Below are 113,504 nucleotides of genomic sequence, written 5' to 3'. Positions count from 1 at the left end.
TCTCGTGCCGTGGCAGGTCGCAGACTGCCACCGTCGGGCGTTCGCGGTGGCCATGCTGCGCATGGAGGCCCGCAGGCGCGCCGGCGCGGCCCTCTCCCCCGGCGACACCGTGCGCCTCGCACGCTGGCGTCGCGAGCCGGACGAGCGCGGGCTCGTCGTGAGCTACGACGCCCAGAGCGACGAGGGGTTCGGGTACGTGCCGCGACGTCCGGGCCTCGACCCGGACCTCATCAGGGAGCCGTGGACGTCCTAGCCCCCTGGTCGTGCCGCCTCCGGCCGACGCGCGTGGCCGGAGGCGCTTCCTGACCGAGGTCAGATGGTCGTCTCGTCAGGTGTCTCGCTGGCAGCCTCGACACCCTCGGAGGCGGCCGAGTCGGCCGTGTCGATGGTCTTGGGCACCGAGCGGCGCGTCGTGACCTTCTTCGCGGCGTCCGTGACCTTCTCGGTGAGGTCCTCGCGGGCCTCGGTGACCTTCTCGGTCAGCTCCTCGGCGGCGGCGGTCACCTTGTCGGCGGCCTTGCGTGTCGCCTCACGGCTCTTCGCGACCGTGGCACCGGCGACCTCGCCGACGGTCTCGGCGGCGTCGCCGACCTTCACGGTGAGGTCCTCGCGTGCCTCGTGCGCGCGGGCGCGCAGGGTCTCGGTGCCCGTGTGGCCCGCCTCGGTGGCGGGCTCCCAGGGCTCGGCCCACGGGTCCTCGGTCGATCGCGTGCGGGTCCAGGCGGCGACAGCGGCGCCGATCCCCGCCAGGAGCGCGAACAGCCAGAAGGCGTTCCGGCCCGTGTGCTTCTTCTTCTCGGTCGCGGCCGCCTCGGCAGCTGCCGCGGCGGCGGCCAGTGCGGCGGGTGCGGTGGCCGCCTTGTCGGCGGCCTTCTCGACGGCCGCACCGGCACGCTCGGCGGCCTCGTTGATGGCCGTCACCAGGCGCGGGAGCAGGTCGTCGACGAGCTTGTCATGGGCGGTGTCGATGGCCGGCGCGGCCATCTCCGCGGCCTTCTCGACGCGCGGTGCCGCGGCCTTCACGCTCTCCTTGTACAGGTGCTCGATGCGCGGCACGAGCCACTCGACAGCTGCCTCGATGCGCGGCGTCGACCAGTCCTTGGCCTGCCCGGCAGCCTCGGCGGCGTGCGTCGCTGCCTCGCCGGCGTGAACCTTCGCGCTCGCTGCGAAGTCCGCGGCGTGCTCCTTGAGGCGCTCGGTGTCGACCTGGTCGAGCGTCGGGCGACGGATGCTGAAGGTCATGTCCACTCCCGTGTTGTGCGGCTGGCGTCCTGAGGTCCCACTCTGCCACCACGCGCGGGAGCGCGCAGGGTCCCGGCGCACGTCACGGGTGCGCCGATGCCCCGCGGGACGACCTAGAGTCGGGCTCATGCCGTCGTCCGTCACCTCGTCCACCGACTCGTCCGCCGCCGCGCCCTCCGCCCCCGCGCCCGCCGCGCCCGCGACCACGCCTGCGCCCGCGACCTCGTCGTCCCGGCCGGCCACGGACGCCACCGCCGCGACAGTCGTCGAGATGTGGACGGACGGCGCCTGCAAGGGCAACCCCGGCGTGGGCGGCTGGGGGGTCTGGATGCGGTCGGGCACCCACGAGCGCGAGCTGTTCGGGGGCGAGGAGGACACGACCAACAACCGCATGGAGCTCACCGCGGTCATCGAGGGCCTGCGGGCCCTCAAGCGGCCGTGCACGGTGCAGCTCAACATCGACTCGCAGTACGTCATGAAGGGCATGACCTCGTGGCTCGCGGGCTGGAAGCGCAACGGGTGGCGGACGGCCGACAAGAAGCCGGTCAAGAACGCCGAGCTCTGGCAGGCCCTCGACACGGAGGTCGCGCGGCACACGATCACCTGGCAGTGGGTCAAGGGGCACGCGGGCGACGTCGGGAACGAGCGGGCCGACGAGCTCGCCAACCGTGGTGTGGACCAGGTCAGGGAGCGACGCGGCTGACGTCGTCGTGAAACACTGCTCCCATGTTCGCGACGCTGCACACGACCGCCGGTGACATCCGGATCGAGCTCTTCCCGAACCACGCGCCCAAGACGGTGGAGAACTTCACCGGCCTGGCCACGGGTTCCAAGGCATGGAAGGACCCCCGTACCGGTGCTGAGCGCACCGACCCCCTGTACAACGGTGTGATCTTCCACCGCGTGATCTCCGGCTTCATGATCCAGGGCGGCGACCCCCTGGGCACCGGGACCGGCGGCCCGGGCTACAACTTCGACGACGAGATCCACCCCGAGCTCGGCTTCACGGAGCCGTACCTGCTCGCGATGGCCAACGCCGGCCCGCGGCGCGACCCGATCACCGGCAAGGTGGGTGGCACCAACGGCTCGCAGTTCTTCATCTCCGTCGCCCCGACCACGTGGCTGACCGGCAAGCACACGATCTTCGGCAAGGTGGCGGACGACGCGTCGCGCGCCGTCGTCGACGCGATCATCGCCGTCCCGACGCGTGCGGGCGACCGCCCCGTCGAGGACGTCGTCATCTCGTCGGTCACGATCGAGGACTGAGCGGCTTCCCGCCCGCCGTCTCATGAGCTCCTTCCAGCCGCTGCCCGAGACGGCGGGCCCCCCGGTCTGCCCGCGTCACCCCGACCGGATCTCCTACGTCCGCTGCCAGCGCTGCGGACGGCCCGTGTGCCCGGAGTGCCAGCGGCAGGCGCCCGTGGGTGTCCAGTGCGTCGACTGCGTCGCTGAGGCGGCACGCAACGCCCGGCCGACCCAGACGGTGCTCGGCGGGCGCGTCCACGACGGGCGCCCGGTCGTGACGCTCACGATCATCGCGCTGTGCGTCGTGAGCTTCGTTCTCCAGCTGGCGGTGCTCGGCTGGACAGCCCGGTGGGCGTTCTCGCCCGCTGCAGGTCAGGTCGAGCCCTTCCGGTTCCTCACCACCGCGTTCCTGCACTCGACGAGCATCTTCCACATCCTGTTCAACATGTACGCGCTGTGGATCGTCGGCCCGTTCCTCGAGAACGCTCTGGGCCGGGCGCGGTACATCGCGCTCTACCTGATCAGCGCGGTCGCCGGGTCGGTCGGGGTGCTGCTGTTCGCGTCGCCGGTGGAGTTCGCGTGGGTCCAGGGGGCCGTGGGCGCGTCCGGCGCGGTGTTCGGGTTGTTCGGCGCAGTGCTCGTCGTGCTCCGCAGGCTCGGCCGCAACGCGCAGAGCTTCCTCATGATCATCGGACTGAACCTGGTCATCGGGTTTGTCGTGCCGGGCATCGCGTGGCAGGCGCACGTCGGCGGCCTGGTTGTCGGGGCAGGCCTCGGCGCCGCCTACGCGTACGCGCCGGCGCTGCGTCGTCGTGAGATCGGCATCGTCGCGACCGTCGTGGCGGCCGTGGTCGTCGTCGGGCTGGCCCTGCTCAAGTACGCGAGCGTCTGAGGAAGCGAATTACACCCGTGTAGTTATCCACAGGGTTGTCCCCGCCTGGGGACAACCCCCTCGTGGTGCGGGGCTCAGTGCCAGCGGGTCGTGAGGCTGAAACCCGCCAGGATCAGCACGAAGCCGATCGCGAGGTTCCACTGCCCGATCCCCGGGATCGGGTACTGGGACTGCATCATGTAGGTCACGACGATCCAGGCCAGGCCGACGATCATCAGGGTGAGCATGACCGGCACGAGCCAGGTCGGGTTCACCACGGGTCCGGCCGCCTTGGGGGGCGGGATGTACGCGGGCTTCTTCCGCGACCTCGACTCAGGCACGTCAACAGCTCCTGTCCTGCGATGGGGCGGGGCGGCGAACGGCAGATCGGCGCCGGCCCGCCGGAACGTGGCTTAGCGTAGTGGCGATCACGCCCGAGAGGAGCATGCGTGCCGGACCGCACCCACCACGTCGTGCACAGGGTCAGCCGTGGAACGCTCTCGGTGACGCTCGTGCTCGCGCTCGCCGGCATGATGTTCGTGGCCAACGCGCGGCTCGCGCGCGGGACCGACGAGCGCCACCCCCAGAACCTCGCCGACCTCGCCGCTGTCGAGGAGTCGCGTGTCGCGCGGCTGCAGGGCGAGGTGGGCACGCTCCGCACCGAGGTCGACCGGTTGACCGAGGAGCAGGCACGACTCACGGGCCTGCAGATCGGTTCGCCGGGGTCCGGGTACGACGTCGCCTCCGGGATGGTGGGCGTCACCGGTCCCGGGATCACGGTGAGCATGACCGACGCGCCCGCCGACTCGCAGAACCTCCCGAACGTGCGCCCGGACGACCTCGTCGTCCACCAGCAGGACCTCCAGGCGGTGGTCAACGCGCTGTGGGCGGGTGGGGCCGAGGCCATGAGCCTCATGGACCAGCGGGTCATCTCGACGAGCGCGTTCCAGTGCATCGGCAACGTCCTGTCGCTGCACGGCCGGCGGTACTCGCCCCCCTTCGTCGTCCGCGCGGTCGGCGACCCCAAGAAGCTCCGGGCGGCGCTCGCCGCCTCCCCCGCCGTGCAGATCTACCTCCAGTGGGTCGACGCCGTGGGGCTCGGCTGGAGCGTCACGACCGCTCAGGACCCGTTGAACCTCCCCGCGTACGAGGGCATCACCGAGCTCAAGTACGCGCAGGTCCCCCACGGCGTCGAGGTGCTCCCGGGCCTCGCCGCGGCCACGTCAGGCTCGGGCTCGTGACGGCTCCGGCGCGCGTCGGCCCGCCTCGGCACGGACGGGCTCCGCAGCCCGCGCGGTCGACGAGCGCGGGATCGGTCGCGCTCGCCGGTCTCGGCGTCGTCGGCGAGCTGCTGATCACGGCCGGCGTCCTGCTCCTCGCGTTCCTCGTGTGGCAGCTGTGGTGGACCGACGTCGAGGGCAACCGCGCGCAGGCCGAGATCGTCCGGAACCTCGACTGGGCCCAGGCACCGACGACGGCACCTTCTGCTGCGGCGGGCCCGGGTGCGACGGCCGGCCCGGCTGCGACGCCGGCTGTGGTCATCGCCGCCCCGCACCGCGGGGAGGACCCGCCCGTCGACGTGGAACCCGACCTCCGGACGACGTTCGCGACGCTGCAGGTGCCGCGCTGGGACGGGGAGCCCGAGCGTCCCGTCAGCGAGGGCGTCGACAAGGCGACCGTGCTCGACTCCCTCGGCATCGGCCACTACCCCGGCACGGTGATGCCGGGCGCCATCGGGAACTTCGCGATGGCCGGGCACCGGACGACCTACGCCAAGCCGTTCAACCGCGTCGCCGAGCTGCAGGTCGGCGACCCGATCGTGGTCCGGACCGCGTCGACCTGGTACGTGTACCGCGTGACGTCCACGGAGATCGTCCGTCCGCAGGACGTCGCGGTCATCGCCCCGGTCCCCGGGAAGCCGGGCGTCGCACCGACGGAGCGCTCGATCACGCTCACGACGTGCCACCCGATGTTCTCGGCCCGCGAGCGGTTCATCGTGCACGGCGTGCTTGACTACTGGGCACCGGTCTCCGAGGGTGTTCCCGCTGAGATCGCCGGAGGAGCCTGATGTACGGGTGGTTGTGGCGGCACCTTCCGGGGTCGACGCCCGTCCGGGTCGCGATCCTCGTCGTCCTCGCGGCGGCGGTCCTCGCGGCCTGCTTCACGTGGCTGTTCCCGGCGATCGCGCCGCTCATGCCGTTCAACGACACGACTGTAGGGGTGTGAGATGACCCGGATCCTGGTGGTCGACAACTACGACTCGTTCGTCTACACGATCGTGGGGTACCTCGCACAGCTCGGCGCCGAGACCGTCGTGGTCCGCAACGACGCGGTTCCCCCCGTCGAGGAGCGCACGGGGTTCGACGGCGTCCTGATCTCCCCCGGACCCGGCACCCCCGCCGAGGCCGGTGCGAGCCTGCAGGTCATCCGCGACTGCGCGGCGGCCGGGATCCCGATGCTCGGCGTGTGCCTCGGGCACCAGGCGCTCGGCGAGGTGTTCGGCGGCACCGTCACGCACGCGCCCGAGCTCATGCACGGCAAGACGAGCCAGGTCATCCATCACGGCGCCGGCGTGCTGGCCGGGCTGCCGAGCCCGTTCACCGCGACGCGCTACCACTCGCTCGCCGTCGTCGCCGGCACGTTCTCCGACGAGCTCGAGGTCACTGCGACCGTCGAGAGCGCGCACGGCCCGATCATCATGGGCCTGCAGCACCGGACGCTGCCGCTGCACGGCGTGCAGTTCCACCCGGAGAGCGTGCTCACCGAGGGCGGGCACCGGATCCTCGCGAACTGGCTGACCCTGTGCGGGGACACCGAGGCGCTCGAGCGCTCGGTCGGGCTGCACCCGCTGGTCCGGACGAGCACGACCCCCGCCGCGAGGTAGCCGAACCCCCGTTCCGGGGTCGTGCTCGCGGCGGGCTGGCTGCGTCGTCAGTGGGTCAGGGGGTTGGCTTGCCGCCTGGCACCGGTGCGGTAGCGCCGCTGGTCGGGGTTGCACCCTGCGACACGTTGAGGATCACCGTCGAGCCCGGGGCCACGATCGCGCCCTTGTTCGGGTTCGACGACGTGACGATCCCCGCGGCGTAGTCGGCGCTCGCGACATCGTTCCTCGACGCCTGCAGGCCGAGGGCCTGGAGCTGCGCGGCCGCCTCGTCGTAGGTCTTGCCGACGAGTCCGTCCGGGATGGTGACGGTCGTGGGCGCGATCGCCACCGAGATGCCGACCGTGCTGCCCTGCTGGATGAGGCCCGGCGGCCGGTCCTGCGAGAGGACGGAGTCGGGAGCCTTGTCGGCGGACTCCACGTTGGTGAAGCTGCCGGTCAGGTGCAGCGTCGTGAGGATGCCCTGGGCCTCGGTGCGGGACTTGCCGACGAGGTCGGGGAGCTGCACGTTGCCGCTCGAGATCGACAGGTTCACCGCCGAGCCTGCCGCCACGGGCGAACCCGCCGGCGGGTCGCTGCTGATGACCTTGCCCTGCGGCTGCACGGGGTCGTCGACGGGCGTGATGTTGCCGACCGTGAGCCCGAGGTCCTTGAGCTGGGCGCGTGCCTGGTCCTGCGTGAGACCGGCGAGGTCACCGAGCTGCACCGAGTCCGGGCCGGTCGAGATCCAGACCTTGACGTGGGACTTCTCCGGGACCGCGGTGCCCTCGACAGGGTCCGTGCGGATGGCGAAGCCCTCCGCGATGGTCGCGTTGGACTCGGCCAACCGGTCGAACTCGAGGCCCAGGGCGACGATCTTCGACCTCGCCTCGGCCTCGCTGAGGTTCGCGACCGTCGGGACGGTCACCGTCGTCGGCGTCTGCACCTTGTTCGCGTTGGCCTGGATGAGGGCGAAGATCCCACCGATCGCCAGGATGGCGACTGCCACGAGGGTCCACAGGAGCCAGCGCCTGCGCGGCGGCTCCTCGTCCTCCGTCCGGTGCGACTGCGGCAGGACTCCGGTGGCGCCCGGCGTCGTCGGCGCCCACGGGCTCGCGCCGGCCGGCACGATCTGCGTCGAGGCCGTCGCAGCGGCTGTGGGGGACATGACCTGCGTCGCGGGACCGGACGCCGCAGCGCCCACGGCGAACGCGCTGATGGGCGGTGCCGCGACACGTCCGCCGCGGGCTGCCGACTCGAGGTCGGCCCGGAACTCCGCGGCCGACGAGTAGCGGTCGTCGCGGTCCTTGGCGAGCGCCTTGAGCGTGATGCGGTCGAGGGTCTCGGGGACGTCGGCCGCGAACGAGCTCGGCGTCGGGGCGGCCTCGCGGACGTGCTGGTACGCCACGGCAACGGGGGAGTCGCCGATGAACGGCGGGCGGCCGGTGAGCAGCTCGAAGAGCAGGCAGCCCGTGGAGTAGAGGTCGCTGCGCGCGTCGACCTGCTCGCCGCGGGCCTGCTCGGGCGACAGGTACTGCGCGGTGCCGATGACGGCCTGGGTCTGGGTCATCGTCGCCGCGGAGTCGGCCACCGCGCGGGCGATGCCGAAGTCCATGACCTTGATCGCGCCGGTCGGGGTGAGCATGACGTTCGCGGGCTTGATGTCGCGGTGCACGATGCCCGCGTGGTGGGAGTACTCGAGGGCCGACAGCACGCCGGCGGTGATCTCGACGGCCTCGTCGATCGGCACGGCGTTGCCGTCGCGCAGGATGTCCCGGACCGTGTGGCCCTCGACGTACTCCATGACGATGAACGGCACGTGCGCGACGACACCCGACGCCTCGGTGACGAGGTCCTCGCCGGTGTCGTAGACCGCGACGATGGCCGGGTGGTTGAGGGATGCGGCCGCCTGCGCCTCGCGCCGGAACCGGGCGAGGAACGACGGGTCACGCGCGAGGTCGGAGCGGAGCACCTTGATCGCGACGGTGCGCCCGAGCCGCGTGTCGTGGCCGATGTGCACCTCGGCCATCCCGCCGCGCCCGATGAGCTCACCGACCGCGTACCGTCCGGCGAGGATCCGGGAACCTTCGTCCACCACTAGGCGTCCTTCGTTGTTGTCAGGGTGTCGGGATCGCCCGGCACACTCTCGGAGATCATCCCATCCTCGGTCCGAGGACGAGGGTATCCGGCGTCGTCCGCGCGCAGGCGCTGTTCTGCGACCGCAAGCACGGACGAACCACCAGGCACGTCCCAGGGGACGTCCGCACGCGTCAACGCCTGGGCGAGGGCCGCGCCGAGCAGCGCGATCAGCAGCAGCATCAGCGCCACGAGCGGCCAGGTCAACCGGCCCACGCGGGTGCCGGTCGTCGTCGACGTGCGTCGGGTCACCGGCTCGGACGTCGCGCGGTGCGAGCCGGCGGACCGCCGTGCGTCCTGCTCGCCCTGGTCGCGCAGCTCGCGTCGCGGCGGGTACGACGGCGGGACCACGCCCGGATCGGTCGGCCGGGCCGGGGGAGCCACCACGATCGGGACGGCTGCGGGCGCCGGCGGTACCTCGCGCCGGGGCTCGGGCACGGCTTCGGCGCGTCGACCCGACCCTGCGACGCGCGGGTCGGTGACGACGACGTGGATGCCGGTCGGCGGTGTCTGCTCGACCATGCCGTCGAGCGCGTGGGCCAGCTCGGCCGCCGAGCGGGGCCGGTCGGCAGGCTCCTTGGAGAGCAGGCGCATGACGATGGCGGCCAGGCGTGGCTCGACCGACTGCGGCAGCGGCGGCACTGGCGTGTTGACGTGCGCGACGGCGATGTCCACCGCCGTCGGGCCCGTGAACGGCCGGTGCCCGACGAGGGACTCGTACGCGACGATCCCCAGCGAGTACAGGTCGGACGCGGCGGTCGCGGGCTTGCCGACGGCCTGCTCCGGCGACAGGTACTGCGCGGTGCCCATGACCATGCCCGTCGCGGTCATCGGGACCTGGTTCGTCGCGAGCGACACCCCGAAGTCAGTGATCTTCACGCGCCCGCCGCGGCCGAGCAGGATGTTGCCGGGCTTGACGTCGCGGTGCACGACGCCGGCCGAATGGGCCGCGTGCAGCGCGCGGGCGGTCTGGGCGAGGATCGGCAGGAGTCGCTGCGTCGGGAGCACCGGCTCGCGCTCGAGCAGGTCGGACATGGGCTCGCCGACGACGAGCTCCTGGACGAGGAACGCCGAGCCGTCCTGCTCCCCGTAGTCGTAGAGCTGGGCGATGTTCTGGTGCGACAGCGACGCCGAGTTGCGGGCCTCGGTGCGGAACCGGGACAGGAACCCCGGGTCGCCCGCGTACTCCTCGCGGAGCACCTTGATCGCGACGTCGCGCGCGAGCGACTCGTCGTGCGCGACCCAGACCTCACCCATGCCACCGACGGCGATCTGCCGGACCAGCCGGTACCGGTCGCCGAGGACCTCACCCTGTGCGGCTCTCACTTGCCCAGCACCGCCTGCATGACGGCCTTGGCGATGGGTGCGGCGACGCGTCCGCCGGTCGCCTCGTTGCCGAGGCTGCCGCCGTGCTCGACGAGCACGGCGACGGCGACCCGCGGGGCGTCCGCCGGGGCGAACGCCGTGAACCACGCGTGGGGCGCGGAGTCGTCGGTGGTCTGCGCGGTACCCGTCTTGCCCGCGACCTGCACGCCCGGGATCTTCGCGGCCGTCCCGGTGCCGTTCTCGACGACGCCAATCATCATGTCGCGCAGCGCGGTGGCGGTCGTGGGGGAGACGGCGGTGGAGCGCACGGACGGCGACGCCTCGCTGATGATGTCCAGGTCGGCGGTCCGCACCGTCTGCACGAGGTACGGCTCCATGACCTTGCCGCCGTTCGCGATCGCGGCGGACACCATGGCCATCTGGAGCGGTGTGACGCGCACCGAGAACTGGCCGATCGCGGACTGCGCGGTCTGCGGCGCGTCGAGACCCGCGGGGAAGACGCTCTTGGTGGCGAGCATCGGGATCGTCAGGCCGTCGTCGTCGAACCCGAACTTGTCGGCCTGCGCGGCGAGAGCGTCCTGACCGAGGTCCATCCCGAGCTGAGCGAACGCGGTGTTGCACGAGATCCGCAGCGCGTCGGTGAGCGTCGTCGTCGTGGCGTCGCCGCACGACTCGCCGCCGAAGTTGGTGATGGTCGCCGACGTCTGCGGCAGGTCGAGCACGGTCGGCGACGGGACCGAGGTGTCGGCCGCATACCTGCCGGACTCGAGCGCCGCGGCCGCGGTGATGAGCTTGAACGTGGAGCCGGGCGCGTAGGTCTCCCGGATCGCGGTGTTGAGGAGCGGGTTGCCGTCCGCCGCCAGGAGCTCCTTGTACGCGGCGCCGGCCGCCGCGGTGTCGTGCGACGCCAGCACGTTCGGGTCGTAGCCGGGCTTGGACACCATGGCGAGGATCGCGCCGGTGGTCGGGTCGATCGCGACGACGGCCCCGCGCTGGTCGCCGAGCGCGTCCCAGGCGGCCTGCTGCGCGGCGGGGTTGATCGTCAGCTCGACCGACGAGCCCAGCGGCTGCTTGCCGGTGATGAGGTCCTGCAGGCGCGTGAGGAACAGGGAGTCGGCCGACCCGGTGAGCACGTCGTTCTCGGCCGACTCGAGCCCGGACGCGCCGTTGACGACCGAGTAGAAGCCGGTGACCGACGAGTACAGCGGACCGTTCGCGTAGCTGCGCTGGTACCCGAACGCGTCGTCGCTCGGCGTGGAGGACGCGATGGCCTGACCTGCGACGACGATCGGCCCGCGCGGCTTGCCGTACTCGCGGTACAGCGTGCGCACGTTGCGGGTGTCGTTGTTGAGCGCGCTCGCCTGGCCGAACTGCACCCAGCTGACGCCGCCGATGAGCACGACGAACATGACGACGACGACCGTCGCGAGCCTGCGCAGGGGCGTGTTCATGCGTCCGCCCCCCGGCTGCTGATCCGTTCGGTCGGCTGGTCGTCGCCGTCGGCCGCGGCGGGCGCGTTGCCGGCGGTCCCGGAGCCGCCGGACGCCGCGGACGTGCGGACCGGGATCGGCGCCGTCGTCACCGGCGGACGCGGCGGCGGACCCGCCATCGCGACCCCCGCGGGCCGTCGCGCGTCGTCCGAGATCCGCAGCAGCAGGGCGACGATGATCCAGTTGGCGAGCAGCGAGGACCCGCCGTACGCCAGGAACGGTGTCGTCAGGCCAGTCAGCGGGATGATCCGCGTGATCCCGCCGACGACGACGAAGCACTGCAGCGCCACGACGAACGCGAGCCCGCCCGCGAGCAGCTTGCCGAACCCGTCGCGCACGCCGATCGCCGTCCGCAGGCCCCGCTGGGCGAGGACGAGGTAGCACATCAGGATCGCGATGAGGCCGGTCAGCCCGAGCTCCTCGCCGAGCGACGCGACGATGAAGTCCGACTCGGCGTACGGCACGAGGTCCGGGCGCCCCTGCCCCCACCCGGTGCCGAACAGGCCACCGCTCGCGAGGCCGAACAGGCCGCGGACGAGCTGCCCTGAGCCGCCCGGCGCACGGTTGAACACGTCGGTGTCGAGCGCGTGCAGCCAGACGGTGAAGCGCGCGCCGACGTGCCCGATGAACATCGCGGCGAGCGCTGCACCGCCCGCGAAGAGCACGAGACCGATGACGATCCAGCTCATCCGCTCGGTCGCGAGGTAGAGCATCGCGACGAAGAGCCCGAAGAACAGCAGCGAGGTGCCCAGGTCGCCCTCGAACACGAGCACCGCGAGGGAGACGGCCCAGGCGACGACGAGGGGGCCGAGGTCGCGGATCCGCGGCAGCTGCAGCCCGAGGACCTTGGGACCGGCGAGCGCAAGCGTGTCGCGGTTCGTCACGAGGTACCCCGCGAAGAAGACCGCGAGCAGGATCTTCGCCAGCTCGGCGGGCTGGAGCGAGAAGCCGCCGACGTGGATCCAGATCTGCGCACCGTTGATGTCGGCGCCCAGACCCTTGACCAGGGGGAGCACGATCAGGACGAGGCCGGCGACCATCGCGGTGTAGGTGTACCGGCGCAGCGTCCGGTGGTCGCGCAGCGCGACGAGCGTGACCGCCGCGAGCACGACGGACACGGCCGTCCACCCGAGCTGGCGGGTGGCGAAGCTGCTCTCGATGCCGCGCGCCGACCGGGCCAGGTCGATCCGGTAGATCATCGCGAGGCCGATGCCGTTGAGCGCCACGACGACCGGGAGGATCACCGGGTCGGCGAACGGTGCCCGCAGGCGCAGGACCACGTGCATCGCGACCGCGATCACCGTCATCCCGACCCCGTACCCGAGCACGTTCGCGGGGACCGCTCCCGTCGCGCCGATCCCGACCAGCGCGTAGGACGCGACGCCGATCGCGAGGGCGAGCGCGAGCAGCCCGAGCTCGACGCTGCGACCGACACGGACCCGGTGGGGCTGAACGGTCGCCATCATCCCGTTGCCGCGTTGGCCAGGGCGTCCTGCTCGAGCAGCCGGACGCGCTCGCGTGCGTCGTCGAGGGAGTCGGTGTGGATCGTCTGCTCGAGACGGTCGCGCACGTACGCCGAGAGGTCGTCGACCCGTGCGTCGGAGCGCTCCACGACGGTGGACAGGGACAACGGCCCGACGGTCTGCGGGATGCCCTGGTAGATCGCGACGTTGCCGGCGTCGATGCCCACGTAGTGCTGCGTCTGGGTCCACTGGTAGGCGAGCACGCCGGCGGTGACGAGGGCGGCGAGCACCACGAGCGTGACGATGGCCGCCACGACCCGACGGCGCCGACGACGGCGCGGATCCGGTGCGTCCGCGTCCTCCGCCTCGTCGGTGCTGCCGGCGCCGTTGGCCTCGGTGCCCGGCGCGGTGCCGTCGGACGCCGAACGCGCGGCGGCCCCGGCCTGCTTCGACAGCGCCGAGGCGCGGGCCGCCGGACCGTCGGCCGCGGCCGTCGGACGGTTGCGTGAGGTCGCCGCCGACCCGACGATGGCCGCCGACGTCGAGGGGCCGCCGCCGTCCGGGACGTTGTCGAGCTCGACGACGTCGGCTACGACGACCGTGACGTTGTCCCCGCCGCCCGCCCGCAGCGCGAGCTGCACGAGCCGGTCGGCGCACGCGTCGACGTCCGCGATGTCGCGCAGCGTGTCGGCGATCGTGTCGCCGCTGACGAAGCCCGACAGCCCGTCCGAGCACAGCAGCCAGCGGTCGCCCGGGCGCGCCTCACGGACCGACAGGTCGGGGGCGACGTCGGGGTCGAAGTCACCGAGCACGCGCATCACGACCGAGCGCTGCGGGTGGTGCTCGGCCTCCTCGGGCGTGATCTTGCCGGTGTTGACGAGGTGCTGGACGAACGTGTGATCGGTCGTGACCTGGGTGAGGGCGCCGTTACGCAGCAGGTAGCCGCGCGAGTCGCCGAGGTGCACCATCGCGAGCTTGTTGCCCGCGCGCAGGATCGCGGTGACGGTCGTGCCCATCCCGGCGAGGTCCGGCTCGGCCTCGGTGCGGGCCACGATCTCGTCGCGCGCGGCCTCGAGGGCCCGCTCGAGCTCGTCGAGCGCGTCGTCGGGCCCGTGCGACTCACCGTCGAGCGGGGCGAGGGCGGCGATCGCGACCGACGACGCGACGTCGCCGCCCGCATGCCCGCCCATGCCGTCCGCGACGACGAGCAGGTGCGGGCCCGCGTACGCAGAGTCCTGGTTGTTCGCGCGGACCAGCCCGACGTCGGACCGTGCCGCGTACCGCAGAGCGATGCTCACCCGGGTTACCTCTGCAGCTCGATGACGCTCTGGCCGATGCGCACCTGCGCGCCGGGCGGGACGGGGGTCGGCTGCTGGACCTTGACCTCACCGAGGAACGTGCCGTTCGTCGAGCCCAGGTCCTCGACGAGCCACTGGCCGCCCTGCGGGAAGATCCGGGCGTGCCGCGACGACGAGTAGTCGTCGTCGAGCACGAGCGTGCACGACGGCGCGCGCCCGATGAGGACAGCCGACGAGCCGAGCGGCAGCGTCGTGCCGCGCAGCGGCCCCTCGGTCACGACGAGGCGAGTGGGGATGGCCGAGGCACGTGCGGCCCGGCTGCCGCGGCCGCCGGTCTGTGGGGCGGGCTGCTCGGCGCTCGCTGCACCGGCGGCAGTGCCGGTCGCGCGCGTCCGCGGGGCGGGCCCGCGCCGGTCGACGATCTTGGTGCCGTACAGGTCGCGGCGCAGCACGCCGATCGCGGAGAGCACGAAGACCCAGAGGAGGACGAGGTAGCCGAGGCGCAGGAGGGTGATCGTCAGCTCACTCATGCGGGCCGTTCACTCGTCCTGCTCGGCGGCCGCGTCGCCGGTCCAGAACATGATGCGCGTACGGCCGATCGTGAGCGTGTTGCCGTCGAGCAGCGTCGCGGCCGGGACCTGATGGCCCTCGACGAACAGACCGTTCGTGGACCCGAGGTCGGTCGCGACGACGCCGTCGGGCCCGACCCGGATCTCGAGGTGACGGCGCGAGACGCCGGGGTCGTCGACGATGATGTCCGCCTCCGAGCCACGCCCGATGACGGTCACGGGACCCGTCAGCAGGTAGCGCTGGCCGTCGATGTCGACGAGCGGGTGGCGCGGGCTCGGTGCGACGGTCGTCGCGGGTGCGACGGCACCGCGGACCGTCGCGCTGCGGACCCGGAACCGTCCGGTCTCCAGGTCCTCGTGCTCGAGGAACGTCACGGTCACCGGCCCGACGAACGCGTAGCGCTGCCCCGCCGCGTGGTCGGTGACGTTCGCTGCCAGCTCGTCGGCCAGGGCCTCCGCGCCCCACGCCGAGACCTGCTCGTGGTCGGCCGGCGAGAGCTCGATGGTGAAGTCGTTGGGGACGACGGTGCGGTCCCGGTCCACGACGGCGGCCCGGTCGTCCACCTCACGGCGCAGCGCGCTCGCGAGCTCCACAGGCTTCAGCTCGCTGCGGAACGCCTTGGCGAAGGCGTTGTTGACCGCACGCTCGACCCCGTGCTCGAACTTGTCGAGGATGCCCATCGCCCCACCTCCTTCGCCGCCCCTGCGTCTCCGGTCTACCTGTCGCGTGGGTGACGTCGCCCGCTGACGGACCGCGCGCCCGCGGTTCGTCGGCCTTGATCGTATCCGCGGTCCACCGACTCCCGTCGCGTTCCGGCCCCCGCCACGCTGCGTGCTAATCTTCTCCGGCGCGCGCGAGTGGCGGAATGGCAGACGCGCTGGCTTCAGGTGCCAGTGTCCGAAAGGGCGTGGGGGTTCAAATCCCCCCTCGCGCACAGTGGGGTCTCGGGACAACCGGGACCCAGTAGACGGGACAACTCCCGGCAGGACGTGATCCTGCCGGGAGTTCCTGCGTCCAGGGTCCGTCCGACCTCTTGACTAGCACGCAGGCGTGATATTGCCTGATCTTGACCTGGCGTGCTGCGAGCGTCGGCATCTGGCCCGGGTACGACGATCGGCCCGTTCACCTGGACGGTGACGGGCTCGGACGCGGTGCTGTTCGGTTGCGGGTGTCAGGCGACTTGGAGCGGTCTGCCTCTCGAGGCGTAGTAAGCCTCGTGGAACGCGCGCTTCCGCTTCCTGCGCTTCTTGACGCGTGTGTGCTCGACGGCCCAGGCGGGATCATCGGCGTCGCCGATGAGTTCCATCCACGGGTCGGGCGCGGACCGACAGATATGCCAGTCCCGCAGCAGCCGGACGTTCGTGCCGACGAGGGCGAACGTCAGAAGGATGTGGTTCTTGATCGCTCCTCGCACGCGGGTGAAGTGGCGCACGATCTTCACGCCGCGGTTGTGCTTGATCTCGGCGTTGATGTGCTCGACGCCGGAGCGTCGTCCGTAGAGCGCTGCCCACTCGGTGGACCCGAAGGGCGTCCTCTGTCGAGTCCATGCCTGTTCTTCGGCGTCGACGACGACGGTGACGCCGCATCCGCAGACTGGCGCACCGCGGTTCCCATCCTTGTCGACCGGGCGCTTCGGGCACGTCGTCGCCGGGACGCTGTACGGCGCACGGAGAGACTCGGGGGTGTTGACGCAGCGGACGCGGCGGCTGAGTGCCGGGCCGCGGAACCGCATTGTTCCGGGTCGATCGCCGTGCGGTACCGGATCGAGCTGGTAGGGCCGTCGCTCGTCGTACTTCCCTTGGAGCTCGCGCTTGGCGGCATCGGATAGGCCGAGGCTGAATCCGCCGAGGCTGCGTAGCGCGGCGGGGAGCGCGGACGTGTACAGCGAGCCGTCGACCCAGATCGTGTGGAGTCTGGGGCCGGGGTGGACGCCGAACTGGTTCTTGTGAAGATTGTGGATCGACGCGATGCCACGTCCGACCAGTGGCAGCGCCCATGCCTCCGGTTTGCGGTACGTGTAGCCGCGGTCGGACAGCAGCGTCTTCAGTGGAATCCCGGCGTCCGTCAAGGCGTCGACTGCGCGCAGGCCGGCTTCGGCCTTGCCAGATCCGGCTGGCATCGTGACCAGGCCGAGCGCCAGGTGCGGGAGCGGGGGCATGCCTGGTTCTGGCACGGGAACGGTGATGTGGAGGTCAAACCCGAGGAAGGTCTCCTTCGGGCGGAGCCCCTTCCCGGAGCGATAGCCGGCGCATGCATCCGGGTCCAGCGAGTGCTGCAGTCGTCCGTCCGCCCGGACCAGCGGGAATTCGACGGTGCGAAAGTCCTCGCCCGAGACGGCGAGGTCGGGCACGTCCTCCGTGTCGATGACATCGGGCTTCTTGCGCCACGACCGGCGCGCCGCCGTTGTCTCGTAGTCGGTCGAGTCGAGTGCGAAGGTCGTGGTCCGCGGCAGTCCCGCCGCTGATGCCATCAGCAGTGCTGTGGCGAACTGGTCGGGGCCGATCGGTCGTTCACCGGTGCACGTCGCCGGGCACTCATGCAGTTCGCCGGTCTTCCTGTCGAACCGCTTGTGGCTATGAACAGACGTGATGTATCCGTGTCGAAGACTCTCCTCGATCCGGCGCAGGTTGTGCGCGATGTGGTCGTAGGTGACGCGCCCCGAGCGTGTGCCCGTCAGAAGTCGGGCGTTGACGAGATCCCGCGCGGTCTCTTCAACCTTCGTCAGGTGCATGTCCTGCCCGAGGATGCCGTGCGTGATGAAGATCGCGAGCAGGTCGATCCATGCGAGATCCATCGGCCTGCCGGTGTGGCTGTCGATGCTCTCGCGCAGGGCGTCGGCGACGCCGGAGCGCCGCGCGATCTCGCGCGCGATCTTGTAGGCGCGAGACAGGGAGAGCCTGCCCGGTCTCGCGACGTTGCGGTCCAGCGGCCTGAGTTCGGTCACGGGTTCCACCTCGCGATGTCGGCGAAGATGGCGGTCTCGTCACGGGTCGGCACGTACGGCAGCAGGTCACGTAGCGCGTGCGTGGAGACGGTGCCGGCGAACCGGTAGACCTCCGACACGGTCAGCCCAGTGCTCAGCATGTGGACCAGCCAGGTCGTGCGCAGTCTGGGCGAGTCGAATGCCGGTGCACGTGGTGGCACCTCGATGTGCCTCGATACCTGCGAGGCCGCCGTCCGGCCGGCCGCGATGTCCGCGTACAACTGTCGGCCTTCGTACTCCTCGCACAAGGAGCGAAGTGCTGTGTGAGCGCGTGGCAGGACCGGAACGGTGCGCGGGCGTCCGCCGCGGACGTGCACGAGCACGGCGTCGTCGCGGAACTGGACATCGTCGGCGCGCACGGCGCCGACCTCATGGCCCTTGAGTCCAGCGCACAGGGCGAGTGAGAGCAGTGCCAGAGCGCCACGGGTGCGGCCTGGTGTCTTCTGAGTCCTTGCGATCTCCCACATCCAGTCGACCTCGTCGTAGCGGTACGGCGGTGCCACTAGCTTGTGCGAGTGCGTCAGTGGTTCCGGCGACCAAGTACGCGCGCCGGGTGGCGAGCCTGCCGATGCGCCGCAGGGTCGACGCATAGGTGGCGCGACTCCGATTGCTGATGCCGTTCAGACCGACGGCGACGAAATGCTCGACCGTCGGCTCGTCAAGAAGGGCTTCCTTGTCGAGCGGCATGGCGTGCGAGGCCGCCCAGTCGGCAAACGCGGACACGGCCTTGAGGGCGACATACACGCCGGACAGGGATGTGCAGCCGCCGTTGACCACGGCGTCCCGGACGAAGGGACCGATCTCATCCCAGCGGTCATGACCAGCGCCGTTCGGCTGGTACCCGAGCGTCGCCGTTCAGATGGCCTCGGCGCTGATGGGTCCTGGCTGAGACGGCCTAGGCACAGGGCACGCCCGAGAGGTGCCTGGCGTCGAGCACGGGCGCGTGTGATGCTGTCTTCGTTACGTACAACGCGGTGGTTCCTTGCCTGTGGTGGTCGGGGACCTCTCAGCGGCGGAGTTGGCGCTCCGCCGTCCAGCAAGGGCGTCACCCTCGGGTGGCGCCTTTCGCTTTGTGCCGATCGGTCGATCTGAACTCGTCGTCGCGCGGATGGCGACAAAGCACAACCTTGATGAGTGCGACGTACGACAGCAGCCGGAACAACCTCTTGAGTGTCGACTCGACGTCGACCGGATCTCCCAACCTAGCCGGCGAGCAAGGGCTTCATCAAGTGGAGTGACGGTATATACGCAGGTCAGAGCACATTTTGGAGGCGCTGTGGCCCAGTCGCGAGTCCTTGCGCCGGGCTTCTGGTGCGACGACTGCGAGACGTTCGGTCGACGCGTCCGCCGCGAACCGCGCTCGAAGTACTGCACCGTTCATCGCCGGAAGCGCCGCGCGTTCTATCAGGCGAAGTGGAAGTTCGAGCACACCGGTGGATCGCGCGTCTACCCGCTCGTGTACGACGCTCGACTGGTTCCCGATCAGAAGGAGCGGGTCGCGATCGACCCTTCGGAGCTCGCTCGGGTCGAGGACGCGGCGAGGCAGCTACGCAGGTTCACCGAGGCAGCCTTGAGCACGTGGGGAGCGGAGCTGAACCTGCGGCAGGCGAGGGCTCTCGACGAAATCGTCAAGGCGCTCGTGTCGACAGCGCAGGAGCTCGAGACCTTCATCGGCCGCACTCGCGGCGCTCGCGAGTAGCGGCGGGGTTCGAGCGCCAAGGCAAAGTGCTGTGTGATGTCAGAGCGGTCGTGGTTCAGTCCTCGCCCACAACCCACTCCCTGCGTCCAGCGTCCTTCCCTCGCGTCCTGTGCAACCGTCGGACGGCGCCGGACGGGCACACGGCGCAACGACCCTGACCGGCGGCGGGCCCCGGCAAATATCACGCAGGTGATGCCGAAACGATGCACCTGGTGATACGATCTCCCCATGACTGCAGCGGCGAGCACCGAGAAGAGCGCTGACCGTCGAATGCTCGTACTCGTTCGCGATGCCAAAGGGCTGTCGCAGCGAGAGCTCGCGACCCTCGCCGACGTCAACCAGTCGACGATCTCCAAGGCCGAGAATGGGCTCGCCGAACTCAAGGGCGACACCTTGCGCCACGTGGCGCACGCCCTCGACTGCCCCGTCGAGCTCTTGACGCACCCGACACCCCAGCTCGGCCTCGATGTCTCCTGCCTACACAATCGGCGGCGATCCTCCCGCCTGACAGCGGTCGCGAAGAACAAGATCCAGGCGCTCGCGCACCTGTCGAGGCTCTCCATCGAACAGATCATGGACGGGCAGCCGGTCACGCCCGTCACTCTTCCGCGAGTGGCCCAGCTCGATGCGCCTGATCCGGTTGAGATCGCGGCGATCGTGCGGGAGCATTTGCGCCTGCCGGCGGGTCCGGTCAAGGACCTTGTCGGTGCTCTCGAGAACGCCGGCGTCGTCGTGTTCGAGCGGCCTCTGGGCTCGACAGCGCAAGACGCTGTGTCGTCGTGGCCGCAGACGCCCGGTCGCGTGCCGATGCTCGTGGTCAACGGCGGCCTGAGCGGAGACCGGCAGCGCTTCACCATCGCGCACGAACTCGGGCACCTGGTGATGCACCGCCTCCCGGGCGACGACCAGGAGGCCCAGGCCGACCTGTTCGCGGCCTCGCTACTCGCGCCTCCGGAGGAGATCCGTCCCGACCTGGCTGGCCTCACCACGGCGCAGTTCCGTCGGCTCGTCGAGCTCAAGCCCAAGTGGGGAATGTCCATCGCCGCGCTCATCAGGCGCGCGTACGACATCGACGAGATCTCCGACCGCCAGTATCGCGAGTTCCAACTCCGTCTCAACCGACTCGGGTGGAAGACCTCCGAGCCGATCGAGGTGCCGCCCGAGCACCCGACCACCCTGCACAACCTGCTCCAGAGCAGGTTGCGCTCCGGCCAGGCCGTGACCGACCTAGCCCGAACGGCCCTGATGACCGAGCAGAGCTTCCGTCGTTACTTCCCCATCGAACCGCGCGACAGCGCCATGACCGCCTAGGACGGTGGTTGCCGTGACCGACACCTTGATGCCGAACGGGCTCACGCTCGCGACTCCAGCGCTGCCGACACCCCTCGTACCCGTGCGCGAGCTGTACGCCGGGCGCCCGGCGATCGCCGTGCAATCCGAGACCAACATCGACGGCATCCGCTCGGTCGCGGGCATCTGCAACGAGACTCCGTTGGGGGTCGTCCTCACGGTCCCCGCCCGATGGCCCGTGACCGAGTCCAAGGTGTCCGACGTGCTTGCTCCGTTTCACGAGGTGACCGGCGACGTCGAGCACGCTCTCTTCGACGCCAACCGGTACTCGGGGGTGCGCCGCACGATCGGGTGCGCGCCGCTCGACGTTGGTCTGGTTGACGCCCAGCTCCGCGCGGGTCAGCGGTACGCACTGACGGACTCCCCGTACATCCCCGACGGCGACTTCGCGGCATTGGACGGCACCCTCGCGCAGGCTCGGCGGACGGGCCGCCCAGTTGTGGCTGCGCTACCGATCAGCTACCTGTGGCTCAGGAACCGGCCCAGGGAGTTGCGGGAGGCGATCAACCGCGGCGGCGTGCCGGTCGGGCTGATCGTCGAGCACTCTGGCGACCCGATGGGAGTGCAGGCCGTTGTTCGTGGCCTCGTGCACGTCCTCGGCGCCGACCAACCCGTGTTGGTCCTCAGGTGTGACGCCTCTGCCGTCGCGGCCGTGGCATATGGGGCCGCCGGCGGGGCAATCGGCACGCTGACCAGCCTGCGACACCTGTACCCGCTGCCGAACCCGGACAAGAAGAGTGGACGCAGGCCGGCGCGGATTGCTGTGTGGGTGCCACGGCTCATGGCGTACATGTCGGTCGAGAAGGTCGCGGACCTCGTGCAGCACCCGGACATCGATCAGTACTTCGTGTGCGACTGCACGGCCTGCAACGGCATGCGGCTCGACCGGATCGTCACCGACCGGCACGCCTATGAGCACTCGATCCGCGCCCTGACCGACTTCGCCGCGATGCGCGTCGGGTCGGCGAAGAGTCCCGAACTGCAGCGCCTGGCCCTGTTCGAGGCAGGTAACGCCGCCCAGTTCGCACACCAGCACATCGAGTCCACAACGGGCGTTCCGCTGGAACCACCGGCGTTCATCGGTGCCTGGCGCGTGGCCTACAACGAGATCGGCGCCTGACCGGATCGGAGGGCGACCTCGAACAGCTGCTCTTCCCTCAGCTTGCGCTGGAAGTGCACCTGACCGTCGGGTGGTTCCCACGTGCCTGCGTTGAGAACGAGCTCGACCTTCGTGTCGGTCGCCGCCACCACGCTGTACCCGTAGTAGTCGCAACGGATCAGCTCAAGCGCATCGGGTGCCGGCAACGACGGTATGAGTGCTGCGACAGGAGCTGTCGTGCGCAGCCGACCGAGCGCAGCACGTGACCTGTGCAGAGCACCGAGAACAAGAAAGCCCCGGATGTCGAGCGGCGCGTCCGGTGCATCACCGTAGGAGGCATCGGCAGACGCGAGCCACCATGCCCGGTCGACGATCGGCCCTACGTTCCGTGCCCGACGCGTGCGCCATCCATGCTCGTTCCATCTGACGATAGGAACAACGAGCGCGTCCGCGAGCCAGACGCATGGGAGAGCGACCCCGCTCCATCGGAGCAGGCGCACCGACTCGGCGGCTGCCTTCTCGAGGTCGTCATGTGCACGTGTGATGCGGGTACCAGACGGCAGCCGAAGCGTCTCCTTCCCCTGACGGGCGGCGAGGAGTGCCGATTCTGTCCCGATGACGTCGGAGTGGCGAGCGTGGATGTGCGTCATCGTCGATCGTCACCCGTTTGCGTGCCCACGCTCGCACGGTACCCGCACGACTTGGCTGTCACCGAGGATGCGAGGGCGCCGGTCACGAGGAGCGGAGGCGGCCTTCGCGCAAGCCGGGATGAGAACACGCTTCTACTTCGGCAGATGTGGGGTGAGGCATGAGGGACATCAGTGGCGTGCGCGATAGCCGCCGCATCGTGGACTTGGACCGGCTGCGAGCATTGCACGTCACCGACTCCTCGTGCGCGTGACCGTGCCTAACCAGGCTGCGTCCGACGTGGAGGCATGCGCGATCACCGCAGCAGGCGGCTGGCTCGGTGGGGGGCTGGTCAGCGCCCGAGGTGCCTCATGAAGTCGGTGACGAGCTTGCGGTCCAACCCTTGGTTGAACGCTTCGCAGGACGTCTCAGGGACGTACAGGCAGTGATGGCACGCACCCGGCGCCGTTCCGTGTCCGCCGAGGTGCGGATGCCCTTCGCCGCACACCGGGTCGGTTGAGCACCAGTCGGCCGAGTTGATTGCCTCGTCCAGCAGCAGTGCCAGCCGGTCCGGGGTGGCAAGCTCAACGAGGCCGCCGAGCGTCCCATCGATGTCCCCGGCGGCGGTGTAGATCAAGAACGCCGTCCTGGTGTCGGACACGAACAGGCGTTCCCGGAGAGCCGGCAGCGGGTACCCCGACTGTGGGGCGAGTGCCCGCATCAACAGGTGCGCCATCGTGTGCGCTAGCACGCCGCGGACTGGGTCGAGCGCGATGGTGGGGAATTCCACTGCGGCGTCCAGCACTCGTGGGTCGTGGGCCGCGGTGGCTGCCCACGTCTGGCAGGTCTGCTCGTCCAGGACGACGAGGATCCCTTCCCCGTACACCCGGTAGCCCGGCAGCCAGTCGTCGCGCGCGCCGGCGGAGAACGTCTGCGGGTGCTCCTTGCCCCACATCTGCTCGTAGCCGCGTGGTGGATCGGCCGGTGCGGGTTCGATGCGGGTGAAGCCGGCCAGGATGCGTGTCTCCCGAAGCCGCGGCACGGCGGACACGCCCGTCAGCGTGTCCCCGAGAAGGGTCGCGTAGCCGGCAGGGTCCTGGCGTTCGACGATCAGGTCTGGGAGGTGGCCCGTGACATGGCGCGAGTACTCGTCGCTCGTGAGCGCGTCCAGCTCGGCCTCTCGCGACGGCGGTGTGCTCGCCTCGGACCCGAGGGCGTCCAGGTGGGCGACGACCTCGTCGCGCGTCGTCGTGATGCCGAGACGTCCGGCTATCCGGACGATCTCCGCGAGGGTGTCTTCGCGGCGACCACCGGCGTCCAGGCGCAGCAGCGGCGCGAGGGCCGGGTTGTCCAGCAGGGCGTGGACCAAAGTCGGGTTCGTCGCCCCCGCGACCGGCAGCGTGAGCGCGGACAGTTGCTGGGCGTAGTACATCGTCGTCGAGGACCGTTCGAGCGGACGGGCCCGCAGCTGGCAGTCCTGCGCTCCAGCGCCGGGCAGCCATGGGCGCTCGCCCGGGCATGGGAAGTCCTGCTCCGGGTCGAAGGTGACTTCCCGGTGACACGCCTCGCACTTCAGTCGAGGCCGGGCAGGGGACGCCCCGACGGAGTACCGGACTTGGGGGGCAGCACACGGCTCCCCGTCGTGTAGCACCCCAGACCAGTCGATGTCGGCGAGGTGGCCGTTCTGGCAGGCAAGTACGGTCGCGACCTGGAAGGTCGGCCAGCGCCGCCGCCCGATCGCGCAATGCGTGCAGCGGCCTTCGTTTGAGTCGGTGTTGTCCCGTTCGATCAGCCGTTGACACTGCGGGTTCACGCACGCGTCCATCAGGGGGAACCGTGCTGCCGGCAGCACCCAGTCGCGGTCCCGCACCGGCGGGTTCTCCGCCGCTGGCGGCTGCACGAACCGGTCGACGAGTGTTGCGGCCTGCAGGTGCCGGTCGGTGATCGAGAGCTCGTCCAAGACGCCGATCGACCCCGCGGGCCGGTCGGGCAGGGAGCGCATCCAGGCGGCAGGGGCAGTGACGATCACCGACACGCGGTTCGGCAGCAACGTCAACGCCCCGGGGCCGACCGGGCTAATGACGTGCCCGCGCCGGATGGTGGCGACGAACATGGTTCTCACCATTCCGCTTCCTCCTTGTCGGGCTCGCCTGTCGCGGGGGCAGGAACCGTGGCGTGGTTGCCAGGCAGCCATCGGTCGTCGATGTGGACGGCGGCGCTGCTGTCCACGGACCGCAGCGACATCGGCGCGGACCACGAGGGGAAGTCCGCCCGCGGCGCTCGCTCCGGTGGTCGCAAGAACCCTTCCTGCCGTGGTGTGCCCCAGTCCATCTCCAGGTCGCGGGCGGACGCCGCTTCGGTGAGGGCGTGTTCGGCGATCTCGTCGAACAGGTCAACCTGGGCGTGCGGCAAGGTCGCGATCCGGACCCGCATCGCCGCGGACGCCTGCGTGAGCAGGGCGATGTCGCCGGCCGTGACGCGACTGTCCCGGGTGGGACGGGTCTGGCGCACGCTCGCAGCGAGCGCGCCGCGCAGTCCACGGGACAGAGCCGCTCCGGTGAACGGGGTTACCGACGCGGGCTCCACCGCGGCGTACAGGCGGTCGTGAGTGGACGTGAACCGTTCGTAGTGCGACATGTCGCGGGCGTTTGCCGGGTTCAGCACCGTGACGATGACGCCCGGCCCCGTGTTGGCGGCGCGCCCGACACGACCGGAGACCTGGATGTATTGGGATGCGGTCTTCGGTTGGCGCAGGATCGTCAGCAGTCCGAGCCGCTCTACGTCGACGCCGACTTCGATGACCGAGGTCGCGAGGGCGAGGTCGACGCAGCCCTGCTCCCCTTTCGCCTTGGTCAGCCGGTCGAGGTTCGCGGCCGCGTCCCCGGACGATGCAGAGGTGAGCTCGACGTCCTGAAGCGACCTGACCGCGGCGCGAGTGCCATCTGGGCGCAGGGTGCCGGCGCGCACCCCGGTGGAGCGGACCAGCCGCCACGCGTACGAGCGGGCGTCGGTCGCGAGCAACGACTTGGCTTGCCCGAGGTCGCGTAGCGACCCGAAGAACGCCACGTTGGTCCAGTAGGGGTCGAGGTTCGCGCTCGGATCGGCCTGCTCAATGGCTGCGGCGGCGTGCGCGAGAGAGGACAGGACGCGCATCTCGGCGTGCTGGAACCGGCTGACCCCCGTGGCGCACACCCCGATGTGGATGCGCGGCGGGACGGCTGTGCTCACGGTCGCGAAGAACGAGTCGTCCACGCTCAGGCCCGGCGGGGGCACCAGACGGACATCGTCGGCTGGGCACGCGTACAGGTTCTGGGCTTGGCGGCCGTACGCGCGCGTCGTTGCGGTCGCGGCGACGATCCGAGGTGGCATGCCTCCGTCGTGACGGCAGAGCTGGTCGATCGTCGACTCGTACAGGCCGACGAGCGACCCGAGCGGGCCGGAGATGAGGTGGAGCTCATCCTGGATGACCAGCTCGGGCGACGGCCACTTGCGATTCCCATCGGTGTCGATGCCGAACAGGGCGCGCGGCTGCTGGTTCCAGGCCAACTGGGCGAACTTGTCGACCGTGGCGACGATGAACGTGGGACGGGCGGCGTAGATGTCCTCGTCGACCTCGAACACCGGCAGGCCCAGGCCGCTCGAGTAGGAGCAGCGTGGGTTCGGGCAGCGGGCAGCCAGCCGCTGGCCGCCGTTGGGAGCGGCTTCGCTGGCATAGCCGGTGACCTGCCCGTTGACGACGTCACCCATCGCAGCCGCGCACGACGGGCACCGGGACAGGAGGAACGGTCGTTTCCGCGTCCCCCTGGTGGCGCGGGCAAGCTCGTTGCGCATCTGGATCGCGTCCGCGCGACGGTTCGGTGTGGCCGCCTTCCCGAGCCACGCGCCGATCGTGAACCGGACAGTGCCCAGCTGGTTGGCGGGCTCGCGGCGCAGGTCGTCCAGCGCGCAGATCAGCGACGCTGCCCTTTGCAGCTGTTGCGCGGTCAGCAGCCGCAAGGTGTACCGCATCAGGACCGTCGTCCCGGTAGCTTTCGGGTCCAGCAGCCGGCGGTGCAGCATCGTGAACGCCGCCAGTCCGAGGTACGCCCCGGTCTTCCCACCACCGGTCGGCATCCAGATGACGTCGACCGCGCCCCGGCGGGGGTGGTCGGGGTCCACTTGGGCGGGCAGGTTCGCCAGGATGAACGCGAGCTGGAACGGTCGCCACGACGGAGATCGTCCGACCGGCCCCGCGGGGGCGACTGTCAGGCCCTTGGCGGCCGCGTTGACCGTGACCGCCCGGGTCGCGGCGGCGTAGGAGCGACGCTGGATGGCCATGGCCCTGGACGCGAGCCGGAGAGCGATGTGGGCGGTGCCGCTCTGCGCGAGCTGCCAGCCTGCAGCGATGTCGTCCGCGAACGTGTCGCACGCGGCCAGATGCTCGGCGGCCGTGGCTGCGCCGTCGCCCGTCAGCGCGGGCACCTCGGCGCGCTTGGTCGTGATCCACGTGCGGTACGAGGCGATCATGCGGTCCACGACCGCACGGGCATCGGCGTCCCAGTTTCCCAGGTCGGTCATGTCGACCCCGAGCGGGCCGCCCTCGTCACTGATGTCCGGGGTGGTGGGAGCGACGAGGGCGACCGGGAACGTCTCCGTGCGCACCGTGTGTCCGCCTGAGTCGTCGGTCACGGACGCGTCGACACCGTGCCCCACAGCGCGCACGGGTGCGTGCGCGTACAGCAGGCGCAGGGAGCGGGCCTCCTCGGACGTGTCGACGTCCGGCTGCGGGTAGTCGGCCAGATGCCCAGTCGGCACGGTCACCGCAAGCGCTGCTGTGAACAGCACTCGAGTGGCCAGCGGCTGATCGGTGTTCTGGGACCGGTTCACCATAAAGGCCGTCACGACACGCGTGCCGTCCGACACTGCCCGGACATCCATCCCGACCTGCACGGCGATCGTCCCGTCCGTGATGTTCTCCACCACGCGCCGAGCATCGGCAGGCACGGTCACGCTGGTGGTGATGTCCACGGGAACGCGATGCCACGCGGGTCGCGCGTTCCCGGCCACGGTGACGGCGAACGGTTCGTACCTGGCCCCTGTCGCGTGCACGGCAAGGTCAGTAACGTCCGCGCTGATGACGAACGACACCCCCATCGATGAAGGGCGCCCGATCCGGTCGACCGTGGTGCCAGTGGTGTCCAGGTCCGCGTCTGTCGCCGGCTCCGGCGCGGCGTCATCCATGTCGGCGGTCTCCGGGACGGTCACGGGCGGTGCGTCGTCCGCCGGTGCGTCGGCGTCGGGGTCAGGTGCTTGTTCGGCGTCGATCGCGAGCTCGTCCGCCGCGCCCATCACGGGGTAGAGCGCGCCGGTGACGTACCGGCCGATGGGGGACTCCCCGACGAGGACTTCGTAGCGGTCCGCCCCGATGAAGAGCTGGGACAGGTCGCGGGACGTCAGCGCGGCACCGGGGGTGATCGGCACAGGTTGCGCGGCCGGGTAGTGGCCTTCGGGATCAGCGAGCGGCCCGAGGAGGTCGCGGCGCAGCGCATCGATGAGCCGGTCGCGGGTGTCCTCGGCGGTCATTGCTGCTCCTGGCGGTCGTGTGCGGGTTGCGGGGTACCAAGCCACGCTCGCGGCACTGGGTGCGTGCCGTCGACGACCAGGACGGTGGTCAGCAGCACGTCCCCGAGCGTGTCGTCGTGCACGAGCGCGTACCCGGTGGTGGTCAGCTCGTCTTCCCAGGCGCGTCCGCGTAGCCGTTGCCGCAGGTCGACGTGGATGAGCTCACCGGCGTGCTGATGTGCGGCGCGCAGGGTGGGCAGGTCGTGTGCGGCCGCGCGGATCGGGCCGATGAAGTCCGTGTCGGAGAATGGGGTTTCCGCCAGCACGTTGACCAGAGGAGTGAACCCCTTCGTGAACGGGGCGATGTAGTCGGGGTCGAGGACGTGGTCGGTCAACCGGCGGGCGTACGGACGGTCCAGGCCCCGCTTGCGCAGCGCGTCAACTACGCCGTCCTCCCCCCGTTCGCTCAGCGCCCACATCAGTGCGAACTTCAGGTTCAGCGACGCAGTGCGAGTGGCGTCGATGCGAGCCTGGGTCCAGCGGCGAGAGCTCAGGAGCCACTGGTTCGCGCGTGCGAGGAGCTCGTCGCGGGCTGCGTTGCTGGTGTGCTCGACCAGGACGCGTCCGACTGTGAGCTGGGTGATGGGCACCCGACTGATCGTCACGTCGCCGGTGTCTTCCAGCCCGAGGACGGCCGGTCGCGGTCCGGTCGCTGGAGAGAAGTACACCGTGTGCCCGGACGCCGTGACGACCGCGGTGGCGTCCACGGGGTCGTCGACGTGGTCGGAGGGTCGAGCGGCCGTGCCGGCGGGGACGGGCGCGGGCGTGAACCACTCAATCCGGGTGACGGTCGCAGGCGTCCGGTCGGGGACGGTCAGCCGCAATCGCGGGTGCGCGACTGCGTCGGGCCAGACCCAGAGTTCGTCGGCCTTCAGCGCGGGGTCGTCGTCGAGCAGTGCGAGCCGCACTCGGTGCGCGGGCGGACTGGTCAGCAACCAGCCCACTTCGCGCTCGGCGGTCTGCGGCGGGGAGAACGGTGTCGCGTACGTCACGGCGGGGTGCCCGAGAACGAGTGCTGCCTTGTGCAACCGCCCTCGGCGAAGGTCGGCCGGTGTGGCGATGTCCAGGCAGGTGAACCCGTCATCTGCCAGCCATGCACGCACGGGTTCGGCGAGCACGGCGCGCGGCACGACCAGGACTGCTTCTGGTTGTCCGTCGCGTTGGGCGCCGTACTCGCTCAGGACGTCCCCGACCCAGGCGTTGATCGGTGACGGGGAAGCGAGCAGAGCGTCGGCGGCGTCGCGCACGGCCGCGAGGGCGGGGGCATCGGTGTGCGCTGGGTGTTCGACGAGGAACGTGCGCAGCTCGTCGACGAGCGAGGCCACACCGACGGCTGTGTGAGATGGGGGGAGCGGCGTCGAGGTCAGGATGCGCCGGGCCGCCCACACTGCGCTCGTGACGCGTCCGGCGACGGGTGTGGTGTCGTCCCGGAGCGCGCGGACAGCGCGCGTCAGGTCGCCCAGTTCTGGCCACGGCACCCGGTGGACGTCGATGTCTGGTTCGGCAGCCACCTGCCACACGTCGAGGTCGCTCACCACTGCTCCTCGAGGTCGTCGTCATCCACGGGCATCGGCAGGTCGCAGGGGACGTACGCGGCGAAGATCTCGAGCCCATGCCCAGGGCGCAGCGCAAGGCCGAGGCGTCCGTCGACGGTCACTGGGGTGGTGCGCATCTGATGGGCCAGGTCGGCGGCGTGCACCGACGACGGGGACCGCCGAGACAGCAGGGCGAGGACGGGAACGTCCGGCCATGGGGTGGGCGCCAGCGCAGCGGACGTCGTGGTTGTGATGACGAGTCGAGGCCGCACTTGGGTGAGCCAGGGGCGGCGAGTCAAGGTCGGGGACGTCCCGGTCGTCAGGACCGCCGAGCGATACCAGTCGTCAATGTCGGTGGCTGCGGCGCGGCGGACCTGGCTGCGCTGAGCTGCCAGCGGCGTCCAGGCCCGCAAGTCGTCCCGCGTGCGTTCGGGGTGCCCGACGACAAGCACCGGGTGACCGGATGCGTGCAAGTGCCGGTGCCCGGCGAGGTCAGGCACGCACTGGTACGCGTCCGCGAGCAGAAGCTTGTCCTCGGCGCTTAACAGTCCGGCGTGGCGATCTGCAGGGAACTCCACTGGCAGCCGGTACACGGACGCTCTCTGGCAGGGAATGCGGACGCCGGCATAGCGGAACTGGCCCTCTCTAGTGATCTCGGAGAGTTCGGTGTCCTGGAACTTGGAATCGACGTAGACCGCCACGCGGTCCCCGGCGTGCAGGTCTGCGTGGAAGCACCCGTCGCAGCGCGTCGTCGCGGACAGTGCCCCAAGGATGCTCGCGCCAATCGCGAGGCGGGAGGTGGGCACCGTCACCCAGGTGCGCAGGCCGTCCTGTGCGCCGGTGGGGCTGGCGAGGGCCCTAGCCAAGCCCATCAGGTGTTCCAGCGCGCGCGGGAGGACTGGCGGTCCCGCGATGCCCGGTGACACGTGATCCTCGTTGGTCGGTCGTCCTCAGGGTCTTGGAAGGCAGTTAACCGGAGTCCGCTGACACTCGGGCGGCTTCGGCGCTTCCAGGGTGGGTGGACTCGTGCCTCGTCGGACCTCGTGCAGGGCCCGCTTCCGCCGTAGGGGTGCGCTTCACGGCGACTCTCCAAAGAATCAAAAGGCGTCAAAGCGGATCGGCGGGTCCGTCGAACGAGATGTGTCGGGTTCCGTCGCCGGCGACTGACGGGTCTGGTCGTCGCGAGGCGACGCCGTCGTCGTTCAGCGGTTGCTGAGCACGTGGGTGGTGCGCGGGCTTGGCGGCAGCTTTTGCGGGAGGCTCGATCGTGAAGCAGGCGTCAGAGTTGACGGGCGCTCCTGGTGTGGTGTCGCCGGTCGGCGAGCGATGGTGGACTGGTGGGTCTGACGCTGTGTACCGGCACGACTTGCGAGGATGCTTCGTGGGGAACTGCCGATCTGATCGTCCGGGATTGATGCGCGAGGTGGAGATGACTGGCGAGACTGGCAACGCACCACCGCCCGCCCGCCAACTGACCCCCGCGGGGCGGGCGGCGTTCGATGCCCTCGACGCCAAGCTCGCCCCCGGTGGCGAGTACGTGATGAGGGTCCGGGAGCGCGCCGAGCAGCGGCGCGCCCGGGATGCCGCAATCCTGGCCCTGATCGCGCCGCAGGAGCCTCGGGGACGCCCTGCGCGCATTCCAAAGCGCTGCGGACGACGAGGCGGGCTGGGCTGCTAGGTCGCTCGCGTCTGGTGCCCCCAAGCGAGTCGTCAGCTAGCACGCAAGCGTGTCGTCAGCTAGCACGCAAGCGTGTGACCTGCGAAAACGCTGTTGCGCAAGCCTGTCTAGCGGTGCCAGGCTCAACCCCATGGACCCCAGGGAGACACGACTCCGAGCGCAGGTTGACGCCCTCGATCTGGCAACCGCGACCGGCGTCTGGGCGATCCGGAGCGAGTCCAGCACGGTCTACTTCGTCGACCTGGATCGCGGGTGTCTCATGCGCGCGCGGGGCAAGGACTCCCAGGTCTTCCCGTACGACGATCAATGGCTGCCGCTGATAGAGGTGTCGAGCCACGACAGCTCGCAGCGTCCCGGTCGCCTCGGCGTAGTACGCGTCGGGGAGCGCCCCCGGTGGCTTACCGACCCCAGAGGTGGGGCCGGTGCCTACGAGTGGAGACTCCAACGCACGATCACGGCCATCGAGCCCGTCACCGAGGAGCAGGTCGTCGCTCTCAGAGTGCCTGGACCGGACGGCGAGGACCTCGATGGACCGCGATGACCTGGACTGGGCGGCGGCTGCTGCCCGCGAGGTCGCGCAGGAAGCAGCCGAGCTGGGAGCCACCGCCCGCCAGGAGATCCCCGCCTTCCCGTGGGTGATCGTCGGCGAAGTCGACGGCCGCGCCTTCTACGTTCGGGAACGCTCCGAGATCTACGAGGTCGTTGTCGCCCCGGATGCGGCGCCGACTGGCAACCCGTGGCCGGCGGAGACAGCCGAGGGGATCACCGTCGCCGCTGGCGTCTCCGACGACTTCCGCGAGGGCGACCGACAGTCACCAGCGCGCGCGGTTCGCGTGGCCGTTGCAGCCGTGCGCACCTGGTTGCGCCAGCGAGCGTGCGAACACGACCAGCGCCCTGACGGCAGGTAGTGCCTGTCGTGCGGCATTGCCCTCGTGGATCCGGCGCTGCCATGAGCGGCCCGATGGCGTGGTCCCGCGACCCCGATGGCTCCGGCGAGTACCCGTGGGCGATGCCGTTCCCTCGCGCGGTGCGCCACCTGCGTCTGGGCACGTGGGATGTCCGGGTGCTGGACCAGGTCCAGGTTTGGGTGGACTCGGCCGGGCGCGTTCACCGCATCCAGGAATTGTCCGATGAGCACCTGGCGAATGTCGTCATTCTGCTGCGACGCAGGGCTGCTGAGATCCTGCTCGACTACGCCGTCGGCACCGAAATGGGCAGGTTCACACCCAGGACACCCCTGCCGCCGATGACTGCCGGTGCGGGCAAGCTCGCCCGCAACTGGGTCATGCAAACACCCCTTTGGGACGCGCTGCAGGCAGAGGTGCGCCTCCGTGCCGACCGCCGACGGACGACGACCCAGACGCTCGATCCGACGACTGGTGCCTGGGCAGTCAGGACCGAGAACTCAAGCTACGTCCTCGATCTGGACAGGTCCCTGGCAATGCGGCTGCCGGACGAGGCGGCAGGGGAGCTGCGGCGCGACGGTGCTTGGGCGGTGCTGCACGCCGTCGAGTCGGTCCGAGTCGGGCGCCCAATGGCGCTGCACCTCACCGTCACGGACGACCCCGACGTTGAGGTCACGATCAGGACGACCAGCCCCGTCATATCGATCCACCCGCTCACGGCACCGCCTGGTGCGACACCGGCGAACCTGGTCGAGCTTGCTCGGGCGGTCACGCGCCCGGCACGAGGCAGCGACCCGGAGACTGTTCACCTGACCCAGCACCGCACTGCGGCCTTCACCGCGACGGCAGGCGACGTCCGTGCCATGTGGGCCGCGTTGAACGTCCTCCTGACCCGGCACAACGCCACCGGCGCCTGATCGTCCCGACCCGGCTGCGCGACTCCGATGCCGACGGCGCGTCCGCTGACCTGATGATTGAGCAGATTCCGGACGGCGAACTGCACGAACTGCAACGCGAAATGCAGGACGCCCTGGGCTACCACCTGCGGGTAACGACGCCCAGCGACTACCCGGGCCGCACTCGCGCCCAAGTCGCGTCCCACGCCATCTCACTCGCCCCCGGCTGGTAGCCGGCACCCACGCCACAACGGTCCACCGGAACGAGGAGCGATGAGTGAACCCCGGAGCCGGTCATGACTCCCGGACCTCCTGTGCCCACGCGCACCAAATCCACATCGTCGGCTCGAGTGCGACTGCGCATCGGCGACTCGCACGACCCCATTGACCTGGACCGCGCGACGGTCGTGGAGCTGTTCGCCCTCGGACTTCAGACTCGCGAGCCAGATCCGAGCAGGCGGGTCGCCGTCGGTGAGCTCGACGTCGCCGACGAGATCGCGTTCCTCGTTGGGACAACCACCATCGACCACGGCATCGCTGTGCAGGCAGTGCGCCGGGGTGTTGAGCGCTCCCTCGACGAAGCGGTCGCGCTCCTTCGCAGGCAGTCACCTGCCGCTCCTGGCACCTCGGACCCCCCATGACCGGCTGCCATATCGACGCGCCGACGGTGACGGTGACCGTCGAGGAGGCCGCCCGCGATCTTGACGCCCTCGTCGAGAAGGTCATGACCACGGGGATGCGCGTGAGCATCGTCCGTGATGGTGCACCCGCCGCGGTCATCGTGTCATGGGAGTGGTATCGAGCCGCTCAGGAGCGACTGGCCCGTCACCAGCTGGCGTACTGGACCTCGTGGTCCGCCGACGGTGTGTTCGACGGAGCGGCTTACGCCCGAATGATCACCGACCTCCCTGTCCCGCCCGCGCAGGTCAGCCCTCGCGACACCGGCGGCGATGACGCATGACCCGCTCCTCACCACCCGAGCTGGACGCCGTCACTGCCCAGCGGCTCGAGACAATCATTGTCCGCGAGCAGGGCCGGCTCGACGCCGCGCTCGCCGCTGGCGCGACCCTCGCGCTCAATCAACCGCCCCGCCGTCGCGCCGTCTTCCACCGCGTGCACTGCAGCACGATCTGGCCCCAGCTCGATCGGTTCCGCCGCTGGGATGAGTGGCTGACGCGGCATTCTGCCGAGCAGTTGGTTGACCTGCCCCTGGGCGATCCGGCGCGGCCTCGCGTCCCGACCCTGGGAGGCCCCGAGATCCTCGTCGGCGTGCAATGCCGACCGTGCCGCCTCTGCGCGCCCGAGGCTCTCGGTTACGCAGTGGCTCCCATCCGGCAACGGCCGGTCCGGGCACGCGAACTACGCGGCCTACACATCGGCCGGGTCGTGACCCTCTCGGACGGGCGCACGGTCGGCGCGCTGATCAGCGTGACGATCCGACACTCCGCCGCGGGGACAACCGTCACGATCCGCACCACAACCGGCAACCACTCAATTGATCCGGACGCGTATGTCTGCGCGCAGCACACCGGCGGGGACAGGTGACCAAGCGCATGGCGAACGCAACGCACTTGGCCGTCGCACCTCGCGGCTCGTGGCAATGGCGTCGAGTGGTGCGGGGTGCGACCCGGCAAGCCGCATCCGCACCGGCGGCCGCCGCCCGCTCTGTCGACAGGGTCGTCCGTCGCCAGGTGCAGGTCACGCGCGCGCAGGTCAACGCAGCGCGCGGCCAGATCGTCACTGATCGCCGCCTGGGCAGGGCCACCCCGCAGTGGGTGCTGGCCGTGGCAGACGCCGCCCCGGCGAGGTCCGCATGGCGTGACGGGCTGCACCTCCGAGCTATCAGCGCCGCTCAAGCAGCGTACGAAGAGGCAGGCGCCGCCCTGGTGCGGGCTATCAGGCAGGCCCGCCGCGCGGGCGACACGTGGTCAATGATCGCGATTGTGCTGGAGAGGCCCGAGCAGGAGATCCGGCGCCGCTTCGCTCGAGACGCCGATGGGTGACTCGGCGGTCGGGAACGCAAGGAGCGACCCGCGGCGGATCACTGGAGGGATGTTGCAGGTCGAAATCGGCGTGTTCCGCCGCCACACCGCCCAGGTCGTCCGCCTCGTGGAGGCCGGCGCGATCGTCCAGTTGACCAGGGACGGGCGCCCCGTGACCCGGATCGTGCCCGAGCCGGCGCAGGACGGACTGGTGGGCCCCTTGAGGCGGCCTGACAGTCGGGCCCAGATCGCCATGCCGGCAGCCCAGCGGTTCAAGAGCGCCTTTGAGCCTCGGTGTCAGTGTTGGTCGCTACGTTGCGTTCGACGGCCACGACGGCCACGACGAGCGGGACGGCACGCATGAGTCTTCTGGACCTGAGTTCGGAGCAGGCGGCGGAAAGCGCCCAGCGGTCGACGTTGCGCGCGTTTGTCGCCCCTCTCGCGTCAGACGCCGGCGCGGTCATCGACGACATGGCCGACCTCGAGATCGCATACGCAATACTCGACGCGTTCGATGCCGCCGACGGCCTGCCGCTCGGACGCGCCGAGCTTGCCGACGCGTGCACAGGCATCTGCGCACCGGCGCTGTTCGAGTCCCGGTTCGAGGTGTACGTCAAGCTCGGCATGCTGATCCAGAAGCGATCCAAAGCACACCAGCAGCGGTACACCCTGTCTCCTAACTCCGTCGCTGGAATGGCCGTCGTGGACCGGGTGTCGCGCGAAGGTGGAGTCCAAGACCTGCTGCTCATGCTCGACGCGACCACCGAGGCGCTACGGAACAACGAGGCGACACGGGAGCAGGTCGCCACGGCGCTCGGCAAGGGTCGAGCATCGTTCTTCGTCTTCGCTCAGCACCTGACCGCCCTCGTCGAGACGGCCACGTTCGCGGACCTGATCGCCCAGCGACGTCATCACCGCAACGCCCGCGCGATCGACAACGCCAAGCACCTCGTCGACGCCGTGATCGACAAGTACCCCGACCTGCATGGGCCGGCAACCAGGCTCGTGGACTCGGTGGGCCGCTATCAGCACGCTGTGACCTTGTACTGGGACCGGATCGCGCAAGAGGGCCACGCCCACCGCGACTTCACCATGCTGGACCCTGACCAGTACCTGAACGCCGCGCTGCACTCGACGAAGGCAGCACTCGCGGCCCCGTTCGCTGCGGTCCTGTTCGACCCACCACACCCCCTGATCACCGCCGAGACGGTCGTGGAAGCCGTCGATCACGCCAAACCGCGCCAGGCCCGTCGTCGGCCACCAGAGCCTGGCGACAGCGAACCGGCCGACCGGGTCAACCCTGTGATCGCCGCCGCTGAACGCGAAGCGAAGGACAAACGCATGGTGGAGCTCGCCATGGAGCAGCACCTGAACGGTGAACAGCAGGTCGACCTGACCTCGCGGCTCCGCGCCGCTGGATGGCCCGCCGCCGGCCGGATGGTCGCCGAGGTGCTCTCGATGCGCGACCAGCCATACGAAGCCATCGTGTCGGACGCGCTGATCGTCGACCCGGGCGGCCCCGTCACCCACATCTCGCCGATCACGCTCACGCGAGTCACCGTCGCCGGCGCGCCCGGCGCGCCCGTCGAACCCGACGTAGACGGCCTCGCCGTGCGGGCAGTGCTGTCATGAGCGTCTACACCCGTCCGGGCCCGCAGATCGTCGCAGCGATCCGCGCCCTCGGAGTGGCCCCGCCGCCAGCGACCAGCAAGGACTACATCGCCCTGCAAGACGCCGCCGCCGGCGCCCGCATGCGGGTCGTAACGGTCACCGACGGCATCACCGTGACCCACGACCCGAACACCGACGGCCTCTGGGAAGCGCCGGAGCTCGGGGCAGCGCGCGGGAAAGGACCAGCAGCTGACCGGCTGCAGACGACACTCGCGGCGTGCTTGCGGCTGTGCTGGGACGACCCCGACACCCCCATGCTCCCCGGCAAGTCGGTGCCGTACAACGTCGTCATCGACCTCGCTACCTACCTGCGTGCCGCCTCCGACGCGTCAGCTTCCTCGGCGATCGGTGCGACCCGGCATGTCGTCGGCTCGGTGCGCACCCTCGCCCACGCCGGGTTCCTCGTCCAGGACGACGACCAGATCCGACTCGGCCACGCCCTCGGATCCTGGTCGGAGCACGACCTGAACGTGCTCCGTCAGGCATGGGACCGCATCCCCGCCGCCGCGGACATCGCATGAGCGTCACCCTCGAGCAGTACACCGCCCGCGACCAGCTCGACATCATGTCCGCGACCCGCGCCGTGGACGAAGCACAGCTGCCGCTGCCAAGGTCGACCTTCCGTGCTCTCGGAGACGCAACCCTGCGCGCCGGGGTCAAGGAGCTCCTGCGGGCGGAGGGACGCACACTCATCGAGACACCCAGTGGCTTCACCTCCGGCTACGACAACGACGTGCGGCGAGCCCTGACTGCCGACGGCATCGGGGTCCTGTCCGCCGAAGAGCGCGCCGTCCTGACCCTCGTGCTCCTGCACTGTGTGGCGATCCCGCGCGCCGACGGGCGCATCCCACCCGAGCGCGCCGACGACTGGACACACGCCGTGCCCGTCCACCCCGAGACGCTGCGCAACTGCCGGCACCTGACCGACAGCTCCATCGCTGACGCGACCCGTCGCCTGCGAGACGCCGACATCCTCGCGTACGGCGCACAACGGCTGATCAAGCCCGGACCGCAGTTCCACCGCCTGACCCCCGAAGTGATCGCCGACCTGTACGACGACCTCGTGCTCCTCGCCGAACCGAACGGGATGCTCGCCGAGTCCATTCAGCGTCGCCGTACCCGCGAAGGAACACCGTCATGACCGTGACCGCCTCCGAGACCGCGGCGACGGCCACCCTGTCCAAGACGGGCATCGTCGGCTCCCGAGTCTTGACGATGATCCAGACGTTCGACATCGCCCGCCAGACGAACCACGTCGCCTACTTGGTCGCCGGGGCGTTCGTCGTCGTGTCCGGCGAGGGACCGAAGGGCGACTCGAACGGGTCGGGCAAGACGTCGTTCCAGGCCGCCTGCTCAGTCCTGCTGGGCGACCCCCTGTGGAACATGCGCGCCAACCACGGCAAGAACGCGGCCGGCGGCCTGCTGTTCGAGGCCGAAGCCGCCGGTGCCGACGGCGGCACTCAGTCCAACGCCCTGCACGGGTACGTCGTCGGAACGTTCGCGCCCCGCAACGCCCCTAGCCCGGACGCGTGCATCACCGTCTGGGTGCGGCTGTCCACCACCTCGCCGTACCTGCGGGTCCGCACCTCCACGGGCATCGTCCTGGCGACCGCCGACCGGCACGACGATCGCGCCCGCGAAGCAGATGTCCTGTGGGACAGGCTGGGATCCAAGTCTGAGATGTCAGCGCACGTGTACGCCGAGCGCCTCTACGGCGAGGCCCCAAGGTGCGTGTCGTACCTGGACACCGCGATGCGTCAGACCGGCCCGTCGTTGCTCTCCCAGCAGATGACGCAGATGACTCCCGCTGAGATCGGCGCCTCCCTGATCGACCTGTCCGGCATGACATCAATGCTCGACCAGGAGCAAGAGCAGCGCAGCAAGCTCGCCGACGCCGAAGAGGGCATGGCTCAGGACGCCGCCGCCGACACGGCGATGCGCGGCATCGAGGAGAGCGAGCTGGAGTCGATCCACGGCCGCGATGAGGCGCGCACACAACTGGCGGCCGGCGAGCTCGCATGGCGGCTGCACTGGGCCAAGGGTCTCCTGGAAGCCAACGTCGACCACGCCGACGCGACCGCGGCGCTCGCAGACGCGACGACGATGCTGGCCACGATCCGTCGCCGTGGTGACGTGGAGAAGCGCACGTGGGAAGCGCTACGCGACAGGCGTGACCTGGCCGACGCGCGCGACCGGGCCAAGCAGGTTGCCGATGATGCCCGCGCTGCGGCTGAAGGCAAGCAGTCCGAGATCGCGGACGTGCGCGCCGAGATCAAGTCGCGGCGCACCCAGATCGCCGACTTGCGGGACGCACTGCAGGGGTGGGACGGCACGAGCACTCCCGCCGAGGCGCAGGCAGTTGTTGACGGCGCAGCAACAGCGAAGGCGGCCGCCGACGCCGGGCTTCTCCTGGCCGAGCGCGACCATGCCGATGCAGACGCGACGTTGCGCTCAGCACGATCGGGTGCCTCGCCCGCGACCGCGCCCGCGCTGGAAGCACTCCGGTCCGCTGGTGTGCAGACGGTCGGCCTGCTGGACGTCATCACGCTCGACGAGCAGGCTCGCCCGTTCTGGGAAGCGGCCCTGACACCGTGGAGCCACGCTGTGGTCGCGCAGGATGATGATGCTGACGCTGCGGTGCGTGCCGCGGCTCACCTGCCCGGCACCACGATCGTCACCGCAGGGGGCACGGAATCGCTGCCTTCCGGGGTCACGAGCAGTGAACCGATCGGGCGGTTCCTTGCGGCGCTTGCTAGTCGCCACTCCCCGACCCAGAACCCCGACGGTGTAATTGATGTCGCGCTCGGCATCATCACGATCTCCGGAGCGCCCAACCCGACGACCGGGCGAGCCGGTCGTGTGCAGGCCGCCGAACTCGCCCTCATGGAAGCGAAGGTCAAGCTGGCGGCGGCGCACGATGCCGTCGAGCGTGCCGCCGGTCGTGTCGAACTGGCCGAGGCGCGCAGCAAGGGAGCGGCAGCGGAGCAGGAACGCACCGCGCACTCGGCTCGCATCGACGCCCGCAACCTCGACCTGGCGACCCTCACCCAGGAGAAGGTGGCATTGGACGAGGTCGAGGACATACGTGTCACGGAGTACGACTCCGCACGGGCGTTGGCGACGAACCACGGAGCAATGGTCTCGGCGGCCGAAAGCACGTGGAGGCGGACACTTGAGGACATCGGCAAGGTCGAACCGACAGTTCGCGCGGCGCAGCAACGCGTCGAGAACGCCCGACTGCCGTACTGGACGGCCGGATGGGGCGGCGCCCTCGATGAGGCGCGCGAGTTCATCGACGCCCAGCCTGAACGCCCCCTCGCGGTCGTGCGGTACCGAGGCCGCGCCTCCGAAGCGTTGCTGGCCGCCGTCGCGGCGTACGTCGGCAAGCTCGTCGACGTCCCCGCCGACATCACCGCGATCAACAGCGCACGCGGCCAGCTCCTCGACGACGACGGCGCAGCCGGATCGCGCCCCCCCTCGTTCCGGGACATGGCACGACCTCTGCGAGACCGGCTCGACGGCGCCGCAGACCGAGATGCGATCAACGGGGAACGGATCCAGGCTGACCGCTTGCGACGCCAGGTCACCCTTGACGCGCAACGCCGCGAGGTCGAGGACGGCCGGTCATCGCTCGACGCGTTCCAAAGCATGGTGGAAGGTCTCGTAAACACGCACTTCGAGCGCATGAAGGTGGCGTTCAACGAGCTCGACATCACAGCCAAGGGTTTTGGCGCGACCTTGGATGTCGTGACCCGGCGCCCCGTCACTGCGACGAGACCGTGGCAGTTCGAGGTGGTCCCCAGGTGGCGTCGCAGCCCTGGCCGTGCGTTCGTTTCGTACAAGAAGGTCAGCAACGGCGCCCAGATCAAGGTGCACGCGATCCTGATCGCCCTGGCGGCCCTGCGAGCGAATCCCGGCGACGGCGGCGGACAGGTCGTCATCATCGACGAGCTCGGCAACTCCTTGGGCGACATGAACCGCAACGACGTGCTGGAAGCACTGCGCTCGGTATCGGAGTCGCAACACATCACCATCCTCGGCACCTGCCAGGACTCCGTGCTCAAGGACGCCGTCATCGCGTCCAAGCAGCTGCTGTGGTTCACGCACGCCTCGGCCACTGACGTGCTCAACCGACCGGTCCAGATGTGGGACTTCGACAAGGACAGCGCGCATGCCCGCCTCGCCGCCCCGTACATGCAGGCCGGGCGTCCGCTGGCATGACCACACCGATCCGGGCAACGTGGCTCGAGCCGCGCAGCGACGTCCGCGCCTTCATCGTCCCAAGGCCCGGCCCCGACGGCGGGTCAGCTCCGCGGGACCGGGCCGGACGGGTCAAGTCGAACCGCGTCGACCTGGTCGCCGCGACCGAACACGACGCCTGGGAGCGACCAGGGGGAGTGAGCGACGCCGACTGGGCATGGATGCTCGCAGCTGGCACACGCCGGTGGAGATCAGTCGTGGAACGCTTCGGGGATCAGGCAGCGGGGCTGACGTTGGACCTAGTCGCCGCAGGCGTCGTGACGGTCCGGGTGCACCCGACAGGGCCCACCTTCGTCTGGGACGCCGTGCAGAAATGGACGCTGACCCCCGGGCCGGCCAACGAAGGGGCGCAGCGGACTCGTGAGCGTGGAGCGCGCCACGACGACCTGCGAGAGCGAGCATCGCAGCTGGCCGGTGCGCTCGAGGTCGAGCATCACGACCTCGCGGACGTCCTTCTCAGCACCCCGCCGCACTCCCCGTTGCTCGCCATCGCCGTCGCGGCAGCGAGCGATCTCCTCACCGGCGTGAGCCATGACGGACCTCGCGCGTTCTCCCAGACCCATTTCGGGCACACCAAGGCACGCGACGACGCACCAGACTTGCTGCGGCGTGCAGGCGTCAGCGAACGCACCCTGCGCGACCTCGGGCTCGCGCGTTCGCCCTACGTCGGGCTCGGCGGCGCGATCGATGTCAACGGGCTTCCGATCGGAGCCGCGTTCGCCGGACCGGTCCGCCTTCGTGCCACGCAGCAGGATCCCCTGATCGTGCAGGTCCACGAGCGGGCCAGGGCCGTTCTGTTGGTCGAGAACCTGCAAGCCGCCGAGACTGCCTGTGACGCGTTCCCGAACATCGCGGTCGTGTGGTTCGCCGGGCAGCCCGCCGACGCCGTGCTGGCTGTGTGCGTCATGGCCGCGACCCAGACGAACGGCCCGATAATCGTCACCCCGGACGCAGATCTCGGCGGGGTTCGGATCGCTGACCGGCTCCTGACGGCGCTCCCGGCCAGTTCCATCGTCCATCTGGTCGACGTCGGAGTCGGCACAAGTGCGCCGACCACTGCCTTCTCAGTCGCGAGTCTGGATGAACTCAACCGGATCGGAGGAGCTGCACACGGCCCGCACGCCGCGCATCTGACCGCTTTCGCGCTGGCGGTCGCCGAGCGCGGGTTCCCCGTTGAGCAGGAAGCCCCCATCCGTGCGGCCCTGTCCGTTGCGATCGCGGGTCTTCCGGGCGGTGAGTGACGCTGCGCCTTGGGCGCAGGCGTGATCCGTCCGCAGTCCGCAGCGCATGGCCAGCATCGCGGGTCTTGACGCCCGCCCGCCGCCTGGAGCTGTGGTGAAGCGTGCGGAGCACCGCGCGAAACTGCATGGCCTCTGGACGAGCGCTATCCCGGCACCCTCGTCTCGAGGGGCCGATGCGACTATGTCGACACCGTCTGCTCGAGCGATCGGGCGAAACCCGCTTCGAGCCAGGTCATCCTGACCGTGGCGGGTATGGAGTCGGCCAGGCTGAGCCATACGTGCCACGTCGCGGATGACCCGTCAAGCAGATCGAAGTGCTGAGGGCCATTGAGCGCGAGCTCTCCGCCGCTCTGACCGACCAGGACGACTGACAGGTCCTCGGCGGGCGCCACGCCGCTATTCGCGACTTCAATGACGTACTCCCCACCAGCCACGCGTGCTGCTGATGCACGTAGTCTCGCGCCGGGTGCTGGCGCAGGACGCACATTGAGTCCTTCCTCGAACACGCGCACGAGGTCGACCTTGTCGGCCGCGGCGAGCTTGTCGACGTCCCGGTCCAGTGCGCGTCTCACCTGGTACCGCAGATCTGCTAGGTCGGCGTAGTGACCAAACAGGCCCGTCCACCTTTGCGGTAGCTCGCGAACCTTTGCGACTTGCTCGAGGTCGGCGTCGTGTGGGATGGGGGCGCGAGAGAACCAGACGTGGACGGTTCGGCCGTCCGCTACCGCCCGATCGACCTCCTCGACCGTTCCCGACACGGCTCGCGGCGTCGCAGTTCCGACGCGCGAACTGAAGACAGCGATCACGATGTCGCTGCCGTCGCCAATCTGCGTGTTTACGACCATCTGCGCGTCGACGCCGAGTTCTGGCACTACGTGGGTCTCCCAACGGATGGGCATCAACACGACTTCGCTTGCCACCGCTCGTGCCGCGTTCCAGTCATCGATCGTCTCTGAGATCACCTCTCGCTCAAGAGCGACATCGCCGGGCGACGCGATCAACACTCGAACCACCAATGCCGTGAATGTCATGACAGCGACGCTAACAGGCTCGGAGCTAGACTCCATCGCACCCGTGCCATCCCGCTGCGCCTGTAATGGGCGTCGGTGGCGATAGACCCCGGAACGATGCACGTCACAGTTCAACACGTGAGCGTCAGTGCGGGCTTCCTCTGGCCGACGTGCGAGCCCCGGAATTCCTTTACGCTGCGTATCGCTTTCAAGGCGCCGTCGCGTCGAACATCTGCGGGTCGCAATCGACGAACAAGCCCTGAATGCAGCGAGTGCGGCCGACTGCGTGCGCTGTCGACTGCGCCGCTCTCGGGTGCCCGACGTCCACTCCGACAGGTTGACGATCTCCTCCCTGCGCGGATGGGGACGGCCGGAGGTCACGGACGACCTGGTGGTGGCGTCGCGGGTGTGTCCTCCCAGGCCCTCTATCGGCCTGCGCGAGCGCTGGTGCTTTCGCTGGTCGCCGTGGCCCGATCTCGGGTTGACCGCCCGGCGTGGGCGCTTGCCAGGAGACGCGTCCTCTGCGTAATCTGAGATCTGCCAGACTGGACCAGATAGAAGAGCAGAGAGCGGGGTTGCCGACATGAGGCGCATCGAGATCGACGACGAGGTTTACGCGGAGCTAGAGAAGCACGCCAAGGGCTTCGAGCAACCGAACGACGTCCTCCGCCGTCTGCTACTCATCGACCACACCGGGAGGGCTAGGCCACGTCTCAAGCCCGTCGTGGTTGGCAGACTGCTACCCCTCATGGCAGCCGGCCTCGTCCATGACGGCGATGTCATCTTCCACGAGCGCCCGCGCAAGGGCGACCGGTTTGAGGCCAAGGTGGTGGAGTCCGGGTGGATCCTGTCCGAGGGGACTCTCTACCAGGCTCCTTCCGCGGCGCTGTCGCGGCTTGTGGGATCGCAGATCGACGGGTGGGCGAACTGGACACATCAGCGCTCCGGCAAGACCCTGCGAGAACTGCGGTTCGACCTCGGCAGCAAGCAGTCTGAGTAGGAGCACTTGCCGCCTGCCTCCGACCCCTGAGCTGAGCTCGAAATCGGGCTAGAGAGCGCCCCGCTGAGCGGAGGAGTGATCGGCGAGGCCGACCACGTGCCCTAGACGTTCCGCACGAGGAATTGCGCTCGGCGTGGCCGCCAGCATGACAGCCCTCGACGGCTGGAGTGCTTGACGCATCTTCCTAGAACGAGCGCAGCCAGCCGCTACCCTCGAGTCGTGGTTCGCGCCCCGGTGCCCCGACCGGATCCCTGGGTCCTCAAGCTTGGTGGCGTCCCGTGAGGTGGTGTAGTTCTCGATCTTCTTCGTCGTGGTGACCACGACGGAGAAGGCCATCGTGCGATGGTCGGTGAGACCGGACTAGGGAACTCACGGAAGGACATCGCACGATGGCTATGGACCAGTCTGCCCTGCTCGACCTGCTCGCCGCATTGAAGGACACCGACGTCAGCGACCGGATCCGGACCGCGACCGAGCACCTGTATCAAGAGCTGATCGACGCCGAGGCGACCGCGGTGATCGGCGCCGGCCCCTGGCAGCGCACGCAGGCCCGCACGGCGTTGCGCAACGGGTCGCGGGACCGGGTGTTGACGACCACGGCCGGGGACCTGGACCTGCGGATCCCCAAGCTGCGCACCGGGTCGTTCTTCCCGTCCTTGCTCGAGCGGCGCCGCCGGGTCGACCAGGCACTGTTCGCGGTCGTGATGGAGGCCTACCTGCACGGGGTCAGCACCAGGAAGGTCGACGACCTGGTCAGGGCCCTGGGGGCCGACACCGGGATCTCCAAGAGTGAGGTCTCCCGGATCTGCGCGGGCTTGGACGAGGAGGTCTCGGCGTTCCGTGACCGGTCCCTGGCCGACGCGGGGTTCCCCTACGTGTTCCTGGACGCGACGTACTGCAAGGCCAGGGTCGGGCGCCGGGTGGTGTCCCAGGCCGTGGTCATCGCCACCGGGGTCCGCGCCGACGGGCACCGTGAGGTCCTCGGCTTCGACGTCGGAGACTCCGAGAACGGCGCCTTCTGGACCAGCTTCCTGCGCTCGCTCAAGGCCCGCGGCTGGGCGGTGGCGTCCCGTGAGGTGGTGTAGTTCTCGATCTTCTTCGTCGTGGTGACCACGACGGAGAAGGCCATCGTGCGATGGTCGGTGAGACCGGACTAGGGAACTCACGGAAGGACATCGCACGATGGCTATGGACCAGTCTGCCCTGCTCGACCTGCTCGCCGCATTGAAGGACACCGACGTCAGCGACCGGATCCGGACCGCGACCGAGCACCTGTATCAAGAGCTGATCGACGCCGAGGCGACCGCGGTGATCGGCGCCGGCCCCTGGCAGCGCACGCAGGCCCGCACGGCGTTGCGCAACGGGTCGCGGGACCGGGTGTTGACGACCACGGCCGGGGACCTGGACCTGCGGATCCCCAAGCTGCGCACCGGGTCGTTCTTCCCGTCCTTGCTCGAGCGGCGCCGCCGGGTCGACCAGGCACTGTTCGCGGTCGTGATGGAGGCCTACCTGCACGGGGTCAGCACCAGGAAGGTCGACGACCTGGTCAGGGCCCTGGGGGCCGACACCGGGATCTCCAAGAGTGAGGTCTCCCGGATCTGCGCGGGCCTGGACGAGGAGGTCTCGGCGTTCCGTGACCGGTCCCTGGCCGACGCGGGGTTCCCCTACGTGTTCCTGGACGCGACGTACTGCAAGGCCAGGGTCGGGCGCCGGGTGGTGTCCCAGGCCGTGGTCATCGCCACCGGGGTCCGCGCCGACGGGCACCGTGAGGTCCTCGGCTTCGACGTCGGAGACTCCGAGAACGGCGCCTTCTGGACCAGCTTCCTGCGCTCGCTCAAGGCCCGCGGGCTGGGCGGTGTGGCGCTGGTCATCTCCGACGCCCACGAGGGCCTGAAGACCGCGATCGCCTCGGTCCTGCTCGGCTCGTCCTGGCAACGCTGCCGGGTCCACTTCACCCGCAACGTCCTCGACGCGGTGTCCAAGACGAACGCCGAGATGGTCGCCGCCGCGATCCGCACGATCTTCGCCCAACCCGACGCCGCCCACGTCGCCGAGCAGTTCGAAGTCATCGCGACCATGCTGACCCGCTCCCACCCGAAGGTCGGGCACATGCTCACCGACGCCCGCGAGGACCTGCTCGCCTTCACCGCGTTCCCCGCCAGCCACTGGAAGAAGATCTGGTCGACCAACCCCCTGGAACGACTGAACAAGGAGGTCAAACGCCGCACCGACGTCGTGGGGGTCTTCCCCAACCCCGCCGCCCTGCTGCGCCTGGCCGGCGCCGTCCTGGTCGAGGCCCACGACGAATGGGCCGCCACCGACCGCCGCTACCTATCCGAGAACTCCATGGCCCAACTCGCCACCATGACCCTGACGACCCAGGAGGTGGACCACACCGAACTCCTCACGGCATGATCTGAGCACTGACCCGCACGGTGTCGAGAAACTCCACCACTCAGCGGGACGTCACCGGGCTGGGCGGTGTGGCGCTGGTCATCTCCGACGCCCACGAGGGCCTGAAGACCGCGATCGCCTCGGTCCTGCTCGGCTCGTCCTGGCAACGCTGCCGGGTCCACTTCACCCGCAACGTCCTCGACGCGGTGTCCAAGACGAACGCCGAGATGGTCGCCGCCGCGATCCGCACGATCTTCGCCCAACCCGACGCCGCCCACGTCGCCGAGCAGTTCGAAGTCATCGCGACCATGCTGACCCGCTCCCACCCGAAGGTCGGGCACATGCTCACCGACGCCCGCGAGGACCTGCTCGCCTTCACCGCGTTCCCCGCCAGCCACTGGAAGAAGATCTGGTCGACCAACCCCCTGGAACGACTGAACAAGGAGGTCAAACGCCGCACCGACGTCGTGGGGGTCTTCCCCAACCCCGCCGCCCTGCTGCGCCTGGCCGGCGCCGTCCTGGTCGAGGCCCACGACGAATGGGCCGCCACCGACCGCCGCTACCTATCCGAGAACTCCATGGCCCAACTCGCCACCATGACCCTGACGACCCAGGAGGTGGACCACACCGAACTCCTCACGGCATGATCTGAGCACTGACCCGCACGGTGTCGAGAAACTCCACCACTCAGCGGGACGTCACCCTCAAGCTTACTCGAGCGCGATCGCACATCGAAGACTTGGAAGCACTAGCCTCGATCTTTCATCGGGCCCGGTCGTGCGGGTTGTGCGCGGCTCGGTGTTCGCGTTCGAGGGCGATTTTGGTCTGAGGATGTGACGCAGGGCCCGCTGTCGTGCGGGTGGGCGCCGGTTCCACTGGCCGGGTGTCGTGCTCGGGGTCGTCGGGACGGGGGCGCCGGGGTCAGCCGGGCGCGAGGGCGCCGAGCCTGGCGAGGCCGTTCAGGGCGAGTGGGGTGAAGGGCGATCGGGTGGATAGGTGCAGCACGACGCGCCGGCCGGTGCGGGCCACGGTGGCGGGGATGGTGAAGAGCCGGTAGCGGAGCTTCTTGGGTTCCCAGCGGCGGGCGTCGTGGTCGTGCAGGGCGAGCAGTTGCATCCAGGCGGTGATCTCGGCGGCCATGGCCACCACTGCGCACCAGATCCGGTTGGCGGCGAAGGAGGCCAGGGGCAGGTTCCCCAGGCCGGTGTCCTTGGCCAGGCGGATGCGGTCCTCGCAGCGTGCCCGGCGGCGGTGGCGTAGCTCCAGATCGGCGAGCTGGCCGCGGGTTGTGTTGGTCGCGAAGGCGGTGATCCGCATGCCGTCGACGTCCTCGAACCGCAGCTGTGCGCCGGGGTGGGGTCGTTCCTTGCGCACGATGACCCGCATCCCGGGCGGCCAGCCGGTCAGGTCCATCAGGTGCGTGATCTCGGCGACCCACGCCCCGTCGCGCACGGCGTCGTGGGCGTCCAACGCCGGGGCCCACACCTTGGCCGGGATCAGCTTCAGCAGGTCGGGGGTGTTGTCCGGCAGGGTGAAGCCGACCGAGTACGACAGTCGCTGCCCGGTGATCCACTCGATGACCTTGTGGGTCGATCCGGCTCCGTCGATCCGGACCAGGACCTTGCGCCCGGGACGGGTCCCGGGCCGGTGCCCTGGCAGCTGGGCGAGGGCGGCGCGCAGCACCTCGATGTGATCGGCGGCGGTGTTCGACCCGGCGTTGCCGGGACGCAGCTTGATCGTCAGGGGTTCACCGGTGCCGGCCGGACCGTGGTCGACGAACGCGCACAACGGGTGAAACCCATACCCCCGCTTGAACGTCGCGCGAGCTTGCTCCTTGTCCGAGTGCGCGGTCACCAACGTCGCGTCCACGTCGATCACCAGCGGGCTCGATGCGCTGGCGTCGTGGTCGGGTGCGTTCACCCCGGCGAGCTTCCAGACCCGGGCCCGGGCGGCCGCGCGGGCCCGGGCGATCGCGGGCAGCACCCGCGTCACGTCCTTGGCCAACGCCGCGATCACGCGCGAGGCGGTCGGATCGGAGGCGACCGGCCCGAACAGAGCCGGCTCGGCCCGCACGACGGCCAGATCCGAGCAGGTGTCCCCGCCCAGAGCCAACGTCAGCGCCAGGTCCACCAGGACCTTGGCCGGGTCGTGCACCGCGAACGGCGACCGCCATCGCGACAACGCCTCGCTCAACGCCGCGTCCAGGCCCGAGGCGCGCACCGTGCCGGTCAGCAGCACCCCGCCAGCCTGACCGACTGCTGTGCTGGTCTTCGTGTCGACGCGGGGACGGGGATAGAACCCGGTAACCTTCTTCACCTGGAAGGTGCTCCTCGAACTGGCTGATCTGGACCTCGACAATCCACATCATCCCAGGTCAGGAGCACTTTTCACGTCCACGGCACGCCACCGGGGTGAAATCTCGAGGCTAGTTCGCACTTTCCTCGATTCGGAGCCTTGCGAACTCGAGCAGGTTGCCGTGACTGGCGGCCTTGGTCTTCGGTTGCGGGTGAAGTCCCCGCCCCCACCTGAGTTGGCGGCCGTTGTTGGGGATGCTGTTCACAATCTGCGCTCCGCCCTCGACACGAGCTTCGTGGGGTGCGTGGAGAAGGCTGTTGGTCGTGACCTGACGGATGCTGAAGTACGCGTCCTCGCGCTCCCCACGTCCGACTCTCTCGCCCATTTCGAGCAGCGCGCAGAACGCCTGGCGGCACGGAAGGACGTCGACGTTGCTGTCGCTGCGCACGCACGCACCCTCGGTCTGGCGGTGCAGAGTTTCGCTCAGCCGTCCGGTTACTGGGCCGAGCGTCACGAGACCGACCCGGGCGACGAGCGCGACGCTGGTACGCAGCAAGCGCTGGGCGCGTCTTTGCGCCGGCTGGCTGGGCTCTCGAACACGGATAAGCATCGAGGTGTGCACTTCGCGTGGTGGGGACTTCGGCAGCTGTTTGCGTTCACCGACGGTCGAGACGTGACGTGGCGCGCGGCTCCAGGACCTTGGGAAGACGGCGACACGGTCGTCACGCTTGAGCCGGCGACACCGGACGAGGTCTTTGCGCCCTTCTTGCAGGGACAGATCGCCATCACCCTGCCCGACGTGGCGGCCGACGAAGGCACAGACCTCGTGAGCCAACTCGGCAACTACTACTTCTGGGCCAATCGAGCCGTCGAGATCTTGGCGTACGAGGCGGACCGAATCGACAGTTGATGGTGACGGTGGGTCTGAGGCGGCGAGTGAGCGGCGGGGGTTGTTGACGGTCTTCTACTCGCTTCACGTGAGTCGACAAGGGGTCTGTCTGATCACTCACGTCGCGAGCGGGCTCCGGAGGTCGAAAACGGTGATGCCTTGTACCGAGTCCGGCATCGGCGCGGTGAAGTCGCTCCCGGCGAGGACGTCCAGGACGTAGCCAGGCGGAGTCATTCGCAAGCCGCGGAGCACACATGGGAAGATCGGTTCACTCATGTGTCCGGCGTCGTCTGGCAGGTCACTGAAGCACAGATCCGACGTGACCTCGTCGCTTGGTCGCACCAGAGTCTCGATGGCGATGAGCTGCAGACAGCCGGCAGGCAGCGTCGGCTCGGGCCGTGAGATCTTGCGGGCCACACCGCCTAGTGGACATCCACTGATCGCCCCATGCAACCCGGGCGTACGCATGGAACAAAGATCCCGTGTACCTAGCGCCGACGGAAGGCTGTACCAAGCCTGACCTGCACGTTCGCCCTGTTGCAGGTCACGGAGTTGTCCCGAGACCCCACAGTGGGTCGGGTACCCCCCGACCACGACGAAGAGCCGGAGACCTCAGGTCTCCGGCTCTTCGTGCGTCGGCCCTCGAGCTCAGCTCGCGGCGGGGGTCGGAGCGTCCTCGGGTCCGTTCACCTCGACGGCGTCTCTGGACTCGTCGGCACCCGACTCGTCCTCGTCGGACTCGTCCATCGCTGCCAGTGCTGGTACCAGCTCGTGCCGGTGTCCGTACGTGTCGAGCACGGCGACGATGGCGGCGGCCATCGGGATCCCGATCAGCGCGCCGATAGCGCCCCACAGGGCAGCACCGATGAAGACGGAGGCCAGGGCGATGCCCGGGTTGACGTCCATCGTCCTTCGGCTGACCCGCGGGGTGAACACGTACGTCTCGATCTGCTGGTAGATCGTGGCGAAGACGACGATCCACACAGCCGTGATCGGTGACGAGAAGACGACGAACAGGATCGGGATGAGGATCCCGACGTAAGTGCCGACCACGGGCACGAACTGCGCCATCAGGCCCACCAGCACGGCGAGCGGCAGCCATGAGGGCACTCCCACGAGGTAGAAGAACGCCGCGTAGAACACCGACGACAGCCCCGCGAGCACGACCTTGGAGACGACGTAGCCGCCGGTCTTGGCCTGGGCGATGTCCCAGACCGTGACGAAGACGTCCTGGCGCGCCGGGGGGAGCCACGAACCGATCGTCGTGCGCACGCGCGGTCCGTCAGCGGCCAGATAGAGCGCGAAGACGAGGAAGGTGACGACGTTGAGGACGGCCGCGAGCAGGGACGTGACGACGCCGAGGACGCCGCCGGCCAAGTTGGTGGCCACCGACCCGACCTGCGACGGAGTCACGTTGAGGTTGCTCGTCACGGTCGTGGGATCCAGCGCCAGATTGAACGTGCTGTTGGCCCAGGAGATGGCATGGGTGACCACGTCCGGCAGCGACTGGACGAGCGAGGCGAGCTGGTTGAAGAACAGGCTGCCGAACATCGCGCCGAGCCCGACGACCCCGAGAACCACCAAGCCGCCCACGAGCGCCGTGGCCAGGCCGCGCCTCCATCCCCGCCCGGTCAGCCAGTTGATGGCCGGTTCCATGGCCATCGCGAACAGCCACGAGAGCAGGAGGAGGAACAGGAAGTGGCTGATCGACTGGAACACCCACAGCGCGATCATCCACAGCGTGACGATCAGCAGAACCGTCAGCACCGCCCGGCGCAGTGCCCGCTGCTCGAAGGCGATCAGTCGAACCGGCGCTGCCGGAGACGGCGAGGGTTTGACCTGGCGCGGCTCATCAGTCTTCATCGGGGACCCCCACGCCTCGAAGGTAGCGTGCCGCAGGAGGACGGGATGTCGCCGATGAGCGACAAGACGGCCGGTGGAGGTCGTCTGTCGTGTCGTGGTTCGTCCTGGTGATCGCCGGAGTCCTGGAAGCGGTGTGGGCCGCCGCGTTGGGCAGGTCCGAGGGCCTACGCCGTCGGGCTCAGGCTCGCCTCCTGACACCGGCTCCGGGACGGCTCCCGCCGCTCGGTGGGTGGTCACCTTCGACCCACACCGGCGTCATGCGCCATTCTCGGGAGGACCGCCGAGCGGTCGCATCGAGCACACGAGGAGCACACGCATGGTCACGTCCAACCCGCCGACACTGAAGCCGCGGGCCGACCTGCTGCGACGCAAGTCCGTCGAGGCGTCGCTGGCGTCGGTCGACGACCCGGACAGGCATCTCACCCGCAGCCTGACCGCCTGGGACCTGGCCGTGATGGGCGTCGCCGTGGCGGTCGGCGCCGGGATCTTCTCGGTCGGTGCGACCGCCGCCGCGAACTACGCCGGGCCGTCGGTCATCGTCTCGTTCGTCATCGCGGCCGTCGTGTGCGGGCTCGCGATCATGTGCTACGCGGAGTTCGCCTCGACGATCCCCGTGGCGGGGTCGGCCTACACGTACTCCTACTCGACCATGGGCGAGCTCGTCGCGTGGATCATCGGCTGGGACCTCATCCTCGAGATGCTCCTCGCCGCCGCGGTCATCGCGAAGTTCTGGGGCGTCTACCTGTCGGACGCGGTCGCGCTGTTCGGCTCGACGTTGGCCGCGACGCTCACGGTGGCGGGCGTCGACGTGGCCTGGGGACCCGTTGTGATCGTCGCCGTGTTCACGACGCTGCTGGCCATCGGCACCCGGCTGAGCAGCCGCGTGAACAGCGTGTTCACGATCATCAAGGTGGCCATCACCCTGTTCGTCGTCGTGGCCGGGTTCTTCTACGTCGACAGCGCGAACTACTCGCCGTTCGTGCCGCCGTCGCAGCCCGCACCCGTGGGGACCTCCGCGCTGCAGCAGTCGCTGCTCAGCTTCCTGTCCGGGGCCGCACCGTCGAGCTACGGCATCTTCGGGATCCTGTCCGGCGCCGCGCTGGTGTTCTTCGCCTTCATCGGCTTCGACGTCGTCGCGACGACCGCCGAGGAGACGATCAACCCGCAGCGCACCATCCCGCGCGGCATCTTCGCGGGACTCGCCATCGTGACCGTGCTCTACATCCTCGTCACGGTCGTCGTCACGGGCATGGTTCCGTACACCGCGCTCGCGGCCTCCGGGTCGCCGTCGCTCACGACAGCCTTCGTCCTCGTCGGGGCCGACTGGGCGGGCAAGATCATCTCCGTCGGCATCCTCGTCGGGCTCACCTCGGTGCTCATGGTGCTGCTGCTCGGCCTGACGCGCGTCGTGTTCGCGATGAGCCGCGACGGGCTGCTCCCGCGATCGTTCTCCCGGACCTCCGGACGCTTCCACACCCCCGTGCGACTGCAGATCGGCGCCGGCGTGGTGGTCGCCATGATCGCCGGCCTGTCACGGGTCGAGGTCCTCGAGGAGATGATCAACATCGGCACCTTGTCGGCGTTCGTGCTGGTCAGCTTCGGGGTGCCGATCCTGCGCCGCACGCGGCCCGACCTGCCGCGCGGGTTCCAGGTGCCGTGGTCGCCGACGCTCCCGATCCTCGCGGGCGTCGCGTGCCTGTGGCTCATGGTGAACCTCACGACCCTGACGTGGCTGCGGTTCGCGGCGTGGCTGGTCGTCGGCATGGCGATCTACGGCGGCTACTCCTACCGGCACTCGCTCGTGGGACGAGCCCAGCGGGCCGCCGCGGACGGCTGACCGTGGGGCCGAGCCTGAGCCGACGAGGCCTCCTGAGCGGGCCCGAGTCTTCCCAGGTAGGCCTCAGAGGCCGAACGCGGCGCCCAGCGACGGCGCGCTGCCGGCGTTGCCGGGAGCGGTCGCGCCGACGAGGTCGCTCATCCACCGGGTCCAGGACTGGTGCGTGAGAGCTCCGTCGGCCACGGCACCGTGCAGGCCGGGCGCGACCACGACGGTGAGCACGATGTTCTCCCCGGTCTTCTCCGCCTCGTCGAACGTGACGACGACGGCCAACCGCCCCGCCTGCCAGTCGGGTCCTTCGAGCACCTGCGACACCCAGCCGCTGACCCAGGAGTCGGCCGTCGCGAGCGGGCAGTCGTGCGCGTCGTTGCACAGGTCGGGGACGACGTACGCAATGTTCGGCAGTGTGCCGGCCGCGATGTCGTCGTGCAGGGCACCGGACGTCAGGTCGCCCAGAGGCACGTCGGCGACCTGGCAGGCGCTGCGGGACGCGGCGTCACTGAAGTAGGCCCACGGGTTGTGCTTGACGGCGTACCGGCCTGAGGTCTCGAGCGCGCAGGTTGTCGCCATCGCCTCGGCGTAGGTCCGCGCGATGTGGCCGGTCGTGAGCGCCAGGTCAAACACCGACGGCCCCGCGACAGGATGCACCGCCGGCGCCTCGTCGTCCGTCACCCCGAAGGTCGATCCACCGGCCATGTCCAGGTAGTTGGGCAGCGACGGATGGGTCGTCGCGCTGTAGTGCGACGTGCGTCCGTACGTCGTGGCGAGCTTCATCAGCTCGGGCATGGCGGCAGTCACCGCGGGCACGCCGTGGTTCTCCAGCACGATCGTCAGCACCTTGGTGACACCCGTCGGCGTCGTGACGGCGACCGTCGGAGCCGTGCTCGCTGCCATCGACACGCCAGGTGTCAACGTGGTGCTCGGCGCCGTCGACGACGCGGTGGGAGCGGCGGGGCCGCCGTCCATGGGGGGGCTGCACGCGACCAGCAGCGCTGCCATGACGGGCACGGCCAGCAGCCCACCACGCCAGAGGGCCAGGCCGGAGATGGGCATCGTGACCACGCTCCATCATCGCACGCGACAAACCGGTCTACGTTGGTCAGGCAGGGAGAACGCCAAGAGAGGAGCGACAACGATGTCGGTTTTCGAGGGCAAGGTCGCGATCGTCACCGGTGGGGGATCCGGCCTCGGTGAGGCGATCAGCAAGGAGCTGGCGGCCAAAGGCGCCAGCGTCGTGGTGAGCGACATCAACCTCCCGGGAGCACAGCGCGTGGTCGACGAGATCGTCTCCGCGGGTGGCACCGCGAGCGAGATCGAGGCGGACACCGCCATCCCGGACGACTCGGCGAAGGTCGTGAAGTACGCCGTCGACACCTACGGCGCGCTGCACCTCGCGGTCAACAACGCCGGCATCGGCGGCCCGGCGGCGCCCGCGGGCGAGACGGACCTCGCCGCGTGGGACAAGGTGATCGCCATCAACCTCAGCGGCGTGCTCTACGGGATGCGCTACCAGATCCCCGCGATGCTCGCGTCGGGAGCCGGCTGCGCGATCGTCAACATGGCGTCGATCCACGGCATGGTCGCCGCACCGGGCAACGGCGCCTACACCGCCGCCAAGCACGGCGTCGTCGGCATCACCAAGAACGCGGCAGCGGAGTACGGGGCCGTCGGGCTGCGCATCAACTGCGTCGGGCCGGGCTACATCATGACGCCGCTGCTCACCGCCAACCTGACCGACGACATCCTCGAGATCCTCAAGACCAAGCACTCGCTCGGTCGTCTCGGACGCCCCGAGGAGGTCTCGCACCTCGTGTGCTTCCTCCTGTCCGACGAGGCGTCGTTCATCACGGGCAGCTACCACCTGGTCGACGGCGGGTACACCGCGGTCTAGCGGTTGCGTCAGCTGTTCAAGCCCGGATGCCGGGCTGCCGATGGCATTTCCATGACTGGTGGTTGGTACGACGACGGCGTGACGCCGGGCGTGGAGCGCTGGTTCGACGGCACCGACTGGTCCGAGCACACGCGCCCGGTCTGGGTGGCGCCCGTGCCGGTCGCGCCACCGGCCCCTGCGGCAGCGGCATACGGCGCCGCTCCGCAGGGGGCATCTGTCCAGGGGTCCCCCTACGCCCAGCATCACCCCGGCCTGGGCGTCGAGGGTGCGCAGCCGTGGCCAGGTCAGCAGGGGCAGATGCCGCAGTGGCCGGCGCAGAAGGGGTCCATGGCAACGTCCGGTCCGTCGGACGCGGTGCACTGGATGCTGCCGGTCGGCCGCTCGTGGCAGTCGATCACCGCCGGCTACGTCGGGCTGCTGTCGCTCGGCATCTGGGTGCTCGGACCGGTGGCGATCTGGCTCGGCATCTGGGCGATCCTCAAGGCGCGCACGGGTGGCCACGGCCGTGGTCGGGCGGTCTTCGCGATCATCACCGGGACGCTCGGGACGCTGTTCATGGGGCTGTTCCTCGTCATGCGCTCGCAGAGCTGAGCCGCTCGCTGCGCCCGCACGACGGCCCGCGCACGACGGCGCCCGCACCACCGCCCGACCGAGCGAGCCCCGGTCGCGCGGTGGTGCGGGCCACGACTCAGCTCGCAGAGCCGTCCGCTGACCGGGCGCTCTGGACCAGTCCGGACACCGCACCGCCGGTCGCACCGCTCACGAGGCTCGTCAGGTCGAGGCCCGTCAGGGACTTGATGACCTCCTGGCCCTCCGCGAGCACCTGGCTGACGGTCTTCGTGATGGCCGAGGCGCCGTCGGTCGAGACGACCGTGAGCCGGTCGATCGCGCCGATCGGCTCCGCTGCGGCCCGGACGATCTCGGGCATCAGGGCGATGATCTGCTGCGCGAGCACCGCCGCACCCTGCTCGTGCAGGGCCTCGGCCTGCGCGCGGGTGGCGTCGGCGGCTGCGATGCCCTCGGCCCGGGCGGCGGCGGCGCGAGCGAGACCGAGCGCCTCGATGGCCTGCGCCTCGGCGATCTGACGGTCACGCTCGGCGTTGCCGGCCTGGATCGTGGCCGTGGCCGCAGCCTCGGCATCCTGGACCGCGGCGATCTTGTTCGCCTCGGCGATGCGGGTGCGCTTGAACGCGTCCGCCTCCGTGGCGGCGTTCGCCGCGTCCCGCTCGGCGTTGGCCTGCTGGACGGCCGCGTACGCGGCGGCCTCGGCCGGCTTGCGCACGTCGATGTCGAGCTGCTCCTCGGTGACCTTCGCCTGCTCCGAGAGGGCGTCGCGCTGCAGCGTGGCGACGAGCTTGTCCTGCTCGGCACGCGCGAGCTGGCCGGCCGCGTCGGCCTCGGCGTTGGCCCGGTCCGTCTCGGCCTTGATGCCGGCCTGCTTGAGGGACAGGTCGCGCTGACGCTGGGCGATCTGCTCCATGGCCTGGATCTTCGCGAACTCGGAGATCTGCTGGGCCTCGGCCTCCTTGACCTCGGCGACCTGACGGGCACGAGCCGCCTCGGCGCGTCCCAGGTTCGCGAGGTAGTCCGAGCCGGGGGTCGAGATGTCGGAGATGTTGAGCAGGTCGACCTGGAGGCCCTGCTCCGCGAGGTCGGTCTTGGTCGAGGCGACGACCGCGTCCTGCAGCGACTTCCGGTCGGAGATGATCTGCTCGATCGTCATGTCGCCGATGATGGCGCGCAGCGAGCCCTCGAGGGACTGGTTGATGACGTCGTTCAGCGTGGCCTGCTGCGACAGGAAGCGCTGGGCTGCACGGCGGACACCCTCCTCGTCGCCGCGGACCTTGAAGTTGATCGAGGCCTTGATGGCGAGCTTGATGCGGTTGCGGTCGACGCCCTCGACGGTGATCCCGATCTGGCGCTGCTCGAGCGAGATCGGGAAGCCCTGCTGGAGGACTGGCCACACGAAGACGCGCCCGCCGACGACGACTCGCTGGCCCGCGTCGGCCGCGGTGGACTTGCCCGCGCCGCGACCGACGATGATCAGCGCCTCGTTCGGCGGGACACGCTTGATGCGCTTGGTGATCAGGGCGATCACCGCGACGAACGCGATGATCAGGGCAGCGACCGCGAGGACTGCGGCGCTGTTGTCGAGGAGCTCGTTCATGGTGATCCCGGGTGACCCGGGGCCCCTTTCGTCGGTGTGCGGGGTGTGCTGGGTGAGCTTGGGACGGGCAGTCGTTCAGCCGTGCGAGTGCTCAGGCGCGCCGGACGTGGACACGTGAGCCGGACACCGCGAGGACGACGACCCGGGTGCCGGCCTCGATCCGCTCGTCCGACCAGGCCAGGCGGTTCTCGAGATCGCGCACGCCCTCGAGCCGGACCTCACCGCCCTCCGGTCCGGTGGTCGCTGTCGCGACACCGAACGCACCCTCGAGCGGCGGCGGTGGCGGGTCCTCGCTGCGCGCGAGCCGCGTGATGACCGCCTGGGCGACGCCCGCTGCGACCACAGCGAACGCGATGGCGATGCCGTAGGCCCAGCCGGTGCCAAGACCGTTCGAGAGTGCGATCACGCCGCTCGCGCCGAACACGACGGCGCCGATCCCGATGGACGAGCCGGAGAGGCCGCCGTCGCCGAAGCCGATCTCCTCGAACACCTCACCGACCACGAGTGACAGCAGCAGGAGCACGAGGCCGAGGCCCCCGAGGATCATGAAGACGGTCACGTGGGTCCTAGTGGCGCGAGGTGGGTGGTTGCGCACAGTATGGCGAACGGTGCGCCGACCCCGCAGCGGTTCGGTGCTGTCCGCACGATCCGTGCCGGACCCGACGAGAGGGCAGCCGTTGACGACAGGGAGAGCGCGATGAGCGGCGCCCTGCCCGGGTCGCCTCGCGCCGGTCACGGACCGTTCGCCGCCGAGTACCGGGTCGCGACCGTCGGCCTGGTGGCGCTCGTGGCGCTCGGCGCGTTCGAGGCGTTGGCGGTGTCGACCGCGATGCCGAGCGTCGTGGCGGACCTGGGTGGCATCGCCCTGTATGCGATGGCTTTCGCCGGACCTGTCGCGACGAGCGTCATCGGGCTCACCCTCGCCGGGTTCTGGTCCGACCGCCGTGGGCCGGTGGCGCCGCTGATCGTGGGCGTCACGCTGTTCGTCGTCGGCCTCGTCGTCGCGGGACTCGCGCCGTCGATGCTCGTCCTCGTCGGCGGGCGGATCGTCCAGGGCGTCGGGACCGGGCTGTACAGCGTCGTCCTGTACGTCATCGTCGCGCGGGTCTACCCCGAGCACCTCCAGCCGCGCGTGTTCGCGGCGTTCGCGGCGGCCTGGGTCATCCCGGGCATCATCGGTCCGTACCTGGCGGGGCTCGTCGTCGAGCATGCCGGCTGGAGGTGGGTGTTCCTCGGGGTCCCGGCGCTCGCGGTCCCGGCCGTCCTGGCGCTGTGGCCCGCGCTCGTCGGGGTGCGTGGCGAGCCCGTCGTCGGGAGGCCGGAGCCCGCACCGGCGCGGGCGGGGCGCCGCGGGGTGGGCCTCGCCGTGCTCACGGCGGCCGGCGTGCTGGCGCTGCACCGAGGTGGGCAGTCGCACGGCGCAGCCGAGCTCGGGTGGCTGACGGCGGGCGTCGTCGCGACCGCCGTCGCGCTCCCGCGCCTGCTGCCGGCCGGGACGCTGCGGGCGGCCCGGGGTCTGCCGAGCGTCATCGTGCTGCGCGGGATCCTGTCCGCGGCCTTCTTCGGCGCCGAGGTCTTCCTGCCGCTGCTCCTCCAGACCCACCACGGGCTCAGCCCCGCGGGCGCGGGTGCCGTCCTCACGTTCGGTGCGCTCACCTGGTCGACCGGGTCATGGGCGCGCGGGCGGAGCCTCGGCGGTGTGTCCGACGCGGGCTGGGTCCGGTTCGGCGCGATCGTGATCGGCGTCGGCGTCGTGCTGGCCGGCCTGCTCGCTCTCGACGGGACACCGGTCGCGGTCGGGTTCGTCGGATGGGCCGTCGCGGGGCTGGGGATGGGTGCCGCGTTCCCGACCCTGTCGGTGCTCCTGCTGCGGCTGTCTGCGCCGCACGAGCAGGGCGTCAACAGCGCGGCGCTGCAGCTGATGGACGCCGTCGGGGTCGCGCTCGTGCTGGCCCTGGTCGGCTCGCTGTTCGCCGCGCTGGGCGGCCCGGTGACGCCGCAGTCGTTCGTCGGCGGCTTCGCCGTGTCCATCGCCCTGGCGGCGCTCGCGGCGGGGATCGCGCCCCGGACGTCGCCCGAGCAACCTGCCCGTGCCGGCCGACTCAGCCCGTGACGGTCAACGTCCCGTGCATCGAGCTGTGGAAGTCGCAGGTCAGGTCGTACGTCCCGGCCTTCGCGGGTGCCGTGAAGGTCGCCTGCCCGCCGCCAGGAACGTTCACGTCCACGTCGGTGCCCTTGACCTTGACGGTGTGGGCGGCCGAGTCCTGGTTCTTGACGGTGACCTCGGCACCCGCGGTGACGGTCAGCTCGGAGAACTTGAACGACGCGATCGTGATCGTGGGCCCCGAAGCTGCCGCGGACTGTGAGGGCGCCGACGAGACCGCCGGCGCCGCCACCGGGTTCGAGCTCGAGCATCCGGCGCTGACCGCGAGGACGATCGCGGCCAGCGCCAGACCGAGCGAACTTCTGTGAACGGTCATGCCTACGACACGTGCGCAGGCTTCGCCCGGTTCACCCGCCGACGCGGCTACTCGTAGCTGATTGCGTCGAGCACCGGGAGCCGTGCGGCCCGGATGGCGGGCCAGACGGCAGCCAGGACGCCCACCACCACGGCGAGCACGAGCATCCACCCGAGGCTCGCCCACGGGATCGCGAGGGTCGTGAGGCCGACGTCGGAGAACACCGTGGGCATGGCCGCCGCGAGGGCGACCCCCACCCCGACCCCGACGACCGTCCCGAACACCGCCGTGAGCACGGACTCGATGACGACCGTCCCCGCGAGCTGCGACCGCCCGAGCCCGACCGCGCGCAGCAGCCCGATCTCCCGCGTCCGCTCGATCACCGACAGCGCGAGCGTGTTGACGATGCCGAGGACCGCGATGACGATCGACAGGCCGAGCAGCGCGTAGAGGATGACCAGGATCTGGTCGACCTGCTTCGCGAGGCTCGAGGCGAACTCGGCCGAGTCGAGCACCGAGATCACGACGTACGGCTTGACGACCGTGACGATGTCGGACCGCGCCGTGCCCGGGGTCGTCCCCGCGGAGTCGGTCACGAGCGCCGTCTTCACGAGGGACTGGTCGGCGGGCACGAGCTGGTCGTACAGCGTCTTCGACACGACCATCGGGGCGTCGACCACCGCGGAGACGAACACGGCGCGGACCGTCGCGGACCGGGTGCCGAGGTCGCTCGTCAGGGTGACCTGGTCGCCCACCTTCCAGTCGTGGGCCTTGGCCTCGCTGCGGAGCACCGCGACACCGTCCGTGCCGACCGACGCCATGGTCCCGTCGATCTCGTCGACCTCGATCGTCGACCCGAAGGCTGAGAAGTCCATCCCGACCAGCGTCGTCGGCGCGTCCGAGGCGGTCCCGGACACGGCGGTCGTGCCGGCACGGGTGACGACGGCCGAACCGATGTCGAAGGTGTCGACCTTCGCGACCGAGTCGAGGCCCCGCAGCGCGTCGAGCGCGTCGGGCGGGATCGAGCCGGTCGCCGACTGCAGGATGAAGTCAGCGTGCATGTCGGCCGCGACGATCTCGCGGGTCGACGCCTGCGTGGTGGCCGCGAGGACCGACGCGGCCCCCACGAGCGCCATGCCGATCATCAGCGCGCCCGCCGTGCTCGCGGTGCGCCGCGGGTTGCGGGTCACGTTGCCGCGCGCCAGCCGCCCGACGGGACGGACCAGGGCCACGAACGGCACCGCGAGACCCGACACGATGAACCGGGCGATGACCGGTGCGAGCGTCAGCATGCCGAGCACGGCGGCGGCCGCACCGAGCCCGAGGAACGTCCCCGCCCGGTCGGCCTGGGGTCGCACGACGGCGACGAGCACCCCCGCGACGCCGAGCGCGACGAGCGCCCAGCCGGCGATCGACCGGATCCGGAGCGAGCGCTCCTGGTCGACGACGTCGTCGCGCATCGCCTCGACGGGCGGCACCAGGGCCGCGCGCCGGGCCGGCACGAGGGCCGCGAGCAGGCTGACCAGCGTCCCGATGCCGATCGAGACGAGGATCGTCGAGGCGTCGAGCGGGATGCTGCCCGACAAGGTCATGCCCATCCGCTCGAAGAGCAGGCGGAGCGCCGAGACGAGGCCCAGCCCGCCCGCGACACCGAGTGCGGAGCCGACGACGCCGATCGCGGCGGCCTGGAGCAGGATCGACGCGAACACCTGCGACGGAGAAGCCCCGATGGCACGCAGCAGCGCGAACTCCCGCATGCGCTCGCGGACCGACATCGTGAACGTGTTGGCGATGATGAACGCGCCGACGAACAGCGAGATCCCGGCGAAGACCAGCAGGAACGTCGAGACGAACCCGAGGGCCTTCTCGATGGTCGACTTCGCCTCCGCGCGGATGGCGTCACCGGTGACCGCCTCGGCCTGCGTGGGCAGTGCGGCGTCGAGGCTCTTGACCAGCTGCGCCTGGGAGACCCCGTCCTTGGCGTACACCGCGAGATCGGGGACCAGGCCGGTCGGCGCGAAGGTCGCGATCGCCGTGGCCGGGTCGACCACGACGATCGTCGCGCCGGCCATCGGGCTGCCGAGCGAGATCTCGCCGACGATGTCGACCTCGGTGACCTGGCCGCCGAGCACGATCGTCGTGGAGTCGCCGACGTACAGGTGGGAGTACCGCAGGGTGGCGGTCTCGAGCGCGATCTCGGTCGGCGCAGCGGGCAGCCGGCCCTGCAGGACCTCAGCCGTCGGGTCGCCGGGGAAGAGCGCCGTCGCGAACGACGGTGCCTGCGTGCTCGTGACCGCGGTGCCGTCCGCCCCGACCAGCACGACGGGGCCCTGGACGGTGGGGATGACACGGTCGACGCCATCGACGCGGGTCAGGTCCTGCGCGAGCGACATGGGGATCGGGCTGTGGGCGTCGGACTGGTAGTCCGCGCCCCGGGCCGAGAGCTCGGAGCCGCGGACGTAGGCGTCGCCGACCATCGAGCTGTTGACGATGCCCGTGAACGTCGACGAGAGCATGGTCCGCAGCGAGAACGTCCCCGCGACGAACGACACCCCGAGAGCGACCGCGAGCAGCGAGAGCAGGAAGCGGACGAGATGTGCGCGGATGCCGCGCAGCGCCACCGTGCCCATCAGTGACCGGCCTCGTGCGCGCCGAGGGCACGCAGGGCGTCGAGCACCGAGGCCTGCGTCGGGTCGGTGAGCTCGCCGACGAGGAGGCCGTCGGCGAGGAACAGCACGCGGTGCGCGAACGACGCGGCGCGCGGGTCGTGGGTGACCATGACGACGGTCTGGTCGAGCTCGTCGACCGAACGCCGCAGGAAGCCGAGCACCTCGCCGGCCGACATCGAGTCCAGGTTGCCGGTGGGCTCGTCCGCGAACACCACGGCGGGCCGGGACACGAGCGCCCGGGCGCACGCCACGCGCTGCTGCTGACCGCCGGAGAGCTCGCTCGGACGGTGCCGTAGCCGGTCCCCGAGGCCGACCGCCGCCACGACCTCGTCGAGGTACGCGCGGTCGACCGGCAGGCGGGCGATGTCGAGGGGCAGGGTGATGTTCTCCAGCGCGGTCAGCGCCGGCACGAGGTTGTAGGCCTGGAAGATGAAGCCGAGGCGCGTGCGGCGCAGCTTCGTCAGGTGGCGCTCGTTCATCGCGCTCACCTCGGCGCCGTCGACCACGACGGACCCGGACGTCGCCCGGTCGAGGCCGGCCATGCAGTGCATGAGCGTCGACTTGCCCGAACCGGACGGGCCCATGATGGCCGTCAGCTCGCCGCGGGCGAAGTCCACGTCGATCCCGGCGAGCGCATGCACGGCGGTGTCGCCCGCGCCGTAGGTCTTGCGCAGGGCGCGCGCGTAGGCGATGGGTGCGGCGCCGCCGGCCGTCGGTGGCGCGAGGGTGGCCGTGGTGGTCGCTGTGCTGCTCGGCGAGTTCATGCGTTGGCATCCGATCGTCTCTGTGGGGTGTGGGACCGCGACCATCGTGGACCCGTGCCGGACGGCCGGGCGATCGGTTATGCCCCTGGTATCACCCTGAGATGCTCAGGTGGCTCTCAGGGTTCTCACCGGGCCCTCGGCCCCGGGATACCCCTGGCATGCCGCGAAATCCGGGCCTAGCCTGGTGTCAAGTGCGGATGAAGGTCGTCGACGATGACGTGGCTCTTTCCGATCATGCTCCTGGTGCCGGGCCTGCTGTTCGCCCTGCTCGGCGCCCTCCTCGCCGCGCCCGACGAAGCCCCGCGCTGGCGGGTCGCCGCCGCTCGGCTCCTCGAACGGCTGGCCCGGCGCCTGCGGCGCGAGCACCCCTACGTGCCCGACCCGTTCGCCGCGCTGCGCGTGCAGACCCGCCTGGGCGCGGTCGCGCACCATGTGCAGGCGCTCGAGTACGAGCCGCACACGTACGCGCTCGCCGAGCGGCTCATCGCCTCCCAGCTCGCCTACGACCAGCTGCTCGCGGAGGCGTGCGGGTTGGCCGGGGTCGAGGTCCTGCCCCGCGCCAAGGGTGACCCGCAGGAGCGGTTCCGCGAGGAGGTCGAGCTCGCGTCGCGCGGCTGGTCGTGGTGAGCTCGACTACGCCTTGACGTTGAGCGCGCTCGACCCGTCCGCGAGCCGACGCACCTCGACGCGCTCCGCGATCGACGCCTTGAGCGCCTCGACGTGCGACACGACCCCGACGACCCGCCCCCCGGCGCGCAGCCGCCCGAGCTCGGCGAGGACCGCGTCGAGCGTGTGCGGGTCGAGCGACCCGAAGCCCTCGTCCACGAACAACGTCCCGAGGTCGATGCCGCCGGCCTCGGCGGTCACGACGTCGGCCATGCCGAGGGCGAGGCACAGCGACACGTAGAACGTCTCGCCGCCGGAGAGGGTGCGCGGGTCCCGTTCGGTGCCGGTCGCGTGGTCGACGACGCGCATCGACAGGCCCGTCTTGCGCGTGCGCACGTCCTCGCGCTCCTCGCTGCGCACGAGCTCGTAGCGACCGTCGGACATGAGCACGAGGCGGTCGTTCGCTGCGGCAACGACATCCTCGAACCGGCGCACGAGCACGTACGTCGCGAGCGTCAGCGCACGCGAGTTGTCGCTCCCCGCGGCGGACGCCAGGTTCGCCATCCGCAGGACCGGTGCCGAGTCGGCGACGGCCGCCAGCAGCGCGCGGGCAGCCGCCTCGACCTGGCGCAGTGCCGTGGCCGACGACGTCGCGCGGTCGACGGCCTGGCCGGCCGCACCGCCGGCGTCCGCCGCGGTGACCCGAGCGACGGCGAGCTCCTCCCGTGCGGCCGTCAGCACGGCGACCAGGCCGGAGGAGTCGAGGGGCTCGTCGGGCAGCGCAGCGATCTCAGGCTCGGCCAGCCCCGACCGGACCCGAGCGAGCGCCGCGTCGTACGTGCGGATGCGGTCATCGAGCTCGGCGAGACCGGCGGGGGTCAGCAGGGCGGCGCGGGCCGCGTCCGCATCGGCGAACCCGTGCTCGGTCAGCGCCGCCGCGAGCTCGGCCGCGCGGCCCGCACGGTTCTCCGCGGCGTTGTCCAGGATCGCGAGCGCGTCGAGCACCGCACTCGCCGCGGCGGCGCGCACCTGCAGCGCGGACCGGCGGGCGGAGACCGTGGGGTGTCCGTCCCGGGCATCGACGATCTCGCGCTCGTCGTGCCGGAGGGCCTGCTCGAGCGAGGCGATCCGGCCCTCCTCGGACGCGCACAGCTGCTCGAGCTCGAGCCGGGTCGCGCGCGCGAGCTCGGTCTCCTCGTCATGGATGCGCAGCGACGTGATCGCGGTCTCGCGGTCCGCCTCGCCGTCGGCGGCCATCGAGACCATGACGCGGGCCTCGGTGACATGGGTCTCGGCCTCGGCGAGCGTCAGTCCGCCCGCGTTGGCCCGCGCCCCCTCGACGCGTTCGGCGAGCGCGGCGACCCGGGACGACCGCTCACCGAGCACCCGCTCGGCGTCGGACCGTGCCTGCGCGGCCCGCTCCACGTCCTCGGCGCTCGTGTGGCCCGGGGCGAGCGCGGCCTTCGCGGGGTGCTCGGTCCCACCGCACACCGGGCACGGCACACCGGCCTCGAGGCCGCCGGCAAGCTCGCCCGCGAGACCGGTGATCCGCGCGGTCCGGACGTGGGCCTCGTGCTCGACGGCGGCGCGAGCCACGCGTGCGGCTCGGTCGCGTGCCGCGACGGCGTCGTCGTGCTCGGTCGCGGCCGCGGCGGCGGCGCGGGCTGCGGTGAGCACAGCCTCGGCCACCTCGAGCTGTGTGCGCCGGGCCGGCAGCTGCGCGACGACCTCGTTGGCGGTCGCGAGCTCGGTGACGATCTCCCGGCGCTGCGTGGGCCGCACCTCCAGCTCGGCGGCGAGCCGCTGCGCCTCGGCCCGGGACGTCGCGAGCGACCCCCGCAGGTCCTCCAGGTGGCGGCTGCGTGCGGGCAGATCGGACTCGAGTTCGACGAGTCGGGTCAGGGTCGCCGCCAGCCCAGCGGCGCGTTCGCGCTCGGCGGTCAGGAGCGCCGTCAGCTCCGCGGTCGCGTACCCGTGGACCTCATGTCCGTCCAGCACCGGGTGGGGGTGCAGGCCCACGAGGCCCAGGGCGCGCAGCGGGAGGCTGAGCGCGCGCACCGGGACGAGGTCGCCCGGTGCGGAGTCGAGCGCGGCCCGGGCCGCGGCCTCGGCTGCCGCGAGCGACTCCTGGGCCGCGGCATCGCCCGTGAGCAGCGGGCGGACCTCGAGCGCGCGCCGTGCAGCCCCACGCCGGTCGGAGGTCGCGGCGTGCTCGTCGGCGCGCGCCTCGAGGGCGGACAGCTCGGTGCGCAGCGCGGACCGGCGGTCGAGGGTGGCGATCGTCGCGGTCACCTGGTCGAGCGCGGCTCGCGCGGTCTCGAGTGCTGCCTCGGCGGCGGCCCGCGCGGCGGCGGCTCCCGCCGCCTGCGCGTGGAGCCGCTCGCTGTGCGCGCGCGCCAGGGCGACCATCGCCTCCGGGTCCGCGTCGGCGGCCGCTCGCAGCGCGTCGGCGGCCTCACTCTCGATGCCCGCCGCACCCGCGAAGTGCGCGGCGGCCGAGGCGACCGCGCCCTCAGCCTGCGTGACGGACCGCTGGGCCTCACGGCGCAGGTCCTCGAGGCGGTACTGCAGCCGCTCGTAGACGTCGGTCGCGAAGATCTTCTGCAGCAGGCTCCGCCGGTGCTCGGGGTCGGCCCGCAGGAAGCTCGCGAACTCCCCCTGCGGCAGCACGATGGTCTGGACGAACTGCGCGCGGTCGAGGCCGATGATGCGCTGCAGCTCGGGACCGGCCTCGTCGAGCCGGGTCGACATGATCTCGCCGTCGGGCTCGGCGTCGATCCCGAGCTGCAGGGCGTCCGAACCGGACGTGTCCGTCTCGGGCGGGCCGTCGGGCGCCGCGCCCGCGAGGCGCCACAGCTTCACGGTCGCCTGCTGGCGCGCTGTCCCCGTCCCACGGCGCTTGGCACGGTCGTAGGCGGGAGTGCGCCGCACGCGGTAGACCCCCGCACCCGTCTCGAACGTGAGGTCGACGACGCTCTCGACGTCGTCGGCGGCGAAGCCGGAGCGCAGCCGGTCCTCGCTCGTCGCGGCCGACGCGACCTTGCCGTACAGCGCGAACACGATCGCGTCGATGAGCGTCGACTTGCCCGCACCGGTGGGGCCCTCGAGCAGGAACAGCCCCGACGCCCCGAGCGCCTCGAAGTCGACCGTGTAGCGCCCCGCGAACGGGCCGATCGCCTGGATGGTGAGGCTGCGCAGGTACATCAGGCGCTCCGCTCGCCTGCGGTGACCTGCTCGTACGCGCGGCGCAGCACCGCGAGCTCGGCCTCGGTGGGCTCCGCGCCCGTCACGTGAACGACGAACTCGGCCGCCACCACGAGCGGGTCGTTCGCCGAGGTGACCACCGTGGCTCCGGCGCGGTCCGACGCGCGCTCGGGCGGACGGTGCTGGATGACGAGCGCGTGCGCGAACCGCTCCTTGACGCGGCGGTACAGGTCGGCGGGCCGGTGGGCGTCCGTGACGGTGACGCGCAGCCAGTCGTCGAGGTGGGGCTCGCCGGCCGCGCCGAGGAGGTCCTCGAGGGTGCCGATGACGTCTGCGAGCCGGCGCGGGACGGGCGCCGGGACGAGCTCGGGCTCGACCGTGCCCGAGCCCAGGTCGAGCAGCACCGTCGACTTGTGGTGGTGCTGCTCGGAGAACGAGTACGCGAGCGGAGAGCCGGAGTAGCGCAGCACCGACCCCTCGGGGGCGCCGACGCGTTGCGGTCCGTGCAGGTGCCCGAGCGCGACGTAGTCCATGCCCGCGAACACCCCCGCGGGCACGTGGTCGACTCCCCCGACCCGGATGTCCCGTTCCGACTCGCTCGGCTCGCCGCCGACGACGAACGCATGGGCCATGACGACGGCGCGCGGGCGCGGCCGGCCGGACCGCGCGGCTGCATCGACCCGGGTCGCGAGGTCCCGGCGTACCCGGGTCATCGCCGCGCTGACGACAGCCTCGTGCGAGCGCGGCAGCGGTGCGGAAGCCGGGTCGTTGACGTCGTCGCCAGAGAGCTCGCGGCGGACCACGTCGGGGTCCAGGTACGGGAGCGCGTAGACGAGCAGGTCACCCGCGTCGTCGGGCAGCACGACGGGCTCGGCGAGACCGGCGACGCGCGTGCGCACCTGGATCCGGTCGCGCATGATCGCGGCGCCGAAACCGAGCCGCGCCGCCGAGTCGTGGTTGCCCGGGGTCACGACGACCGTCGCATGCTCGGCGAGCCGGGCCAGCGTCTCGGACAGCAAGACCACGGCCTCGACGGGAGGGACGGCACGGTCGTACACGTCGCCTGCTACGAGCACCGCGCCGACGCCTTCGGACCGAGTCAGGTCGACGAGGTGGTCGAGGTAGGCGGCCTGGTGGTCGAGCAGGTCGACGCCATGCAGGGTGCGGCCCAGGTGCCAGTCCGACGTGTGCAACACCCTCATCCCGGCAACCTACCGTCAGGCCGGCGTCCCTCCGTCTCTGTTCCAGATCGCCAGGTAGCGACGCCATCGTTGTCGCTCCAGCGGACGTCGCGTCCTGCTTCGACTCGGGCCGGTCGCATGGACTCAGCACTCTGCCTCACCCAGGGTCGCGGAGTGTCCATCGCTCACCGGTCAGGGCGCACTCGGTTCAGCGGGCGCAGACCCGGGGTCGGGTTCGACGGCGAACCTCCGTACGAGCGCCGCGGAGATCTCGACGTGGCGCAACAGGAAGGCGCGTTCGTCGAGCTTCTTGCGCCGCAGCCAGGCGGTCACTTCGGCGTTGCACTTGCTCGCGTTGCACGAGCCGCAGGCCGGCGCGATGTTGTCGAGCGTGTAGCGCCCGCCGCGGGAGATCGGCAGGACGCAGTCGCGCTGCAGTGGCTTGTCTGTCGCGCCGCAGTATGCGCAGCCGCCCCAGGCGGATCGCAGCGCCGCCCACTGCTCATCGGTCAAGTCGTGCTCGACGCGGTCCATCCGGCGCTTGCGCCTGCGGGCTGCCCTGGCCTTGCGGGTTCGGGTCACCACCATGCGGCCAGCGTAGGTGTCCTCGCCCTCCGGGCTGTCGGCAATCAGCTGGGGTCGGTCACATCAGCCTTCGTCGCGCCGAGCGCATCGATGAGCGCCGTCCCGTCGATCGTCGCCGCGACGCCGTGAGCCCCGGCGCCGATCGAGACCGTGCGTCCCGCGACGCGTTCGTCGGCGATCACCGGCCACGCGCGCAGCGAGCCGAACGGTGTGATGGTGCCGCGCTCGTAGCCGGTGACGGCCTTGGCGGTCGCGGCGTCGGGCATCGACAGGCGGCTCACGCCGAGCAGCGCGCGGAGCTTCGGCCACGAGATGGTGCGGTCACCCGGGACGAGGACGAAGAGGAAGTCGTCGTCCCCGCGCCGCACGACGATCGTCTTGATGATGTCCGCAGGCGTGACGCCGCGGGCCGCCGCGGCCTCGGCGAGCGACCCGACCCGACCGTGCCGGGCGAGCCGGTACGCGATGCCGGACGCGTCGAGAGCCGCCGTCGCGCGGTCCTCCCCCGACGTCGGTGTCGCGTCAGCGGTTCCGTCAGTCCTCTGCTCGCTCATGGCGAGCCACGCTAGGCACTGCGGCTGCGGACGGCCAGCCGGCGCGGCTGCCCCTGCGGCGGCGGCTCGGAGATCTCGGTTGCGGCAGCAGGGAGAATGGTCAGTCGTGAGCACCGCGGGCGAGCAGCAGCCGCCGGCGCCCGACGCGGCCCGTCCGCCCCGTCGACGCCGGGGTGCTCGGCGCGCCCGCCCGGCGGTGGCTGACTCGGAACGGAACGCCGTGCGCGAGCGCGGCCCGTCAGAGCGTGGCAGTTCAGACCGCAGCACGTCCGAGCGGCGTCCGTCCGAACGTCGCTCTGCTGGCCGCAATCCGTCCCGCCGCGCCGAAGCCCGCCGCGCCGTCGTCGTCCCGCCCATCACGTATCCCGAGCAGCTGCCTGTCTCGGCCCGCCGCGACGAGATCTCCGCCGCGATCCGTGACCACCAGGTCGTCATCGTCGCGGGTGAGACCGGGTCGGGGAAGACGACGCAGATCCCGAAGATCCTGCTCGAGCTCGGCCGCGGGCGCGACGGGCAGATCGGCCACACGCAGCCGCGGCGGATCGCGGCCCGCACGGTCGCGGAGCGCATCGCGTTCGAGCTCGGCACGTCGCTCGGTGAGATCGTCGGCTACCAGGTGCGGTTCACCGACGAGTCGAGCGAGCGGACGCTCGTCAAGGTCATGACCGACGGCATCCTGCTCGCGCAGATCCAGCGCGACCCGATGCTGCGGGCCTACGACACGCTGGTCATCGACGAGGCGCATGAGCGCTCGCTGAACATCGACTTCATCCTCGGGTACCTCACGCGGCTGCTCCCCCGCCGCCCGGACCTCAAGCTGATCATCACGTCCGCGACGATCGACTCGGCGCGGTTCGCCGCGCACTTCGCGGGCCCGGCGAGCGCCGATCACCCCGACGGAGTGCCGGCGCCGGTCGTCGAGGTGACCGGGCGCACGTACCCGGTCGAGGTCCGGTACCGGCCGTTGTCGCCGGACGACGACGCGTCGGACGACGGGCCCGCGGCGTCCTCGGGCGGGGGCCCGAGCAGCTCGAAGGGATCACGGTCGGGGGCGACGTCGGCCAAGGCGCGACGCGAGGACCGAGACCCGATGACGGCGCTCTGTGAGGCCGTCGACGAGCTGCACGCCGCCGGTCCCGGCGACATCCTCGTGTTCTTCTCGGGAGAGCGTGAGATCCGGGACGCCGAGGAGGCGCTGACGGGCCACCTGGGCGAGCGGGTGACCGATCCACGTCGTCCCGATGCGGTCGAGCTCCTCCCCCTGTACTCCCGGCTGTCTGCGGCCGAGCAGCACCGCGTGTTCGACCCGCACGGCTCACGGCGCATCGTGCTGGCGACGAACGTCGCGGAGACGTCACTGACCGTGCCGGGCATCCGGTACGTGATCGACCCCGGGACCGCGCGCATCTCGCGCTACTCCAAGGCGACGAAGGTCCAGCGGCTGCCGATCGAGCCGATCTCCCAGGCGTCCGCGAACCAGCGGTCGGGGCGGTGCGGGCGCGTCGCGGACGGCATCGCGATCCGGCTGTACTCCGAGGCGGACTTCGAGTCGCGGCCGTTGTACACCGAGCCGGAGATCCTGCGTACATCTCTGGCGTCGGTCATCCTGCAGATGATCGCGGTGGGGGTTGCGACGACCCCCGACGACGTCGCGAAGTTCCCGTTCGTCGATCCCCCGGACGTCCGGGCGGTCCGCGACGGCGTCCAGCTGCTCACCGAGCTCGGTGCCCTGGCGCCGGTCACGTCGCCGGCCCCTCCCGCGCCCGCGGCGGACGCAGCCGAGGAGCACGCCCCGGCAGCGGGCAAGCGCGGCGGCCGGCTGACCGACGTCGGTCGCGCGCTCGCCCAGCTGCCGATGGACCCCCGGCTCGGCCGCATGATCGTCGAGGGCGGCCGGCGCGGGGTCGCCCGCGAGGTCATGATCATCGCCGCCGCCCTCTCGATCCAGGACCCCCGCGAGCGTCCGATGGAGTACCGCGCCCAGGCCGACCAGGCCCACGCGCGGTTCGCGGACCCGACGTCGGACTTCCTGACCTACCTCAACCTGTGGCAGTACCTCAAGGAGTCGCAGCGCGACCTGTCGGGATCGGCGTTCCGCCGGATGTGCCGGTCCGAGCACCTCAACTACCTGCGGATCCGCGAGTGGCAGGACGTCGTCACGCAGCTGCGCGAGCTGGCCAAGCCGCTCGGGATCGTCGTGAACCCTCCCCCGTCCCGCACGGCGAACCTCGCGGCAGACCGGCCCGGGGCCACGGCGACCGAGCCAGCGACCGCGACCGCCCCCGCGACCGCGCCCCGCCGCCGGACCGCTCCGGGCGCGGCGCAGGCCGTCCTGTCGACCGAGACCGTGGCCGGGCCCGGTGACCTGCGGCTGGACTGGGACGCCGACCGCATCCACCTGAGCCTCCTGTCCGGCCTGCTGAGCCAGATCGGCATGCAGGAGGCGACCGATGTGACCCCCACGGCGGGTCGCGGCAAGAGGCCCGCAGCCACGGGCCGGCCCGACCGTCGCGGCCGCAACGAGTACCTCGGCGCGCGCGGTGCGCGGCTCGCGATCTTCCCCGGATCCGGCCTCGCCAAGCGCCCACCCGCGTGGATCATGGCCGGTGAGCTCGTCGAGACGTCCCGGCTCTGGGCGCGCGACGTCGCGCGGATCCAGCCCGAGTGGGCCGAGGACCTCGCGGCGCACCTGGTCAGGCGGACGTACTCGGAGCCGACCTGGTCGACGAAGCAGGGCGCCGCGATGGCGCTCGAGCGCGTGCTGCTCTACGGCGTCCCGATCGTCGCGCAGCGGCGGGTCCTGTACGCGAAGGTCGACCCCGAGCATGCGCGCGAGCTGTTCATCCGGCATGCCCTCGTCGAGGGCGAGTGGACCACGCACCACGCGTTCTTCCACGAGAACCGTCGGCTGCTCGCGGAGGCCGAGGGCCTCGAGGCGCGCGCCCGCCGTCGTGACCTGGTGGTCGACGACGACGTCCTGTTCGACTTCTACGACGAGCGCGTCCCCGCCGACGTCGTGTCGGCGCAGCACTTCGACACGTGGTGGAAGACCGCCAAGCGTTCCCAGCCCGACCTGCTGACGTTCACGCCCGAGCTTCTGCTGAGCGACGACGCGGCCCGGGTGTCGGCCGCGGACTTCCCGGCGGTCTGGCCGCAGGGGGATCTGCAGCTGCCCCTGACCTACCAGTTCGAGCCTGGTACAGAAGCCGATGGCGTGACTGTACATATACCCCTGGTGCTGCTCGCGCGGGTCCGCCCCGAGGGCTTCGGCTGGATGGTTCCGGGCCTGCGCGACGAGCTCGTGACGGCGACGATCCGCGCGCTGCCGAAGCCCGTGCGGGTCCAGCTCGTGCCGGCGCCCGACGTCGCACGCAGCATCGGGGCATGGTTCGACGAGAACCTCGCGAGCTGGCAGGACACCGTGCGCGCCGGCGACCTCGCGCCGTCCTTCCACGACGCGTTCGCGCAGGCCGTCCGCGCGGTCCGCGACGTCGACGTCCCGGAGGACGCGTTCGACGACGAGCGCCTGCCCGCGCACCTGCGTGTGACGTTCCGGGTCGAGGCCGATCGTGGGGGAGTGCTCGACGAGAGCAAGGACCTCATCGCGCTTCAGCGTCGCCTCGCGGCCCGCACGCAGGACGCCGTGAGCTCGGCAGTCCGCTCGGCGGTCCGCACCGCCATGCGCGACGCGGTCAGCGCGGCACCGAGGACCCCGTCGGCCCCGGCGGGCACCGTGGTGGCGGCCGCACCCAGGGCCGCGGTCCGCCCGCCGGCTCCCGGCGCCCCGAGCGAGGTGATCGGCAAGCCCGCGCTGGCCGAGCAGGTGAGCCTGACGGCGTGGCCCGCGGGCCTGCCCGACGGCGCGATCCCGCTGACGGTCGAGACCGACGGACCCGGCGGGGTCCGCGTCCGCGGCTACCCAGCGCTCGTCGACGAGTCGTCGGCCGTGGCTCTGCGGGTGCTCGCCGACCCGGCCGTCCAGGTCGAGTCGCACCGCCGCGGTCTGCGCCGCCTGCTCCTGCTCGACACGGGTCTCGCGACGGCCCGGGTGACGACGCGCTGGTCGGGCACGCAGGCGCTGACGCTCGCCTCGGGCCCGTACCGCACCACGGACGCGCTGGTCACGGACGTGCAGCTCGCGGCGATCGACCGGCTCGTCGCCGAGCACCTCGCGGGTCGGCCGGCGACCGAGGTCCGCTCCGCGACGACCTACGCCGCGCTGCGGGCTGTCGTCCGGGACCGCCTCGAGGACGCGGTGCACGCCGTCGTCACGGACGTCGTCGCCGTGCTGACCGCCGCACGGGAGCTCGACGTCGCGGTGCGCGCGTCGAACAGCCTGGCTCTCCTCGCGACGACCCACGACGTCCGTGACCACGCCGCGCGGCTCGTCCACGACGGGTTCGTCTCCGCGACCGGCGCGGACCGCCTGCCCCATCTCGCCCGGTACCTGCGCGCCGACCGGCACCGCCTGACGAAGGCCGCCGACAACCCGCACCGTGACGCCGAACGGGCGTGGCAGGTCCACCAGCTCGAGGACGCCTACACCGCCGCGCGAGACCAGGTGAGGTCGGCGTCCCGCGACCGCTCGCGCGAGGTCGCGCTCGACGACGTGCGCTGGATGCTCGAGGAGCTACGTGTCTCGCTGTTCGCCCAGCAGCTCGGCACGCCTGTGCCGGTGAGCGACAAGCGCATCCGCAAGGCGCTCGCCGAGGTCTGATGTGCGGTCGGTCTGCCGGGAAATCGCCCGGTCGGTGGGGCGTTGCGGGGTTCGACCGGGATTAGGCCCGACTCGTGCCACTTGCCTTAGTGACCGGTTTCGAGTCGGTTGAGGATGGCGCGGGCGGTCTCGGTGAGGTCGGGGTCGAGGGTGAGGCGTTGGCCGTTGATCTCGATGGTTGCTGAGCGTGCGGTGCGCAGGGCCTGGACGATCTTCTTGATGCTCATGCCGGTGAGGTCTTGCAGATGGCGGGCGACGGCCAGGGCGGCGAACACCACCGTCAGGTGGGCTTCGATGGCGTCGCGTTGGTGGTGGAACACGGGCCGGGCTCGTAGGTCGGACTTGGTCATGCGGAACGACTGCTCGACGTGCCATAGGTCGTGGTAGGCCGCGATGACCGCCGCGCCGTCCATCGTGGCGGTCGGCAGGTTGGTGACGTAGCCCTTGAGGCCCGCCAACTGGCGGGCCCGGTCGATGGTGGCCTGGTCGAGTTCCTTGGTGGCTCCGGTGATCTTGAGGAACCGGGCCTTCTTCAACGGGGCGCGGCCGTCGGCGATCTTCTCGGCCCGGTCGATCATCGCGTTGATGGCCTTGTTGTCGTGCTGCTCGCGGGCGAACTTCCACTGGTAGACCACCCGCCGGGCCCGGGCCGCCTTGCCGGTGCCCATGTCCCGGGTCGATTCCAGGACCTGCCCGTCGGTGAAGTAGTTGCCGTGCCGTTCGAAGTGATCGGCCAGGTCGTAGGGGGCCCGGGTGATCCGCGAGCCGACGATGAAGCAGAACCCGGCGTCCTCCAGGGCGTTCAGGTTGCCCGCCGAGAGCATCCCGGCGTCGGCGACGACGACCAGGTCCGTGACGTCGTGCCGCTTGCCGAACGCGGTCAGTACGGGGATCAGAGTGGTCGTCTCGGCCTTGCTGCCCTCGAACAGGTGCACCTCGAGCGGGAACCCGCCCGGGTCGACCAGCAGCCCGACCTGAACCTGGGGGTCCACGCGGTGCTCCTTGCTCATCCCGACCCTGCGCAGCTCGTCCTCGTCCGGCCGCTCGAAGTGCAGCGTCGTCACGTCGTACAAGATCAGGACCGATGTCCCGGTGGTGCGGACCGAGTGCGCCCACGCGGCCCTGGCCAACGTGTCGCGGTAGTCCTGGGCCTGGCACCGGGCCAGCGACCGGAACAACGTGCGCAGGCTGACCGCCGGTGCGTCGAGTTCGTCCAGGACGCGGACGACCTCGGCCTTGGAGGTCGGCTCCACGATCCGTGCCAGGACCATCGCCCGGAACCCGTCATCGCCCAGGACGTCGAACCCCAGCCGGGTGTATTCGCTGGTCAGGACCTTCCACAACAGGTCCGCGGAGGTCCCCACGACCCGCCCACCTGCGGCGACGGCCGCAGGACGCCCACCGGCCGCCGGCGTCGCCGGCTGCAGGAGCAGTTCCGGTTCGGCGGTCCAGTCCGCGACGTCGTCCATCCGCGCCGGGACCACCAACAGGTCCCCGAGGTCCAGGGCGTCTTGGCCTGGGGACAGCCGCTCACGCGCTACGGCCAGCAGCAACGCGAGCTCGGCATCGCTATGCGCTGACCCGACGTGCTCGACCTGTTCGACCTGCCGGCCCCGGCGCGTGACGATCTGGACCGCGACCGCTCCCGAAGCGGTGCGGACCTTGCGCACGAACCGCGAGACCACCCCCGAAGGCTTGCACGACGAGGTTCTTAGTGACCACATCGCACCCGAGCGCACAACGAAACAGCAGGTCAGCGACCCGCGCCCACCCTCGAGGACCGAACGTGGCACGAGTCAGGTTAGGCTGCGGCCATGACTGACGGACCGGACCGCAGCGACGCGGAGCGGGACGCGCTCGCCGCCCTGACCGGCCCGAGCCCGCTCCCGGACGAGCAGATCCTTGCCGCCGTCCAGGAGGGCCTCGAATCGGTCGTCGCAGGTTCCCCGAACGCCTGGTTCGATGTCCCGCGGCAGCGGAACCCCGCCCAGCCGAAGTCGCTGACGACGCGGCGCAACGACGAGCGCTGAGTCGCCGCGCGTCCGCAGAGCTGTGGAGAACCGCGCGCTGCTGTCAGGCCTGGGCGGCAGACTCCACGCATGACCGCTGACACGCCGCCCGCACCCACCGGCCCTGAACGCGCCGAGCCCGCACCCACCGAGCCCGGCCCGCCAGCTGCCCCGCGCTGCTTCGGTGACGGCGACCCGCTGTACGAGGCGTACCACGACGACGAGTGGGGGGTGGCGGTCCACGGCGACCGTGCGCTGTTCGAGCGCATCGCCCTCGAGGGCTTCCAGTCCGGGCTGTCGTGGATCACGGTGCTGCGCAAGCGCCCGGCGTTCCGCGCGGCCTTCGAAGGCTTCGACCCCGAGCTCGTCGCGCGCTTCGGCGAGGCCGACGTCGCGCGCCTGCTGTCGGACGCCGGGATCGTGCGCAACCGCGCGAAGATCGAGGCCACGGTGGCGAACGCCCGTGCGCTGCTCGCGCTCGTCGAGTCGGGCCGCACCCTGGACGAGGTGGTCTGGTCGCACGCCCCGGTCGCGCTCGGGCGCGAGCGCCCGGTCACGTGGGCCGACGTCCCGAGCCTGACCGACAAGTCGAAGGCCCTCGCTCGTGAGCTCAAGAGCCTGGGTTTCCGGTTCATCGGGCCGACGACCGCCTACGCTTCCATGCAGGCGTGCGGCCTGGTCGACGACCATCTGGCCGGGTGCCGCGTGGTTCTGGCGCGCTGACGGTCCGGCGCGCTCCGGCAACCAGATCGCGGGACCGGAGTATCTCGCCAGTTGAGAAGCGTTGCTCAGCATCCGGGATGGGTCTAGCATCGGGCCACCATCCAGAGCGGTCGAGAGTCCTGGCTCACTGACGCCGCAGCAACCCCCCTCGAGCGAGGGTGTGGGTGCTTCCGCCAGGCCCGATGGAGTTGAACCATGATCTGCTCGGCACCGTGTCCGTGGACCCCGTCCGGGGTCTCGCCGTGACCGCCACACCCGAGGCGTCGGTCGACGCCCGCACCGAGGCGGCGCCCCGGCACCGGGCCACCCTCGCGCCCATCGACCGCCCGACGGTCTCGTTCGAGCTGTTCCCGCCGCGCAACCCCGACGCCGCCCCCAAGCTCTGGGCGACGATCGAGGCGCTCGGTGCCGCACGCCCGGACTTCGTCTCGGTCACGTACGGCGCGTCGGGCAAGACCCGCGACACGACGCGCGGGCTCGTGCGCCGTCTGCTCCGCGAGACGTCCCTCAACCCGATCGCGCACCTGACCTGCGTCGGGACCTCGCGCGACGAGGTCACGGCGGTCGTCGAGGAGTTCCTCGACGAGGGCGTGCGCTCGTTCCTCGCGCTGCGGGGCGACCCGCCCCTCGACGAGCCGGACTGGCACCCGCACCCGCAGGGTCTGTCGACGGCCGCCGAGCTCGTCGAGCTGCTCCGCGAGATCGAGGCCCGCCGATGCTCCACGAGCCCCGCGCAGAAGGTCCGCGCCACCGTCCGGCCGCTCTCGATCGCCGTCGCGGCGTTCCCTCGCGGCAACGCCGGCACGGGGAGCACGCGTGCGCAGGACGTCGCGGCGCTGCTCGCCAAGCAGGAGGCCGGCGCCGACTTCGCGATCACGCAGGTCTTCTACGAGGCGTCGGCGTACCTCGAGCTCGTGGCCGAGGCGCGCACGGCGGGCGTGACCATCCCGATCATCCCGGGCATCATCCCGACGACCGACCCGGCCCGCCTCCTGCGCGTCGAGGGCCTCACGGGCGTCCCGGTGCCACGCGACCTGCTCGCGCTGCTCGGCTCGGTGGACGACGAGATCGAGCGGCACCGCATCGGGATCCGTGCGAGCGTCGACCTCGTCAACGGCGTCCTCGACGGCGGCGCCCCCGGCGTCCACATCTACACGTTCAACACGCATCACGCCGCACTTGACCTGCTCGAGGGTGCACACCTCGGCGGGGGAGCTCCGACAGCTCCCGACCAGGCCAGCGAGCCGCAGGTCGCCGCACCCCAGACCGACCACTCTCCGAGGGGCTGATCATGACCAGCACGACCACCACACCCGCCGTCCCCGAGTTCCCGGCGGGCACGATCCTCGGCTACCCGAGGATCGGGCCCCACCGTGAGCTCAAGAAGGCCCTCGAGGCCTTCTGGGCAGGCAAGACGTCCGCCGACGACGTCGAGGCCGTGGCCGCTGGCCTGCGCAAGCAGACCCGCGCCCGTCTCGCCGGGCTGGGGCTGCGCACCGACGTCCCCGCGATCCCGAGCGCGTTCTCGTTCTACGACCATGTGCTCGACACGACGGCCGTCGTGGGCGCAGTGCCGGCCCGGTTCGCGGACCTGGCCGACGCCGACGGCCGCCTCGACCTCGCGGGCTACTCGACGGTCGCGCGCGGCCGCGGCGACGACCTGCCGCTCGAGATGACCAAGTGGTTCGACACGAACTACCACTACCTGGTCCCCGAGATCGGCCCGGAGACGACGTTCCGGTACGCGAGCGACCGTCCCGTGCGCGAGTTCGCCGAGGGCCTCGCGGACGGCGTGCTCACGCGCCCGGTCCTCGTCGGACCCGTCACGTACCTCGCGCTCGCGAAGCCCACCGAGGGAGCCCCCGAGGGCTTCGAGCCGCTCGACCGCCTCGCGGACCTGCTGCCCGTCTACGTCGACCTCCTGCGCGACCTGGCCGCGGCCGGCGCGACCTGGGTCCAGCTCGACGAGCCCGCGCTCGTCTCGGACTCGCTCACCGTGACGCCCGAGGCCGTCCGCGCCGCGGTCACCGAGGCCTACCGGGTGCTCGCGACCGAGCTGGCTCGCCCCGACCGCCCGGCGATCCTCGTCGCGGCCCCGTACGGCGACCTCGGTGCCGCGCTCGGCGTGCTGGCCGCGACCGACGTCGAGGGCATCGCGCTCGACCTCGTCCGCGGTGCGGCACCGACCGTCGCGGTGAAGGGGCTGACCTCGAAGGTCGTCGTCGGCGGCGTGATCGACGGTCACAACATCTGGCGCGCGGACCTCGACACGAAGCTGCAGGTCCTCGAGCAGCTCGAGACGCTCGGCGCGGCCCAGGTCGCCGCCGGGACCTCGACGTCCCTGTTCCACGTCCCGCACACCGTCGAGGACGAGCCCGCCCTCGACCCGACGCTGCGCGGATGGCTCGCGTTCGCCGACCAGAAGGTCGCGGAGGTCGTCACGCTCGCCGAGGGCCTGACCGAGGGGCGCGAGGCGATCCACGCCGAGCTGCTCGCGGCCGGCGACGCGGTCCGGTCGCGCGCCGCTGCGCCCGGCGTCGTGCGTCCCGAGGTCCGGGAGCGCGTGGCCGCGCTGACCGAGGGCGAGTTCCACCGCGGTCCGTTCGCCGAGCGCCGGTCGGCCCAGGCCGCGCGTCTCGCGCTACCGCCGCTGCCGACGACCACCATCGGCTCGTTCCCGCAGACGCCGGAGATCCGCAAGGCGCGCGCAGCCCACGCGAAGGGCGACCTCACGACCGAGCAGTACGAGGACGAGATGCGCGCCGAGATCCGCCGCGTCGTCGAGCTCCAGGAGGCCATCGGCCTCGACGTCCTCGTCCACGGTGAGCCCGAGCGCAACGACATGGTGCAGTACTTCGCCGAGAACCTCGACGGGTTCGCGGTCACGCAGAACGGCTGGGTGCAGTCCTACGGCTCGCGCTGCACGCGGCCGTCGATCCTGTGGGGCGACGTGTCGCGGCCCGCGCCGATCACGGTCGCGTGGACGACGTACACGCAGTCGCTCACGACGAAGCCGGTCAAGGGCATGCTCACGGGCCCGGTCACGATCCTTGCGTGGTCGTTCGTGCGCGACGACCAGCCGCTCGCCGACACCGCGAACCAGGTCGCGCTCGCGCTGCGCGACGAGATCGAGGACCTCGAGGCTGCCGGGATCGCCGTCGTGCAGGTCGACGAGCCTGCGCTGCGGGAGCTGCTGCCGCTCAAGGCGGCCGACCACGCGGCCTACCTCGACTGGTCGGTCCGCTCGTTCACCCTCGCGACGTCGGGCGTCCGCCCGGACACCCAGATCCACACGCACCTGTGCTACTCGGAGTTCGGCGAGATCATCGGCGCGATCGACGGCCTCGACGCCGACGTGACGTCGATCGAGGCGGCGCGCTCGAAGATGGAGATCATCGGGGACATCGCGGGTGCCGGCTACGCGCGCGGCATCGGTCCGGGCGTCTACGACATCCACTCGCCGCGGGTCCCGACCGAGGGCGAGGTCACCGAGCTGCTGGCCGAGGCCGTGAGGTCGATCGACGCGGACCAGCTGTGGGTCAACCCCGACTGCGGGCTCAAGACCCGCCGCTACGAGGAGGTCAACCCGTCGCTCGAGCACATGCTCGCCGCGACGCGGGCGGTCCGCGCGACCCTCTGAGCGCGAACGCGGCGTGAACGACGCCGAGCCCCGGTCGGCCTGGCTCGACCGGGGCTCGGCGTCTGCACGGGCTGGATGGCCCGGGCGGGCTCCCACCCACCCGGGCCACCGGTCTCAGCCCGTGGCCGCGCGCTAGCTCACTGCTGAACCGTCGCACGGTCCGTCGGACGGGTTCACGCGACGACGACTAGGCCGTGTGCTCGGCCGTGTGCTCGGTCGTCTGGGTGATCGTCGCGGGCTGGCTGCCGTGCTGGACCTCGATCTTGCGCGGCTTCGCATCCTCGGAGACGGGGATGCTGAGCGTCAGCACGCCGTCGGTGTACGTCGCGTCGATCTTGTCGAGGGCCATGCCGCGGCCCACGGTGATCTGGCGGACGTACGAGCCGGTGGCGCGTTCACGGAGGAACCACTGCACGTCGTGCTCGTCGGCGGACCGCTGGGCACGGAGCGTGAGCGTGCGGTCCTCGACGTTGAGGTCGATCGTGCCGGGGTCGACACCGGGCAGGTCGCAGTGCAGGACGTAGTGGTCACCGGAACGGAAGAAGTCCATCGGCATCGTCGCTGCTGCTCGGGCGGACCCGAACATCTCGCCGACAAGCCGGTCCATGTCCTGGAATGGGTCGAATCGCGTAGCCACACCCATCACCTCCCTGAAGGTGAGGCACCGGACCGCCCGATGCCTCGGAACGGGCCCGACCCGGAAAGTCGTGCGGGGCCGGGCGGCTACGCCTTCAATTTTGGCACTCGTCGAGCGCGAGTGCCAGGCCTCAGAGCGATGCGTGGCGAGCGGCGAGCGCCTCGACGATGCGCACGTCGGCGTCCAGCCAGGGCACCGTCATCCAGTGCCCGACGGGCAGCCACTGCACGCGGTCGTGCTCGACGAGCGGCTCCGGGGTGCCGTCCTGGAGCTCGGCCAGCCAGAGCCGCATCGTGTACTGCTCCGAGAGCAGCCAGGCGCCGTCGTCCGGCCCGACGAGCTCGGGGCCGAGCGAGATCCGGACCCCGAGCTCCTCACGGATCTCGCGGTGCAGTGCCTCCTCGGGGGACTCCCCGTCGTCGACCTTCCCGCCGGGGAACTCCCAGCGCCCCGCGAGGCTCGCGGGCACGGCGCGCCGTGCCGTCAGGAGCTCACGCGGGTCGTCGAGGTCGTCGACGATGGCGGCGGCCACGACGAGCACGGGCGGGTTCATGCCAGCGAGTCTGTCAGGTCGACAGGTCAGCCGAGGGCACCCACGGCCAGCAGCCCCCCGAGGCTGACGGTCATCGCGACGGTCGTCGCGACCGCGCCGAGGAGGACGGCCCGTCCGCCCGACCGGGCCAGCCGTGCCACGTGCACCTGGGTGCCGAGACCGACCATCGCCGCTCCGAGCGCGAGAGTCGTGGCGCCGTGCACGACGGGGACGGCGACGTCGGGCACGCCCCCGACGGTCCGGACGGCGACCGCGACGAGGAAGCCGATGACGAACAGCGGCACGACCGGGACGGCGGCGCCCCCCGAGCGGGCGCCTCCGCGACGTCGGACCACGCCGACCGCGGTCACGAGCGGGGCGAGGAGGACGACCCGCGCGAGCTTCGCGACGACGGCGACCGAGAGCGCGGCCGCGGAGACCGCACCGGCCGCTGCGACCACCTGCGCGACCTCATGGACCGACATGCCCGCCCACAGCCCCGCGGTGCGATCGCTCAGGCGGGCGGCCCGCGCGACCACCGGGACGACGAGGATCGCGACGCTGCCGTAGAGCGTGACGAGCGCGACGGCTGTCGCGACGTCGTCGTCCTCGGCGTCCGCAACGGGGCTCATCGCGGCGACGGCGGCCGCGCCGCAGATCGAGAAGCCGGTCGCCACCAGGAGCGTGAGGGACCGACCGACCCGGAGCCGGCGCCCGAGCCACAGGGTCGCGCTGAAGGTCGTCGCGACCGTGACGACCAGCACGCCGAGCTCAGGCGGCCCGAGCGCGAGCACGTCGCGCGCGGAGAGCTGGAGGCCCAGCAGGACGACGCCGGTCCGGAGCACGCGTCGACCGACCCAGGCCAGTCCGCGCTCGAACGATGCGGGGACCGCATGCGCCGCTCGCGCGACCACGCCGAGCACGATGGCGACGAGCAGGGCCGGTGCCGCGGGGGCCGTCAAGGTGAGCGCGAGGCACGCGCCGGACACGGCGAGCGCCGCGAGTGCCCCGGGGACCACCGACTGCGGACGGGGGAGCGCGTCGTCGCCCCGCCCGCGTCGTCGCGGCGTAGGCAGGGACAGCGACGACGGTGGGGGCACTCGCGGCGTCGGGACCTCCACGTGCGGGACGACGGGCGGCGCCGCGGGGGCGAGCGGGTGGGGCGGGGTCACCTGGACGACTCTGGTCGACGGGCGGCCCCCGCAGAACCCCGACCTCGCTGTCGACCCCTAGCCTGAGGCTATGACCACGGATCCCGTCGCGAGCCGGCGGACACCGCTCGCCGCCCTCGAGCTGCTCGTCGCGATCGAGGCCCACGGCTCGATCACCGCCGCGGCGCACGCTCTCGGCATCGCGCAGCCGTCGCTCAGTGCCGGTCTGCGGCGCCTCGAACGCCAGACCGGGCTCACCCTGGTCACCCGATCGCCGTCCGGCACCGTGCTGACCGAGCTGGGACGACGGGTCGTCGGGCGGGCCGCGGACGTCATCGCAGCGTCGGACGCCTTCGAGGGGGAGGTCACGGCGCTGCGGTCGGAGCAGGGAGGCCGCCTCACCGTCGCGGCGAGCATGACCATCGCGGAGTACCTCGTGCCGCACTGGCTCTCGGCCCGGCCGGCCGGGGCGGCCGTCGTCGACCTCGACGTGGCCAACTCACGTGACGTGATGGAGGCGGTCCTGCACGGGCGGGCGGACCTGGGGTTCATCGAAGGCCCGGACCTCGCTGACGGGCTGCGGTCCAGGACGATCGGTCATGACACGTTGCTGGTCGTGGCGGCGCCGGGGCACCCGTGGGCCGCGCTCGACCGCGCGGTCGGAGCTGCGGAGCTGGCCGCCGCGCCGCTCGTGCTGCGTGAGGCCGGCTCCGGGACCCGGGCGACGCTCGAACGTGCTCTCGAGGCGGCAGGTCACCCGTTGGTCAGTACGCCGGCCCAGCTCGGCTCGACGGCCGCGGTGAAGTCGGTCGTGCAGGGAGGCCGCTCGGTCGCGGTGCTCTCGGCGCTGACGGTCGCGGCCGAGCTCGCGCTCGGCACGCTGCGCGAGGTGCAGGTCGAGGGCGTCGACCTGCGGCGCGAGCTGCGCATGGTCTGGGCGCGGGGGCGACAGCCGGCCCCGGCGGCGCGCGAGCTCGCAGCTCTGGTCGTCGGCCTCACTCGCGACGGCCGTGGCGACCAGGACGCAGCGTCAGGTCAGCGGAAGCCGTTCGCCTCGGCCCAGGCCACGGCCTGAGCGCGCGTCGACACACCGATCTTGCGGTACACGCTGCGCACCTGGGACTTGACCGTGTTCCGCGTCACGAACAGACGCGTCGCGATCTCCTCGAGGGTGACATCCTCCGCGAGCTCGGCGAGGACGACCCGCTCGCGGCGGGTCAGGGGCTCGTTGAGCTGAGACGTCTCACGCGTTGCCTCGAGCATGGTCATCGTGTCCTCCGGTGTGCTGCACGGCGCCCGGGGTGAAGGGCCCTGCGTGCCGTGGTCGAGCGGCTGTTACTAGAGGAGATCGGCAGGCGACGCGTTTATGACGCGTTTTTCACCCATCAATCACCCGAGACGTTGCCGAGCGAGCTTCCGACGGACACACCGAAAGGTAGATGTGCAGGTCAGGGAGATACATCGATGATGAGAGGGTGATGAGATTCACCCGTTCGGGCTAGTGCCCGTCAGCCCCCGCGGTCGCCGCGTACTCCGCCGGCGAGAGCAGCGGTCCGCGCGACGTGACGGCCACCTTGATCAGCCAGCCCTCGCCGTACGGGTCGGAGTTCACGAGCGCCGGATCATCGACCACGGCTCCGTTGATCTCGGTGACCGTCCCCGAGACGGGGGAGAAGAGCTCGGAGACCGACTTCGTCGACTCGATCTCGCCGATGACCGCACCGGCGACGATCTCGTCGCCCACCGCGGGCAGCTCGACGTAGACGATGTCGCCGAGCGCGTCGGCGGCGGTCGCAGTGATCCCGACGGTCGCGGGGTCACCGCCGTCCAGCCACTCGTGCTCGGCGGTGTACTGCAGGTTGTCGGGAACGCTGCTCATCAGGTCTCCAGGTCGTGTGACGAAGGGTGGAGCGTGCGCGGCGCGCCACTCCTCAAGGTCTAGCGGGCTCGACGGTAGAAGGGAAGTCGAACGACCCGCACCGGCTCGCGGCGTCCGCGCACGTCGACCGCCAGAGCAGAGCCCGGTGCGCTCACCTCGGGGGTCACGTAGGCCATCGCGATGGGGTGGCCGAGCGTGGGGGAGGGTGCGCCGGACGTGACGTGCCCGACGACGGGGGCGTCCGCGGCGGTGCCGGTGAGGACGTCGTACCCGTGGCGCGCGGCGCGCCGGCCGAGCCCCTCGAGCCCGACGAGCACCCGGGCGGGCTCCGAGGTGTGCCGCGCGGCGAGCGCGGCGCGACCGACGAACGGGAGCGGCGACCCGTCGGGCGCGGTCTTGGTGAGGCGGACGACGCGACCCAGGCCGGCGTCGTACGGGGTGGTGGTCCGGTCGAGCTCGTTGCCGTAGAGCGGCATGCCGGCCTCGAGGCGCAGGCTGTCGCGCGCCGAGAGCCCCGCGGGCACGAGCCCGTGGGGTGCGCCTGCAGCGAGCAGGTCACGCCACAGCTCCACGGCGTGCTCGGCCGGCACGAACATCTCGAAGCCGTCCTCGCCGGTGTACCCGGTGCGCGCGACCAGGGCGGCGATCCCGGACACGGTGGCGTTCGTCGCCGTGTAGTACGCGAGGCCGATGACCGCCGCGCGGTCGGCGGGGTCGGTGACGGACGCGACGATCTCCTCGGCGCGCGGGCCCTGCACGGCGATGAGCGCGGTCGTCAGCGAGGCGTCGACCATCGTCGCGTCGAACCCCACGAGGCGCTCGGCCAGGGCCGCGCGGACCACGTGGACGTTGGACGCGTTCGCCACGACGACGAACGACGCCGGCGCCAGGCGGTAGACGACGAGGTCGTCGAGGACGCCGCCGTCCTCCTCGACGATCATCGTGTAGCGCGCGCGGCCGACGTCGAGGGCGGTCAGGTCGCCGACGAGCGCGTAGTCGAGGGCCGCCGCGGCCTGCGGGCCGGTGATCTCGAGCTCGCCCATGTGGGACAGGTCGAACAGGCCCGCGGCCGTCCGGACCGCGACGTGCTCGGCCAGGTCACCCGCGTACCGCAGCGGCATCTGCCAGCCGGCGAACGACGTCAGCGTGGCGCCCAGTGCGACGTGCTCGGCGTGCAGCGGGGACAGGATGTCGCTCACGGGAAGGCTCCGATCGGTCGGTGCGGTGGGGGTGGTCATTCGTACGACTCGATGGGCGGGCACGAGCACACGAGGTGCCGGTCGCCGTACGCGCCGTCGATGCGGCGCACGGGCGGCCAGTACTTGTCGGCCCGCAGGCTCGCGAGCGGGAAGGCGGCGAGCTCACGGCCGTAGGGCTTGTCCCACGCGTCGGCAGCCACCGAGGCGGCCGTGTGGGGGGCGCCGCGCAGCGGGGACTCCTCGACCGGCCAGCTGCCCGCGGCGACCGCGTCGATCTCGCCGCGGATCGCGACGAGCGCGTCGACGAACCGGTCGAGCTCGGCGAGGTCCTCGCTCTCGGTCGGCTCGATCATGAGCGTCCCGGGCACGGGGAACGACAGCGTCGGGGCGTGGAACCCGTAGTCCATGAGCCGCTTCGCGACGTCCTCGGCGGTCACGCCGGTCTCGGCGGTGATCGGTCGCAGGTCGACGATGCACTCGTGGGCGACGAGCCCGTTCGGGCCGGTGTAGAGGACCGGGTAGGACTCGTGGAGGCGCGACGCGAGGTAGTTCGCGGCCAGTACCGCGGTCTCGGTCGCGCGGCGCAGACCCTCGCCGCCCATGAGGGCCACGTAGGCCCAGGAGATCGAGAGGATGCCCGCCGAGCCGAACTGCGCCGCTGTCACGGGCGCAGCGACACCGTCCGCGTCCGCGCCGCCCGAAGCCGCGAGCGGGTCGCCCGGCAGGTACGGGACGAGGTGGGCGCCGACGCCGATCGGGCCGACGCCCGGGCCGCCGCCGCCGTGCGGGATGCAGAACGTCTTGTGCAGGTTGAGGTGCGAGACGTCGCCGCCGAACTCGCCCGGCCGCGCCAGCCCGACGAGCGCGTTGAGGTTCGCGCCGTCGATGTAGACCTGGCCGCCGACCTCGTGGACAAGGCTGCAGACCGTGCGGACGTCGGCCTCGAAGACGCCATGGGTCGAGGGGTAGGTGATCATGATCGCCGCGGTCCGCGGGCCGTGCTCCGCGAGCTTGGCGCGCAGGTCGGCGAGGTCGATCGAGCCGTCGTCGGCCGTCGCGACGACGACGACGCGCAGCCCGGCGAGCGCTGCCGACGCCGCGTTCGTGCCGTGCGCCGACGCCGGGATCAGGCAGACGTCCCGGACGGGCGCACCCTCGGCGCGGTTCGCCGCGTGGTACCCGCGGATCGCCAGCAGCCCGGCGAACTCGCCCTGCGACCCCGCGTTGGGCTGGACCGACACGCCCGCGTAGCCCGTGATCTCCGCGAGCCAGCCCGACAGGCTCCCGATGAGCTCGGTGTACCCCGCGGCCTGCTCACGCGGGACGTACGGGTGGATCGAGGCGAACTCGGGCCAGGTCATGGCCTCCATCTCGGCCGTCGCGTTGAGCTTCATGGTGCACGAGCCGAGCGGGATCATCGTGCGGTCGAGCGCGAGGTCCTTGTCGGAGAGCCGGCGCAGGTAGCGCAGCATCGCGGTCTCCGACCGGTACCGGTGGAAGACGGGGTGCGTCATGAACTCCGACGTGCGCCGCAGCTGCGTCGGCAGGTCGAGCGCGGGGTTGGGGTCGCCCACCGAGAGCCGGGGTGCCCCGGCCGCGACGAACGCCGCCACGACGGCCGCGAGGTGCTCGGGCGTCGTCGTCTCGTCGCACGCGACCTGGACGTGGTCGGCGTCGGGCGCCCAGAGGTTGATGCCGCGCGCAGCGGCTGCCGACACGACCACGTCGGCCCGGCCGGGCACGACGGTGCGGACGGTGTCGAAGAACGCGTCGTGCTCGACGACGACGTCCACGGCGCGCAGGTCCCTCGCGAGCGCCACAGCCCTGCGGTGCACCCGCTCCGCGATCGCCCGCAGGCCGTCGGGCCCGTGGTAGACCGCGTACATCGACGCCCCGATCGCGAGCAGCGCCTGAGCCGTGCAGATGTTGCTCGTGGCCTTCTCGCGGCGGATGTGCTGCTCACGGGTCGCGAGCGCGAGCCGGTAGGCGGGGGCGCCGTCCGCGTCGACCGAGACGCCGACGAGCCGGCCCGGGATCATCCGCTCGAGGCCGGTCCGCACCGCCATGTACGCCGCGTGCGGCCCGCCGTAGAACAGCGGGACACCGAACCGCTGCGCCGAGCCGACCGCGACGTCCGCGCCGAGCTCGCCCGGGGGGGTCAGCACCGTGAGCGAGAGCAGGTCCGCGGCGACGGTCACGAGCGCGCCCGCCGCCTTGGCCGCCGCGATCAGGGGAGCGAGGTCGCGGACGACCCCGGACGCGCCGGGTGCCTGCAGGACGATGCCGACGATCCCGCCCGGGCCGACGTCGGGCAGTCCCTCGCTCAGGTCCGCGACGACGACGGGGTGGCCGATCGCCTCGGCGCGCCCGCGCGTGACCGCGATGGTCTGAGGCAGGCACTCCGAGTCGACGACGACGACACCGTCGGGGCGACCCTTCACGGCACGGCGCATGAGGGCGACGGCCTCCGCGACGGCGGTCGCCTCGTCGAGCAGCGACGCGTTCGCGACCGGGAGCGCCGTGAGGTCCGCGATGACGGTCTGGAAGTTGAGGAGCGCCTCGAGCCGGCCCTGGGAGATCTCCGGCTGGTACGGCGTGTAGGCCGTGTACCAGGCGGGGGACTCGAGCAGGTTCCGGCGGATGACCGGCGGCGTGATCGTGTCCGAGTAGCCCTGCCCGATCATCTGCGTCATGACCGTGTTCTTCGCGGCGATCGCGCGCAGCGCGGCGAGCACCTCGGACTCGCTGCGGGCCACGGGCAGGTCGAGCGGACGCTCGGTGCGGATCGAGGCGGGGACGGCCGCGTCGATGAGCGCGTCGAGGGAGTCGTAACCGAGCCGCTCGAGCATCGTCGCCATGTCGCGCGAGCGCGGGCCGATGTGCCGGTCGGCGAAGTCCCGTGCGGCGTCCGTGCGGTGGGACAGCTCGACCGCGCTGAGGTGCGTCACGGCCGTCTGGTCGAGCTGGGGTGTCAGGTCGAGCGTTGCGGTCGGGTCGAGCTCGGTCACGTGGGCCTCCGGGAGTCGTCCGGCGGGCACCGGGACGGACGGGTGGCCTCCCCGCTCTGTCATCCGCCGCCCCGAGGGCATGCGACCTGAGAGTTTTGCCGGTCCGCCATGTGCCCTTGTGGGGCCCCGGGGCGCGCCGGCTTGCACCGTCGGTGGGACGCCCGTCGCCGGGAGCCCGCTTTCCAGAGTTGCCTCGCCGTGGCGGTACGGGGGCCTGAGAGTTTCCCGGGGAGGGTTTGCTCCTTCGGCGCCTCGCCGTGAACGGGAGGACTCTCCCGCCGCGGTTCGAGCAGCATGTTCAGTTGGACTGCGCCGCCAGCGTACCCGGCAGCAAGCCGATCCATCGGTCGACGTCCATCACGGTCGCCTGCTGCGGGAACACCTTCTCGGTCAGGACGCGGTGCACCTCGGGATCGATGTCAGCGCACGCGTCGGCGAGCACGGTGAGCTCGAAGTCGAGGTCCGCCGCCTGCCGGAGCGTCGAGAGCACGACGCCGCTCGTGGCGAGCCCGGCGAGGACCAGGCGCCGCACGCCGGACGCCCGGAGCACCGCGTCGAGCGCGCTGCCGGCGAAGGCGCTCACCCGGACCTTCGTGAGGACCGGCTCGTCGCCGACCGGCGCGACCGCCGCATGGATCTCGACGCCCTCCGGGTCGGCCGGGCGGCCGGCAGCGCGCTGCGGCATGCCCCCGAGCATGAGGTTCGTCGTCGCGACCTCCGGGAAGCCGGGCCGGAACGCCACGCGCGCGAAGATGACCGGGACCCCCGCCGCCCGTGCGGCACCCACGGCGCGGCCGGCAGCCTCGAGCACCTCGGGCGTGCCGTACCTGGCGACGACGTTGTTCTGGAAGTCCAGGACGAGCAGAGCGGTGTCGGGCAACGGATCATCCTTTGCTGGGCGATGGGTGGAGTGGGGTCAGAGGCCGACGATCACTGTTGCGGTCATCGCAGCGCCCTGCGCACGGGCATCCGCGACGACAGTCGTCACATCCGCGAGCGAGCCCTCGACGAGCACCGGCTGACCGGCCGACGCGTCGCCGGACCAGCGCACGTCGGCGTCGGCGGGCGGCGTGAACCCGACGCCGTCGGGCATCCGCACGACCCCCGCAGCGCGGACGGCCGGGTCGTCGGCCGAGCGCACCTCGACCGAGCGGACCACCGAGAGCCGCTCGACGGTCCGGACGAGCAGCTGCTGACGCCGGGCGCTCGCGCGGAACGTGACGGCGATCGTTCCGGCGTCGCCGTCGACGGCGCCGGTCGCCAGCGACTCGAAGCTGACCCCCCGGGTCGAGAACACGCTGGTCAGCGCAGTGAGCGTGCCTGGACGGTCGGTGCCGCGCACGAGCGCGACCCACCGCTCGCCGCCGTTCACGCGGCCGCTCCGGGCCGGCCGAGGTCCCACGGGGCGAGGGTCGCGTCGATGCGGTCGCGGCACTGGAGCAGCAGCTCGGCCTCGTCGGGAGCGGGCTCGTCGAGCAGCACCCGCGTCCACCCCTCGGGCCCGAGCACGACCGGCACGCCGAGGACCCCGTCGAGCCGGTGGCCGCCGACGCTCACCTCGCCGGCGAGCGCGACCTGCCCGGCGACGACGATCTCGCGCCCGTCGAGCAGCGTGTCCACGAGCTCGACCGTCGCGTTCGCGGTGCCCGCCGCGGTCTTCGAGCTGCTCTGGTGCGTCATCCAGGGCCGGGCGACCGCGCGGAGGTCGGGCGGCCAGGTGTCGATGAGGTCGAAGGCCGCACCCATGTCCTGCGCGGCGATCGCGAGCAGCCGGCCCTGCGCGTCGGCGAGCTCGGCGCCGAACGTCGCGAGCGTCCGCCCGCGCCGCAGCCCGTCGATCGCCCGACGACGCTCGTCCACGTCGAGACCGCTGATCCGCACGGTTGACCACAGCGGCACGAGGTCCATGCCGTGCTGACCTGCGACGAAGCCGCCGATGCGATGCCGCCGCAGCCCGAGCGACACCGCGATCTCGCGGCGGAACCGCAGGGTGTCGAGCCAGGCGCCCATGCCGATGACCCGGTGCCGCCCGAGCGCGCGCGCCATGACGGCCACGCCCAGCTCGACCGGGTTGGACACGACGACGACGACCTCGTGGCCCGACCCGTGCGCGGCGAGCGCGCGGGCGTAGGACTCGAACACCGCATGGTTGTCGGCTGCCAGCTGGGACCGGTCCGTCGAGCCGCCCGCGGTCGGCGGGGTCGTGCGGCCGGCAGCGACGACGATCACGTCCGCGACGACGTCGTCCGGGTCGAGCGCGACGTCGATCAGCGGCGCGTGCTCGTCGTACGCGTCCATGAGGTCCGCGCGCAGACCGTACGTCGCCCGCGCCGAGGCCCCGCCGGGGCGGCCGACGAGCTGCAGGCGGGACGACGTCGGGAGCACGCGCCGCTCGATGAGCTGCGTGCAGACCTGTCGTCCGATGTCGCCCGTCGCGCCCAGCACCGCCACGTCCATGGCCCCGACCGTACGGGCCGCACGTGTCGGGCGCGTTGCGGACGGTCGCCGCTCAGTCGGTCGGACCGCCCGCCGGCACCTCGTAGACGATCTCGAGCCCGTCCTCGTCGTCCCACTGGTCACCGACCTCGACGAACCCGTGCGCGAGCACGAGCCCGCGGGACACCGCGTTGTCGGGGCTCACAGTCGCGCGCACGACGCGGACGTCGGGCTCCGCCGCGGCCCGCGCGAGCATCCACCGCAGCGCGGCCCGCGCGTACCCGCGTCGGCGCTCGGCCGTGTCGATCGAGTAGCCGACCTCGACCATCCCGGCGTCGTCGGGCGGCCCGTGGAAGCCCGCCCGGCCGACGACGCGACCCGTCCGCTCGTCGACCACGACGCCGGTGACCCAGGCAGCAGTGCCCGCGTCGTCGGCGACCTGCCCGACGCGCATCTGCCACAGGTGCCGCGAGTCGGGTTCGACCAGGTACGGCGTCAGCGGGACGGTCACGTGCCGCTGCGCCTCGACGAGGTCACCCGCGGCGAGCGCCCGCAGCGCGGAGAGGTCGAGCTGCGCGATGCGCACCGACTGTTCGTTCTCTGGGGAGTCCACCACGGGCCGATGCTCTCAGGTCGAACGGGCCATGGCGTCATGCTTATCCGATACCGTCCCGGCATGGCATCGGGTGGAGTGGTCGTGGCGGTGAGCCGCAGCGCCGTGCACGGTTTCGCCAAGGTCAACCAGGACGTCGTGCGGCTCGCGGCCGGGGTCGGCGTCGAGGGGGACGTGCACTCGGGCATGGCCGTGCAGCACATGTCGCGACGCGGACCGAACCCGCCGCCGAACCTCCGGCAGGTCCACCTCATGCAGACCGAGCTGTTCGACGAGCTCGCCGGTCGCGGGTTCACGGTGGCCCCGGGCAACCTCGGCGAGAACATCTCGACCCGCGGCATCGACCTGCTCGGCCTGCCCGTCGGCACCCGGCTCCACCTCGGTGAGACCGCCGTCGTCGAGCTCACGGGCCTGCGCAACCCGTGCACGCAGATCGACGGTCACCAGGACGGCCTCATGCGGGCGGTCCTCGACCGCGACGCGGACGGCAACCTGATCCGCAAGGCCGGCGTCATGAGCGTCGTGCTCGTCAGCGGGCTCGTCCGGCCCGACGACGCGATCGTCGTCGAGCTGCCCGCCGGGCCGCACGCACCGCTGGCGCCGGTCTGACCCGGGCGCACCCGCGCCGGCCGGCCGTCAGAGCGTGCGCTGCCACGCGACGATGCGGTCGACCGCCTCGTCGACCACGGCGACCGACGACGCGAACGACAGCCGGACCCACTTGTGCCCGTCGACCGTGTCGAAGTCCGTCCCGGGCGTGAGCGCGACGCCGGTCTCGGCGAGCAGCCGAGCGCACCACGTGACCGAGTCCAGGCCCGACGCGGCGATGTCGGCGTACAGGTAGAACGCGCCGTCGGCCGGGGCGACGCGCATCCAGCCGAGCTCCGGCAGCCGTCCGAGCAGGAGGGAGCGCGCCGCGGCGTACTGCTCGACGTTGGCCTGGGCCGCGGCGTACCCCTCAGGGCTGAACGCCGCGATCCCTGCATGCTGCGCGAGCGCCGGGGGGCACAGTGCGACGTTGCTCGCGAGGGCGTCGATCGGGGTGATCAGGTCGTCGGGCAGGACCAGCCAGCCGAGCCGCCAGCCGGTCATGGCCCAGTACTTCGAGAACGAGTTCACGACGACCGCGCCCCGGTCGAGGTACTGCGCGGCGGTCGACTGCTCCTGGCTGTCCGGCCCGCCGTAGGTGATGCCGTGGTAGATCTCGTCGCTGATCAGCCGCACGTCGAACTCGGCGCACCAGGCAGAGAGCCCCGCGAGCTCCTGCGGGGAGATCATCGTGCCGGTCGGGTTCGCCGGGCTCGCGACGACGACGCCGTCCAGGCCGCCGTCGACGTACGCGTCGGTCAGCTGCTCGAGCGTCGGCTGGTAGCGGGTCTCGGGCCCGCACGGGAGCTCGACGACCTCGCAGCCGAGCGCGGTGAGGATGTTCTTGTAGGCCGGGTAGCCGGGCCTGGCCAGCGCGACGCGGTCGCCGGCGTCGAACGCGGCGAGGAACGCCAGCATGAACCCGCCCGACGACCCGGTCGTCACGGCGATGCGCGCCGGGTCGACGTCGACGCCGTACCAGCGCCCGTAGTGCTCGGCGATCGCGGCGCGCAGCGGGGGAGCCCCCATCGACTCGGTGTACCCGAGGTCGCCGCTCGTGAGCAGCGTGATCGCGCGCTCGCGGACGACGTCGGACGCGCCCGACGACGGCTCGCCGGCGCAGAGGTTGAGCACCGACTCCCCGGCGGCCCGGCGCGCGTTCGCGGCCGCCAGGACCTCCATGACGGCGAAAGGTGGGACGTGCGAGCGGCGCGAGACCTTCATGACCACATCCTCCCGCGCCGCCCGCGCGTCACGCAGGTCTCACGCAGTCGTCTCGTCGACGACCGTGGCGCCCGCCGCGTCGGACTTGATGCGGTCGATCGCGCCCTGCGCCGACGCCTTGGCCTTGTAGCCCTCGCTCGCCGCGAGGACGTTCCCGTTCGTGGCGACGATCCGGAACCGGAACTCCCCGGCCTTGTCCTTGTAGATCGTGAACTTCATCGTTCGCTCCACTCGACCGCGTCGGCTCTGACGCCGACAGACAGCGCAAGTCTTGCGCTGTGTCCCCGTCCGCGCGCGGCATCCCGTGGCGAGCACGGGTGAACGATCAGTCCGGGACGTCCGTCAGGACCTGGAACAGGAGGTGGTCCTGCCAGGTGCCGGCGATCTGGATGTACGCCGGGGCGACGCCGAAGTGGATGAACCCGTTGTGCTCGAGGACGCGCTGCGAGCGCACGTTGTGCCGCAGGGTCCCGGCCTCGACGCGGTGCAGCCCCAGCTCCTCGAAGGCGACCCGCAGCACGTCGTGGACGGCAGCGGTGGCGACACCGCGCCCGTTGTCGGCAGCGCTCACCCAGTAGCCGAGGCTGCACGACTGGAACGGTCCCCGCGAGATGCGGCTGAGAGCGATGCGCCCGATGATCCGGTCGGAGTCGTCGACGATGACGTGCGGCAGCGTGAGTCCCTGCTCGTGCTCCTCGAGCGAGGCCCGGATGACCTCCTGCTGGCCGCCGTCGGTGAAGAACGGCTCCGGCCGGACCGGCTCCCAGGGAGCGAGGAACTCACGGTTGTCCCGGAGGAGCTGGGCGACGACCGGGGCGTCGTCCAGCCTGATGAGCCGGGTGGGCATCACGGCGCCACGATCGCCGCGCGTACGTGCTCGACGATCCCGTCCGCCGCCGCCTCGATCTCGTCGAGGCACGACTCGAACTGGTCAGGGCCGCCGTACCAGGGGTCGTCGACGTCGAGGAGGTGCTCGGGGCCGCCCGCGGGCACGGGTGGCGCCGCCGGGTCGAACGCCCGGTACATGACGATGCGGCTCGCAGCGTCGGTGTCCCGCGCGAGCCGTCGCAGCGCCCGTGCGTGCGTGCTCGTCATCGCCAGCACGAGGTCGCGGGCCGGCAGGTCGACGGCCCTGACCTGGCGTGCCGCGTGCCGCGGGACCTCGTAGCCCCGGCTGGCGAGCGCGGTCCGGGCGCGCTCGTCGATCGGGTTGCCGTGCTCCTCGGCGCTGATCCCCGTCGAGTCCACGACGACCACGTCGCCGAGCCCCGCCGACTCGAGTCGTGCGCGCAGCACGACCTCGGCCATGGGCGACCGGCAGATGTTGCCGGTGCAGACGGTCATGACGCGGTACGGGGTGCTCACCGGTCCATGATCGCGGACGGCAGCCACCCGGTCATCAGGCGAGCTCGAGCTCCGCCGCCACGTCGAGCAGCACGTCGAGGACCGCCGCGACCGCCGGGCCGGGCTCGCGCCGGGTCGCCCGGTGCCGTGCGACGAGGCGTCGCGACCCGAGGCCGGGCACCGTCACGATGCTCACCCCGGTCGGCACGTCGCCCTGCAGCGCGAGCGCGGGGAGCATGGCGACGCCCTGACCTGCGGCGACGAGCGCGAGCGCGACGTCGAAGTCGTAGTACTGGTGGCGGGTGCGCACGCGCGTGCCGAGAGTCGCCGCGACGCGGCCGAGCGCCCGGGCCGCCGCTGTGCCGGGTTCCGAGCCGACCCAGGTCGCGTCGCGGAGGTCGGCGAGCTGGGTCGGGGCCGCCACCGAGGCGGGCAGGACGAGTCGCCACGGCTCCTCGAGCAGGACCGTGTCGCGCACCCCCCGCGGGACCGTCGCGTCGGAGTCCTCGTCGCGTTCCATGAGGACGATGTCGGCGTCGCCGTCGCGCAGCCGGCGCAGCGACTCCGCAGGTTCGCGCTCCTCGACGGCGAGCTCGAGCCCCGGGTACCGCTCGGCGACGACGGCGAGCGCGGGCCCGATGACGGCGCGGATCGCCGTCTGGAACGCTGCGATCGTCACGCGGCCCGCGACCTCGCCGCCGAGGGTCGCGATGGCCTTGCGCGCGTCGACGAGCTCGGCCTCGATGCGCTCGGCGGACTCCGCGAGGATGCGGCCGGCGCGGGTCAGGGTCGCGCCGCGGGGGCCGCGGACGAGCACCTGGACACCCTCCTCGGCCTCGAGCCGGGTGATCTGCTGCGACACCGCGGACGGTGTGACGTGCAGCAGGTCTGCCGCAGCGTTGACGCCGCCGGCTCGGTGGACGGCCAGCAGCACGGCGAGTCTGCGCGGATCGGTCGGCACGGGGCGATCATACCGGACACGATCAGTTCGGCTTACTACCTGGTTGACCGCAGTTCATTTGAAGTGAACTGCTCGACCGGAGCAGACTGGGCCCAGAGCCGCACCGGGCAATCCCCGACCGACGGCTGTCGCTGTCCCGCCATTCTCTGGAGCCCGCTCGTGCACGCCCTCGTCACCGCCATCGGATGGATCGGCGCCGTCACCTGCGTCGGCGCCTACGGGCTCGTCTCGCGCGGGACCTGGTCGGTGTCGTCACGGCGCTTCCAGGTCGCGAACGTCGCCGCGGCGCTGATGATGGGTCTCGTCGCCGCGCGCGGGCACGTCTGGGCGTCGGTCGCCGCGAACGTCGTCTGGGCCGTGATCGGCGCCCGCACCATCGCGACCGTGATGCGCGCGCGTCGGGAGCAGGCGGACGCCATGTCCGGCTGCGCCCGCGAGGACGCCTCCGGCGGCGCCCTGGGAGGCGCGACGTTCGAGCCGATCCGGGCCACCGTCACCGAGCTGGAGCGGAGCGGGATGCGGTCGAGCTCGGTGGGCCTCGTCGCCTGATCGGACTCGACCAGCGGTTCTGAACCGGTCAACCGGCGTCCGGCACCGGGCTACTCGTCGCGGGCCGTCAGGACGAGCGGGCCGTCCTTGGTGATCGCGATGGTGTGCTCGGCATGCGCAGCGATCGAGCCGTCGGCCGTGCGGATGGTCCAGCCGTCGGGGTCGATGACGTACTCGTCGCCGCCCGCCATGAACCACGGCTCGATCGCGATGACGAGTCCCGGCTTGAGCTTCTGACCGGTCCCGGCGCGGCCGAGGTTCGGGACGTGCGGGTCCTCGTGCATCGTCCGCCCGACCCCGTGGCCCCCGAAGTCCGCGTTGATGCCGTACCCGGCGCCTCGCCCGACGGCGCCGATCGCCGCGGAGATGTCACCCATACGGTTGCCGGGCCTCGCGGCGGCGATCCCGGCGGCGAGCGCCCGGTCGGTCGTCTCGATGAGCGTCGTCGCGGCCGCGGTCGGCGTGCCGACCTGGAACGTGATCGCGGAGTCGGCGACCCAGCCCTGCACCTGCGCGGCGAAGTCGACGCTCAGGACGTCGCCGTCGACCAGGACGTAGTCCGAGGGCAGGCCGTGCAGCGCGGCGTCGTTCACCGACGTGCACAGCACGCCCGGGTAGGGGATCGCACCGAACGACGGGTGGTAGCCGAGGTAGACGGAGTGGGCGCCGGCCGCGTCGATGAGCGCGTGCGCGTGGGCGTCGAGGTCACGCAGGCTCACGCCGACCTTCGCGTAGTCGCGCAGCGACACGAGGACGCTGGCGATGAACTTCCCAGCCGGACGCATCGCGGTGATCTCGGCAGGTGTCTTGAGCTGGCCCATGGGTCCAGACTCTCACCGTCCGGGGCGCCCGAGGTGCGCGGGTCCGCGATCCGGCGCCCGCCCGGGCGCCCGGACGGGACCGGGCATAGGACAGCCCGTGGGCCGGTCCCCCTGACGGGGTCCCTGCCGCGAAGGACGAGATCACGGCTCCCACGGGCTGCGGTGACTGCCTGGTACTCGCTCGCCGCCCGACCCGGCAGGGGTCCAGGTGGCACTGCGGGGGGACCGAGTCAGTCCGTCCGAATGCTCGGGCGACTAGCGGACAGTCACCTCACGCGTCCCAAGAATCTTCACTCGGGGACCACCTCCTTTCCCATGTGCGGTCGACGCTACGTCCGCTGCGGGCGCCCGACAAGACCTTTTCGGCCGCCGGGCGCCCGCAGCTGGTCAGCGTGCCTTCACGCCGCCGTCGGGGTGCCCGACGACGGCGTGCCCGAGGACGTCGGCGGACCGACGTGCACGAGGAACCGCGTGTACGCGGGCACCGTGAGGAACGTCGGGTACGCGTCGTCGAGCGCGACCTCACGGAACAGCTCGGCCGCGTCGTCGTACCGGTCGCCCGCGAACCGCTCCAGGCCGTCGAGCACCGAGGTCAGGACGTCCTCGACCGAGTCGGCGGTGAGCCGGGTCCCCTCGGCGGTGACGACCTCCTGGTGCACCCACTGCCAGATCTGCGACCGCGAGATCTCCGCCGTCGCCGCGTCCTCCATGAGGTTGTCGATCGCGACCGCACCGTTGCCGCGCAGCCACGCCTCGAGGTAGCGCACGCCGACCGACACGTTGCCGCGGACGCCGGCGTCCGACACCGCGCCGGGCTCGCCGCCCCCCGCGGACGGGATGTCGAGCAGCTCGGCAGCCGTGACCCGGACGTCCTCGCGCAGCCGGTCACGCTGGTCGACGCGGTCGCCGAGGACCTCGTCGAACACCGCGCGGGCGACCGGCACGAGGTCCGGGTGCGCGACCCACGTGCCGTCGTAGCCCTGGCCGGCCTCGCGCTCCTTGTCCGCCTTGACCTGCGCGAGCGCCCGTTCGGTGACCTCGGGGTCGCGCCGGTTGGGGATGAACGCCGACATGCCGCCGATGGCGTGCGCACCGCGGCGGTGGCACGTCGCGACGAGCAGCTCGGTGTAGGCGCGCATGAACGGGACGGTCATCGTGATGCGGCCACGGTCCGGCAGGACGAACCGGGGGCCGCGCGAGCGGAAGTTCTTGATGATGCTGAAGATGTAGTCCCAGCGACCCGCGTTGAGCCCCGCGCAGTGCTCGCGCAGCTCGTAGAGGATCTCCTCCATCTCGAACGCCGCCGTGATCGTCTCGATGAGCACCGTCGCGCGGATGGTGCCACGCGGGATGCCGAGCCGGTCCTCCGTGAAGACGAACATGTCGTTCCACAGCCGCGCCTCGAGGTAGCCCTCGATCTTCGGCAGGTAGAGGTACGGCCCGAGGCCGCCGTCGATGAGCGCCTGCGCGTTGTGGAACAGGTACAGGCCGGCGTCGACGAGGCTGCCCGACGCCGACGAGCGCTGGCCGGCCCGGTCCGTGAACCGCAGGTGCTTCTCGGCGAGGTGCCAGCCGCGCGGACGCATGACGATGGTCGGCGTCGTCGGCCCGACGCGGTACTCCTTGCCCTCGTCGGACGTGAAGTCGATCTGGCCACGGATGGCCAGCGCGAGGTTGTGCTGGCCACCGACGATGTTCTCCCACGTCGGCGACGTGGCGTCCTCGAGGTCGGCGAGCCAGACGCGCGCGCCGGAGTTCAGCGCGTTGATGGTCATCTTGCGGTCCGTCGGGCCGGTGATCTCGACGCGGCGGTCCTCGAGGCCCGGCCCCGGCCCGGCCACGCGCCAGGTGCGGTCCTCGCGGATGTGCCGGGTCTCGGGGCGGAAGTCGGGGTCGAGCCCGTTGGCGAACCGCTCCCTGCGGCGCTGGCGGGCCAGCAGCAGGTCGTGGCGCGAGCCGGCGAACCGCGTGTGCAGCTCGGCGACGAACGCGAGCGCCTCGGGGGTCAGGATCTGCTCCGAGCCGGGCACGACGGGCCCGATGATCTCGAGGGTCGGCGCTGCGACGGCCGTGGGACGGGTCGTGGTGGGCGTCAGCGTGGGCATGGCGTGCTCCTCTCGTGGTGCGGCGGGCGGTGCGGTGTGTGGTGTGGCGGGACCAGCGGGTCGTGGTTCGAGCCGGGGCTCGAGGACCTCGTACATGTCAGTGCGCCTGCGCGAACTGCGCGGTCTCGGTCGACCCTGCGAGCGCGAGGGTCGCGCTGGCCGGGTTGAGCGCCGTGGCGACGCGGTCGAAGTACCCGGTGCCGACCTCGCGCTGGTGGCGGGTCGCGGTGTAGCCGTCGGCCTCGGACGCGAACTCGGCCTCCTGCAGCTCGACGTACGCGCTCATGCCGCGCTCGGCGTACCCGCGGGCGAGCGAGAACATCGAGTGGTTGAGCGCGTGGAAGCCGGCCAGGGTGATGAACTGGAACGCGTAGCCGTAGGAGGCGAGCTCCTTCTGGAACTGCGCGATCGTCGCGTCGTCGAGCGCCGCACGCCAGTTGAACGACGGCGAGCAGTTGTAGGCGAGCAGCTTGCCGGGGAACCGCTCGTGGATGCGCTCGGCGAACTCCCGCGCGAGGTCCAGGTCGGGGGTGGACGTCTCGACCCAGATCAGGTCGGCGTACTCGGCGTAGGCCATGGCCCGCGAGACGACCGGGTCGAGGCCCGGACGCACCCGGAAGTAGCCCTCGGCGGTCCGCTCGCCCGTGAGGAACGGCTCGTCGCGCGGGTCGACGTCGGACGTCAGGAGGTCGGCGCCGAGCGCGTCGGTGCGCGCGATCACGACGGTCGGGATCCCCGCGACGTCGGCCGCGAGCCGCGCCGCGCTGAGGGTGCGCACGTGCTGGCTCGTCGGGACGAGGACCTTGCCGCCGAGGTGGCCGCACTTCTTCTCGGCCGCGAGCTGGTCCTCCCAGTGCACGCCGGCCGCGCCGGCCTCGATCATCGACGCCATGAGCTCGTAGGCGTTGAGCGGTCCGCCGAACCCGGCCTCGGCGTCGGCGACGATCGGCGCGAGCCACTCGCGGGTGCGCCCCGTCCCCTCGGAGGTCTCGATCTGGTCGGCGCGCAGCAGCGCGTTGTTGATGCGGCGCACGACGGCGGGGACGCTGTTCGCGGGGTAGAGGCTCTGGTCCGGGTACGTCTGGCCGGACAGGTTCGCATCGGCCGCGACCTGCCAGCCGGACAGGTAGATGGCCTCGAGACCGGCCTTGACCTGCTGGACGGCCTGGTTGCCGGTGAGCGCGCCGAGCGCGGGGACCCACTCGCGGGCGTGGAGCAGGTCCCACAGGCGCTCGGCCCCCCTGCGGGCGAGCGTGTGCTCCTCGCGGACCGATCCGCGCAGCGCGATGACGTCCTCGGCGGTGTAGTCGCGGCGGAGGCCGGCCCAGCGGGGGTCGGTCGCCCACTGCTGGGCGAGCTCGGCGGCCGTCTGGGTCTGGTCGCCCGGGCGGGTCGTGGTGGGCTGCTGCGTCGACGACGTTGTCTCGTTCACGATGTCCCTCGATCTTCCGGTTGCTGGCCTGGTGGGACCACTCTGGGGGAAGGTCAACAGGTCTTCACCGGCAAAGTTCGCAGAAGATCGTCAGAACTTCTGCTCGACAGAAGCGCCTGGTTCTGACACCGTCGAGGCATGGCGATCACCCCCACGCTCGCGCCCCTGCCCGACGACGCCGTCGACACCCTCGTCCTGGGCCGCCGCATCCGGCACCTCCGCACCGCGCGCGGGCTGACGCTCGACGAGCTCGGCGCCGCGATCGGCCGCGCCGCGTCGCAGGTGTCGATGATCGAGAACGGCCACCGCGAGCCCAAGCTGTCGCTGCTCAGCCAGATCGCCGCGGCGCTGGGCGTGCCGGTCGCGGAGCTGCTGCGCGAGGAGGCGCCGAGCCGGCGGTCGGCCCTCGAGGTCGAGCTCGAGCGGGCCCAGCGCGGCCCGCTGTTCGCGTCGCTGGCGATGCCGACGGTCAAGGTCGGCAAGTCGCTGCCGACCGATGCGCTCGAGGCCCTCGTCCGGCTCCAGGCCGAGGTCCAGCGGCTGCTCACGGAGAAGGCCGCGACGCCCGAGGAGGCCCGCCGCGCCAACGCCGAGCTGCGCGCGACCATGCGCGCGCAGGACAACTACTTCCCCGAGCTCGAGGAGCACGCGCGCCGGCTGCTCGGCGCGGTCGAGCACCCCGGCGGTCCGCTGTCCCAGCGCGGGACGGCCGACATCGCCGCCCACCTCGGGTTCACGCTGCACTACGTCCACGACCTGCCGCACTCGACCCGGTCGGTGACCGACCTGGCGAACAGGCGGATCTACCTGCCGCACGGGCTCACGTCGTCGAGCGACCCGCGCTCCGCGCTGCTGCAGGCCATCGCGAGCTTCGTGCTCGGGCACGCCGAGCCCCGGGACTACGGGGACTTCCTGCGCCAGCGCGTCGAGACGAACTACCTGGCCGCCGCGCTGATGCTGCCCGAGGCCGGCGCGGCCGAGCTCATGCGCGAGGCCAAGGCCGAGCGCCGGCTGTCGGTCGAGGACCTGCGCGACGCGTACGCGGTCCCGTACGAGACCGCAGCGCACCGGTTCACCAACCTCGCGACCCGGCACCTCGACGTGCCCGTGCACTTCATGAAGGTCCACGAGAGCGGCACGCTCCACAAGGCGTACGAGAACGACGGCGTGCGGTTCCCGTCCGACCCGCTCGGCGCGATCGAGGGCCAGCCGGTGTGCAAGAACTGGACGGCGCGCATCGTGTTCGCGATCCCCGACCGGTTCAGCCCGTACTACCAGTACACCGACACCCCGACGGGCACGTTCTGGTGCACGTCGCGCGTGCAGGGCTCCTCGGAGGGGGACTTCTCGGTGTCTGTCGGGGTGCCGTTCCAGCACGTGCGCTGGTTCCGGGGTCGCGAGACGACCGAGCGGGCCGTCTCCCGGTGCCCCGACCCGACGTGCTGCCGCCAGGCGCCGACCGAGCTCGCCGACCGCTGGGCCGACCGGGCCTGGCCGAGCGCCCGCCCGCACGCGAGCACCCTGGCCGCGCTGCCGACCGGGGCGTTCCCGGGCGTGGACACGACCGAGGTGTACGAGTTCCTGGACCGCCACGCGCCGCAGGGCTGACCGGCGCAGGGCTGACCGGCGCGGTCCGGAGCCGCGGAGGGCCCGCCGACGCCGGGCGACGGTCGAAGGTCCCGGTTAAGCACGGATAATGCCGTGAATACTGCCGAGACGGCCGCGCGCGACTGCGGCCCCACCCCTGACCTGGAGGTCCCCATGCCCGCCGAGAACGTCGAGATCGAGTCCCGCCCCACGTCGCCGGCCGCCGCTGAGGGCCACGTGTGCGGCTGCCAGCACGAGGAGTCCGAGGTCGTGCTCGACGTGCGGGCGATCCCGCACGCCGTCCGCCACGCGGCGGTCCGCGGAGCCTTCGGCGCGATCCCGGTCGGCGGCACGATGGTGCTCATCGCCCCGCACCGCCCGATGCCGCTGCTCGCGGAGCTCACCGCCGACGCGCACGGCGCGCTCGCGGTCGAGTTCGTCGTCGAGGAGCCGACCGAGTGCCACGTGCGCCTGACGCGGACCGCCTCAGCCGTCGGCTGACTCACGCCGGGACCAGCGCCTCGTCCGCCGGCTGGGCCGTGCTCGCACCAGCCGTCGAACGGAAGCCGCGCGCGATCATCCACACCGCCAGCACCATCTCCTGGACGGCCAGGGGCATGAGCATCAGGACCTGCTCGGTCGAGCCCGCGCCGACGACGTCGTACATCGCGAGCAGGTCGGCGACGACGTACACCGCGATCGCCGCGAGACCCCACACCGCGATCCAGCGGGGGGCGAGGCGCGACCGGTAGAGCAGCACGTAGAGCAGGACGGCGCCGCAGCCGAACACGACCGCGAGCACCGCGTCCACGGCGTCCGCGGCGAACAGCAGGCCGCCGAGGCGCATCCCCATCGGTGATGCCGTGCCCGGTCCTGCCGACACGACCTCACCCACGGGCGCCAGGAGCAGCCAGCTGAGCGCGAGGACGAGGTAGCAGGCCGTCTCGAGCGCCCCGCGCACGACCAGGTAGCCGATCGCCAGCGCCTCGTCGACCCGACGCAGCACCGGGAACAGCACCACCGGGACGAACGCGAGCGACAACCCCATGACGAGCACGAGCAGGGCGCCCGTCACGACCGCACCGGGGTGCTCCGCGGCGGCGGCCAACGGGTCGTGCGCGCCACGGACCGGAGCGCTGACGGCCATGCTGAGGACACCGGCCACGGTCCCGGTGATGTAGAGGCTCCCTGCTGCCACGGCGGCGGACCGGTCCGCTCGAACAGTGCCCGGCCGTTGCGATCGCGCCTGACGGGCGCCCAGGTTCTTCCGGGGAGACAAGCTCTGCGACATCATCGGTCGTCCTCCTGATCGTGAGCGCGTCGGTCGGTCACGGACGCACTCTCAGCGTGGCGAGCCGCGCCCGAACCCACATCGGCCGCGTGGTGCGGAGACCTCTCGGCCGCTGGGCCGGTGAAGCCCTCGTTCTTTCGGCCGATGTGCGCCGGCGCGCGATCCCTAGGCTGGGGTGCGTGACGAGAGACGAGGTCCGACCGCTCTGGGTCGAACCTCGGGCCCTTCAGCCGCCGGTCCGCGTGTGGCGCGACTGGGCCCTGGTCGGGGTGTTCGTCGGTCTGGCCGTCCTCGAGACCGTGCTGCGGCAGGACGCCCGCTGGTTCCCGCTGGGCTCCGTGGAGGCCGTGGCTCTGGCGTTCACGCTGCTGTGGCGGCGTACCCGTCCGCTCGCGATGATCGCCGTCGGGTTCGGTGTCTCCGCCGTGGTGAGCGTGGTCGCCGTGGTCGGCCACGCCGGCGGACCGGTCGCCTTCGTCTCGATGGTCTACCTGCTGCTGCTCGTCTACGCGCTGTTCCGCTGGGGTTCAGGCCGTGCTGCGGTCATCGGCTCGCTCATCGCCCTCGCCTCCAGCGGTCTGAGCAGCGCCCTGGACCACGCGCTGGTCGGCGACGCGCTGTTCGGCGTCGTCGTGCTGGCGCTCCCCGCGGCTCTCGGTGCGTCCGTGCGGCTGCGGGCCACGACGCGTCTGCGCGAGCTCGACCAGGTCCGCCTGCGCGAACGCGAGCAGCTGGCCCGCGAGCTGCACGACACCGTGGCGCACCACGTCTCGGCGATGGTGGTCCGCGCGCAGGCCGGACGCGTCGTCGCCGCGGCGCGACCCGGGGCGGCGGTCGAGGCGCTCGAGGTCATCGAGGCGGAAGGCGCCCGCACTCTCGCGGAGATGCGGACGATGGTGGGGGTCCTGCGTGAGCCCCACGATGCCGAGGTGGCGCCGCAGCGCGGCGCGGCCGACATCGTCCGCCTCGCCCGACCGGCGGCGGGCGACGAGCCTGGCGTCGAGGTGCGCTCGTCCGGCGACCTGGCAGACCTCAGCCCGTCGGTCGGAGCAGCGAGCTACCGCATCGCGCAGGAGGCGGTCACCAACGCGACGCGGCACGCCCGCCACGCCACGGGGATCGTCGTCCAGGTCGCCGGTGACTGGGACGACGTCCGCCTCACGATCAGCGACGACGGCGACCCGGTGCCCGCCGGTCGGCCGCGGGGCGGGTACGGCATCGTGGGCATGACTGAACGCGCGACGCTCCTCGGCGGCACGCTCCACGTCGGTCCTGGCCCCGACCGGGGCTGGGTGGTCGACGCGGTGCTCCCGCGGCGGGGGCCGACCCGATGAGCATCCGGGTGCTGATCGCCGACGACCATGACATCGTCCGGTCGGGGCTCCGGATGATCCTCGACGCCCAGCCCGGGATCGAGGTGATCGCCGAGGCGCGCGACGGTCGGGAGGCGGTGACGCTCGCCCGTGCGCTGCGACCGGACGTGTGCCTGTTCGACATCCGCATGCCCGACGTGAACGGGCTCGAGGCCACCCGGGCGCTCGCCGGACCGGGCGTCGAGGACCCGATGGCGGTCGTGGTCATCACCACGTTCGACCTCGACGAGTACGTCCACGGCGCCCTCAAGGCGGGAGCCCGCGGCTTCCTGCTCAAGGACGCCGGGCCCGAGCTCCTCACCCAGGCGATCCATGCGGCGGCCAACGGCGAGGCGCTCATCGCGCCGAGCGTCACGGTCCGCCTGCTGGCAGCGTTCGCGAACCTGCAGACGGGTCCGCCGCCCGCGCAGCCCATCGAACGGCTCACTGCGCGGGAGGAGGAGGTCCTCCTCACCGTGGCTCAGGGCCTGACGAACGCCGAGATCGCCGGTGCGCTGTCGATCAGCCTGAGCACCGTGAAGACGCACCTCGCCAGCCTCATGGGCAAGCTTGGCGCGCGGAACCGCGTCGAGATCGCCATGTGGGCCTACGAGACGAGACGCATCACGACCTGATGCGGTCAGGTGTTCAGGCGGTCAGGCGCCCAGCGCCCGGGTGACCTGCGCGAGCGCCGCGCGGGCGACGGCGATCCGCTGCGCCACACCCGCGTCCGGTGGCCGCACCGTCACCTTGACGCCGACGTAGCCGAGGTCCGGACCGGCGGCCCGGAGCGTCTCGGCGATCTCGTCGGGCCCGAGCAGGGACTCGGACGAGATCGCGAGCGCCGGGTCGTCGCCGCGCGGCGCCATGTGCCCGTCCTCCCAGGGCTCGCCCCACACCGCCGTCGCGGCGGGCGACCCCGTGACCCCCGAGAACATGATGCCGGCGAGCAGCCCGGCCTCGGCCGCCGCCCGGACGTGCTCGACGGGCGTCGTCGCCGACCGGCCCTCGATCGCGGACCTCCCCCAGTTCACGGTGAGCCCGAACTGCCCGGCAGGGCGCCCACCGAGCGCGGTCAGCTCGTCGGTCAGCTCGAGGAAGCCCTTGGAGAACGGGCGTCCGGGCCGCGGTGCGTCGCAGTGCTCGACCGCGACCGTCGCCCCCGCGAGGTCCCAGCCGCCGAGCTCGTCGAGCGACCGGGCGAACGCGTCGACCGACGCGAGGTCGCCCCGCGGCGCGCTGTTCACCTGGACCGCCCGCACGCGCGAGCGGCCGGAGTCGTCCGCGAGGCGCCGCGCCAGGTCGCGAGCGACGGCCACGTCGTCGAGGGCCGCGCGCCTGCCGTCGGGGTCGGCCGAGGCGAGGCCGTAGGCCGGGTCCTTGCCGAGGCGCTGCATGACCGTCGGGATGCACGTGACGACGAGGTCCCAGTCCGGGTGCACGGTGCGGCGGAACCACGACGAGCCGGCGTCGGCCGACCCGACGGGCAGCTCGATCCCTGCGATGCCGAGCTCGGCGAGGGCCGCGTACGCCGGGGCCTCGTCGTCGGCGGGCAGGCCTGCGACCAGGGCATACGCCCCGAGGAACGGGCGTTCGGGGCGTGGGGTGCTCATCAGTTCTCCGTGCTCGTCGTCGTGCTCGTCGTCGTGCCCCAGTGGTGCCCGGCGCCTGCCCGGAACCTGCCGGGCGCACCCGACTGTAAGCACGGCGGCTCGGTGCGGGCCACAATGCGACCGTGAGCGAGCACCTGGAGACCCTGTACCTGCGCGGCCGCGTCGTGACCCCGACGGCGGTCCTCGAGGACGGCGTCGTCGTCGTCGACGGCGCCCTGATCGCGTGGGTCGGCCCCCCGCGGACGCCGCCGCCGCGGGCTGGCCGGACGTCCCCGCGGCTGCCGCACGACCCCTGACGGTCCTGCCCGGTCTCGTCGACCTGCACGACCACGGGGGCGGCGGAGCGAGCTTCCCGGACGCGACGACGACCGACGAGGCGCGCGTGGCCATCCGCGAGCACCTCGCCCACGGAACGACGAGCCTCGTGGCATCGCTGGTCACCGCCGCACCCGACACGCTGCGCCAGCGCGTGGGTGTGCTGGCCGCGCTCGCGGACGCCGGTGAGCTGGCGGGCATCCACCTCGAGGGCCCGTTCCTGTCGACGGTGCGGTGCGGCGCCCAGGACCCCCACCTCATCCAGGCGCCGGACGCCGAGCTGGTGCGCGAGCTCGCGGCGGCGGCGCACGGTCACCTCGTGACGATGACGGTCGCGCCCGAGCTGCGCGGGGTCGCCGGCGACGGCGGGGTCAGCGACGCGCTGATCTCGGCCGGGGCGCTCCCGAGCTTCGGGCACACCGACGCCTCCTGGGAGCAGACGGCGGCAGCGGTCGCCGATGCGCGCACCCGCCTCGCGGCGAACCCGGCGCGCCGCTCGGGTCGCCCCACGGTCACGCACCTGTTCAACGGGATGCGCCCACTGGCCCACCGCAGCCCGGGCCCGATCCCGGAGCTGCTCGCGGGTGCCGCGCGCGGCGACCTGGTCGTCGAGCTCATCGCCGACGGCACGCACGTCGACCCCGGGCTCGTGCGGAGCGTCTTCGAGCTGGTCGGGGCGGGCAGCATCGCGCTCGTCACGGACGCGATGGCCGCCGCCGGGATGCCGGACGGCGTGTACCGGCTCGGGTCGCAGGACGTCACGGTCTCCGACGGCGTGGCCCGGCTGACCCATGGCGGCGCGATCGCGGGCGGCACGGCGCACCTGCTCGACGTGCTGCGGGCGACGGTGCGCGCCGGGGTGCCGCTGGTGGACGCCGTGCGGGCCGCCGCGACGACTCCCGCGACGGTCCTCGGCGACCCGCAGGTCGGTGCGCTCGAGGCCGGTCGCCGCGCCGATGTGCTCGTCACGGACGACGACCTGCGGGTCGAGCAGGTCCTGCGCGCCGGGGTCGTCGTCGCGCCCTGAACGTCCCGCGGGTTGACCGAGCCCTTGACCCTTCATAGGATCAAGTACATCAGACGTCAGACGTCGTATGTCGAGGGGCAGGCCGTGATGGAGCGACGCACGAGCAGGGCGGTGACCGCATGACGCTCGGGGTCGCCGTCATCGGCACCGGCCGGTTCGCCCGCGAGCACCTCGTCGCGCTCGCCGGGCTGCCGGACGTCCAGGTCACCCACGTCGTCGGCCACGACCTCGACCGGGCCCGCGAGCTTGCGGCGCTCGTGCCCGGCGCGCTCGCCACGTCCGACGCCGAGGCCGCCATCCGGGACGCCGCCGTCGACGCGGTCGACGTGTGCACCTGGACCCCTGGCCACGCACCATGGACGATCGCCGCGGGCCGCGCCGGCAAGCACGTCCACGTCGAGAAGCCCGCCGCACTGAGCATCGCCGACCTCGACGCGATGATCGCCGCGACCGAGGGCAACGGCACCTCGCTCATGGTCGGCCAGACCGTCAGGTTCCAGCCCGCGATCGCCGACCTGCAGCGCCGGCTCGCCCGCGGCGACATCGGCGACCCGCGCCTGCTCCACGTCTCGTGGTACACCGGCCACGTGTGGCCCGAGGGCTGGCGCGGGTGGCAGTACGACGCCGCGCTGTCCGGCGGCCACCCCGTCCACAACGGCACCCACAGCGTCGACCTCGCGGTGTGGCTGATGGGCTCGCGACCCGTCGAGGTGTTCACGCGCGGCCTGCGCACGTGGGCGACCGGCACGCCGATCCCCGACAGCTTCCAGATGCAGCTCCGGTTCGAGAACGGCAGCCTCGCGACCCTCGAGCTCTGCTACGCGCTGCGCCAGAGCGGGGAGCTGTTCCGCCGCGTCATGCTCGCGGGCACGACCGGAACCCTCGCCCACAGCACTGCCGACGACCCCGGCCTCACGTCGCCCGGGCACCCGGTCCCGCCCGCGTCCGTCGAGGGAGCCCTGCGCGCGCAGCTCGCGCACTGGGTCGACGGGGTGCAGGCCGGCACGCCGTTCCTCGTGACGACCGCGCAGGCACGGGTCGCGCTGCGCACCGCGCTCGCCGCCCAACGCTCGCTCGTGACCGGGGCGCCGGTCAGCATCGACCACGACGCCCCCGCCGGGAACGACGGGCTCACGACAGGGAGCGGACGATGACCCGGCTGCGGATCGGCTTCCTCAGCGGCGTCCGCCACGCGCGGCAGTACGTCGACGTCCTTGCGGCCGACCCGCGCGTGGAGATCGTCGAGGTCGCCGAGGAGCCCGGCGTCCCGCAGTGGATGCTCGACGAGGGTCGCGCGGTGGCCGACCAGGCCGGTGCACGCTGGTCCACCGACCCCGCGACGCTGCTCGACCGGGCCGTCGTCGACCTCGTCGTCGTCTGCTCCGAGCCCACCCGGCACGCCGCGCTCGCGATCCGGGCGCTCGAGGCGGGCGTGCACGTGCTCGTCGACAAGCCGGTGAGCACGACCCTCGCAGACGCCGACCTGGTCGTGGCCGCGGCCGAGCGCGCCGCCGGCACCTGCTCCGTGGTCAACCGTACGCATGCCCCCGCGCTGCGCCGCGCCCGCGGCTGGGTCGACGCCGGACACCTCGGCCTGCCCAGCCACCTCGACGTCGAGTTCCTCGCGAGCGGCGCCCACTTCGCGACCTCGGTCGAGCGTCCCGAGCTCGTCGTCGACCCCGCGCTGTCCGGCGGCGGGGAGCTGCTCAACTTCCTCGGCTACTGCGTCGACGCGGTGCGCTACCTGACCGGGCTCGAGGTCGAGGACGTCTACGCCATGGCCGGCGCGCTGTTCGGGGCCGGGCACCGCGAGCACGGCGTCGAGGACACCTCCGTCGTGTCGCTCGGGCTGCAGCGCGGCGTGACGGCCACGGTCACGCTCGGCCGGGTCCCGTTCGCGCCCGGGACCGGCCCGACGACCTCGTCGATCCGGATCCTCGGCTCGCACGGGCACGCCGTGGCCGACGACGACCATCCCGCCGTCGTCCGGTACTCCGACGCGGGTGCGGTCACGGACCTCGACGCCGGTCGCGTCGCGCTCGACGCGTTCCTCGGGCACGTCGTCGGGCGCCTGCTCGACGGGCGGGCCCCGGACTACTCGGTCGCCGACGCGCGCGCCTCGATGGCCGTCATCGACGCCGCCTACCGCGCCGTCGCGACCCGCGGGGTCGCCGTCGTCCACCCACCGACAACCCCGAGGAGCAGCTGACATGGAAGTTGTCATCCAGCCCGACGCGGCGCACAGCGCCCAGCTGGTCGCCGACGCGATCGAGGCGCTGCTCGCGCGCCGGCCCGACGCCGTGCTCGGCCTCGCGACCGGCACGAGCCCGCTGGCGGTCTACGACGAGCTCGTCCGGCGCTTCGAGGCCGGGCGGCTGAGCTTCGCGCGGGCCAGCGCGTTCACGCTCGACGAGTACGTGGGGCTGCCCCCGAGCACCCCGAGCGCTACCGCAACGTCATCGACGCCGAGATCGCCGGACGCGTCGACTTCGCGCCGGGCGCCGTCCACGGGCCCGACGGGCTCGCCGCCGACCTGCCTGCGGCGTGCGCGGCCTACGAGGACGCCATCGCGGCCGCGGGCGGCGTCGACCTGCAGATCCTCGGGATCGGCACCGACGGCCACATCGCGTTCAACGAGCCCGGGTCGTCGCTCGCGTCACGCACGCGCATGAAGACGTTGACCGACCAGACGCGCCGCGACAACGCCCGCTTCTTCGGCGGTGACGTCGAGGCGGTGCCCAGGCACTGCCTCACGCAGGGGCTCGGGACGATCATGGCGGCACGCCACGTCGTCCTCGTCGCGACCGGCACCGGCAAGGCCGAGGCCGTCCACCAGCTCGTCGAGGGCCCCGTGAGCGCGCTGTGGCCCGCGACGATCCTCCAGCACCACCCGCACGTCACGGTCCTGCTGGACGACGCCGCGGCGAGCCGGCTGCAGCTCGCGGGGTACCACCGCCAGGTGTTCGCAGGCAAGCCGTCCTGGCAGGGGCTCTGAGCCTGCCGCCTCGCGTCAGTGCGTGCCGGCGGGGGCGTCCCCGCCGATGGCGGTCACGAACCAGGACGTGATCGTCGTGGGGTGCGTGATCGCGGTCCCGACGCACACGGAGAACGCGCCGCGGGCGAGTGCCGCCGCGGCCTGGGCGGGGGTGTGCACCCGGCCCTCGACCATGACCGGCAGGGCGACCCGCGCGACCAGCTCGTCGAGCAGCTCGAGGTCGGGCCCGTCGGTCTTCGGCCGTTCGCCCGTGTAGCCGGCGAGCGTCGTGCCGATGATGTCCGCGCCGGCGTCGGCGGCCGCGAGCGCGTCGTCGAGGCTCCCGCAGTCGGCCATGACGAGGGTGTCGGTGTGGGCCCGCAGCAGCGTGAGCGTCCGGGCGAACGTCAGCCCGTCCGGGCGTGCCCGGCGGGTGCCGTCGAGCGCGACGATCTGGGCCCCGGCGTCGGCCACCGCGACCGCGTGGCGCAGCGTCGGGGTGATGAAGACGCCGGCGTCACCGTCCTTCCACAGCCCGATGACGGGCACCTCGACGGTCCGGGCGATGAGCGCGATGTCCGCGAGACCTTGGGTGCGGATGCCTGCCGCTCCGCCGAGGACCGCCGCCTGGGCGATGCGGTTCATGGTGTCGGGGTCGCGCATCGGTTCGCCGGGATACGCCTGGACCGAGACGACCAGGCGGTGGTGCAGCTGCTCGAGGATCGTCATGCGGGTCTCCGGTCGGTTTCGGGTGCGCCGGGTGTGACGGCGGCGGGTGGGACGGCGGCGGGTGGGACGGCGATCAGGTCGAGCGCGAGCCGCGCGGCGCCGATCAGCGCGGCGTCGGTCCCGAGCAGTGCGGGCAGCACGGGGAGCCCGACGAGGGGGGTGATGAGCTCGGCGCGCAGCGCGCCCTCCATGGCGGCCCACCACGCGGGTCCGGCCCCGGCGAGCCCGCCGCCGACGACGACGACCTCGGGGTCGAGGACGTTCGCGAGACCGCCGATCGCGCGCCCGAGCGCCGCGGCGGCCGTCGTGACGGCACGCACGGCGACGGCCTCCCCGTCGTCCGCCCGGGCGACGACGTCACGGGCGTCGGTGGCGTCGGTCGAGCCGCCGAGGCTCCGGTAGAGCGCGTGCAGGCCGGGCCCTGACGCGACCCCCTCGACATGCCCGACCCGGCCGCAGCTGCAGCGGACGCCGGCCGCCTCGGGCACGGTGACGTGCCCGACGTGGCCGGCGACCGAGTGCGCGCCGTGGTGGGGGTGCCCACCGATCAGGTGGCTGCCTCCGATGCCGGTCCCGGCCGCGACCAGCAGCGCGCTGGACCGGCCCGCGCACGCGCCGAGCCAGGACTCGCCGATCGCGTGCGCGTGCACGTCGTTGTCGACCGCGACGCGCAGACCCAGCCACTCGCCCAGCCCACCGGCGAGCGACGTCCCGGCCCAGCGGAGGATGGCGTCCGTCGCCGAGACGACCATGCCGGTCCGGGAGTCGATGACCCCGGCCGAACCGACCCCGACGGCCGCCACCGTGAGCCCGCGGTCGGCCGCCTCGGTGACGAGGCCCGCCACGAGACCCGCGGTGGCGTCGAGGATCGCCGCCCTGCCCTGGCGCGCCGCGGTGGGGACGGTCGCGCGCGCGAGGATCGCGCCGTCGTGGTCGACGAGCGCGGCGGCGGTCTTGGTGCCGCCCAGGTCGACCGCGACGACGTGCGTCATCAGCCGAGCAGCCCTGCCGTCTTGACGATCTCCTCGATCGCGTCGACCGCTGCACCCGTCACGACCGGGCACGGCGCGCACATGACGTTGGTGTCGATCGTGCCGATCGCGCGCAGCGCGGTCTTGAACGCGCCGAGGCCCACGGCGTCGCCGCCCATGCCGACCGGCTGGAAGACGATCTCGAAGAGTGCCGCGAGGCGCTCCTGCTCGGCGCGGGCTGCTGCCCAGTCACCGGCCTGCGCCGCGTCCCAGAGCCGGACGTACCCGGCCGGGTCGACGTTCGCGAGCCCGGGGACGGCGCCGTCGGCGCCCCACAGGAACGCACCGTCGACGACGACCTCGTGGCCCGAGAACAGCGCGAGCGGCGAGCCGGCCGCGCTGTTCGCGGCGAGGAGCCGACGGAACGACACGTCGTCGCCGCTCGAGTCCTTGACGCCCGCGAGGACGCCGTCGACGCCGAGCCGCACGAGCATGTCGGTGTCGAGCTTGGCGTGCACGCGCACCGGGACGTCGTAGGCGAACACCGGGACGTCGCTCGCCGCACCGATCGCCCGGAAGTGGCGCTCGATGCCCGCGTCGTCCGTGCGCACGTAGAACGGTGCGGTGGCGACGACCGCGTCGACCCCCGCGGCGACCGCGGAGCCGATCTCGGCGACGACG

General features: G+C 71.6%; 104 protein-coding genes, 1 tRNA gene, 3 pseudogenes and 2 riboswitches (2 of these 110 cut by a window edge). Of the genes and pseudogenes, 52 read left to right on the top strand and 56 right to left on the bottom strand.

Annotated elements, in window-relative coordinates:
• Nucleotides 1–253 carry the 3' portion of a hypothetical protein gene (locus DDP54_RS07940; protein ID WP_109131287.1) on the top strand. The gene continues 179 nt to the left of window position 1, outside the view, so 253 of the gene's 432 nt are visible here — the last part of the coding sequence; its start codon lies beyond the left edge, outside the window; its stop codon occupies nt 251–253.
• A gap of 59 nt (nt 254–312) precedes the next feature.
• Here the strand turns inward: DDP54_RS07940 and DDP54_RS07935 are convergent, their stop codons facing one another.
• The gene (locus DDP54_RS07935; RefSeq protein ID WP_109132436.1) at nt 313–1,242 is read right to left on the bottom strand and encodes a hypothetical protein; all 930 of its coding nucleotides are present in this window, start codon (nt 1,240–1,242) and stop codon (nt 313–315) included.
• 271 nt (nt 1,243–1,513) lie between these two features.
• Between DDP54_RS07935 and rnhA the strand changes: the two genes are divergently transcribed.
• The 3 genes from rnhA to DDP54_RS07915 are packed head-to-tail and all read left to right on the top strand — an operon-like array spanning nt 1,514 to nt 3,379.
• The gene (gene rnhA, locus DDP54_RS07925) at nt 1,514–1,945 is read left to right on the top strand and encodes a ribonuclease HI (RefSeq protein ID WP_109132435.1); all 432 of its coding nucleotides are present in this window, start codon (nt 1,514–1,516) and stop codon (nt 1,943–1,945) included.
• Between the two features lie 23 nt (nt 1,946–1,968).
• The gene (locus DDP54_RS07920) at nt 1,969–2,508 is read left to right on the top strand and encodes a peptidylprolyl isomerase (protein WP_109131286.1); all 540 of its coding nucleotides are present in this window, start codon (nt 1,969–1,971) and stop codon (nt 2,506–2,508) included.
• A gap of 22 nt (nt 2,509–2,530) precedes the next feature.
• Nucleotides 2,531–3,379, top strand: a complete 849-nt coding sequence (locus DDP54_RS07915; RefSeq protein ID WP_109131285.1) for a rhomboid family intramembrane serine protease — start codon at nt 2,531–2,533, stop codon at nt 3,377–3,379.
• Between the two features lie 74 nt (nt 3,380–3,453).
• On the opposite strand, the gene DDP54_RS07910 is transcribed toward DDP54_RS07915, so the two are convergent.
• Nucleotides 3,454–3,699 carry a cell division protein CrgA gene (locus tag DDP54_RS07910; protein ID WP_109131284.1) on the bottom strand — a complete coding sequence of 82 codons (246 nt, stop codon included), beginning with the start codon at nt 3,697–3,699 and terminating at the stop codon, nt 3,454–3,456.
• Nucleotides 3,700–3,807: 108 nt separating this feature from the next.
• Here DDP54_RS07910 and DDP54_RS07905 point away from each other — a divergent pair, with 108 nt between their 5' ends.
• From DDP54_RS07905 to DDP54_RS07895, 4 genes are read left to right on the top strand one after another with little or no spacing between them, the layout of a single operon-like run.
• Entirely contained in the window at nt 3,808–4,599 is a 792-nt protein-coding gene (locus DDP54_RS07905; protein ID WP_242448288.1) for a DUF881 domain-containing protein, read from the top strand.
• Complete coding sequence (locus DDP54_RS07900) at nt 4,596–5,426, top strand: class E sortase (protein ID WP_109131283.1); 831 nt, start codon at nt 4,596–4,598, stop codon at nt 5,424–5,426. Before DDP54_RS07905 ends, DDP54_RS07900 begins: the two co-directional genes overlap by 4 nt.
• Nucleotides 5,426–5,584, top strand: a complete 159-nt coding sequence (locus DDP54_RS18380) for a hypothetical protein (RefSeq protein ID WP_197711341.1) — start codon at nt 5,426–5,428, stop codon at nt 5,582–5,584. Before DDP54_RS07900 ends, DDP54_RS18380 begins: the two co-directional genes overlap by 1 nt.
• Nucleotide 5,585: 1 nt before the next feature.
• Nucleotides 5,586–6,242, top strand: a complete 657-nt coding sequence (locus DDP54_RS07895) for an aminodeoxychorismate/anthranilate synthase component II (protein ID WP_109131282.1) — start codon at nt 5,586–5,588, stop codon at nt 6,240–6,242.
• Nucleotides 6,243–6,297: 55 nt separating this feature from the next.
• Here the strand turns inward: DDP54_RS07895 and pknB are convergent, their stop codons facing one another.
• From pknB to DDP54_RS07860, 7 genes are read right to left on the bottom strand one after another with little or no spacing between them, the layout of a single operon-like run.
• On the bottom strand, nt 6,298–8,313 hold the full coding sequence (gene pknB, locus DDP54_RS07890) for a Stk1 family PASTA domain-containing Ser/Thr kinase (protein ID WP_347338503.1): 2,016 nt from the start codon (nt 8,311–8,313) through the stop codon (nt 6,298–6,300).
• Nucleotides 8,314–8,315: 2 nt separating this feature from the next.
• Nucleotides 8,316–9,680: a serine/threonine-protein kinase gene (locus DDP54_RS07885; RefSeq protein WP_109131280.1), complete on the bottom strand. Its 1,365-nt coding sequence runs from the start codon at nt 9,678–9,680 to the stop codon at nt 8,316–8,318.
• Entirely contained in the window at nt 9,677–11,131 is a 1,455-nt protein-coding gene (locus DDP54_RS07880; RefSeq protein WP_109131279.1) for a penicillin-binding protein 2, read from the bottom strand. The genes DDP54_RS07885 and DDP54_RS07880 overlap by 4 nt, the downstream gene beginning before the upstream one ends.
• Complete coding sequence (locus DDP54_RS07875) at nt 11,128–12,633, bottom strand: FtsW/RodA/SpoVE family cell cycle protein (RefSeq protein ID WP_109131278.1); 1,506 nt, start codon at nt 12,631–12,633, stop codon at nt 11,128–11,130. The genes DDP54_RS07880 and DDP54_RS07875 overlap by 4 nt, the downstream gene beginning before the upstream one ends.
• Complete coding sequence (locus DDP54_RS07870) at nt 12,633–13,931, bottom strand: Stp1/IreP family PP2C-type Ser/Thr phosphatase (RefSeq protein WP_109131277.1); 1,299 nt, start codon at nt 13,929–13,931, stop codon at nt 12,633–12,635. The genes DDP54_RS07875 and DDP54_RS07870 overlap by 1 nt, the downstream gene beginning before the upstream one ends.
• Before the next feature lie 5 nt (nt 13,932–13,936).
• The gene (locus DDP54_RS07865; RefSeq protein WP_109131276.1) at nt 13,937–14,461 is read right to left on the bottom strand and encodes an FHA domain-containing protein; all 525 of its coding nucleotides are present in this window, start codon (nt 14,459–14,461) and stop codon (nt 13,937–13,939) included.
• A gap of 9 nt (nt 14,462–14,470) precedes the next feature.
• A complete protein-coding gene (locus DDP54_RS07860; RefSeq protein WP_109131275.1) occupies nt 14,471–15,181 on the bottom strand; it encodes a DUF3662 and FHA domain-containing protein in 711 nt (236 codons plus the stop codon).
• A gap of 171 nt (nt 15,182–15,352) precedes the next feature.
• Here DDP54_RS07860 and DDP54_RS07855 point away from each other — a divergent pair.
• Nucleotides 15,353–15,435 (top strand) — tRNA-Leu (locus DDP54_RS07855).
• Nucleotides 15,436–15,672: 237 nt separating this feature from the next.
• On the opposite strand, the gene DDP54_RS07850 is transcribed toward DDP54_RS07855, so the two are convergent.
• Nucleotides 15,673–17,445 (bottom strand): transposase, encoded by a 1,773-nt coding sequence (locus tag DDP54_RS07850; RefSeq protein ID WP_146192393.1) that lies wholly within the window; start codon nt 17,443–17,445, stop codon nt 15,673–15,675.
• Nucleotides 17,442–17,585: a hypothetical protein gene (locus DDP54_RS18160; protein ID WP_158274481.1), complete on the bottom strand. Its 144-nt coding sequence runs from the start codon at nt 17,583–17,585 to the stop codon at nt 17,442–17,444. The genes DDP54_RS07850 and DDP54_RS18160 overlap by 4 nt, the downstream gene beginning before the upstream one ends.
• A 162-nt stretch (nt 17,586–17,747) precedes the next feature.
• Here DDP54_RS18160 and DDP54_RS18155 point away from each other — a divergent pair, with 162 nt between their 5' ends.
• The 4 genes from DDP54_RS18155 (at nt 17,748) to DDP54_RS07830 (ending at nt 21,653) form a co-directional block, all read left to right on the top strand.
• Nucleotides 17,748–17,888, top strand: a complete 141-nt coding sequence (locus DDP54_RS18155) for a hypothetical protein (protein WP_158274480.1) — start codon at nt 17,748–17,750, stop codon at nt 17,886–17,888.
• An 872-nt stretch (nt 17,889–18,760) separates the two neighbouring features.
• The gene (locus DDP54_RS07840; RefSeq protein WP_109131272.1) at nt 18,761–19,183 is read left to right on the top strand and encodes a hypothetical protein; all 423 of its coding nucleotides are present in this window, start codon (nt 18,761–18,763) and stop codon (nt 19,181–19,183) included.
• A gap of 228 nt (nt 19,184–19,411) precedes the next feature.
• The gene (locus DDP54_RS07835; RefSeq protein ID WP_109131271.1) at nt 19,412–20,494 is read left to right on the top strand and encodes an XRE family transcriptional regulator; all 1,083 of its coding nucleotides are present in this window, start codon (nt 19,412–19,414) and stop codon (nt 20,492–20,494) included.
• A 13-nt stretch (nt 20,495–20,507) separates the two neighbouring features.
• Entirely contained in the window at nt 20,508–21,653 is a 1,146-nt protein-coding gene (locus DDP54_RS07830; protein WP_146192392.1) for a hypothetical protein, read from the top strand.
• On the opposite strand, the gene DDP54_RS07825 is transcribed toward DDP54_RS07830, so the two are convergent.
• The 5 genes from DDP54_RS07825 to DDP54_RS07805 form a co-directional block, all read right to left on the bottom strand.
• A complete protein-coding gene (locus tag DDP54_RS07825) occupies nt 21,632–22,282 on the bottom strand; it encodes a hypothetical protein (RefSeq protein ID WP_109131269.1) in 651 nt (216 codons plus the stop codon). The genes DDP54_RS07830 and DDP54_RS07825 overlap by 22 nt on opposite strands.
• 329 nt (nt 22,283–22,611) lie before the next feature.
• Nucleotides 22,612–24,372, bottom strand: a complete 1,761-nt coding sequence (gene drmB, locus DDP54_RS07820; protein WP_242448447.1) for a DrmB family protein — start codon at nt 24,370–24,372, stop codon at nt 22,612–22,614.
• 5 nt (nt 24,373–24,377) lie between these two features.
• On the bottom strand, nt 24,378–27,821 hold the full coding sequence (locus DDP54_RS07815; protein ID WP_109131267.1) for a helicase-related protein: 3,444 nt from the start codon (nt 27,819–27,821) through the stop codon (nt 24,378–24,380).
• Nucleotides 27,818–29,395, bottom strand: a complete 1,578-nt coding sequence (locus tag DDP54_RS07810) for a hypothetical protein (RefSeq protein WP_146192390.1) — start codon at nt 29,393–29,395, stop codon at nt 27,818–27,820. Before DDP54_RS07810 ends, DDP54_RS07815 begins: the two co-directional genes overlap by 4 nt.
• A complete protein-coding gene (locus tag DDP54_RS07805; protein ID WP_109131265.1) occupies nt 29,392–30,321 on the bottom strand; it encodes a hypothetical protein in 930 nt (309 codons plus the stop codon). The genes DDP54_RS07810 and DDP54_RS07805 overlap by 4 nt, the downstream gene beginning before the upstream one ends.
• A gap of 882 nt (nt 30,322–31,203) precedes the next feature.
• Between DDP54_RS07805 and DDP54_RS07800 the strand changes: the two genes are divergently transcribed.
• The 7 genes from DDP54_RS07800 to DDP54_RS07770 all read left to right on the top strand — a co-directional run bounded on the left by DDP54_RS07800 (nt 31,204) and on the right by DDP54_RS07770 (nt 34,877).
• Nucleotides 31,204–31,614 (top strand): hypothetical protein, encoded by a 411-nt coding sequence (locus tag DDP54_RS07800; RefSeq protein ID WP_109131264.1) that lies wholly within the window; start codon nt 31,204–31,206, stop codon nt 31,612–31,614.
• Nucleotides 31,601–31,981 (top strand): hypothetical protein, encoded by a 381-nt coding sequence (locus tag DDP54_RS07795; RefSeq protein WP_109131263.1) that lies wholly within the window; start codon nt 31,601–31,603, stop codon nt 31,979–31,981. Before DDP54_RS07800 ends, DDP54_RS07795 begins: the two co-directional genes overlap by 14 nt.
• A gap of 41 nt (nt 31,982–32,022) precedes the next feature.
• The gene (locus DDP54_RS07790; RefSeq protein ID WP_109131262.1) at nt 32,023–32,895 is read left to right on the top strand and encodes a hypothetical protein; all 873 of its coding nucleotides are present in this window, start codon (nt 32,023–32,025) and stop codon (nt 32,893–32,895) included.
• Nucleotides 32,896–32,948: 53 nt separating this feature from the next.
• Complete coding sequence (locus DDP54_RS18150) at nt 32,949–33,107, top strand: hypothetical protein (protein WP_158274479.1); 159 nt, start codon at nt 32,949–32,951, stop codon at nt 33,105–33,107.
• A 404-nt stretch (nt 33,108–33,511) separates the two neighbouring features.
• Nucleotides 33,512–33,835, top strand: a complete 324-nt coding sequence (locus DDP54_RS07780) for a type II toxin-antitoxin system Phd/YefM family antitoxin (protein WP_109131260.1) — start codon at nt 33,512–33,514, stop codon at nt 33,833–33,835.
• Entirely contained in the window at nt 33,832–34,419 is a 588-nt protein-coding gene (locus DDP54_RS07775) for a hypothetical protein (protein WP_109131259.1), read from the top strand. Before DDP54_RS07780 ends, DDP54_RS07775 begins: the two co-directional genes overlap by 4 nt.
• A 146-nt stretch (nt 34,420–34,565) precedes the next feature.
• A complete protein-coding gene (locus DDP54_RS07770; RefSeq protein WP_109131258.1) occupies nt 34,566–34,877 on the top strand; it encodes a hypothetical protein in 312 nt (103 codons plus the stop codon).
• Between the two features lie 423 nt (nt 34,878–35,300).
• On the opposite strand, the gene DDP54_RS18145 is transcribed toward DDP54_RS07770, so the two are convergent.
• On the bottom strand, nt 35,301–35,591 hold the full coding sequence (locus DDP54_RS18145; protein ID WP_158274478.1) for a hypothetical protein: 291 nt from the start codon (nt 35,589–35,591) through the stop codon (nt 35,301–35,303).
• Nucleotides 35,592–35,603: 12 nt separating this feature from the next.
• Here DDP54_RS18145 and DDP54_RS07765 point away from each other — a divergent pair, with 12 nt between their 5' ends.
• The 5 genes from DDP54_RS07765 (at nt 35,604) to DDP54_RS18140 (ending at nt 42,028) form a co-directional block, all read left to right on the top strand.
• On the top strand, nt 35,604–36,488 hold the full coding sequence (locus tag DDP54_RS07765; RefSeq protein WP_158274477.1) for a hypothetical protein: 885 nt from the start codon (nt 35,604–35,606) through the stop codon (nt 36,486–36,488).
• Nucleotides 36,485–37,048, top strand: coding sequence for a hypothetical protein (locus DDP54_RS07760; protein WP_109131256.1), 564 nt, complete (start codon nt 36,485–36,487; stop codon nt 37,046–37,048). Before DDP54_RS07765 ends, DDP54_RS07760 begins: the two co-directional genes overlap by 4 nt.
• Nucleotides 37,045–37,668, top strand: a complete 624-nt coding sequence (locus DDP54_RS07755; protein WP_109131255.1) for a hypothetical protein — start codon at nt 37,045–37,047, stop codon at nt 37,666–37,668. Before DDP54_RS07760 ends, DDP54_RS07755 begins: the two co-directional genes overlap by 4 nt.
• Nucleotides 37,669–38,378: 710 nt before the next feature.
• The gene (locus DDP54_RS07750) at nt 38,379–40,748 is read left to right on the top strand and encodes a DUF4200 domain-containing protein (protein WP_146192386.1); all 2,370 of its coding nucleotides are present in this window, start codon (nt 38,379–38,381) and stop codon (nt 40,746–40,748) included.
• A gap of 518 nt (nt 40,749–41,266) precedes the next feature.
• Nucleotides 41,267–42,028, top strand: a complete 762-nt coding sequence (locus DDP54_RS18140) for a DUF2399 domain-containing protein (RefSeq protein ID WP_158274476.1) — start codon at nt 41,267–41,269, stop codon at nt 42,026–42,028.
• 179 nt (nt 42,029–42,207) lie between these two features.
• Here the strand turns inward: DDP54_RS18140 and DDP54_RS07740 are convergent, their stop codons facing one another.
• Nucleotides 42,208–43,059 carry a hypothetical protein gene (locus DDP54_RS07740; RefSeq protein ID WP_146192385.1) on the bottom strand — a complete coding sequence of 284 codons (852 nt, stop codon included), beginning with the start codon at nt 43,057–43,059 and terminating at the stop codon, nt 42,208–42,210.
• Nucleotides 43,060–43,621: 562 nt separating this feature from the next.
• Here DDP54_RS07740 and DDP54_RS07735 point away from each other — a divergent pair.
• From DDP54_RS07735 to DDP54_RS07720, 4 genes and pseudogenes are all read left to right on the top strand, one after another.
• The gene (locus DDP54_RS07735) at nt 43,622–44,038 is read left to right on the top strand and encodes a hypothetical protein (protein ID WP_109131251.1); all 417 of its coding nucleotides are present in this window, start codon (nt 43,622–43,624) and stop codon (nt 44,036–44,038) included.
• Nucleotides 44,039–44,427: 389 nt separating this feature from the next.
• Nucleotides 44,428–45,093: pseudogene (locus tag DDP54_RS07730) on the top strand (IS256 family transposase); the annotation flags it as partial.
• 127 nt (nt 45,094–45,220) lie between these two features.
• The gene (locus DDP54_RS07725) at nt 45,221–46,453 is read left to right on the top strand and encodes an IS256 family transposase (RefSeq protein WP_109130386.1); all 1,233 of its coding nucleotides are present in this window, start codon (nt 45,221–45,223) and stop codon (nt 46,451–46,453) included.
• Between the two features lie 56 nt (nt 46,454–46,509).
• Nucleotides 46,510–47,079, top strand: a pseudogene (locus DDP54_RS07720) (transposase); the annotation flags it as partial.
• A gap of 274 nt (nt 47,080–47,353) precedes the next feature.
• On the opposite strand, the gene DDP54_RS07715 reads toward DDP54_RS07720, so the two are convergent.
• Nucleotides 47,354–48,748, bottom strand: a complete 1,395-nt coding sequence (locus DDP54_RS07715) for an IS1380 family transposase (RefSeq protein ID WP_109131250.1) — start codon at nt 48,746–48,748, stop codon at nt 47,354–47,356.
• Between the two features lie 7 nt (nt 48,749–48,755).
• On the opposite strand from DDP54_RS07715, the gene DDP54_RS07710 reads away from it, so the two are divergent.
• On the top strand, nt 48,756–49,637 hold the full coding sequence (locus tag DDP54_RS07710; RefSeq protein WP_146192384.1) for a hypothetical protein: 882 nt from the start codon (nt 48,756–48,758) through the stop codon (nt 49,635–49,637).
• 96 nt (nt 49,638–49,733) lie between these two features.
• Here the strand turns inward: DDP54_RS07710 and DDP54_RS07705 are convergent, their stop codons facing one another.
• Both DDP54_RS07705 and DDP54_RS07700 read right to left on the bottom strand, forming a co-directional pair.
• The gene (locus tag DDP54_RS07705; RefSeq protein ID WP_109131248.1) at nt 49,734–50,033 is read right to left on the bottom strand and encodes a hypothetical protein; all 300 of its coding nucleotides are present in this window, start codon (nt 50,031–50,033) and stop codon (nt 49,734–49,736) included.
• Between the two features lie 231 nt (nt 50,034–50,264).
• Nucleotides 50,265–51,479 (bottom strand): AI-2E family transporter, encoded by a 1,215-nt coding sequence (locus DDP54_RS07700; protein WP_109131247.1) that lies wholly within the window; start codon nt 51,477–51,479, stop codon nt 50,265–50,267.
• Nucleotides 51,480–51,795: 316 nt separating this feature from the next.
• On the opposite strand from DDP54_RS07700, the gene DDP54_RS07690 reads away from it, so the two are divergent.
• A complete protein-coding gene (locus DDP54_RS07690) occupies nt 51,796–53,316 on the top strand; it encodes an amino acid permease (protein ID WP_109131246.1) in 1,521 nt (506 codons plus the stop codon).
• 63 nt (nt 53,317–53,379) lie between these two features.
• On the opposite strand, the gene DDP54_RS07685 is transcribed toward DDP54_RS07690, so the two are convergent.
• Nucleotides 53,380–54,369 carry an alkaline phosphatase family protein gene (locus DDP54_RS07685; RefSeq protein WP_242448446.1) on the bottom strand — a complete coding sequence of 330 codons (990 nt, stop codon included), beginning with the start codon at nt 54,367–54,369 and terminating at the stop codon, nt 53,380–53,382.
• 82 nt (nt 54,370–54,451) lie between these two features.
• Between DDP54_RS07685 and DDP54_RS07680 the strand changes: the two genes are divergently transcribed.
• Together DDP54_RS07680 and DDP54_RS18375 are read left to right on the top strand one after the other, a co-directional pair.
• Nucleotides 54,452–55,207, top strand: coding sequence for a glucose 1-dehydrogenase (locus DDP54_RS07680; RefSeq protein WP_109131245.1), 756 nt, complete (start codon nt 54,452–54,454; stop codon nt 55,205–55,207).
• Nucleotides 55,208–55,258: 51 nt separating this feature from the next.
• A complete protein-coding gene (locus tag DDP54_RS18375; protein WP_277949586.1) occupies nt 55,259–55,798 on the top strand; it encodes a DUF2510 domain-containing protein in 540 nt (179 codons plus the stop codon).
• A 97-nt stretch (nt 55,799–55,895) separates the two neighbouring features.
• On the opposite strand, the gene DDP54_RS07670 is transcribed toward DDP54_RS18375, so the two are convergent.
• Nucleotides 55,896–57,374, bottom strand: coding sequence for a flotillin family protein (locus tag DDP54_RS07670; RefSeq protein WP_109131244.1), 1,479 nt, complete (start codon nt 57,372–57,374; stop codon nt 55,896–55,898).
• A gap of 91 nt (nt 57,375–57,465) precedes the next feature.
• Entirely contained in the window at nt 57,466–57,933 is a 468-nt protein-coding gene (locus tag DDP54_RS07665) for an NfeD family protein (protein ID WP_109131243.1), read from the bottom strand.
• Between the two features lie 138 nt (nt 57,934–58,071).
• Here DDP54_RS07665 and DDP54_RS07660 point away from each other — a divergent pair, with 138 nt between their 5' ends.
• Nucleotides 58,072–59,487, top strand: a complete 1,416-nt coding sequence (locus DDP54_RS07660) for an MFS transporter (RefSeq protein WP_197711338.1) — start codon at nt 58,072–58,074, stop codon at nt 59,485–59,487.
• On the opposite strand, the gene DDP54_RS07655 is transcribed toward DDP54_RS07660, so the two are convergent.
• Genes DDP54_RS07655 through DDP54_RS07645 form a run of 3 tightly spaced genes read right to left on the bottom strand, consistent with a single transcriptional unit; the run spans nt 59,477 to nt 63,266 of the window.
• The gene (locus DDP54_RS07655; RefSeq protein WP_109131242.1) at nt 59,477–59,854 is read right to left on the bottom strand and encodes a cupredoxin domain-containing protein; all 378 of its coding nucleotides are present in this window, start codon (nt 59,852–59,854) and stop codon (nt 59,477–59,479) included. The two genes, DDP54_RS07660 and DDP54_RS07655, sit on opposite strands and share 11 nt — an antisense overlap.
• Nucleotides 59,855–59,901: 47 nt before the next feature.
• Entirely contained in the window at nt 59,902–62,463 is a 2,562-nt protein-coding gene (locus DDP54_RS07650) for an FtsX-like permease family protein (RefSeq protein ID WP_109131241.1), read from the bottom strand.
• A complete protein-coding gene (locus DDP54_RS07645) occupies nt 62,463–63,266 on the bottom strand; it encodes an ABC transporter ATP-binding protein (protein ID WP_109131240.1) in 804 nt (267 codons plus the stop codon). Before DDP54_RS07645 ends, DDP54_RS07650 begins: the two co-directional genes overlap by 1 nt.
• Nucleotides 63,267–63,479: 213 nt before the next feature.
• On the opposite strand from DDP54_RS07645, the gene DDP54_RS07640 reads away from it, so the two are divergent.
• On the top strand, nt 63,480–63,893 hold the full coding sequence (locus DDP54_RS07640; RefSeq protein WP_109131239.1) for a hypothetical protein: 414 nt from the start codon (nt 63,480–63,482) through the stop codon (nt 63,891–63,893).
• Between the two features lie 6 nt (nt 63,894–63,899).
• Here the strand turns inward: DDP54_RS07640 and DDP54_RS07635 are convergent, their stop codons facing one another.
• The 4 genes from DDP54_RS07635 to DDP54_RS07620 form a co-directional block, all read right to left on the bottom strand.
• On the bottom strand, nt 63,900–67,076 hold the full coding sequence (locus tag DDP54_RS07635; RefSeq protein ID WP_109131238.1) for an SMC family ATPase: 3,177 nt from the start codon (nt 67,074–67,076) through the stop codon (nt 63,900–63,902).
• On the bottom strand, nt 67,076–68,278 hold the full coding sequence (locus DDP54_RS07630) for an exonuclease SbcCD subunit D (RefSeq protein ID WP_109131237.1): 1,203 nt from the start codon (nt 68,276–68,278) through the stop codon (nt 67,076–67,078). Before DDP54_RS07630 ends, DDP54_RS07635 begins: the two co-directional genes overlap by 1 nt.
• A gap of 171 nt (nt 68,279–68,449) precedes the next feature.
• Nucleotides 68,450–68,845, bottom strand: coding sequence for an HNH endonuclease (locus DDP54_RS07625; RefSeq protein WP_109131236.1), 396 nt, complete (start codon nt 68,843–68,845; stop codon nt 68,450–68,452).
• Nucleotides 68,846–68,886: 41 nt separating this feature from the next.
• Nucleotides 68,887–69,396: a YbaK/EbsC family protein gene (locus DDP54_RS07620; protein ID WP_109131235.1), complete on the bottom strand. Its 510-nt coding sequence runs from the start codon at nt 69,394–69,396 to the stop codon at nt 68,887–68,889.
• A 106-nt stretch (nt 69,397–69,502) separates the two neighbouring features.
• Here DDP54_RS07620 and hrpA point away from each other — a divergent pair, with 106 nt between their 5' ends.
• On the top strand, nt 69,503–74,113 hold the full coding sequence (gene hrpA / locus DDP54_RS07615) for an ATP-dependent RNA helicase HrpA (protein WP_242448287.1): 4,611 nt from the start codon (nt 69,503–69,505) through the stop codon (nt 74,111–74,113).
• A gap of 86 nt (nt 74,114–74,199) precedes the next feature.
• Here hrpA and DDP54_RS07610 read toward each other — a convergent pair whose 3' ends face one another.
• Nucleotides 74,200–75,798: an IS1634 family transposase gene (locus DDP54_RS07610; RefSeq protein WP_242448206.1), complete on the bottom strand. Its 1,599-nt coding sequence runs from the start codon at nt 75,796–75,798 to the stop codon at nt 74,200–74,202.
• Nucleotides 75,799–75,927: 129 nt separating this feature from the next.
• On the opposite strand from DDP54_RS07610, the gene DDP54_RS07605 reads away from it, so the two are divergent.
• The 4 genes from DDP54_RS07605 to metE all read left to right on the top strand — a co-directional run bounded on the left by DDP54_RS07605 (nt 75,928) and on the right by metE (nt 80,485).
• Nucleotides 75,928–76,143, top strand: coding sequence for a hypothetical protein (locus DDP54_RS07605; protein ID WP_109131233.1), 216 nt, complete (start codon nt 75,928–75,930; stop codon nt 76,141–76,143).
• Nucleotides 76,144–76,212: 69 nt separating this feature from the next.
• Nucleotides 76,213–76,845 (top strand): DNA-3-methyladenine glycosylase I, encoded by a 633-nt coding sequence (locus tag DDP54_RS07600; RefSeq protein WP_109131232.1) that lies wholly within the window; start codon nt 76,213–76,215, stop codon nt 76,843–76,845.
• Between the two features lie 94 nt (nt 76,846–76,939).
• Nucleotides 76,940–77,034, top strand: a riboswitch (SAM riboswitch).
• Nucleotides 77,028–78,134 carry a methylenetetrahydrofolate reductase gene (locus DDP54_RS07595; RefSeq protein ID WP_109131231.1) on the top strand — a complete coding sequence of 369 codons (1,107 nt, stop codon included), beginning with the start codon at nt 77,028–77,030 and terminating at the stop codon, nt 78,132–78,134. (Overlaps the previous riboswitch by 7 nt.)
• A 2-nt stretch (nt 78,135–78,136) precedes the next feature.
• Entirely contained in the window at nt 78,137–80,485 is a 2,349-nt protein-coding gene (gene metE / locus DDP54_RS07590; protein WP_109131230.1) for a 5-methyltetrahydropteroyltriglutamate--homocysteine S-methyltransferase, read from the top strand.
• Between the two features lie 187 nt (nt 80,486–80,672).
• Here the strand turns inward: metE and DDP54_RS07585 are convergent, their stop codons facing one another.
• From DDP54_RS07585 to DDP54_RS07575, 3 genes are all read right to left on the bottom strand, one after another.
• Nucleotides 80,673–81,122, bottom strand: coding sequence for an Hsp20/alpha crystallin family protein (locus DDP54_RS07585; protein ID WP_197711337.1), 450 nt, complete (start codon nt 81,120–81,122; stop codon nt 80,673–80,675).
• 130 nt (nt 81,123–81,252) lie between these two features.
• Entirely contained in the window at nt 81,253–81,675 is a 423-nt protein-coding gene (locus DDP54_RS07580) for a (deoxy)nucleoside triphosphate pyrophosphohydrolase (RefSeq protein ID WP_109131228.1), read from the bottom strand.
• 26 nt (nt 81,676–81,701) lie between these two features.
• Nucleotides 81,702–82,826, bottom strand: a complete 1,125-nt coding sequence (locus DDP54_RS07575; RefSeq protein WP_197711336.1) for a putative sulfate exporter family transporter — start codon at nt 82,824–82,826, stop codon at nt 81,702–81,704.
• A gap of 70 nt (nt 82,827–82,896) precedes the next feature.
• Here DDP54_RS07575 and DDP54_RS07570 point away from each other — a divergent pair, with 70 nt between their 5' ends.
• The gene (locus DDP54_RS07570; protein WP_109131227.1) at nt 82,897–83,880 is read left to right on the top strand and encodes a LysR family transcriptional regulator; all 984 of its coding nucleotides are present in this window, start codon (nt 82,897–82,899) and stop codon (nt 83,878–83,880) included.
• Here the strand turns inward: DDP54_RS07570 and DDP54_RS07565 are convergent.
• The 8 genes from DDP54_RS07565 to DDP54_RS07530 all read right to left on the bottom strand — a co-directional run bounded on the left by DDP54_RS07565 (nt 83,841) and on the right by DDP54_RS07530 (nt 91,943).
• Nucleotides 83,841–84,074 carry a helix-turn-helix transcriptional regulator gene (locus tag DDP54_RS07565; RefSeq protein ID WP_109131226.1) on the bottom strand — a complete coding sequence of 78 codons (234 nt, stop codon included), beginning with the start codon at nt 84,072–84,074 and terminating at the stop codon, nt 83,841–83,843. The genes DDP54_RS07570 and DDP54_RS07565 overlap by 40 nt on opposite strands.
• Before the next feature lie 229 nt (nt 84,075–84,303).
• Entirely contained in the window at nt 84,304–84,684 is a 381-nt protein-coding gene (gene gcvH, locus DDP54_RS07560) for a glycine cleavage system protein GcvH (RefSeq protein WP_109131225.1), read from the bottom strand.
• 59 nt (nt 84,685–84,743) lie between these two features.
• Entirely contained in the window at nt 84,744–85,922 is a 1,179-nt protein-coding gene (gene gcvT / locus DDP54_RS07555; protein WP_109131224.1) for a glycine cleavage system aminomethyltransferase GcvT, read from the bottom strand.
• Nucleotides 85,919–88,954 carry an aminomethyl-transferring glycine dehydrogenase gene (gene gcvP, locus DDP54_RS07550; protein ID WP_109131223.1) on the bottom strand — a complete coding sequence of 1,012 codons (3,036 nt, stop codon included), beginning with the start codon at nt 88,952–88,954 and terminating at the stop codon, nt 85,919–85,921. Before gcvP ends, gcvT begins: the two co-directional genes overlap by 4 nt.
• 129 nt (nt 88,955–89,083) lie before the next feature.
• A riboswitch (glycine riboswitch) is annotated at nt 89,084–89,179 on the bottom strand.
• 10 nt (nt 89,180–89,189) lie between these two features.
• Entirely contained in the window at nt 89,190–89,771 is a 582-nt protein-coding gene (locus DDP54_RS07545) for a cysteine hydrolase (protein ID WP_109131222.1), read from the bottom strand.
• A 36-nt stretch (nt 89,772–89,807) separates the two neighbouring features.
• Nucleotides 89,808–90,263 (bottom strand): hypothetical protein, encoded by a 456-nt coding sequence (locus DDP54_RS07540; protein WP_146192383.1) that lies wholly within the window; start codon nt 90,261–90,263, stop codon nt 89,808–89,810.
• Nucleotides 90,260–91,348 (bottom strand): lactate dehydrogenase, encoded by a 1,089-nt coding sequence (locus DDP54_RS07535; RefSeq protein ID WP_109131220.1) that lies wholly within the window; start codon nt 91,346–91,348, stop codon nt 90,260–90,262. The genes DDP54_RS07540 and DDP54_RS07535 overlap by 4 nt, the downstream gene beginning before the upstream one ends.
• A 52-nt stretch (nt 91,349–91,400) precedes the next feature.
• On the bottom strand, nt 91,401–91,943 hold the full coding sequence (locus tag DDP54_RS07530) for a GNAT family N-acetyltransferase (RefSeq protein ID WP_197711335.1): 543 nt from the start codon (nt 91,941–91,943) through the stop codon (nt 91,401–91,403).
• Nucleotides 91,944–92,003: 60 nt separating this feature from the next.
• Between DDP54_RS07530 and DDP54_RS07525 the strand changes: the two genes are divergently transcribed.
• A complete protein-coding gene (locus tag DDP54_RS07525; RefSeq protein WP_109131219.1) occupies nt 92,004–92,549 on the top strand; it encodes an MOSC domain-containing protein in 546 nt (181 codons plus the stop codon).
• A 27-nt stretch (nt 92,550–92,576) separates the two neighbouring features.
• Here the strand turns inward: DDP54_RS07525 and DDP54_RS07520 are convergent, their stop codons facing one another.
• From DDP54_RS07520 to DDP54_RS07500, 5 genes are all read right to left on the bottom strand, one after another.
• The gene (locus tag DDP54_RS07520; protein WP_109131218.1) at nt 92,577–93,752 is read right to left on the bottom strand and encodes an aminotransferase class I/II-fold pyridoxal phosphate-dependent enzyme; all 1,176 of its coding nucleotides are present in this window, start codon (nt 93,750–93,752) and stop codon (nt 92,577–92,579) included.
• A gap of 39 nt (nt 93,753–93,791) precedes the next feature.
• Nucleotides 93,792–93,971, bottom strand: a complete 180-nt coding sequence (locus DDP54_RS07515; protein ID WP_109131217.1) for a DUF1508 domain-containing protein — start codon at nt 93,969–93,971, stop codon at nt 93,792–93,794.
• A gap of 106 nt (nt 93,972–94,077) precedes the next feature.
• Entirely contained in the window at nt 94,078–94,599 is a 522-nt protein-coding gene (locus tag DDP54_RS07510) for a GNAT family protein (RefSeq protein ID WP_197711431.1), read from the bottom strand.
• Nucleotides 94,599–95,117, bottom strand: coding sequence for a low molecular weight protein-tyrosine-phosphatase (locus DDP54_RS07505; protein WP_242448286.1), 519 nt, complete (start codon nt 95,115–95,117; stop codon nt 94,599–94,601). Before DDP54_RS07505 ends, DDP54_RS07510 begins: the two co-directional genes overlap by 1 nt.
• 34 nt (nt 95,118–95,151) lie before the next feature.
• Complete coding sequence (locus DDP54_RS07500) at nt 95,152–96,057, bottom strand: LysR family transcriptional regulator (RefSeq protein WP_109131215.1); 906 nt, start codon at nt 96,055–96,057, stop codon at nt 95,152–95,154.
• A gap of 159 nt (nt 96,058–96,216) precedes the next feature.
• Between DDP54_RS07500 and DDP54_RS07495 the strand changes: the two genes are divergently transcribed.
• Nucleotides 96,217–96,606: a hypothetical protein gene (locus DDP54_RS07495; RefSeq protein WP_197711334.1), complete on the top strand. Its 390-nt coding sequence runs from the start codon at nt 96,217–96,219 to the stop codon at nt 96,604–96,606.
• 50 nt (nt 96,607–96,656) lie between these two features.
• Here the strand turns inward: DDP54_RS07495 and map are convergent, their stop codons facing one another.
• The 3 genes from map to aceA form a co-directional block, all read right to left on the bottom strand.
• Nucleotides 96,657–97,427 carry a type I methionyl aminopeptidase gene (gene map, locus DDP54_RS07490; RefSeq protein WP_109131214.1) on the bottom strand — a complete coding sequence of 257 codons (771 nt, stop codon included), beginning with the start codon at nt 97,425–97,427 and terminating at the stop codon, nt 96,657–96,659.
• 398 nt (nt 97,428–97,825) lie between these two features.
• Nucleotides 97,826–99,532: a malate synthase A gene (gene aceB / locus DDP54_RS07485; protein ID WP_109131213.1), complete on the bottom strand. Its 1,707-nt coding sequence runs from the start codon at nt 99,530–99,532 to the stop codon at nt 97,826–97,828.
• A gap of 97 nt (nt 99,533–99,629) precedes the next feature.
• A complete protein-coding gene (gene aceA / locus DDP54_RS07480; RefSeq protein WP_242448285.1) occupies nt 99,630–100,964 on the bottom strand; it encodes an isocitrate lyase in 1,335 nt (444 codons plus the stop codon).
• Nucleotides 100,965–101,102: 138 nt separating this feature from the next.
• Here aceA and DDP54_RS07475 point away from each other — a divergent pair, with 138 nt between their 5' ends.
• Nucleotides 101,103–102,572 carry a helix-turn-helix transcriptional regulator gene (locus tag DDP54_RS07475; protein ID WP_109131212.1) on the top strand — a complete coding sequence of 490 codons (1,470 nt, stop codon included), beginning with the start codon at nt 101,103–101,105 and terminating at the stop codon, nt 102,570–102,572.
• Nucleotides 102,573–102,665: 93 nt separating this feature from the next.
• On the top strand, nt 102,666–103,052 hold the full coding sequence (locus DDP54_RS07470) for a DUF2249 domain-containing protein (RefSeq protein WP_242448284.1): 387 nt from the start codon (nt 102,666–102,668) through the stop codon (nt 103,050–103,052).
• 1 nt (nt 103,053) lies between these two features.
• Here DDP54_RS07470 and DDP54_RS07465 read toward each other — a convergent pair whose 3' ends face one another.
• A complete protein-coding gene (locus DDP54_RS07465; protein WP_158274475.1) occupies nt 103,054–103,749 on the bottom strand; it encodes a DUF4386 domain-containing protein in 696 nt (231 codons plus the stop codon).
• Between the two features lie 272 nt (nt 103,750–104,021).
• Here DDP54_RS07465 and DDP54_RS07460 point away from each other — a divergent pair, with 272 nt between their 5' ends.
• Nucleotides 104,022–105,176, top strand: a complete 1,155-nt coding sequence (locus DDP54_RS07460) for a histidine kinase (RefSeq protein WP_109131209.1) — start codon at nt 104,022–104,024, stop codon at nt 105,174–105,176.
• Nucleotides 105,173–105,829 (top strand): response regulator transcription factor, encoded by a 657-nt coding sequence (locus tag DDP54_RS07455; RefSeq protein WP_109131208.1) that lies wholly within the window; start codon nt 105,173–105,175, stop codon nt 105,827–105,829. Before DDP54_RS07460 ends, DDP54_RS07455 begins: the two co-directional genes overlap by 4 nt.
• Before the next feature lie 21 nt (nt 105,830–105,850).
• Here the strand turns inward: DDP54_RS07455 and DDP54_RS07450 are convergent, their stop codons facing one another.
• On the bottom strand, nt 105,851–106,807 hold the full coding sequence (locus tag DDP54_RS07450; protein ID WP_109131207.1) for a DUF4862 family protein: 957 nt from the start codon (nt 106,805–106,807) through the stop codon (nt 105,851–105,853).
• Nucleotides 106,808–106,929: 122 nt separating this feature from the next.
• On the opposite strand from DDP54_RS07450, the gene DDP54_RS18905 reads away from it, so the two are divergent.
• The 5 genes and pseudogenes from DDP54_RS18905 (at nt 106,930) to nagB (ending at nt 111,144) form a co-directional block, all read left to right on the top strand.
• Nucleotides 106,930–107,103, top strand: coding sequence for a hypothetical protein (locus DDP54_RS18905; protein ID WP_347338502.1), 174 nt, complete (start codon nt 106,930–106,932; stop codon nt 107,101–107,103).
• Complete coding sequence (locus DDP54_RS07445) at nt 107,031–108,149, top strand: amidohydrolase family protein (protein WP_347338501.1); 1,119 nt, start codon at nt 107,031–107,033, stop codon at nt 108,147–108,149. The genes DDP54_RS18905 and DDP54_RS07445 overlap by 73 nt, the downstream gene beginning before the upstream one ends.
• Nucleotides 108,150–108,268: 119 nt before the next feature.
• Nucleotides 108,269–109,303: a Gfo/Idh/MocA family oxidoreductase gene (locus tag DDP54_RS07440; RefSeq protein ID WP_109131206.1), complete on the top strand. Its 1,035-nt coding sequence runs from the start codon at nt 108,269–108,271 to the stop codon at nt 109,301–109,303.
• Nucleotides 109,300–110,358, top strand: a complete 1,059-nt coding sequence (locus DDP54_RS07435) for a Gfo/Idh/MocA family oxidoreductase (protein ID WP_109131205.1) — start codon at nt 109,300–109,302, stop codon at nt 110,356–110,358. The genes DDP54_RS07440 and DDP54_RS07435 overlap by 4 nt, the downstream gene beginning before the upstream one ends.
• A 1-nt stretch (nt 110,359) precedes the next feature.
• Nucleotides 110,360–111,144: pseudogene (nagB, locus tag DDP54_RS07430) on the top strand (glucosamine-6-phosphate deaminase).
• A gap of 15 nt (nt 111,145–111,159) precedes the next feature.
• Here nagB and DDP54_RS07425 read toward each other — a convergent pair.
• The 3 genes in view from DDP54_RS07425 to DDP54_RS07415 are tightly spaced (each overlapping or abutting the next) and all read right to left on the bottom strand, a layout consistent with a single transcriptional unit that may run on beyond the window.
• Nucleotides 111,160–111,852, bottom strand: a complete 693-nt coding sequence (locus tag DDP54_RS07425) for an N-acetylmannosamine-6-phosphate 2-epimerase (protein ID WP_109131204.1) — start codon at nt 111,850–111,852, stop codon at nt 111,160–111,162.
• Entirely contained in the window at nt 111,849–112,844 is a 996-nt protein-coding gene (locus DDP54_RS07420) for an ROK family protein (protein ID WP_109131203.1), read from the bottom strand. Before DDP54_RS07420 ends, DDP54_RS07425 begins: the two co-directional genes overlap by 4 nt.
• Nucleotides 112,844–113,504, bottom strand: partial view of a dihydrodipicolinate synthase family protein gene (locus DDP54_RS07415; protein WP_109131202.1) — the 3' portion only. Its footprint extends 263 nt past the window's final position; 661 of the gene's 924 nt are visible here — the last part of the coding sequence; the start codon falls outside the window, past its right edge — the gene reads right to left on this strand; it ends in the stop codon at nt 112,844–112,846. The genes DDP54_RS07420 and DDP54_RS07415 overlap by 1 nt, the downstream gene beginning before the upstream one ends.

It is taken from the genome of Cellulomonas sp. WB94 (assembly GCF_003115775.1).
Lineage (GTDB): Bacteria > Actinomycetota > Actinomycetes > Actinomycetales > Cellulomonadaceae > Cellulomonas_A.
This window is presented reverse-complemented; position numbering and strand designations above follow the sequence as displayed.

Coding starts and splice junctions, on each gene's coding strand:
- DDP54_RS07935 (WP_109132436.1), bottom strand. CDS start 1,242: ATGACCTTCAGCATCCGTCGCCCGACGCTCGACCAGGTCGACACCGAG.
- rnhA (WP_109132435.1), top strand. CDS start 1,514: ATGTGGACGGACGGCGCCTGCAAGGGCAACCCCGGCGTGGGCGGCTGG.
- DDP54_RS07920 (WP_109131286.1), top strand. CDS start 1,969: ATGTTCGCGACGCTGCACACGACCGCCGGTGACATCCGGATCGAGCTC.
- DDP54_RS07915 (WP_109131285.1), top strand. CDS start 2,531: ATGAGCTCCTTCCAGCCGCTGCCCGAGACGGCGGGCCCCCCGGTCTGC.
- DDP54_RS18380 (WP_197711341.1), top strand. CDS start 5,426: ATGTACGGGTGGTTGTGGCGGCACCTTCCGGGGTCGACGCCCGTCCGG.
- DDP54_RS07895 (WP_109131282.1), top strand. CDS start 5,586: ATGACCCGGATCCTGGTGGTCGACAACTACGACTCGTTCGTCTACACG.
- DDP54_RS07880 (WP_109131279.1), bottom strand. CDS start 11,131: ATGAACACGCCCCTGCGCAGGCTCGCGACGGTCGTCGTCGTCATGTTC.
- DDP54_RS07875 (WP_109131278.1), bottom strand. CDS start 12,633: ATGGCGACCGTTCAGCCCCACCGGGTCCGTGTCGGTCGCAGCGTCGAG.
- DDP54_RS07865 (WP_109131276.1), bottom strand. CDS start 14,461: ATGAGTGAGCTGACGATCACCCTCCTGCGCCTCGGCTACCTCGTCCTC.
- DDP54_RS07860 (WP_109131275.1), bottom strand. CDS start 15,181: ATGGGCATCCTCGACAAGTTCGAGCACGGGGTCGAGCGTGCGGTCAAC.
- DDP54_RS18160 (WP_158274481.1), bottom strand. CDS start 17,585: ATGCTGAGCACTGGGCTGACCGTGTCGGAGGTCTACCGGTTCGCCGGC.
- DDP54_RS07835 (WP_109131271.1), top strand. CDS start 19,412: ATGACTGCAGCGGCGAGCACCGAGAAGAGCGCTGACCGTCGAATGCTC.
- DDP54_RS07825 (WP_109131269.1), bottom strand. CDS start 22,282: ATGACGCACATCCACGCTCGCCACTCCGACGTCATCGGGACAGAATCG.
- drmB (WP_242448447.1), bottom strand. CDS start 24,372: ATGTTCGTCGCCACCATCCGGCGCGGGCACGTCATTAGCCCGGTCGGC.
- DDP54_RS07815 (WP_109131267.1), bottom strand. CDS start 27,821: ATGACCGCCGAGGACACCCGCGACCGGCTCATCGATGCGCTGCGCCGC.
- DDP54_RS07800 (WP_109131264.1), top strand. CDS start 31,204: ATGGACCCCAGGGAGACACGACTCCGAGCGCAGGTTGACGCCCTCGAT.
- DDP54_RS07795 (WP_109131263.1), top strand. CDS start 31,601: ATGGACCGCGATGACCTGGACTGGGCGGCGGCTGCTGCCCGCGAGGTC.
- DDP54_RS07790 (WP_109131262.1), top strand. CDS start 32,023: ATGAGCGGCCCGATGGCGTGGTCCCGCGACCCCGATGGCTCCGGCGAG.
- DDP54_RS18150 (WP_158274479.1), top strand. CDS start 32,949: ATGATTGAGCAGATTCCGGACGGCGAACTGCACGAACTGCAACGCGAA.
- DDP54_RS07780 (WP_109131260.1), top strand. CDS start 33,512: ATGACCGGCTGCCATATCGACGCGCCGACGGTGACGGTGACCGTCGAG.
- DDP54_RS07775 (WP_109131259.1), top strand. CDS start 33,832: ATGACCCGCTCCTCACCACCCGAGCTGGACGCCGTCACTGCCCAGCGG.
- DDP54_RS07765 (WP_158274477.1), top strand. CDS start 35,604: ATGCTCGACGCGACCACCGAGGCGCTACGGAACAACGAGGCGACACGG.
- DDP54_RS07760 (WP_109131256.1), top strand. CDS start 36,485: ATGAGCGTCTACACCCGTCCGGGCCCGCAGATCGTCGCAGCGATCCGC.
- DDP54_RS07755 (WP_109131255.1), top strand. CDS start 37,045: ATGAGCGTCACCCTCGAGCAGTACACCGCCCGCGACCAGCTCGACATC.
- DDP54_RS07750 (WP_146192386.1), top strand. CDS start 38,379: ATGCTCGACCAGGAGCAAGAGCAGCGCAGCAAGCTCGCCGACGCCGAA.
- DDP54_RS07740 (WP_146192385.1), bottom strand. CDS start 43,059: ATGACATTCACGGCATTGGTGGTTCGAGTGTTGATCGCGTCGCCCGGC.
- DDP54_RS07735 (WP_109131251.1), top strand. CDS start 43,622: ATGAGGCGCATCGAGATCGACGACGAGGTTTACGCGGAGCTAGAGAAG.
- DDP54_RS07725 (WP_109130386.1), top strand. CDS start 45,221: ATGGCTATGGACCAGTCTGCCCTGCTCGACCTGCTCGCCGCATTGAAG.
- DDP54_RS07700 (WP_109131247.1), bottom strand. CDS start 51,479: ATGAAGACTGATGAGCCGCGCCAGGTCAAACCCTCGCCGTCTCCGGCA.
- DDP54_RS07690 (WP_109131246.1), top strand. CDS start 51,796: ATGGTCACGTCCAACCCGCCGACACTGAAGCCGCGGGCCGACCTGCTG.
- DDP54_RS07685 (WP_242448446.1), bottom strand. CDS start 54,369: ATGCCCATCTCCGGCCTGGCCCTCTGGCGTGGTGGGCTGCTGGCCGTG.
- DDP54_RS07680 (WP_109131245.1), top strand. CDS start 54,452: ATGTCGGTTTTCGAGGGCAAGGTCGCGATCGTCACCGGTGGGGGATCC.
- DDP54_RS18375 (WP_277949586.1), top strand. CDS start 55,259: ATGACTGGTGGTTGGTACGACGACGGCGTGACGCCGGGCGTGGAGCGC.
- DDP54_RS07670 (WP_109131244.1), bottom strand. CDS start 57,374: ATGAACGAGCTCCTCGACAACAGCGCCGCAGTCCTCGCGGTCGCTGCC.
- DDP54_RS07660 (WP_197711338.1), top strand. CDS start 58,072: ATGAGCGGCGCCCTGCCCGGGTCGCCTCGCGCCGGTCACGGACCGTTC.
- DDP54_RS07655 (WP_109131242.1), bottom strand. CDS start 59,854: ATGACCGTTCACAGAAGTTCGCTCGGTCTGGCGCTGGCCGCGATCGTC.
- DDP54_RS07650 (WP_109131241.1), bottom strand. CDS start 62,463: ATGGGCACGGTGGCGCTGCGCGGCATCCGCGCACATCTCGTCCGCTTC.
- DDP54_RS07645 (WP_109131240.1), bottom strand. CDS start 63,266: ATGAACTCGCCGAGCAGCACAGCGACCACCACGGCCACCCTCGCGCCA.
- DDP54_RS07640 (WP_109131239.1), top strand. CDS start 63,480: ATGACGTGGCTCTTTCCGATCATGCTCCTGGTGCCGGGCCTGCTGTTC.
- DDP54_RS07635 (WP_109131238.1), bottom strand. CDS start 67,076: ATGTACCTGCGCAGCCTCACCATCCAGGCGATCGGCCCGTTCGCGGGG.
- DDP54_RS07630 (WP_109131237.1), bottom strand. CDS start 68,278: ATGAGGGTGTTGCACACGTCGGACTGGCACCTGGGCCGCACCCTGCAT.
- DDP54_RS07625 (WP_109131236.1), bottom strand. CDS start 68,845: ATGGTGGTGACCCGAACCCGCAAGGCCAGGGCAGCCCGCAGGCGCAAG.
- DDP54_RS07620 (WP_109131235.1), bottom strand. CDS start 69,396: ATGAGCGAGCAGAGGACTGACGGAACCGCTGACGCGACACCGACGTCG.
- DDP54_RS07605 (WP_109131233.1), top strand. CDS start 75,928: ATGACTGACGGACCGGACCGCAGCGACGCGGAGCGGGACGCGCTCGCC.
- DDP54_RS07600 (WP_109131232.1), top strand. CDS start 76,213: ATGACCGCTGACACGCCGCCCGCACCCACCGGCCCTGAACGCGCCGAG.
- DDP54_RS07595 (WP_109131231.1), top strand. CDS start 77,028: ATGGAGTTGAACCATGATCTGCTCGGCACCGTGTCCGTGGACCCCGTC.
- metE (WP_109131230.1), top strand. CDS start 78,137: ATGACCAGCACGACCACCACACCCGCCGTCCCCGAGTTCCCGGCGGGC.
- DDP54_RS07580 (WP_109131228.1), bottom strand. CDS start 81,675: ATGAACCCGCCCGTGCTCGTCGTGGCCGCCGCCATCGTCGACGACCTC.
- DDP54_RS07570 (WP_109131227.1), top strand. CDS start 82,897: ATGACCACGGATCCCGTCGCGAGCCGGCGGACACCGCTCGCCGCCCTC.
- DDP54_RS07565 (WP_109131226.1), bottom strand. CDS start 84,074: ATGACCATGCTCGAGGCAACGCGTGAGACGTCTCAGCTCAACGAGCCC.
- gcvH (WP_109131225.1), bottom strand. CDS start 84,684: ATGAGCAGCGTTCCCGACAACCTGCAGTACACCGCCGAGCACGAGTGG.
- gcvT (WP_109131224.1), bottom strand. CDS start 85,922: ATGACCACCCCCACCGCACCGACCGATCGGAGCCTTCCCGTGAGCGAC.
- gcvP (WP_109131223.1), bottom strand. CDS start 88,954: ATGACAGAGCGGGGAGGCCACCCGTCCGTCCCGGTGCCCGCCGGACGA.
- DDP54_RS07535 (WP_109131220.1), bottom strand. CDS start 91,348: ATGGACGTGGCGGTGCTGGGCGCGACGGGCGACATCGGACGACAGGTC.
- DDP54_RS07525 (WP_109131219.1), top strand. CDS start 92,004: ATGGCATCGGGTGGAGTGGTCGTGGCGGTGAGCCGCAGCGCCGTGCAC.
- DDP54_RS07520 (WP_109131218.1), bottom strand. CDS start 93,752: ATGAAGGTCTCGCGCCGCTCGCACGTCCCACCTTTCGCCGTCATGGAG.
- DDP54_RS07515 (WP_109131217.1), bottom strand. CDS start 93,971: ATGAAGTTCACGATCTACAAGGACAAGGCCGGGGAGTTCCGGTTCCGG.
- DDP54_RS07510 (WP_197711431.1), bottom strand. CDS start 94,599: ATGCCCACCCGGCTCATCAGGCTGGACGACGCCCCGGTCGTCGCCCAG.
- map (WP_109131214.1), bottom strand. CDS start 97,427: ATGGGCCAGCTCAAGACACCTGCCGAGATCACCGCGATGCGTCCGGCT.
- aceB (WP_109131213.1), bottom strand. CDS start 99,532: ATGCCCACGCTGACGCCCACCACGACCCGTCCCACGGCCGTCGCAGCG.
- DDP54_RS07475 (WP_109131212.1), top strand. CDS start 101,103: ATGGCGATCACCCCCACGCTCGCGCCCCTGCCCGACGACGCCGTCGAC.
- DDP54_RS07455 (WP_109131208.1), top strand. CDS start 105,173: ATGAGCATCCGGGTGCTGATCGCCGACGACCATGACATCGTCCGGTCG.
- DDP54_RS07450 (WP_109131207.1), bottom strand. CDS start 106,807: ATGAGCACCCCACGCCCCGAACGCCCGTTCCTCGGGGCGTATGCCCTG.
- DDP54_RS07440 (WP_109131206.1), top strand. CDS start 108,269: ATGACGCTCGGGGTCGCCGTCATCGGCACCGGCCGGTTCGCCCGCGAG.
- DDP54_RS07435 (WP_109131205.1), top strand. CDS start 109,300: ATGACCCGGCTGCGGATCGGCTTCCTCAGCGGCGTCCGCCACGCGCGG.
- DDP54_RS07425 (WP_109131204.1), bottom strand. CDS start 111,852: ATGACGATCCTCGAGCAGCTGCACCACCGCCTGGTCGTCTCGGTCCAG.
- DDP54_RS07420 (WP_109131203.1), bottom strand. CDS start 112,844: ATGACGCACGTCGTCGCGGTCGACCTGGGCGGCACCAAGACCGCCGCC.